The organism is Bacillus sp. SD127 (genome assembly GCF_058566445.1).
Window position 1 is genome coordinate 1498746 of record NZ_CP191226.1, and the last position, 115343, is coordinate 1614088.

117 protein-coding genes and 17 pseudogenes (2 of these 134 cut by a window edge) are annotated in these 115343 nt (G+C 39.2%); 89 read left to right on the plus strand and 45 right to left on the minus strand.

Annotation, left to right across the window (positions count from 1 at the left end; all coding sequences use genetic code 11):
- The 4 genes from ACQVGS_RS07650 to ACQVGS_RS07665 all read right to left on the minus strand — a co-directional run.
- Positions 1-759 carry the beginning of an acyltransferase family protein gene (locus ACQVGS_RS07650; protein ID WP_491831323.1) on the minus strand. It extends 1140 nt beyond the left edge of the window, so 759 of the gene's 1899 nt are visible here — the first part of the coding sequence; it begins with the start codon at positions 757-759; its stop codon lies off the left edge, out of view.
- Positions 760-891: 132 nt separating this feature from the next.
- On the minus strand, positions 892-1749 hold the full coding sequence (gene rsiV, locus ACQVGS_RS07655) for an anti-sigma-V factor RsiV (protein ID WP_151174392.1): 858 nt from the start codon (positions 1747-1749) through the stop codon (positions 892-894).
- A complete protein-coding gene (gene sigV, locus ACQVGS_RS07660; protein ID WP_024122276.1) occupies positions 1749-2249 on the minus strand; it encodes an RNA polymerase sigma factor SigV in 501 nt (166 codons plus the stop codon). The genes rsiV and sigV overlap by 1 nt, the downstream gene beginning before the upstream one ends.
- 250 nt (positions 2250-2499) lie before the next feature.
- A complete protein-coding gene (locus ACQVGS_RS07665) occupies positions 2500-3327 on the minus strand; it encodes a TrmB family transcriptional regulator (protein WP_059293538.1) in 828 nt (275 codons plus the stop codon).
- Between the two features lie 154 nt (positions 3328-3481).
- Here ACQVGS_RS07665 and ACQVGS_RS07670 point away from each other — a divergent pair, with 154 nt between their 5' ends.
- Positions 3482-4114, plus strand: a complete 633-nt coding sequence (locus ACQVGS_RS07670; protein WP_106020171.1) for a LysE family transporter — start codon at positions 3482-3484, stop codon at positions 4112-4114.
- A 240-nt stretch (positions 4115-4354) separates the two neighbouring features.
- Here ACQVGS_RS07670 and ACQVGS_RS07675 read toward each other — a convergent pair whose 3' ends face one another.
- Positions 4355-5728 carry an amino acid permease gene (locus tag ACQVGS_RS07675; protein ID WP_106020170.1) on the minus strand — a complete coding sequence of 458 codons (1374 nt, stop codon included), beginning with the start codon at positions 5726-5728 and terminating at the stop codon, positions 4355-4357.
- Positions 5729-6418: 690 nt separating this feature from the next.
- Between ACQVGS_RS07675 and ACQVGS_RS07680 the strand changes: the two genes are divergently transcribed.
- The 6 genes from ACQVGS_RS07680 (at position 6419) to sacC (ending at position 14198) form a co-directional block, all read left to right on the plus strand.
- The gene (locus ACQVGS_RS07680) at positions 6419-9229 is read left to right on the plus strand and encodes a sigma-54-dependent transcriptional regulator (RefSeq protein ID WP_491831327.1); all 2811 of its coding nucleotides are present in this window, start codon (positions 6419-6421) and stop codon (positions 9227-9229) included.
- 192 nt (positions 9230-9421) lie between these two features.
- Entirely contained in the window at positions 9422-9862 is a 441-nt protein-coding gene (gene levD, locus ACQVGS_RS07685) for a PTS fructose transporter subunit IIA (protein ID WP_095713411.1), read from the plus strand.
- A complete protein-coding gene (locus ACQVGS_RS07690; RefSeq protein ID WP_095713421.1) occupies positions 9862-10362 on the plus strand; it encodes a PTS sugar transporter subunit IIB in 501 nt (166 codons plus the stop codon). The genes levD and ACQVGS_RS07690 overlap by 1 nt, the downstream gene beginning before the upstream one ends.
- A 4-nt stretch (positions 10363-10366) precedes the next feature.
- Positions 10367-11173, plus strand: a complete 807-nt coding sequence (gene levF, locus ACQVGS_RS07695) for a PTS fructose transporter subunit IIC (protein WP_101861138.1) — start codon at positions 10367-10369, stop codon at positions 11171-11173.
- A gap of 20 nt (positions 11174-11193) precedes the next feature.
- Positions 11194-12021, plus strand: a complete 828-nt coding sequence (gene levG, locus ACQVGS_RS07700) for a PTS fructose transporter subunit IID (RefSeq protein WP_024122268.1) — start codon at positions 11194-11196, stop codon at positions 12019-12021.
- A 140-nt stretch (positions 12022-12161) separates the two neighbouring features.
- Entirely contained in the window at positions 12162-14198 is a 2037-nt protein-coding gene (sacC, locus tag ACQVGS_RS07705) for a levanase SacC (protein WP_254517784.1), read from the plus strand.
- 97 nt (positions 14199-14295) lie between these two features.
- Here sacC and yraA read toward each other — a convergent pair whose 3' ends face one another.
- The 3 genes and pseudogenes from yraA to ACQVGS_RS07720 all read right to left on the minus strand — a co-directional run.
- A complete protein-coding gene (gene yraA / locus ACQVGS_RS07710) occupies positions 14296-14805 on the minus strand; it encodes a cysteine protease YraA (RefSeq protein WP_069487145.1) in 510 nt (169 codons plus the stop codon).
- 304 nt (positions 14806-15109) lie between these two features.
- Positions 15110-16159, minus strand: coding sequence for an NAD(P)-dependent alcohol dehydrogenase (locus ACQVGS_RS07715; RefSeq protein ID WP_318751900.1), 1050 nt, complete (start codon positions 16157-16159; stop codon positions 15110-15112).
- Positions 16160-16349: 190 nt separating this feature from the next.
- Positions 16350-16544 (minus strand): annotated as a pseudogene (locus ACQVGS_RS07720) (hypothetical protein); the annotation flags it as partial.
- Between the two features lie 109 nt (positions 16545-16653).
- Between ACQVGS_RS07720 and adhR the strand changes: the two are divergent.
- From adhR to ACQVGS_RS07735, 3 genes and pseudogenes are all read left to right on the plus strand, one after another.
- The gene (gene adhR / locus ACQVGS_RS07725) at positions 16654-17058 is read left to right on the plus strand and encodes an aldehyde stress transcriptional regulator AdhR (RefSeq protein WP_024122264.1); all 405 of its coding nucleotides are present in this window, start codon (positions 16654-16656) and stop codon (positions 17056-17058) included.
- 55 nt (positions 17059-17113) lie between these two features.
- Positions 17114-17329 (plus strand): annotated as a pseudogene (locus ACQVGS_RS07730) (aldo/keto reductase); the annotation flags it as partial.
- Positions 17330-17469: 140 nt separating this feature from the next.
- On the plus strand, positions 17470-17748 hold the full coding sequence (locus ACQVGS_RS07735) for an HPr family phosphocarrier protein (RefSeq protein ID WP_302329780.1): 279 nt from the start codon (positions 17470-17472) through the stop codon (positions 17746-17748).
- Between the two features lie 203 nt (positions 17749-17951).
- On the opposite strand, the gene ACQVGS_RS07740 is transcribed toward ACQVGS_RS07735, so the two are convergent.
- Positions 17952-18374, minus strand: coding sequence for a CotD family spore coat protein (locus tag ACQVGS_RS07740; RefSeq protein WP_254517780.1), 423 nt, complete (start codon positions 18372-18374; stop codon positions 17952-17954).
- A gap of 264 nt (positions 18375-18638) precedes the next feature.
- Here ACQVGS_RS07740 and ACQVGS_RS07745 point away from each other — a divergent pair, with 264 nt between their 5' ends.
- The 4 genes from ACQVGS_RS07745 to ACQVGS_RS07760 all read left to right on the plus strand — a co-directional run bounded on the left by ACQVGS_RS07745 (position 18639) and on the right by ACQVGS_RS07760 (position 21531).
- Positions 18639-19337, plus strand: coding sequence for an aspartate/glutamate racemase family protein (locus ACQVGS_RS07745; protein WP_095713405.1), 699 nt, complete (start codon positions 18639-18641; stop codon positions 19335-19337).
- Between the two features lie 525 nt (positions 19338-19862).
- Positions 19863-20516 carry a VOC family protein gene (locus ACQVGS_RS07750; protein WP_095713404.1) on the plus strand — a complete coding sequence of 218 codons (654 nt, stop codon included), beginning with the start codon at positions 19863-19865 and terminating at the stop codon, positions 20514-20516.
- A gap of 250 nt (positions 20517-20766) precedes the next feature.
- On the plus strand, positions 20767-21126 hold the full coding sequence (locus ACQVGS_RS07755; protein WP_254517778.1) for an SH3 domain-containing protein: 360 nt from the start codon (positions 20767-20769) through the stop codon (positions 21124-21126).
- A gap of 48 nt (positions 21127-21174) precedes the next feature.
- Positions 21175-21531: an SH3 domain-containing protein gene (locus tag ACQVGS_RS07760; protein ID WP_004398671.1), complete on the plus strand. Its 357-nt coding sequence runs from the start codon at positions 21175-21177 to the stop codon at positions 21529-21531.
- Positions 21532-21545: 14 nt separating this feature from the next.
- On the opposite strand, the pseudogene ACQVGS_RS07765 reads toward ACQVGS_RS07760, so the two are convergent.
- Positions 21546-21763 (minus strand): annotated as a pseudogene (locus ACQVGS_RS07765) (aldo/keto reductase); the annotation flags it as partial.
- A gap of 201 nt (positions 21764-21964) precedes the next feature.
- On the opposite strand from ACQVGS_RS07765, the gene ACQVGS_RS07770 reads away from it, so the two are divergent.
- A complete protein-coding gene (locus ACQVGS_RS07770; RefSeq protein WP_318751897.1) occupies positions 21965-22717 on the plus strand; it encodes a metal-binding protein ZinT in 753 nt (250 codons plus the stop codon).
- A 313-nt stretch (positions 22718-23030) separates the two neighbouring features.
- Positions 23031-23171 (plus strand): hypothetical protein, encoded by a 141-nt coding sequence (locus ACQVGS_RS07775; RefSeq protein ID WP_174754430.1) that lies wholly within the window; start codon positions 23031-23033, stop codon positions 23169-23171.
- Between the two features lie 181 nt (positions 23172-23352).
- On the opposite strand, the gene nikE is transcribed toward ACQVGS_RS07775, so the two are convergent.
- The 7 genes from nikE to ACQVGS_RS07810 form a co-directional block, all read right to left on the minus strand.
- Positions 23353-24174: a nickel import ATP-binding protein NikE gene (nikE, locus tag ACQVGS_RS07780; RefSeq protein ID WP_318751896.1), complete on the minus strand. Its 822-nt coding sequence runs from the start codon at positions 24172-24174 to the stop codon at positions 23353-23355.
- A 30-nt stretch (positions 24175-24204) separates the two neighbouring features.
- The gene (gene nikD, locus ACQVGS_RS07785; protein ID WP_151174384.1) at positions 24205-25032 is read right to left on the minus strand and encodes a nickel import ATP-binding protein NikD; all 828 of its coding nucleotides are present in this window, start codon (positions 25030-25032) and stop codon (positions 24205-24207) included.
- 18 nt (positions 25033-25050) lie between these two features.
- On the minus strand, positions 25051-25881 hold the full coding sequence (gene nikC, locus ACQVGS_RS07790) for a nickel ABC transporter permease subunit NikC (protein WP_095713400.1): 831 nt from the start codon (positions 25879-25881) through the stop codon (positions 25051-25053).
- Positions 25878-26822, minus strand: coding sequence for a nickel ABC transporter permease subunit NikB (gene nikB, locus ACQVGS_RS07795; protein ID WP_491831335.1), 945 nt, complete (start codon positions 26820-26822; stop codon positions 25878-25880). Before nikB ends, nikC begins: the two co-directional genes overlap by 4 nt.
- A gap of 9 nt (positions 26823-26831) precedes the next feature.
- Positions 26832-28448, minus strand: a complete 1617-nt coding sequence (gene nikA / locus ACQVGS_RS07800; RefSeq protein WP_491831337.1) for a nickel ABC transporter substrate-binding protein — start codon at positions 28446-28448, stop codon at positions 26832-26834.
- Between the two features lie 771 nt (positions 28449-29219).
- Positions 29220-29309 carry a YjcZ family sporulation protein gene (locus ACQVGS_RS07805; protein WP_024122253.1) on the minus strand — a complete coding sequence of 30 codons (90 nt, stop codon included), beginning with the start codon at positions 29307-29309 and terminating at the stop codon, positions 29220-29222.
- 171 nt (positions 29310-29480) lie between these two features.
- Positions 29481-29597: a YjcZ family sporulation protein gene (locus ACQVGS_RS07810; protein ID WP_010335054.1), complete on the minus strand. Its 117-nt coding sequence runs from the start codon at positions 29595-29597 to the stop codon at positions 29481-29483.
- Between the two features lie 698 nt (positions 29598-30295).
- On the opposite strand from ACQVGS_RS07810, the gene ACQVGS_RS07815 reads away from it, so the two are divergent.
- Genes ACQVGS_RS07815 through ACQVGS_RS07825 form a run of 3 tightly spaced genes read left to right on the plus strand, consistent with a single transcriptional unit; the run spans position 30296 to position 32143 of the window.
- Complete coding sequence (locus tag ACQVGS_RS07815; RefSeq protein ID WP_106020156.1) at positions 30296-30673, plus strand: GntR family transcriptional regulator; 378 nt, start codon at positions 30296-30298, stop codon at positions 30671-30673.
- Positions 30673-31533: an ABC transporter ATP-binding protein gene (locus ACQVGS_RS07820; protein ID WP_106020155.1), complete on the plus strand. Its 861-nt coding sequence runs from the start codon at positions 30673-30675 to the stop codon at positions 31531-31533. Before ACQVGS_RS07815 ends, ACQVGS_RS07820 begins: the two co-directional genes overlap by 1 nt.
- 49 nt (positions 31534-31582) lie before the next feature.
- The gene (locus tag ACQVGS_RS07825) at positions 31583-32143 is read left to right on the plus strand and encodes an ABC-2 transporter permease (protein WP_244637192.1); all 561 of its coding nucleotides are present in this window, start codon (positions 31583-31585) and stop codon (positions 32141-32143) included.
- A 643-nt stretch (positions 32144-32786) separates the two neighbouring features.
- Here the strand turns inward: ACQVGS_RS07825 and ACQVGS_RS07830 are convergent.
- Positions 32787-33053 (minus strand): hypothetical protein, encoded by a 267-nt coding sequence (locus ACQVGS_RS07830; protein ID WP_106020153.1) that lies wholly within the window; start codon positions 33051-33053, stop codon positions 32787-32789.
- A 443-nt stretch (positions 33054-33496) separates the two neighbouring features.
- On the opposite strand from ACQVGS_RS07830, the gene ACQVGS_RS07835 reads away from it, so the two are divergent.
- Positions 33497-33772, plus strand: coding sequence for a barstar family protein (locus tag ACQVGS_RS07835; RefSeq protein WP_151174382.1), 276 nt, complete (start codon positions 33497-33499; stop codon positions 33770-33772).
- A 29-nt stretch (positions 33773-33801) separates the two neighbouring features.
- Here ACQVGS_RS07835 and ACQVGS_RS07840 read toward each other — a convergent pair.
- A pseudogene (locus tag ACQVGS_RS07840) lies at positions 33802-34038 on the minus strand (ImmA/IrrE family metallo-endopeptidase); the annotation flags it as partial.
- A gap of 192 nt (positions 34039-34230) precedes the next feature.
- Here ACQVGS_RS07840 and ant(6) point away from each other — a divergent pair.
- Positions 34231-35085 carry an aminoglycoside 6-adenylyltransferase gene (gene ant(6) / locus ACQVGS_RS07845; RefSeq protein WP_106022542.1) on the plus strand — a complete coding sequence of 285 codons (855 nt, stop codon included), beginning with the start codon at positions 34231-34233 and terminating at the stop codon, positions 35083-35085.
- A 761-nt stretch (positions 35086-35846) separates the two neighbouring features.
- On the opposite strand, the gene ACQVGS_RS07850 is transcribed toward ant(6), so the two are convergent.
- The 4 genes from ACQVGS_RS07850 to ACQVGS_RS07865 form a co-directional block, all read right to left on the minus strand.
- On the minus strand, positions 35847-36374 hold the full coding sequence (locus ACQVGS_RS07850; RefSeq protein ID WP_003237203.1) for a PadR family transcriptional regulator: 528 nt from the start codon (positions 36372-36374) through the stop codon (positions 35847-35849).
- Positions 36371-37213: a sialate O-acetylesterase gene (locus tag ACQVGS_RS07855; RefSeq protein ID WP_151175178.1), complete on the minus strand. Its 843-nt coding sequence runs from the start codon at positions 37211-37213 to the stop codon at positions 36371-36373. Before ACQVGS_RS07855 ends, ACQVGS_RS07850 begins: the two co-directional genes overlap by 4 nt.
- Before the next feature lie 564 nt (positions 37214-37777).
- The gene (gene nfsA, locus ACQVGS_RS07860) at positions 37778-38518 is read right to left on the minus strand and encodes an oxygen-insensitive NADPH nitroreductase (protein WP_318751895.1); all 741 of its coding nucleotides are present in this window, start codon (positions 38516-38518) and stop codon (positions 37778-37780) included.
- Between the two features lie 379 nt (positions 38519-38897).
- The gene (locus ACQVGS_RS07865; protein ID WP_024122237.1) at positions 38898-39257 is read right to left on the minus strand and encodes a winged helix-turn-helix transcriptional regulator; all 360 of its coding nucleotides are present in this window, start codon (positions 39255-39257) and stop codon (positions 38898-38900) included.
- 225 nt (positions 39258-39482) lie between these two features.
- On the opposite strand from ACQVGS_RS07865, the gene ACQVGS_RS07870 reads away from it, so the two are divergent.
- Positions 39483-40217, plus strand: a complete 735-nt coding sequence (locus ACQVGS_RS07870) for an NADPH-dependent F420 reductase (protein WP_127696725.1) — start codon at positions 39483-39485, stop codon at positions 40215-40217.
- A gap of 335 nt (positions 40218-40552) precedes the next feature.
- Positions 40553-40758: pseudogene (locus ACQVGS_RS07875) on the plus strand (recombinase family protein); the annotation flags it as partial.
- Between the two features lie 421 nt (positions 40759-41179).
- Here the strand turns inward: ACQVGS_RS07875 and ACQVGS_RS07880 are convergent.
- The gene (locus ACQVGS_RS07880; protein ID WP_010335036.1) at positions 41180-42070 is read right to left on the minus strand and encodes a LysR family transcriptional regulator; all 891 of its coding nucleotides are present in this window, start codon (positions 42068-42070) and stop codon (positions 41180-41182) included.
- 166 nt (positions 42071-42236) lie between these two features.
- On the opposite strand from ACQVGS_RS07880, the gene fumC reads away from it, so the two are divergent.
- On the plus strand, positions 42237-43625 hold the full coding sequence (fumC, locus tag ACQVGS_RS07885; RefSeq protein WP_127696727.1) for a class II fumarate hydratase: 1389 nt from the start codon (positions 42237-42239) through the stop codon (positions 43623-43625).
- A 24-nt stretch (positions 43626-43649) separates the two neighbouring features.
- On the opposite strand, the pseudogene ACQVGS_RS07890 reads toward fumC, so the two are convergent.
- A pseudogene (locus ACQVGS_RS07890) lies at positions 43650-44158 on the minus strand (ImmA/IrrE family metallo-endopeptidase).
- A 371-nt stretch (positions 44159-44529) separates the two neighbouring features.
- Between ACQVGS_RS07890 and ACQVGS_RS07895 the strand changes: the two are divergent.
- The 3 genes and pseudogenes from ACQVGS_RS07895 to ACQVGS_RS07905 all read left to right on the plus strand — a co-directional run.
- Positions 44530-45096, plus strand: a complete 567-nt coding sequence (locus ACQVGS_RS07895; protein ID WP_127696728.1) for a cysteine dioxygenase family protein — start codon at positions 44530-44532, stop codon at positions 45094-45096.
- 197 nt (positions 45097-45293) lie between these two features.
- The gene (locus ACQVGS_RS07900; protein ID WP_127696729.1) at positions 45294-45743 is read left to right on the plus strand and encodes an AraC family transcriptional regulator; all 450 of its coding nucleotides are present in this window, start codon (positions 45294-45296) and stop codon (positions 45741-45743) included.
- 43 nt (positions 45744-45786) lie between these two features.
- Positions 45787-46150, plus strand: a pseudogene (locus tag ACQVGS_RS07905) (transposase family protein); the annotation flags it as partial.
- A gap of 288 nt (positions 46151-46438) precedes the next feature.
- Here ACQVGS_RS07905 and ACQVGS_RS07910 read toward each other — a convergent pair.
- Positions 46439-46525, minus strand: a pseudogene (locus ACQVGS_RS07910) (transcriptional regulator); the annotation flags it as partial.
- Here ACQVGS_RS07910 and ACQVGS_RS07915 point away from each other — a divergent pair.
- From ACQVGS_RS07915 to ACQVGS_RS07990, 16 genes and pseudogenes are all read left to right on the plus strand, one after another.
- Positions 46525-47156, plus strand: a pseudogene (locus tag ACQVGS_RS07915) (aspartate phosphatase); the annotation flags it as partial. The pseudogenes ACQVGS_RS07910 and ACQVGS_RS07915 overlap by 1 nt on opposite strands.
- Positions 47146-47271 carry a hypothetical protein gene (locus tag ACQVGS_RS07920; RefSeq protein ID WP_262927560.1) on the plus strand — a complete coding sequence of 42 codons (126 nt, stop codon included), beginning with the start codon at positions 47146-47148 and terminating at the stop codon, positions 47269-47271. The pseudogene ACQVGS_RS07915 and the gene ACQVGS_RS07920, both read left to right, overlap by 11 nt.
- Positions 47272-47549: 278 nt before the next feature.
- Positions 47550-48122, plus strand: coding sequence for a TetR/AcrR family transcriptional regulator (locus tag ACQVGS_RS07925; protein ID WP_491831345.1), 573 nt, complete (start codon positions 47550-47552; stop codon positions 48120-48122).
- Between the two features lie 96 nt (positions 48123-48218).
- Positions 48219-48743 (plus strand): OsmC family protein, encoded by a 525-nt coding sequence (locus ACQVGS_RS07930; RefSeq protein WP_010788731.1) that lies wholly within the window; start codon positions 48219-48221, stop codon positions 48741-48743.
- 84 nt (positions 48744-48827) lie between these two features.
- Entirely contained in the window at positions 48828-49193 is a 366-nt protein-coding gene (gcvH, locus tag ACQVGS_RS07935) for a glycine cleavage system protein GcvH (RefSeq protein WP_127696732.1), read from the plus strand.
- A gap of 25 nt (positions 49194-49218) precedes the next feature.
- Positions 49219-49947 carry a DsbA family oxidoreductase gene (locus ACQVGS_RS07940; protein ID WP_151174380.1) on the plus strand — a complete coding sequence of 243 codons (729 nt, stop codon included), beginning with the start codon at positions 49219-49221 and terminating at the stop codon, positions 49945-49947.
- A 137-nt stretch (positions 49948-50084) separates the two neighbouring features.
- Positions 50085-50420 carry a thioredoxin family protein gene (locus ACQVGS_RS07945; RefSeq protein ID WP_127696734.1) on the plus strand — a complete coding sequence of 112 codons (336 nt, stop codon included), beginning with the start codon at positions 50085-50087 and terminating at the stop codon, positions 50418-50420.
- 54 nt (positions 50421-50474) lie between these two features.
- Positions 50475-50909 carry an OsmC family protein gene (locus ACQVGS_RS07950; protein ID WP_127696735.1) on the plus strand — a complete coding sequence of 145 codons (435 nt, stop codon included), beginning with the start codon at positions 50475-50477 and terminating at the stop codon, positions 50907-50909.
- A 53-nt stretch (positions 50910-50962) separates the two neighbouring features.
- On the plus strand, positions 50963-51286 hold the full coding sequence (locus ACQVGS_RS07955) for a thioredoxin family protein (RefSeq protein ID WP_010788736.1): 324 nt from the start codon (positions 50963-50965) through the stop codon (positions 51284-51286).
- Between the two features lie 43 nt (positions 51287-51329).
- A complete protein-coding gene (gene trxB, locus ACQVGS_RS07960; protein ID WP_151174379.1) occupies positions 51330-52265 on the plus strand; it encodes a thioredoxin-disulfide reductase in 936 nt (311 codons plus the stop codon).
- A 78-nt stretch (positions 52266-52343) separates the two neighbouring features.
- Positions 52344-53003, plus strand: coding sequence for a carboxymuconolactone decarboxylase family protein (locus ACQVGS_RS07965; RefSeq protein WP_151174378.1), 660 nt, complete (start codon positions 52344-52346; stop codon positions 53001-53003).
- A 121-nt stretch (positions 53004-53124) separates the two neighbouring features.
- Positions 53125-53640, plus strand: a complete 516-nt coding sequence (locus tag ACQVGS_RS07970; protein WP_151174377.1) for an OsmC family protein — start codon at positions 53125-53127, stop codon at positions 53638-53640.
- Between the two features lie 150 nt (positions 53641-53790).
- The gene (locus ACQVGS_RS07975; protein WP_254517767.1) at positions 53791-54993 is read left to right on the plus strand and encodes an MFS transporter; all 1203 of its coding nucleotides are present in this window, start codon (positions 53791-53793) and stop codon (positions 54991-54993) included.
- A 387-nt stretch (positions 54994-55380) separates the two neighbouring features.
- Positions 55381-55842 (plus strand): GreA/GreB family elongation factor, encoded by a 462-nt coding sequence (locus ACQVGS_RS07980; protein WP_223203937.1) that lies wholly within the window; start codon positions 55381-55383, stop codon positions 55840-55842.
- A 582-nt stretch (positions 55843-56424) separates the two neighbouring features.
- The gene (locus tag ACQVGS_RS07985) at positions 56425-56742 is read left to right on the plus strand and encodes a thioredoxin family protein (RefSeq protein ID WP_151174376.1); all 318 of its coding nucleotides are present in this window, start codon (positions 56425-56427) and stop codon (positions 56740-56742) included.
- A gap of 222 nt (positions 56743-56964) precedes the next feature.
- Positions 56965-58029 carry an NADH:flavin oxidoreductase gene (locus ACQVGS_RS07990; RefSeq protein ID WP_151174375.1) on the plus strand — a complete coding sequence of 355 codons (1065 nt, stop codon included), beginning with the start codon at positions 56965-56967 and terminating at the stop codon, positions 58027-58029.
- Between the two features lie 528 nt (positions 58030-58557).
- Here ACQVGS_RS07990 and ACQVGS_RS07995 read toward each other — a convergent pair.
- Both ACQVGS_RS07995 and ACQVGS_RS08000 read right to left on the minus strand, forming a co-directional pair.
- Positions 58558-58956: pseudogene (locus tag ACQVGS_RS07995) on the minus strand (sigma-70 family RNA polymerase sigma factor); the annotation flags it as partial.
- Positions 58952-59469, minus strand: a pseudogene (locus ACQVGS_RS08000) (ImmA/IrrE family metallo-endopeptidase). The pseudogenes ACQVGS_RS07995 and ACQVGS_RS08000, both read right to left, overlap by 5 nt.
- 268 nt (positions 59470-59737) lie before the next feature.
- On the opposite strand from ACQVGS_RS08000, the gene ACQVGS_RS08005 reads away from it, so the two are divergent.
- The 4 genes and pseudogenes from ACQVGS_RS08005 (at position 59738) to ACQVGS_RS08020 (ending at position 62674) form a co-directional block, all read left to right on the plus strand.
- Positions 59738-60274, plus strand: a complete 537-nt coding sequence (locus ACQVGS_RS08005; RefSeq protein ID WP_229150273.1) for an ATP-binding protein — start codon at positions 59738-59740, stop codon at positions 60272-60274.
- A 149-nt stretch (positions 60275-60423) separates the two neighbouring features.
- The gene (locus ACQVGS_RS08010; RefSeq protein ID WP_491831352.1) at positions 60424-60780 is read left to right on the plus strand and encodes a hypothetical protein; all 357 of its coding nucleotides are present in this window, start codon (positions 60424-60426) and stop codon (positions 60778-60780) included.
- Positions 60781-61277: 497 nt separating this feature from the next.
- Positions 61278-61469, plus strand: a pseudogene (locus ACQVGS_RS08015) (peptidoglycan-binding domain-containing protein); the annotation flags it as partial.
- Positions 61470-61789: 320 nt separating this feature from the next.
- Complete coding sequence (locus tag ACQVGS_RS08020) at positions 61790-62674, plus strand: DMT family transporter (protein ID WP_127696742.1); 885 nt, start codon at positions 61790-61792, stop codon at positions 62672-62674.
- A gap of 116 nt (positions 62675-62790) precedes the next feature.
- Here ACQVGS_RS08020 and ACQVGS_RS08025 read toward each other — a convergent pair whose 3' ends face one another.
- The 5 genes and pseudogenes from ACQVGS_RS08025 to rapE form a co-directional block, all read right to left on the minus strand.
- Positions 62791-63090 (minus strand): contact-dependent growth inhibition system immunity protein, encoded by a 300-nt coding sequence (locus ACQVGS_RS08025; RefSeq protein WP_254517763.1) that lies wholly within the window; start codon positions 63088-63090, stop codon positions 62791-62793.
- A 6-nt stretch (positions 63091-63096) separates the two neighbouring features.
- Positions 63097-64957 (minus strand): annotated as a pseudogene (locus ACQVGS_RS08030) (ribonuclease YeeF family protein).
- A gap of 114 nt (positions 64958-65071) precedes the next feature.
- On the minus strand, positions 65072-65485 hold the full coding sequence (locus ACQVGS_RS08035; protein ID WP_420867028.1) for a CDI toxin immunity protein: 414 nt from the start codon (positions 65483-65485) through the stop codon (positions 65072-65074).
- 109 nt (positions 65486-65594) lie between these two features.
- Positions 65595-65729, minus strand: coding sequence for a phosphatase RapE inhibitor PhrE (gene phrE, locus ACQVGS_RS08040; protein ID WP_106020134.1), 135 nt, complete (start codon positions 65727-65729; stop codon positions 65595-65597).
- Complete coding sequence (gene rapE / locus ACQVGS_RS08045) at positions 65719-66846, minus strand: response regulator aspartate phosphatase RapE (RefSeq protein WP_491831355.1); 1128 nt, start codon at positions 66844-66846, stop codon at positions 65719-65721. The genes phrE and rapE overlap by 11 nt, the downstream gene beginning before the upstream one ends.
- Before the next feature lie 477 nt (positions 66847-67323).
- Between rapE and ACQVGS_RS08050 the strand changes: the two genes are divergently transcribed.
- The 4 genes from ACQVGS_RS08050 (at position 67324) to ACQVGS_RS08065 (ending at position 72686) form a co-directional block, all read left to right on the plus strand.
- The gene (locus ACQVGS_RS08050; protein WP_400153465.1) at positions 67324-68259 is read left to right on the plus strand and encodes a cation diffusion facilitator family transporter; all 936 of its coding nucleotides are present in this window, start codon (positions 67324-67326) and stop codon (positions 68257-68259) included.
- Positions 68260-68327: 68 nt separating this feature from the next.
- Positions 68328-69365: a flavin-containing monooxygenase gene (locus ACQVGS_RS08055; RefSeq protein WP_326374636.1), complete on the plus strand. Its 1038-nt coding sequence runs from the start codon at positions 68328-68330 to the stop codon at positions 69363-69365.
- A gap of 300 nt (positions 69366-69665) precedes the next feature.
- Positions 69666-70793: a response regulator aspartate phosphatase gene (locus ACQVGS_RS08060; RefSeq protein ID WP_400153467.1), complete on the plus strand. Its 1128-nt coding sequence runs from the start codon at positions 69666-69668 to the stop codon at positions 70791-70793.
- Positions 70794-71516: 723 nt separating this feature from the next.
- Positions 71517-72686, plus strand: a complete 1170-nt coding sequence (locus tag ACQVGS_RS08065; protein ID WP_127696745.1) for an MFS transporter — start codon at positions 71517-71519, stop codon at positions 72684-72686.
- 250 nt (positions 72687-72936) lie between these two features.
- Here ACQVGS_RS08065 and ACQVGS_RS08070 read toward each other — a convergent pair.
- Both ACQVGS_RS08070 and ACQVGS_RS08075 read right to left on the minus strand, forming a co-directional pair.
- Positions 72937-73281 (minus strand): annotated as a pseudogene (locus tag ACQVGS_RS08070) (GNAT family N-acetyltransferase); the annotation flags it as partial.
- A 99-nt stretch (positions 73282-73380) separates the two neighbouring features.
- Positions 73381-74079: a GNAT family N-acetyltransferase gene (locus ACQVGS_RS08075; protein ID WP_106020131.1), complete on the minus strand. Its 699-nt coding sequence runs from the start codon at positions 74077-74079 to the stop codon at positions 73381-73383.
- A gap of 348 nt (positions 74080-74427) precedes the next feature.
- On the opposite strand from ACQVGS_RS08075, the gene pdxR reads away from it, so the two are divergent.
- Positions 74428-75810 carry a MocR-like pyridoxine biosynthesis transcription factor PdxR gene (gene pdxR / locus ACQVGS_RS08080; RefSeq protein WP_223255299.1) on the plus strand — a complete coding sequence of 461 codons (1383 nt, stop codon included), beginning with the start codon at positions 74428-74430 and terminating at the stop codon, positions 75808-75810.
- 40 nt (positions 75811-75850) lie between these two features.
- A pseudogene (locus tag ACQVGS_RS08085) lies at positions 75851-76023 on the plus strand (recombinase family protein); the annotation flags it as partial.
- Positions 76024-76165: 142 nt separating this feature from the next.
- On the opposite strand, the gene ACQVGS_RS08090 reads toward ACQVGS_RS08085, so the two are convergent.
- Positions 76166-77383, minus strand: a complete 1218-nt coding sequence (locus ACQVGS_RS08090) for an MFS transporter (protein WP_106020130.1) — start codon at positions 77381-77383, stop codon at positions 76166-76168.
- A 143-nt stretch (positions 77384-77526) separates the two neighbouring features.
- Between ACQVGS_RS08090 and ACQVGS_RS08095 the strand changes: the two genes are divergently transcribed.
- Entirely contained in the window at positions 77527-78084 is a 558-nt protein-coding gene (locus ACQVGS_RS08095; protein ID WP_101861070.1) for a helix-turn-helix domain-containing protein, read from the plus strand.
- A 624-nt stretch (positions 78085-78708) separates the two neighbouring features.
- Positions 78709-78868: pseudogene (locus ACQVGS_RS08100) on the plus strand (recombinase family protein); the annotation flags it as partial.
- A 132-nt stretch (positions 78869-79000) separates the two neighbouring features.
- Here the strand turns inward: ACQVGS_RS08100 and ACQVGS_RS08105 are convergent.
- Together ACQVGS_RS08105 and sigK are read right to left on the minus strand one after the other, a co-directional pair.
- Positions 79001-79111 (minus strand): annotated as a pseudogene (locus ACQVGS_RS08105) (hypothetical protein); the annotation flags it as partial.
- Entirely contained in the window at positions 79111-79839 is a 729-nt protein-coding gene (gene sigK / locus ACQVGS_RS08110) for an RNA polymerase sporulation sigma factor SigK (RefSeq protein ID WP_174754429.1), read from the minus strand. The gene sigK and the pseudogene ACQVGS_RS08105, both read right to left, overlap by 1 nt.
- A 176-nt stretch (positions 79840-80015) precedes the next feature.
- On the opposite strand from sigK, the gene nucB reads away from it, so the two are divergent.
- Positions 80016-80441, plus strand: coding sequence for a sporulation-specific Dnase NucB (gene nucB, locus ACQVGS_RS08115; protein ID WP_095713328.1), 426 nt, complete (start codon positions 80016-80018; stop codon positions 80439-80441).
- Positions 80442-80474: 33 nt separating this feature from the next.
- Here nucB and ACQVGS_RS08120 read toward each other — a convergent pair whose 3' ends face one another.
- Positions 80475-81203 (minus strand): YqeB family protein, encoded by a 729-nt coding sequence (locus tag ACQVGS_RS08120; protein WP_106020129.1) that lies wholly within the window; start codon positions 81201-81203, stop codon positions 80475-80477.
- Between the two features lie 320 nt (positions 81204-81523).
- Here ACQVGS_RS08120 and gnd point away from each other — a divergent pair, with 320 nt between their 5' ends.
- Entirely contained in the window at positions 81524-82417 is an 894-nt protein-coding gene (gnd, locus tag ACQVGS_RS08125; RefSeq protein ID WP_491831361.1) for a phosphogluconate dehydrogenase (NAD(+)-dependent, decarboxylating), read from the plus strand.
- A gap of 21 nt (positions 82418-82438) precedes the next feature.
- Here the strand turns inward: gnd and ACQVGS_RS08130 are convergent, their stop codons facing one another.
- The gene (locus ACQVGS_RS08130; RefSeq protein WP_151175159.1) at positions 82439-83065 is read right to left on the minus strand and encodes a TVP38/TMEM64 family protein; all 627 of its coding nucleotides are present in this window, start codon (positions 83063-83065) and stop codon (positions 82439-82441) included.
- 194 nt (positions 83066-83259) lie between these two features.
- Here ACQVGS_RS08130 and ACQVGS_RS08135 point away from each other — a divergent pair, with 194 nt between their 5' ends.
- The 3 genes from ACQVGS_RS08135 (at position 83260) to ACQVGS_RS08145 (ending at position 85202) form a co-directional block, all read left to right on the plus strand.
- A complete protein-coding gene (locus ACQVGS_RS08135; protein ID WP_127696751.1) occupies positions 83260-84012 on the plus strand; it encodes a peptidoglycan recognition protein family protein in 753 nt (250 codons plus the stop codon).
- Between the two features lie 246 nt (positions 84013-84258).
- The gene (locus ACQVGS_RS08140) at positions 84259-84990 is read left to right on the plus strand and encodes an SGNH/GDSL hydrolase family protein (RefSeq protein WP_105953571.1); all 732 of its coding nucleotides are present in this window, start codon (positions 84259-84261) and stop codon (positions 84988-84990) included.
- A gap of 77 nt (positions 84991-85067) precedes the next feature.
- Positions 85068-85202, plus strand: a complete 135-nt coding sequence (locus ACQVGS_RS08145) for a hypothetical protein (protein ID WP_010335019.1) — start codon at positions 85068-85070, stop codon at positions 85200-85202.
- 137 nt (positions 85203-85339) lie between these two features.
- Here the strand turns inward: ACQVGS_RS08145 and ACQVGS_RS08150 are convergent, their stop codons facing one another.
- Complete coding sequence (locus ACQVGS_RS08150) at positions 85340-85480, minus strand: sporulation histidine kinase inhibitor Sda (protein ID WP_003226124.1); 141 nt, start codon at positions 85478-85480, stop codon at positions 85340-85342.
- Positions 85481-85841: 361 nt separating this feature from the next.
- On the opposite strand from ACQVGS_RS08150, the gene ACQVGS_RS08155 reads away from it, so the two are divergent.
- Genes ACQVGS_RS08155 through ACQVGS_RS08190 form a run of 8 tightly spaced genes read left to right on the plus strand, consistent with a single transcriptional unit; the run spans position 85842 to position 90852 of the window.
- Positions 85842-86360: a YqeG family HAD IIIA-type phosphatase gene (locus ACQVGS_RS08155; protein ID WP_003226126.1), complete on the plus strand. Its 519-nt coding sequence runs from the start codon at positions 85842-85844 to the stop codon at positions 86358-86360.
- A 2-nt stretch (positions 86361-86362) separates the two neighbouring features.
- Complete coding sequence (gene yqeH, locus ACQVGS_RS08160; protein WP_024122119.1) at positions 86363-87463, plus strand: ribosome biogenesis GTPase YqeH; 1101 nt, start codon at positions 86363-86365, stop codon at positions 87461-87463.
- Between the two features lie 18 nt (positions 87464-87481).
- Positions 87482-88318, plus strand: a complete 837-nt coding sequence (gene aroE, locus ACQVGS_RS08165) for a shikimate dehydrogenase (RefSeq protein ID WP_038954228.1) — start codon at positions 87482-87484, stop codon at positions 88316-88318.
- On the plus strand, positions 88318-88608 hold the full coding sequence (gene yhbY / locus ACQVGS_RS08170) for a ribosome assembly RNA-binding protein YhbY (RefSeq protein WP_106020126.1): 291 nt from the start codon (positions 88318-88320) through the stop codon (positions 88606-88608). The genes aroE and yhbY overlap by 1 nt, the downstream gene beginning before the upstream one ends.
- A 10-nt stretch (positions 88609-88618) precedes the next feature.
- The gene (locus tag ACQVGS_RS08175; RefSeq protein ID WP_010335014.1) at positions 88619-89188 is read left to right on the plus strand and encodes a nicotinate-nucleotide adenylyltransferase; all 570 of its coding nucleotides are present in this window, start codon (positions 88619-88621) and stop codon (positions 89186-89188) included.
- The gene (gene yqeK / locus ACQVGS_RS08180; RefSeq protein WP_106020125.1) at positions 89178-89738 is read left to right on the plus strand and encodes a bis(5'-nucleosyl)-tetraphosphatase (symmetrical) YqeK; all 561 of its coding nucleotides are present in this window, start codon (positions 89178-89180) and stop codon (positions 89736-89738) included. Before ACQVGS_RS08175 ends, yqeK begins: the two co-directional genes overlap by 11 nt.
- A gap of 17 nt (positions 89739-89755) precedes the next feature.
- A complete protein-coding gene (gene rsfS, locus ACQVGS_RS08185) occupies positions 89756-90112 on the plus strand; it encodes a ribosome silencing factor (protein ID WP_024122115.1) in 357 nt (118 codons plus the stop codon).
- Positions 90109-90852, plus strand: coding sequence for a class I SAM-dependent DNA methyltransferase (locus ACQVGS_RS08190; RefSeq protein WP_106020124.1), 744 nt, complete (start codon positions 90109-90111; stop codon positions 90850-90852). The genes rsfS and ACQVGS_RS08190 overlap by 4 nt, the downstream gene beginning before the upstream one ends.
- 64 nt (positions 90853-90916) lie before the next feature.
- On the opposite strand, the gene comER is transcribed toward ACQVGS_RS08190, so the two are convergent.
- On the minus strand, positions 90917-91738 hold the full coding sequence (gene comER, locus ACQVGS_RS08195) for a late competence protein ComER (protein ID WP_024122113.1): 822 nt from the start codon (positions 91736-91738) through the stop codon (positions 90917-90919).
- An 83-nt stretch (positions 91739-91821) separates the two neighbouring features.
- On the opposite strand from comER, the gene ACQVGS_RS08200 reads away from it, so the two are divergent.
- The 3 genes from ACQVGS_RS08200 to ACQVGS_RS08210 all read left to right on the plus strand — a co-directional run bounded on the left by ACQVGS_RS08200 (position 91822) and on the right by ACQVGS_RS08210 (position 95409).
- Positions 91822-92439, plus strand: a complete 618-nt coding sequence (locus ACQVGS_RS08200; RefSeq protein ID WP_106020123.1) for a helix-hairpin-helix domain-containing protein — start codon at positions 91822-91824, stop codon at positions 92437-92439.
- 66 nt (positions 92440-92505) lie between these two features.
- Entirely contained in the window at positions 92506-93075 is a 570-nt protein-coding gene (locus tag ACQVGS_RS08205) for a ComE operon protein 2 (protein WP_010335007.1), read from the plus strand.
- Positions 93076-93078: 3 nt separating this feature from the next.
- The gene (locus ACQVGS_RS08210; RefSeq protein ID WP_491831788.1) at positions 93079-95409 is read left to right on the plus strand and encodes a DNA internalization-related competence protein ComEC/Rec2; all 2331 of its coding nucleotides are present in this window, start codon (positions 93079-93081) and stop codon (positions 95407-95409) included.
- A gap of 38 nt (positions 95410-95447) precedes the next feature.
- Here the strand turns inward: ACQVGS_RS08210 and ACQVGS_RS08215 are convergent, their stop codons facing one another.
- Positions 95448-95582, minus strand: a complete 135-nt coding sequence (locus tag ACQVGS_RS08215; RefSeq protein ID WP_010335005.1) for a YqzM family protein — start codon at positions 95580-95582, stop codon at positions 95448-95450.
- A gap of 40 nt (positions 95583-95622) precedes the next feature.
- On the opposite strand from ACQVGS_RS08215, the gene ACQVGS_RS08220 reads away from it, so the two are divergent.
- Both ACQVGS_RS08220 and holA read left to right on the plus strand, forming a co-directional pair.
- Positions 95623-95772: a hypothetical protein gene (locus ACQVGS_RS08220; protein ID WP_003229985.1), complete on the plus strand. Its 150-nt coding sequence runs from the start codon at positions 95623-95625 to the stop codon at positions 95770-95772.
- Positions 95773-95811: 39 nt separating this feature from the next.
- Positions 95812-96855 carry a DNA polymerase III subunit delta gene (gene holA, locus ACQVGS_RS08225; RefSeq protein WP_106020122.1) on the plus strand — a complete coding sequence of 348 codons (1044 nt, stop codon included), beginning with the start codon at positions 95812-95814 and terminating at the stop codon, positions 96853-96855.
- Positions 96856-96869: 14 nt separating this feature from the next.
- On the opposite strand, the gene rpsT is transcribed toward holA, so the two are convergent.
- Positions 96870-97136, minus strand: a complete 267-nt coding sequence (gene rpsT, locus ACQVGS_RS08230) for a 30S ribosomal protein S20 (RefSeq protein ID WP_010335003.1) — start codon at positions 97134-97136, stop codon at positions 96870-96872.
- A gap of 203 nt (positions 97137-97339) precedes the next feature.
- On the opposite strand from rpsT, the gene gpr reads away from it, so the two are divergent.
- The 12 genes from gpr to mtaB all read left to right on the plus strand — a co-directional run bounded on the left by gpr (position 97340) and on the right by mtaB (position 111272).
- The gene (gpr, locus tag ACQVGS_RS08235) at positions 97340-98446 is read left to right on the plus strand and encodes a GPR endopeptidase (protein ID WP_044154490.1); all 1107 of its coding nucleotides are present in this window, start codon (positions 97340-97342) and stop codon (positions 98444-98446) included.
- A gap of 62 nt (positions 98447-98508) precedes the next feature.
- Positions 98509-99714, plus strand: coding sequence for a spore autolysin SpoIIP (gene spoIIP / locus ACQVGS_RS08240; protein ID WP_101861061.1), 1206 nt, complete (start codon positions 98509-98511; stop codon positions 99712-99714).
- Between the two features lie 16 nt (positions 99715-99730).
- Positions 99731-100069 (plus strand): YqxA family protein, encoded by a 339-nt coding sequence (locus ACQVGS_RS08245; protein WP_105953578.1) that lies wholly within the window; start codon positions 99731-99733, stop codon positions 100067-100069.
- 133 nt (positions 100070-100202) lie between these two features.
- Positions 100203-102038, plus strand: a complete 1836-nt coding sequence (gene lepA / locus ACQVGS_RS08250; protein ID WP_044154493.1) for a translation elongation factor 4 — start codon at positions 100203-100205, stop codon at positions 102036-102038.
- A 55-nt stretch (positions 102039-102093) separates the two neighbouring features.
- Entirely contained in the window at positions 102094-103233 is a 1140-nt protein-coding gene (gene hemW / locus ACQVGS_RS08255; RefSeq protein WP_101864550.1) for a radical SAM family heme chaperone HemW, read from the plus strand.
- An 80-nt stretch (positions 103234-103313) separates the two neighbouring features.
- Complete coding sequence (gene hrcA / locus ACQVGS_RS08260; RefSeq protein ID WP_024122104.1) at positions 103314-104345, plus strand: heat-inducible transcriptional repressor HrcA; 1032 nt, start codon at positions 103314-103316, stop codon at positions 104343-104345.
- Positions 104346-104417: 72 nt separating this feature from the next.
- Complete coding sequence (gene grpE, locus ACQVGS_RS08265; RefSeq protein ID WP_024122103.1) at positions 104418-104981, plus strand: nucleotide exchange factor GrpE; 564 nt, start codon at positions 104418-104420, stop codon at positions 104979-104981.
- Positions 104982-105004: 23 nt separating this feature from the next.
- Entirely contained in the window at positions 105005-106840 is a 1836-nt protein-coding gene (dnaK, locus tag ACQVGS_RS08270) for a molecular chaperone DnaK (RefSeq protein ID WP_024122102.1), read from the plus strand.
- A gap of 196 nt (positions 106841-107036) precedes the next feature.
- Entirely contained in the window at positions 107037-108164 is a 1128-nt protein-coding gene (dnaJ, locus tag ACQVGS_RS08275) for a molecular chaperone DnaJ (protein WP_024122101.1), read from the plus strand.
- A 24-nt stretch (positions 108165-108188) separates the two neighbouring features.
- Positions 108189-109124 carry a 50S ribosomal protein L11 methyltransferase gene (prmA, locus tag ACQVGS_RS08280; protein WP_106020120.1) on the plus strand — a complete coding sequence of 312 codons (936 nt, stop codon included), beginning with the start codon at positions 108189-108191 and terminating at the stop codon, positions 109122-109124.
- 22 nt (positions 109125-109146) lie between these two features.
- Positions 109147-109917 carry a 16S rRNA (uracil(1498)-N(3))-methyltransferase gene (locus tag ACQVGS_RS08285; protein WP_106020119.1) on the plus strand — a complete coding sequence of 257 codons (771 nt, stop codon included), beginning with the start codon at positions 109147-109149 and terminating at the stop codon, positions 109915-109917.
- Positions 109917-111272, plus strand: a complete 1356-nt coding sequence (gene mtaB, locus ACQVGS_RS08290; RefSeq protein WP_024122098.1) for a tRNA (N(6)-L-threonylcarbamoyladenosine(37)-C(2))-methylthiotransferase MtaB — start codon at positions 109917-109919, stop codon at positions 111270-111272. The genes ACQVGS_RS08285 and mtaB overlap by 1 nt, the downstream gene beginning before the upstream one ends.
- A 41-nt stretch (positions 111273-111313) precedes the next feature.
- On the opposite strand, the gene ACQVGS_RS08295 is transcribed toward mtaB, so the two are convergent.
- The gene (locus tag ACQVGS_RS08295) at positions 111314-112240 is read right to left on the minus strand and encodes a Na/Pi symporter (RefSeq protein ID WP_106020118.1); all 927 of its coding nucleotides are present in this window, start codon (positions 112238-112240) and stop codon (positions 111314-111316) included.
- Positions 112241-112412: 172 nt separating this feature from the next.
- Here ACQVGS_RS08295 and rpsU point away from each other — a divergent pair, with 172 nt between their 5' ends.
- From rpsU to floA, 4 genes are all read left to right on the plus strand, one after another.
- On the plus strand, positions 112413-112586 hold the full coding sequence (gene rpsU / locus ACQVGS_RS08300; RefSeq protein WP_003152957.1) for a 30S ribosomal protein S21: 174 nt from the start codon (positions 112413-112415) through the stop codon (positions 112584-112586).
- 14 nt (positions 112587-112600) lie between these two features.
- A complete protein-coding gene (locus ACQVGS_RS08305) occupies positions 112601-113047 on the plus strand; it encodes a GatB/YqeY domain-containing protein (protein WP_010334989.1) in 447 nt (148 codons plus the stop codon).
- Positions 113048-113178: 131 nt separating this feature from the next.
- On the plus strand, positions 113179-114492 hold the full coding sequence (locus ACQVGS_RS08310) for an NfeD family protein (RefSeq protein ID WP_059293575.1): 1314 nt from the start codon (positions 113179-113181) through the stop codon (positions 114490-114492).
- A 21-nt stretch (positions 114493-114513) separates the two neighbouring features.
- Positions 114514-115343, plus strand: partial view of a flotillin-like protein FloA gene (gene floA / locus ACQVGS_RS08315; RefSeq protein ID WP_024122095.1) — the 5' portion only. 166 nt of this gene lie beyond the right edge of the window; the window shows 830 of its 996 coding nt (coding positions 1-830); its start codon is at positions 114514-114516; the stop codon falls past the right edge of the window.

Below are 115343 nucleotides of genomic sequence, written 5' to 3' on the forward strand. Positions count from 1 at the left end.
ACACAAAACTAAAATACAAAACGCCGATAGTTCTGTGCCATACAAAAGGCGCTTCAGTTTGTATGGCAGCCTGTTGGAAGACAGCCTTTTCATCGGCCATATCAGAGCCAGAGCACATCCTATGAGAAGTTCAAACGAACGAGTATCTGTGCCGTAGTACACGCGACTCGGATCTCCGCCGGGTTCATACAGTACGCTCATCATCACGGCTGAACAGAGCGCAAGCAACGATACCGCTGCCGCCAGTTTCGCACGGTTTTTAAATATGTACATTCCAGCAACCAAGAACATCGGCCATACAATATAAAATTGCTCTTCAATTGCCAATGACCAAAGGTTTTTAAGCGGTGACGGGGATCCGAAGCTATCAAAATACGAGAGTTTATGAAAAATAAACCACCAATTGCTCATGTAAAAGAGAGAAGAGATGGCATCTCCGCGCACAGTGTGCAAAAGTTCTCGGTTGCACACGACGACCCAAATAACAGCGGAAATGATCATAAGGTAAGCCGCTGGCAGAAGCCGCCGAATTCGGCGCACCCAAAAGTCCCGAAAATCAAGGCTGATATTATTTCCATGTGCCGGCAGTATAATAGATGTAATTAAGTAGCCTGATAATACAAAAAAGATATCAACTCCAATGAAGCCACCGTTAGCCCAATTGAAGTTTAGGTGATAAGCGATAACTGCCAGGACGGCAAAAGCCCGAAGGCCATCGAGTCCAGTGATGTAGCGGTGATGCTGTGTTTTGTGATACATGGTATTCCTCCAATAATGTGCAGATATTCTCGCTGTTTTGGCTGCAAGGTTACGGCCTTCTTGATATCTGTCAGGTCCCTTTGCGAAAGGGAAAACACCCATGACACAGATGATGACATGGATGTTTTTCTGTTATCGAACATAACGTTCTCCCATGAGCAGATTTGAGATGACGCTGGTCGGAATTTTAAACTCTGTAACGCCCATATAGCCGGGGGCAACTTCATATTCATCAAATGAAATCACAAGTTTATGGTCTTCTGTAATATAAAACGTTTGATCAGGCTGAATGTGTTTGAATGGTTCTGCATCCTCGTCAGTGACCCAATAGATTTTATTTGGATCTTCCTTCATTTGCTGTTTCATTTGTTCTTTGATGTTTTGGCTGATGACTTTGATATAGCGGTCATCTTTAAATAAGCTTTTTAATGTAAGTAAGATATCATTCTTTTTGTCAATTGTGATATAACGGCTTTGTGTGTAAGATGATGCTTGTGTTTTTTCAATATCACGCCGAATAGAAATTAAATCTGGCGTGTCTGTTACTGTCTCGTAATCACTGTAGATGCTGAGATGTCCTTTTTTATTTTTGGATGTGGACTGTATAAATTCTTTATACATCTGCTTGCTTTCTTTCAAATATTTCTGGTTGATGCTGTTTTCAAGCTCTTTATTAGAAAGTCCCGACAGAGCAGGCGTTTTGACATCGATGCTTGATTCATCTTTCTCTTCTTTGATCTCAATAAAAGTGATGGCTTTGACGATCTTGCCGATGACAGGGATTTTTGACATAGCTTGAGCTGCATCTGGGTTGATGTTGACAAGTGCAGTGAATAAAATAGCTGCCGCGACAGCTGCTGATGTCGGCCACATGACGATTCTTTTCTTTTTTGGTTTTTGCTGAAGGGCTTTTTCGACAATGATATCCAGTTCTTTAGGAATCTGGACATTTTTATATTCTTCTCTTAATTGCTGTAATCTCTTATCCATTAAGAAAGATCCTCCTTCGTCAACTGAATGCGCATCAGCTTCAATGCTCTGTAAAGGCGCGTTTTGACGGTATTCAAGTTTTCCCCTGTAATTTCCGCAATTTCTTCTAGTTTGAGGTCTTCAAAAAAACGCAAAATAATAATTGTTTTATAGTGGGACGGCAATTCGTCGAGCGCTTCATGAAGATCAGTGTCCTTATAGTGATCTTCCTTTCCTGAGCTTAAAAACTCAATCGTTTCGTCATCCATCACCTTTAACTTTTTTTGTTTTCGTAAAAAATCAATAGCTGTACGTACTAAGATTTTATAAAACCAGCTTTTTATCGTCTCAGGGTTTCTGACCGTTTCAACTGAGCTGAGCGCTTTTTTTATAGATTCCTGAATAATATCTAATGCGTCATCTTGATTTTTCACATAACTGAAGGCTAATCTGTAGAAATCTTGCTTATGGTCAGTTATACACGTGACAAGCAACGCTTTTATTGTTTGTTTTTTCTTCATTGCAATAAAGGGCTCCTTTTTGAATATACGTATATCGTAGGATGTTACCTAGGATAGACGGGGCAGTTTGAAAAATAGTTTGCGCAGATATTATTTTTTAAAAAAAAGTGATCAGGAGCGGGAGGGGAGGATCAATTGCTTAAAAATAAACGGAAAAGACCCTATTAATGGGGGAGTTCATAAAAAAACATGACTTGTTGATACAAGCCATGTTTTTTGGTTACATGGTATACAGGAAATATCATGTGTTCTATTCCAAGTAATGTTTTTTAAAATCTGAGTGGATTGAAAATTTGCGTCGTAACTGGATGAGGTTTTTTCCAAAACTATCTTCTAAAAGCCCTCTATGCTTCTTCATAATTTCCATGAGATACAGATCATGAATGATCACTTCTGTAATAGGCATGACTAAACCTACATGCATCGTCCATGCAGCACGGCTATCGTTGCCAAGAGAGACAATACCTGCTACTACTTCTGAATCATCTCCGCTATATACAAGCCACCGTCCGTCATACTCTTCTGTAATTTCACTGCTCATATCATGAAGGTACACATTAGCAAAATCAGATGCGATATCTCCGTAGGCAATAATGGTGACAATGACACCTTTATTTGCCGCCTGTCTCAGCTCTGATTCCACCTCTTTGAAATCCTCTTTCCAGATCTCCAAGAGGATTCTTTTTTTTGCTGATAATATACAAGCCTTCACCTTTTCAAGAATTTCACTGCGTCCGGTGATATTCCAGATATTTTCCCGGTCATTTGCGGTCTGTTCGAATTTTTCAAAGTATTTTTCAGCCTGGTCAAAATTCTCTTCCGCTTTGAGCCGTCGGTTTTTAATCAGTTCTTTAGCGGGTACAGGGACATACTGAGGCGTGTTTCCGTGGCTTACAAAAACATCTCCTCTTAAGACAAGGCTTTCCAAGACTTCATATATTTTTGAACGAGGCACGCCGGAATTTTTGGCTACCGCATAACCGGTTAAAGGCGATTCTTGCAATAATGCCAGATAAGCTTTTGATTCATATTCGGTAAAATTGAGGTTTTTTAAAATGTCTAACATATTTTCCTTCATACATCCTCCAATATAAAGAGCAGTCGCTGCCTTTGTAATCGCTATTTTAACAAACCATATTGATTTTTTCCAAACGTATTGATACACTTTTTTGTAGGGAGTTACTTTAGTAGTCACTATATGTTAAGGGGATTCATTTAAAGGGGGAAAGAACATGCACAGCTTACTCGCATACATACCGATCGCTGCCGTGATGGTTATCATTCCAGGAGCAGATACGATGCTTGTTATGAAAAATACCCTTAGATATGGCGCAAAGGCTGGCCGATATAATATTCTCGGATTGGCAACGGGACTATCTTTTTGGACGGTTATTGCCATTCTAGGTTTATCAATGGTCATTGCCAAGTCGGTGATTCTTTTTACAACAATCAAATATTTGGGAGCAGCATACTTAATTTATTTAGGGATAAAAAGTTTTTTTGCAAAAAATATGTTTTCTTTAGACGACATGCAAGCTCAAGCAAAAACCGCAGCAATTTCTCCGAAACGACACTATAAATCTTCCTTTATGCAAGGGTCACTCAGTAACATTCTCAATCCCAAAACGGTTTTGGTCTATGTCACGATCATGCCCCAATTTATCAATCTGAAGGGAAATGTAAACCAGCAGCTTATTATTTTAGCTTCAATTCTCACCCTATTAGCGGTGTTATGGTTCCTCTTTCTCGTTTATATCATTGATTACGCAAAAAAATGGATGAAAAATCCCAAGTTCCAGAAAGCTTTTCAAAAAATAACGGGAATCATATTAGTTGGGTTTGGTATTAAAACTGGTTTAAATTGATGTCACGGCCACTTACCAAAAGACTCCGTTCATATTTTGAACGGAGTCTTTTGCTAAATATGGAGATTAAATCACGGAGGCAGGTATGTTTTTATCTTCAGCATACGTTTATTTGGAGACATTTGTACGGGAAAAGATCATGACACTAAATGAGCGGGATCGTAAAACATGGAATATCCAGTGCCTCGCAGCACACAAAAAAGACAAGGGATAAACAACTCCCTTGTCTTTTTTATGATTTCACTTAGTATGACGAACTTTATAAGCAATCATCAATAAGAGAAACCAAACTGGAGTGACAAATAGGGAAACACGCGTATCTTTCGCGAGTGCCAGCACAACCAGTATGAACACCAGGAAAGCCAGTGTTACGTAATTGGATAATGGAAAAAGCGGCATTTTAAATGTATTCACCTTTGCTGCATCCGGTCTTGTTTTCCGATATTTCAAATGGCAAATCACAATAATGCCCCAAATAAAGATGAAGCATATAGTAGAAACACTTGTGATAAGCGTAAAGACTTGCTCTGGCATTACATAGTTCAGAATAACACCAATAAGAATGGCAATGGCTGAAAAGAACAATGCATTGCTTGGTACATTTGAGGCAGTCAGCTTTTGCAATGGGTCAGGTGCATGATGATCCTTGGCAAGCGAGTATACCATCCGGCTTGTACTAAATAAAGCACTATTGCCAGCTGAAGCAGCAGATGTCAGTACAACAAAATTAATGATGCTGGCGGCTGCTATGATACCGACCGCTGAGAATACTTGAACAAATGGGCTTTCAGCAGGATTAATGATATTCCATGGATAAATACTCATAATCACAAGAAGAGCGCCAATATAAAAAAGCAAAATTCGAATAGGGATATTGTTAATTGCTTTAGGGATTACTTTTTCTGGGTTTTCTGCTTCGCCTGCAGTAAGCCCCACAAGTTCAATGCCCGTAAATGCAAACACGACCATCTGGAATGAGAGGATAAATCCATGTAAACCATTTGGAAACATGCCGCCGTGACTCCAAAGATTTGTGAAGGAGGCTATGCTTGACTGTGTGGAAAATCCTTTTATGATCAAGACAATACCGATAACAATCAGTGCCAGTATTGCGATGATTTTGATTAATGCGAACCAGAACTCCAATTCACCAAAAAGTTTTACAGTCGCTAGATTCATGATGAGCAACATCATAAGCGCAATGAACCCTGGCATCCATTGGGGTACACCAGGAAACCAATATTGGGTATAAAGACCGACAGCTGTTAAATCAGCCATAGCAAGTGAGATCCAGCAAAACCAGTACGTCCAGCCGGTAATAAATGCTGCCATATTTCCTAAATAATCACTTACAAAATCAACAAAAGAGTGATATCCCGCGTTTGATAAGAGCAGCTCTCCCAGTGAACGCATAATAAAAAAGAGAAATACGCCCGTGATCATGTAAGCAAATAAAATAGAGGGTCCTGAAAAATGTATTGATTTCCCTGATCCTAGGAATAAACCAGTTCCGATTGCCCCCCCAATCGCTATGAGTTGTATGTGCCTGTTTTTAAGGCCTCTGGACAATTTCCGTTTGTGCAGAGAATTGTCCATAGTGGAATCGTCCGTCACTTTATGTTTTCCTCCAATAAAAAATATAGTTATCTTGGTTGTTTAGGAATCATAGCTTCCTAAATTTTTTATCTATCATTATAACAGGAAACTTATATTATTTTAAATTTTATTGATTTTTTTAATTAAATGTAACTAATGTATCTATCTTTCTTTTCTATTTTTATAAGGTGTAATATCCATCAGGATGAGTAAAGGATTTCTTTTCTACCGCTCTAATAATATATCCCACTATTTTTTATTAAAATAATAATGTTATAAGAAGAATAGAGAGTTTACATTCAGTCATGTTTATAATGACAAGAGATTAAGTTTTGGGTTATTTGCCCTGATCTTTAAGATGTATTTTCTGAAGTATCAGAACTTTGTCACCAATATGTTCACGGAGAGTGGTAAACTGTTTACGAATTATTACTTTTGAAGGGGGACAACCTGAGTGAATCATAGATCAAAAACACCAAAAAAGGGTGTTTGTTTAGACAAATAACGAAATTATTTTTTAATCGGTGCAAGCTTTTGTGTTGAGATACGTGCTATTGTTCCTGCATACAAAAACATTTCACAGAATATTGAAAAAGAAAATCCGAGTGCGGACGCAAGGCCATAGAATGAGATGAGATCCTCAGTACAAGGCATAAAACTGATGTCCGTTTTTTCAATTTTGACTAATAAGGACAAAGGATGATATAGATGAAAAGAATTGATAAAATATACCATCAGCTCATGCATAATTTTCATGAATCCAGCTTAGATCATCTTTTAAAGGTACAGGGAAATTCAGCAAAGGAAATTGCTCAGCAATTGAAGATAGAGCGGTCCAATGTCAGTTTTGAATTAAACAATCTCGTGCGGTCCAAAAAGGTGATAAAAATTAAAACGTTTCCCGTGCGCTACATTCCAGTGGAAGTAGTGGAAAGGGCATTCAACAAAAAATGGAATACAGAGATAATGGAAGTGAAAGAACTGAAGGGGCTTTCTGAAAATCAAAAAAAGAACGATCAAAATATTTCTACGAATCCTCTTGAACTTATGATTGGAGCAAAAGGCAGTTTGAAGAAAGCAATTTCTCAAGCAAAAGCAGCTGTTTTTTATCCTCCGCACGGTCTGCACATGCTTCTCTTAGGACCAACAGGCTCCGGTAAATCCCTTTTTGCGAACCGGATTTACCAGTTTGCGATTTACTCTGAAATTTTGAAGGCTGGTTCTCCGTTCATCACATTTAACTGTGCAGATTACTATAACAATCCTCAATTATTGCTCTCTCAATTATTTGGTCATAAGAAAGGAGCATTTACCGGTGCCAGCGAAGATAAAGCCGGTTTAGTTGAGCAGGCCGACGGGGGCATTCTGTTTATGGATGAAATTCATCGTCTTCCGCCTGAGGGACAAGAAATGCTGTTTTATTTTATCGACAGCGGATCTTATAACCGTCTTGGAGAAACTGAACATAAAAGAACATCGAAAGTATTATTTATTTGCGCAACTACCGAAAACCCTAATTCTGCTCTATTAAAAACATTTTTGCGGAGAATTCCAATGACGATTCATATTCCATCGCTGGAAGAACGATCTCTTAAAGAGAGAGTTGATCTCACAACGTTTTTATTAGGGAAAGAAGCAGAGCGTATTAAGAAGAATCTAAGTGTGCATATCGATGTATATAATGCATTGATTCATTCTGCGAAGTTTGGGAATGTGGGACAGCTGAAATCAAATGTGCAGTTAGTTTGTGCACATGGATTCTTACATAATCTTGACAGAGATGAAGTTGTTGAACTGACCGTTCGGGATCTCCCGGATGAAATCAAGCAAGATTGGATGTCAAGCAGCAAAAACATGAAAAGAAGCAAAACGATTTCTGAATATGTCAATATCACAACCATCATATCCCCGATAGTAGAAGATGAAACAACAAAAATTGATGATGATCTATCATTTAATTTGTATCATTTGATAGAAGAAAAGGTCGAAGTGCTAAACAAAGAAGGTTTGTCCAAAAAGGAAATAAACCAATATATTTTAACGGATATTCATTTGCATGTCAGAAGCTTTTTTAATCAAAGCGCGTTCCGAAATGACAACCTGCTGACATTTGTTGAGGACGGCGTGATTCAAATGACGAAGCAATTAAAAGAAGTTGCTGAACATGAACTGAATTGCACATTTGACCGTAAATTTATCTATTTTTTAAGTATGCATATCGATTCATTTTTAAAACGCGGTAAGCAAATTGATATTTTAAATGCGCAGGAAACAGATGAAATCCGTGATACCCATGTGAAAGAGTATCAGGTGGCGCTCATATTTAAAGACAAAATTCAGGAACACTTCAGAGTAACCGTCCCGGAAATAGAAGTCATCTACTTAACGATGCTGATTCATTCCATCAAAACGTTAAAAGAAAACAAAAGAGTAGGGATTGTGGTTGCCGCACATGGAAATAGCATGGCGAGTTCCATGGTAGAAGTAGCGACGGAGCTTTTAGGAAGCACCCCAATTGCGGCCGTTGATATGCCCCTTTCTGTTTCACCTGCGGAAATTATGGAGCGCTTAGCGGGAAAAATACAGCAGGTAGATGAAGGTGAAGGTGTTTTAATGCTTGTTGACATGGGGTCACTTGCAATGCTGGAAAGCAAGCTTGAAGAAAAAACAGGCATCAAAATCAAAACAATCAGCAATGTCACGACCTCAATGGTGCTGGACGCCGTCAGAAAGGTGAACTATCTGAATTTACATTTACATGCCATATATGATTCGGTCACAAAGGATTTTATTGAGTTATGGGATCGGCAGCCTGCCGCCTCACCAGGCAAAAAGAGGGCGTTGGTTTCAATCTGCACAACAGGCAGCGGAACGGCAAAAAAGCTGGAAGACATCTTAACAACGATCGTAAACAAGGCCTCTGATGTTCCCATCCACATATTGACCGTATCATCGATTAAATTGGCAAACAGCATCAAAGAAATCGAAAAAGAGTATGAGATTCTTGCGACAGTAGGAACAAAAGATCCTAAAATCAATGCTCCGCATGTATCTTTGGAGGTATTAATTGGAGGAGAAGGAGAGAAGATGATCCAACAGGCGATCACAAAAGGCAGCATCCCGATGAGTAATGGATTATCGGGCACAAACATCATTGTACGGGAGCTTTGCGAGGATAGTTTGAAAAAGTATCTGGTTTTTTTGAACCCTCATCACATTATAGAAATCTTATTAGAGTGGCTTCAGACCATTCAAGATGAACTAGGCATCATTTTCAATAACACAGTGATGATCAAAGTGATTATGCATACAGCTTTTGCCTTTGAAAGGGTGATTAAACAGAATCCGATTGCTTTTTCCGAAGAAGACGAAATAACCGATCAGCTGAAAGAGATCTTTGAGGTGACAGAGCAAACATTAATCCCTTACGAACAAAAATTGGGGCTGAACATAAGCGATGATGAAAAATTATTTATAGCCGCCATTTTTGCTGACGAAGTACATGGCCACATGTGTTAAAAACGATTTTTTTACGTAAACCTGTATTAAATGGAACGCCATTTTAATACAGGTTTATTTTTGTATTCACATGTGTTTTCAATCAGCTTTCTTCATGTGCTGCAAAACAAATGAAAACGCTTAACACAGCTTCTTTGGCACGATACTTGCATTATAAATGGGTGTACGAAAAAGGAAAGGAGCAATCGTGTTATGATTTCAGTCATTATTAGCGGACATGGGGACTTTCCCATAGCATTAAAAGAATCTTCAGGCATGATATTCGGTGAAGAAAATCATCTGATAGCGGTGCCGTTTTTTAAAGGAGAGGGCATCCAAACGCTGCAAGAAAAATATCATCAGACGCTTCAGGATATTCCGAAAGAAAATGAGGTGCTTTTTTTAGTTGATATTTTTGGAGGCACACCGTATAACGCAGCGGCTTCCTTCATCGCTAAGGATCAAAGAATGGATATGGCTGCCGGCATAAACCTGCCGATACTACTGGAGGTTTTAAGCCTGAGAGAACATCTGAAACTCAAAGAATTGCTGAATCACTTAAAAAAAATGAGCCAGCAAAGCTTTCAAGTTTGCAGCGAACATTTAGAAAAAGCAAAAACAGTTTGTGAAGAAAAAAGAGAGGATGAACTATGATGAACATTACATTGGCAAGAATTGATGACCGCTTTATTCACGGCCAAATCCTGACAAGATGGATTAAAGTCCATGCAGCAGACCGAATCATCGTTGTGTCAGATGACGTTGCGCAGGATGAAATGAGAAAAACCCTGATCCTATCTGTTGCTCCTTCCAATGTAAAGGCGAGTGCCGTATCAATTTCTAAAATGGCAAAGGCGTTTCATAGTCCGCGCTACGAAGGGGTAACGGCGATGCTGCTGTTTGAAAACCCATCCGATATTGTATCTCTCATAGAAGCAGGCGTCCCTATCAAAACCGTAAATGTCGGAGGGATGCGTTTTGAGAATAATCGCCGGCAAATCACCAAATCAGTCAGCGTAACTGAAGAGGATACAGAGGCGTTTGAAACATTAAATGAATTAGGCGTCACACTGGAATTGAGGCAGCTGCCTTCTGATACCAGTGAAGACTTTATGGAGATTTTGAGAAATGTAACAAAATCATCAAGGGGATGAGATGATGACTTCAATACAAATTATTTTGTTGTTAATCATTGCAGCCATTACAGGTATTGCAAGTGTATTGGATGAAGGACAAACACACCGTCCGCTGATTGCCTGCACTTTGGTTGGCCTTGTGCTTGGTGATCTAAAAACAGGAATCATTTTAGGAGGAACGCTGGAGCTGATGGCGCTGGGCTGGATGAATGTCGGCCTCGCCATGGCGCCTGATACAGCCATTGCCTCTGTGATTTCAACCATTTTAGTGATTACCGCTGATCAAGGCATTGGTGAAGGCATTGCCGTCGCTGTTGCTTTGGCAGCTGCAGGTCAAGCGCTTACTATTTTTGTCCGAACGATTACTGTCTTTTTCATTCACCGTGCTGATAAATATGCCAGGGAGGGGAATATCAAAGGAATTGAAATTATGCATGTTACCGCCATGGTGTTTCAAGCGCTGCGTGTCATGATACCGACTTTGATTGTGGCCTTAATCAGTGTGAGCGCTGTTCAGGTGTTCTTGGGAAATATTCCGGAAGTCATTACCAAAGGTTTGCAAATAGGAGGAGGCATCATTGTTGTTGTGGGGTATGCAATGGTGATCAATATGATGAATATCCCTTATCTTAAGCCATTTTTCTATATTGGTTTTTTGTTGGCAGCGTTTACCGATTTCAATTTAGTAGGATTTGGCGCTCTTGGTCTCTGTCTGGCGCTTTTATACCAGCAGGTTATGCAAAAAAATAGCGCCCACGGGGCAGTCGCCGCAGCCGCAGACGGCAGCAATGCAGCTGTCTATGATGATGATGACGATCTTGATGCATAAGAATGAGGGGGGGATGAAAATTGGAGAAAGAAAAAAGATTAACAAAGAAAGACATTTTCAGTATGTTTATCCGTTCGAATTTCTTGCTCGGCTCATTTAACTTTGAACGTGTGCAGGCAATGGGATATTGCTATGTGATGATACCGGCGATAAAAAAATTGTACGGTCCGGGAGCGAAAAGAAACGCAGCTTTGCAGCGCCATTTGGAATGGTTTAATACACATCCGTGGCTGTCCGCACCCATATTTGGGGTGACAGCTGCCATGGAAGAAGAAATGGCGAACAATAAAGGAATAGACGGGAAAGCAATAAGCGGGATGAAAATCGGTTTAATGGGTCCGATAGCGGGTGTGGGCGATCCTATTTTCTGGGGAACCGTACGCCCCGTATTGGCTGCTTTAGGGGCTTCTCTTGCTTTAGGCGGAAACATTGCCGGTCCTCTGCTGTTCTTTTTCCTGCTGAATGCCATCAGATTAACCACAAAATATTACGGTTTAAAGTATGGCTATGTAAAAGGGATGGAGATTCTGCAGGATCTAGCAGGGAATCGTATTCAAAAACTGACAGAAGGTGCTTCCATCCTCGGGTTATTTGTGATGGGGGCTTTGGTCTCCAAGTGGACCACCATCAACATCCCGATCGTTGTTTCAAGAATTAAAGATGATAACGGAAAAGTTGACGTTCAAACTGTGCAAAATATTTTAGACAGCATTATGCCGGGGGTGCTGCCTTTAGGATTGACTTTATTAGTGGCATGGATGCTGCGAAAAGGAGTAAATCCGCTCCTTATTATAGTTGGCATATTTGTGATCGGTATTCTTGGCTATTGGGCTGGATTTCTGGCATAAGCGCTTAACGGGTAAAAAGGGGAGAACCTGCAGAAGTCTTTCTCATAACCTCTTCATCATTCGATACAGCTTTTATCACGGATCACTCGTGCAGATGTCTCTCTTGAATGTTTTTAAATGTTAGAGAGGAGAGAATCAGAATGAAAAAGAAGCTAATTCAAGTCGTGATCCTATTCACCATGCTGTTTACTATGGCACTGCCAGTAAGTGCAGCCGATTCAAGCTACTATGATGAGGATTACCGTCCCCAATATCATTTCACACCAGAGGCAAACTGGATGAATGATCCAAACGGAATGGTTTATTATGCAGGGGAGTATCATTTGTTTTATCAGCATCATCCATACGGTCTGCAATGGGGGCCGATGCATTGGGGCCATGCAGTAAGCAAGGATTTAGTTCACTGGAAGCACCTTCCTATAGCGCTGTCACCTGATGAAAAAGGCACAATTTTTTCCGGGAGCGCAGTGGTCGATTGGAATAATACAAGCGGTTTTCAAACCGGAAAGGAGAAGCCGCTTGTCTCTATATATACGCAGGATCATGAAGACGGCCAAGTGCAAAGCGTCGCCTATAGTAATGATAAAGGCAGAACGTGGACGAAATACTCAGGTAATCCGGTCATTCCAAACCCGGGAAAAAAAGATTTTCGCGATCCGAAAGTGTTTTGGTATGAAAAAGATAAAAAGTGGGTGATGGTCCTGGCAGCTGGTGACCGAATTCTCATTTATACATCGAAAAATCTGAAGCAGTGGACATATGCAAGTGAGTTTGGACAAGGACAAGGAAGTCATGGAGGCGTATGGGAATGTCCGGATTTATTTGAGCTTCCTGTAGACGGCAATCCGAAACAAAAGAAATGGGTGATGCAAGTCAGTGTCGGAAATGGTGCGGTTTCAGGAGGATCAGGCATGCAATATTTTGTAGGAAGTTTTGATGGAACAACTTTCAAGAACGAAAACCCGTCAGACAAAGTATTATGGACCGACTACGGTAAAGACTTTTATGCGGCTGTTTCTTGGTCCGATGTTCCTTCTTCAGATGGACGGCGGCTTTGGCTAGGGTGGATGAGCAATTGGCAATATGCCAACGATGTTCCTACATCTCCATGGAGAAGTGCAATGACTATTCCAAGAGAAGTAAAATTGAAAGCGTTTTCTAAAGGGATCAGAGTTATTCAAACACCAGTAACAGAGCTGCAATCTATCAGGGGAGCCGCGCAGAAGTGGAAAAATAAGATTATATCGCCAGAGAGCAGTAATGTATTGGCGGGTATATCTGGAGATGCTTATGAAATGAATGCAGAGTTTCAAGTGAATCCAGGTTCGGCTTCTGAATTCGGTTTTAAGGTTCGAACAGGGAGAAATCAATATACAAAAGTCGGTTATCATCAAAAGAGCGGCAAACTGTTCGTTGACCGAAGCCAATCCGGAAATGTCACCTTTAATCCAACCTTTAACACTGGGAAGCAAGCAGCTCCGCTGAAGCCGGTAAATGGAAAGATAAAAATGCGTATTTTTGTTGACCGCTCTTCAGTCGAAGTATTTGGTAATGACGGGCAACAGGTGTTGACTGACATCATTCTTCCGGATAGATCAAGCAAAGGTCTTGAATTATATGCTATTAATGGCCGTGTTAAGGTAAACTCCCTAACGATTCATCCTTTAAATAAAGCATGGGGAGCGTCACCGTTTATATCCAATTTGACTGGCTGGACAACTGTAAACGGTACGTGGGCCGACACAATTGATGGAAAACAAGGACGATCAGACAGCGATTCCTTCATGATGTCTTCAGCATCAGGAGCTGACTTCACTTATGAATCCGATATAATCATTAAGGATGGGAACGGAAAAGGGGCAGGGGCTCTTGTGTTTCGTTCTGATAAAGACGCACAAAACGGTTATGTAGCCAATGTGGATGCGAAACATGATCTTGTAAAATTTTTTAAATTTGAGGACGGGATTGCCTCTGTTATTGCCGAACACCAAACACCGATAGATATAAATAAAAAATATCACTTGAAAACTGTGGCTCATGGCGCTCACTTTAAAATATATTTGGATGACCGTCTAGTCATAGATGCTGAAGATTCTGCATTCTCAGAAGGTCAATTTGGCTTGAACGTTTGGGATGCTACAGCAGCCTTTCAGAATGTCAGCGCAAAGGCTGATTAGAAAAGAAAAAAGAGGCATTTTTAATGAAGGGGGAATAGAAATTCTTACACTTTCTCTATAAAAAAGGGCACAGACTCAAACAGTCTGTGCCTTTTTCTTATTTCAACAGGTTCAATGATTCGCGGTTAAATGCTTCCAAATCATCAGGTGTTCTGCTTGTTACAATGTTGTGGCTGACGACTACTTCTTCGTCTTTGTAATTTGCACCAGCGTTGATCAAGTCTTTGCGAATGCTGCGGTAGCCAGTGATGTCTTTGCCTTTCAGAAGATCCGTATCAATGAGTACCTGCGGGCCGTGGCAAATAGCGAAAACAGGTTTCTCATTTTCTACAAATGCTTTCGCAAATTCACCCGGCCGGTCATCTCCGCGAAGCAAATCTGGGGAAAATCCGCCAGGAATTAATAGGGCATCGAATTCACTTGCATCTACGTCGGAGATCGCTTTGTCGATCTTCACTTTCTCGCCATGTTTACCGGTAACTTCCTTGCCTGCTTCCAAATCAATGGCAACCACGCTATGGCCAGCTTCTTCGTATGCCTTTACCGGACTTGTATATTCGATATCTTCGAATTGATCTGTAACGAGAACAGCAATTTTTTTGCTCATATTTATACCTCCTATGAATTCCTATATACCATAGAATAACAGGCACGTTCATCTTCCTTCAAAATATTTGCTTGAGATGGTTTTCGCAAGAGTCCTGCGAAGGGGTTGTTTTATAGATTTTATGGTTTTCATATGGTAACATCGCCGCCAAAACGAGGCAGAAGGATTAGCGCTCTTCTTAACTTATTTCTTTTTTAAAAAAAGACTTTTTAAATGATTTTCACGTCCTGTGGAGCGGAGTGCAGTAAACAAAAGGCGAGGTAGCCAATAGTATGGCTACCCCACCTTTTACAACTATTCCTACTTATAATGTAGAGATATCAATAACGAATCGGTAGCGTACATCACTGCGAAGAACACGCTCATATGCTTCATCCACTTGATCGGCACGAATCACCTCAATTTTAGGTGCAATGCCATGCTGAGCAGCGAAATCAAGCATCTCTTGTGTTTCTGGAATTCCGCCGACAAGAGAACCCGCTAGGCTGCGGCGGCCCATGATTAAGGAGAATACACTATATTTGTCCGGCTCGGCCGGTGCCCCTACATTCACAAGGGTTCCGTCTATCCGAAGTATTGATAAATAGGCATCTACATCAAGGTTCGCGGATACTGTATTTAAGATTACGTCAAAACGCCCGGCCAATTCAGTAAATGTAGCTTGATTACTGGTTGCATAGTAATGGTCAGCCCCTAGTTCAAGGGCTTCCTCTTTCTTATTCATAGAGCGGCTCAGGACGGTTACCTCTGCACCCAAAGCATGCGCAAATTGAATCGCCAAATGACCAAGCCCGCCGACCCCTACAATCGCAACCTTTTTGCCTGGGCCGACGTTCCAGTGTTTTAGAGGGGAATAGGTTGTAATCCCTGCACACAGTAGAGGGCTGGCAACATCCATCTCCAAACTGTCCGGTATCCGAACAACGAACCTGTCAGTGACAACGATTTTTTGGCTGTACCCGCCATACGTCGGATTTCCATCATAGTCCAGTGAATTATAAGTTTGGACAACACCTTTAGTGCAGAACTGTTCCTCACCGCTGAGGCAGTATTCGCATTCTCCGCAGGAGTCAACAAAACAGCCGACGCCAACGCGATCTCCGACAGCAAATTTTGTGACTTCTGCTCCCACAGCCTCCACAACTCCGGCGATTTCGTGACCGGGAACCATCGGAAAAATTCCTCCGCTCCATTCATCGAACGCACTGTGGATATCGGAATGGCAAATACCGCTGAACTTAATGTCGATTAAGACGTCGTGCGGCCGTAATTCTCTTCTTTCAATTGTCGTCTGTTCAAATTTCGCTTTAGCATTTGGTACGCTTAATACACGAGTTTTATAATGATTACACATACAGACCTTCCTTTCATATAGTCAGTTTCCAGATAAGAACATGTCACTTGGTGTTTGTCATGTGTGTTCAACATCACTTTAAACCTTAAAGTCCACTTTAAGGCAAGAGTTTTTTTAGAAACATATTTTTATAAAAGATTAAGAGTAAACACAATTATTGAAGAAATAATGCTTTTTTAACACTTAAGTATTAAATTCTGTACGGCCGCTCATATAAAAAAACGCATCGAATCAATTGACTCGATGCGTTCGTTTTATCATGTATCATACCATTCATCATGAACAGGTCCGTCTCTCCAAGAGTAATGGCTACATGTACAAGCCAACTGTCTTTTGTTGCGCCATGCCAATGTTTTACGTGCGGCGGAATATTCACGGCATCTCCTGAAGAATGAGATTAAGAAATACGTCAGCAGTTTAAATTTGTTTCTTCTTGACTTAAAGTGAACTTTAAGTGTTATCTTCAAAAACAGCAGGATAAAGAGGTGAAAAATATGAATATTACGCAAGTGGCAAAGCAGTTTGGCCTAACAGCCGCAACGCTCAGATATTATGAACGTGTTGGATTGATCCCGCCGGTAAAACGAAAAGAAAGCGGAATCCGCGATTATGATGAAGAAGATATCAAATGGGTTGAATTCATCAAATGCATGCGAAATGCTGGACTAACGATAGAAGCGTTAATTGAATATACAACGTTATTTACTGAAGGAGACCGAACAGTAGAAGCCCGCAAAAATATCCTGGCTGACGAAAGACAGCGATTGATAGAAAAGCGGAAAGAAATTGATGAAACAATAAAAAGATTAAATAAAAAAATTGAGGATTATGATGGGAAATTGCGCGAAAATGAGGACAAACTCAAAAGCAGACCTAAAACGGAAAGTTTTCATGGATAAGTGCCAGTAAGGCTAGAATGAATGAAACAATTCCTTTTTTGTTAACATTTATCATAAAAGAGCAGGGGAAATCGCGGAAAAACGCGGTGTCTCCCGTATTCATATCGCGCTTGCCTGGTTGCTGCAGAAAGAGCCTGTAACAGCTCCTATTATCGGTGCTACGAAAATGTCACACCTTCAAGATGCCGTAGGTGCTCTTGCAGTTAAATTGACGCCTGCAGAAGTTAAGTTTCTAGAAGAACCATATGTACCTCACCGAATAGTTGGTCATCATGAATTATGCTCGAAAACGATATTGCTAACCAACAAGATACTATGCTTTCGGATTGAAAGAAAGAATAGAGGGCTTAAGAATAAAAACTGGCCTATTCCAATTCCTTAAGGGAATTCCAGGCCTAAGGAGCCGGGAGAATGATAGAAAAACAGTATACAATTATCGCGAGTACAGGCTTCGCCCGTGCAGCGGCCTTGTTAGTGCGGGCGGCTTGTAAATTCAGCTCCAGTATATATCTTGAATATCAAGGAGAAGCTGTCGATCTGAAAAATACACCCAAGTCCCTCATTGATGTGATGTCACTAGGAATTAAACCTAATACCCACATTAGGATAAGAGCTAATGGCGTTGACGAGAATCAGGCTTTACAAGCGATAGAAGATCATTTGCAAAAAAACAAGTTCACAAAGAAATGAGGAAGAAAACCTCTCTTTTTTTATCATTTTCAGGGACTCGCTCCAAGTCCCCCTTTTTTATACGAGCGTTTTGTTAAATGCTTATCTTTAAAGAAACCAACTCATTTCTCTTCATATTAATGCCGAAAATCTTATAATTGGAAAGGATAGGGTAATGAAAAAGGCATCCATAAGGATGCCTAAAATGCATCTTTACTGAATGATTACCTATTGAATCCTTTTACTGGTTTACAGCATGGATTTCTTAAGTCACTTCCACAATCATATTCCTCAACGATATTTTCATTCTTTGCAGATTGTGTCACTGGATAGTAATTTTCTACTCTTGTCACATTTCTATTAACATTAACAATATGAGTCGGCTGAACACGTCTAACAGTACGTTCATTGGTAGTCGTATTTACAACATTTCTTGTGGGAGAAACAATTGTTTCTACATTGTTGCCTCCGTTACCTCCATTACCTCCATTCCCCCCATTACCCCCATTACCCCCATTAAAACCATTAAAACCATTAAAACCATTGAAGCCATTGAAGCCATTGAAGCTATTGGTACCGTTGTTCCCGCGACGAGAGCCGAACATGAATTCGTCCACACTTCTAAACCCACCGTTGCTGCAGCTCATCAAAATCACCCTCTCAAAAAATCTTGTCTTACAATATAAGTTATGATGAAGAAAAAAGGTTGTCCTAGACAAGAAACTCATATTATCGATACACATGACAAGTAAGGGGGCAAAGTTTTCTGTCATTTTAATTATATTTCCACCGTAGCTACGGGCCTGGAAGACCAATCAATCATTTTATACTTGATAATAGCAGTCCTGGTATTAAAATGACTTATATATTAAAATACTAATAATATTTCGAATTTTAAATCGAGGTGGGCTATGAAAACGATTGGTCTTATTGGCGGAATGAGTTGGGAGTCGTCGGCTGAGTACTATCGAATTATCAATGAGGAAATAAAAAAGAAGTTAGGGGGGTTACATTCTGCAAAGTGTCTTTTGTACAGTGTTAATTTTAAAGAGATTGAACACTTTCAATCAGAAGGAGCTTGGAATAAAGCTGGTAAAACCTTGGGGGAAGCAGCAAGATCATTAGAAAAAGCCGGAGCAGATTTTATTGTAATATGCACAAACACTATGCACAAAGTAATTAGTGATATCCAAGCAATGATCACAATACCTATTTTACATATTGCCGATGCAACTGCTGATCAAATGAACAGACAAGATATTCGTTCAGCAGGATTACTTGGTACCAAATATACAATGGAACAAAATTTTTATAAAACTCGTATTGAGACTCATGGCATTAATATTATTGTGCCTAATGATAATGAAAGAGAATTAATAAATAATATTATCTATCAAGAACTATGTTTGGGTGAAATTAAACAGTCATCGAAAAACATTTATCACACAATCATAAATAATTTGATGAATAGAGGAGCGGAGGGAATAATTCTCGGATGTACTGAAATTGGATTACTAGTAAAAGCTGAAGATTTCAAAGTGCCAATATTTGATACAACCTTAATCCATGCTCGAGAAGCAGTGAATAAATCTCTTTCGATTTCATCTTAGAATCAGTTCCTTCCTATACTCTAAAACCGTTTTTTAAGAGCGGTTTTTTTATTATGTTTATACAAGTCATAAAATAGGAGGCTCTTTATAGGGGTGATAATATTATGATCCTTTCCACTGAAAATTGTGTTTGAAGATATTGAAGACGGCAGCAAGGTCTCACTAACACAATAGATAGACTTTGAAAACAATTGCGTAGTGAGGTGAGTATATCTGTTCTTATATACTAAACGGTATACCTATCCAGTTTTAGACATGACACGGGTGACGAGTTCAGGAATCAGATGACAATCCTGAAGCCTATGCCTAGGTATAGATTGATGATGACCTTACTTCAGCTGTACAGATTTTTGAAATGAAAAACCAAGGTGATTCATTTCATCCATCCTTAAAGCTAATGAATAATAATGAAAAACAAATTTATGTAGTTTTTTATTTTTCAGTCTAATGATGTAGATTAAATAAGCTAAATGTAGAAAGAATTTGTTTCTCATTTTAGATATATTAAGAGAGGGGGTGTGAATAATGAAAATAAAAAATCTTGAAATATTTGTTTCTCATTTTAATCAAACTGTAAGCTTTTATAAAGATATCCTTCAATTTAAAAGGCTGGCGTTAACTGATACATTAGCCACATTTCAAGTGGGAGAAAGCATTTTAACCTTGCATCAAGACGAAGTGAATCAATATTACTATCATTTTGCGTTTAATATCCATTCGAATATTTTCGCAGAAGCAAAAGAATGGCTGAAAAAGAAGGTTAATTTACTTGAAGAAAATGGTGATGATGAAGTATATTTTGCAAATGCAAAGGCAAGATCGATATATTTTGAAGATCCAGCAGGTAATATTGTTGAGTTTATTTCTCGATTAGAAACCTCTCCGGAAACGAGGTCAAAAGAATTCACGCCCGACAATGTAATAGGGATAAGTGAGATTGGTTTATCTACGAATCATGTTAAAGAATGTTTTGACTACCTTTTAAAGTTGGGAATCCGGCAAAGAAATGATGAACCTTTCTCAAAAAACCATTTACATTTCATGGGGGAGTATAAAGAAGGGGTCTATATTTTATTAGGTCCTGTCGGAAGAAGGTGGATATTCTCGGATAAATACAGTATAGATGCACCACTTATGATTGAAACTGACCGAGGGATCATCAAAAATTTTGATGAGTAGTCAAGCTTTTAATTGGTGTGTGACATATCTTTCATGCATTATTTTTGCTTGCATTGTCATCCCTATATTCCCAAATTTTATCCTCTCTTCTGTCGGAAAATTCAGTAATAATGGCACTTCTCATATACCTGTGTGATGGTAATATGATCAATATATGTAAACGAAAGGAGCGAAGATGGTCTGCCGAATCATTCCTGAACTGAATGTAAGAAAACCAGACGCAGGACATTTATTGTGAGGAGGATATAAGTTGAGAAAGTTAAAAATGGCAAGTTTATTAATCGTTATGATGGCGTCATTCTTCATTTTTTCTAGTCATGCACAAGCAGTTCAGTATTACACTGTCTCAACAAGCAGCGGTGCTCCCGTAAATATGCGCAGCGGCCCAGGTACAAGTTGGGGGATTGTAACGACTATTCCGAGCGGAACCCGCATCCCGATCTACTGCTACAAAACCGGTACAACTGTAACTGGAAAGTATGGAACGAGTAATATTTGGAACTACACAGAACGGACGCTTGCCAGCGGGGAGATCGTTCCTGGATTTGTCTCTGATACATATATGTATACAGGATCAGACGGCCCGGTAGTTCCTAAATGCAGCTGGTAGCATATGTATCGTTCTTAAAATGAAGAAATTGAAGAAAGAGGGATGACATTGACTAAACTGAAAATGCTGAGTATGTTAACCGTGATGATCGCATCATTATTCATTTTTTCCAGTCAGGCACTTGCCGTTCAGTACTTTACTGTCTCAACAAGCAGCGGTGCGCCTGTAAATATGCGCAGCGGTCCAGGTACAAACTATCCTATTATGCTTTCCATTCCTAGCGGTTCACGTGTTCCTTACTATTGTTACGCTTATGGGACGACTGTTACCGGAAAGTATGGAACGAGTAATATTTGGGATCAAATCCAGTGGAAAGATTCACGTGGTGTCGTGAACATTGGATATGTTTCTGACACATATGTCTACACAGGTTCAGACGGCCCTGTCGGTTACAAATGCAACTAGCTATATAATTCGTACAATAGAGTCTCTTCTTTGGGCCTATCTGAGAGAAACCATACCAACAATGTTGGTATGGTTTTTGCTATTATTATGTCTTCCGCACCTGCATTTGTGGGAATGCCGCTATCGAGCGCTTCATCTATAATATGGAACGCGGTCTTTTCATCTGTATCGAGCCACCTAAACATAAACGGCTGACCCGCAATCCTGTTCTTCCTAAAAAGGTGTACTTCACAACAAATCTCTCCTCATGGAATATCGTAGATTTTCGCATTTTAAAAGAATTTCTGATTAACAAAGTAGGATTCTAATGAAATCGCCATCTGCTCCCAGCAACATTCAAGCGAGATTAGGAGCATTTTCCCTTTGATTTTTGAACAAGATAATTGTATAATACAAATCGTAATTATTTCGGTTTGGGAAAAGGAGTGTTGTAATGAAAATTTTATTTGCAAAGAGATTAGGGATATTTATGATTGGTTTATTACTAATATTGGCAGGATGTCAGACTTCAGGTTCATCTAAAGGTGAGTCTAATAAAACAGCAACATCATCCTCAGCAGGTGAAGAAAACTCTTCTAACACGCAAGAGCAAACATCAGAATCTCATGATCACGATCATAGCCATAGTCATGCACATGGTGAAGAGACAGAAAAAATTCATGAAGGCTATTTTAAAAACAGCCAAGTAAAGGATCGTTCACTTTCTGATTGGGAAGGAGACTGGCAATCGGTATATCCATACCTGCAAGATGGCACTCTGGACGAAGTATTTTCATATAAATCAAAACATGAAGGTGACAAGACAGCTGAAGAATATAAAGAGTATTATAAAAAAGGGTATAAAACAGATGTTGACCGTATTGTAATCCAAAAAGATACTGTAACGTTCCTCAAAAATGGAAAAGAATATTCAGGTAAGTATACGTATGACGGGTACGAAATTCTAACATATGATGCGGGCAATAGAGGGGTAAGATACATATTCAAACTAGCTAAAAAAGCTGAAGGACTTCCTCAGTATATTCAGTTTAGCGATCATAGTATCTACCCGACTAAAGCTAGCCATTACCATCTGTATTGGGGTGAGGACCGTGAAGCTTTACTTGATGAAGTGAAAAACTGGCCAACCTACTACCCGTCAAAAATTGACGGACAAGATATTGCCCATGATATGATGGCGCATTAAATGAAGATGAACATACCGTGAATTATGGCATTTCTTCTACACAAACGGTTTTTTTTCACTATGGACAATTGATAGAATGGGGAAAAACAAGCTTAGTCCCTGATGGAGTTTGAATGTTTAAATACTTTTAGCTGCTGACTCCTCGTCAGCAGCTTTTTTGCCCTCTTTCGTTTTTATCCGTTTCTTTCTCTTTGCAACGGGGATTGACGGCTCATTAACAAAGTTAAGATACGATCAATATTAACTTGACGGTTGGGAAAAAGCTTTTTGAAGATAGGGTGAAGAGTAAGGGAGAGTATGAGGAAAAAATGAAATGACTAAAGATGAAGAAGCTCTGGTATTATTTCAAAGTTCTGTGAGTGTATGTTATGCGAACACAACAACGAAAGCAAAAACAGTTAGAAAAAGAACCAATGGTTTAAAGCCAACGGTTCTTTTTCAATGTCATATTTAAAGCAGGAACATTGGTTAAAATGTGGCATGTGTAGCCGTGAGTTGAAAGCAGTTAACGGTCAATCGTTCTATTGATATCAGCACTCCATGCTTTAAACAACAAGAGACATGCTGTACTCGTTAAAGTAATATCATGAAAAAACGATGTAACCGGAAATGCTATATATCTACACGCGCCTTCCTTATTGTAGCATCGTTCCTCTTCCTATCGAACGAAAGCGCGGGTGTTCTGCAAGTATGGAGCGTCTCATTTCTTTTACTGCTGGATGGTCTGATGCAAAGAACTGGAGTTTGGACTCGTATAGCTCAACTAATTTTGCGTTATCTAGAACACCTAATGTGTCACTCAATTGATAAGCGGCTTTCAAATCATGCGTAATAAAAAAATACGATAACCCAAACTCGTCTTTGAGCTCTTTTAACAAATCGAGTATAAGTGTTTGGGTAACCATATCCAGACTGCTGACTGATTCGTCTAAAACGATCAGTTTCGGTTTGAGCGAGATTGCTCTGGCGATATTGATTCGCTGCAATTGCCCGCCGCTGAATTGGTGCGGATATTTTGTTAAATCATTTTCACTTAGGCCTACTCTTTCCAATAACTTAATAATGGTTCGTCTTTGTTCCGCCGCAGTGAGGGTTTCATAGTTTTCTAATGGTTCTGCAATTATCTGTTCCGCCGTCATTCGCGGGTTGACGGACGAGTATGAATCTTGAAAGACAGCTTGAAGGTCACGACGGATTTTTCGCCGGATCGATTTATCTACGCTATACATATCATGCCCTTGAAAAAGGATTTGACCTGATTGCGGCCGTTCTAAACCAAGCAACACTTTTCCCAATGTACTCTTACCGGCTCCACTTGGCCCAATCAAGCCTAAGCATGTACCCTTCTCAATCGAAAAGCTGACATCGGATAGGACTTGTTTAGATTGAAATTTCCATTTGAATAATGAACGCTCCGCATAACGATGAGAGACTTCTTTCACTTGTAATAAACTCACTTGTTCACCTCATTAAAATGCGCTCTTTCGTCAAATTGACCCAATGGCACGTTCATCAATTGGCAATGTCAAACGTGCACCTAATAGCTTCTTTGTATATTCATGCTTTGGTGCATCAAACAGCTGAAGCACATCTGCTTTTTCTGTGATTCTTCCTTTCTGCATCACAGCGACTTCATCCGCCATTTCAGCAATGACGCCCAGATCATGAGATATAAGCAAAATCGCCGTTCCACATTCAGAGCGCATGGCGTCTAAATGTTTCAGCACGGTTTTCTGATTATTTACGTCTAGTGCGGTTGTGGGCTCATCCGCAATGAGAATGCTTGGATGTAAGCATACCGCGGTTGCAATCATCACCCGTTGAAGCATTCCGCCGCTTAATTGAAAAGGGTAAGATTTTAAAAGTTTAATAGGATTGGATAAGCTCACATTATGCAACGCTTCGATTGCAAGCTCCTTTGCCTGCTTTTTGTTAAAAGACGTATGAGTGCGAATCGTTTCAATCATTTGATGACCAATCGTAAAAACGGGGGTAAAAGCGTTCATCGGATTTTGCATAATATAGGAAATTTCTTTGGCGCGTATTTTGCGCATTTCTTTATCTGCCAATCCGTTTAATTCTCGGCCTAGTAGTGAAATGCTTCCTTTCACCTTGGTTGTTTTCTGATCAAGCATCTGAAGAATGGACATGCCTGTTACTGTTTTTCCACATCCGCTCTCACCAATCAGGCCAAGGACTTGACCGCGCTTCAGTTCGAAATTGACGTCTTGCACTAGAGTAGAAACTCCTTTGTGCGTTTTGGCCTGTACATGCAAATCTCTAACTTGCAGCACCGGTGATTGTTCTGTTCCCAACTTCCTCATTCCTTTTTATCATCGACGTTTGACTCCGTATTTTTCTGATAAGCTCTCGCCTAATAAATTGAACGTTACAACCACAATCATGATCATCATCCCTGGATAAATCATCAACTCAGGGTTCGTCCGGATATACGATTTACCTTCATGAATCATCGCTCCCCATTCCGCAGCCGGTGGCTGGACGCCTAATCCAAGAAACGACATAGCGGATATGTCCATAATGGCCCAGCCCATTTCCAATGTACCCATGACAACGAGGGGAGGGAGCACATTAGGTATGATATGTTTTTTCAGAATCTTCCATTGTGATGATCCATTGATTTGTGCGGCTTTAATAAAGTTCTCCTCTTTCAGACTAAGCACCATTCCTCTAAAGATTCTCGCATAATAGACCCATTGCACAAGCATGAGGGCAAGAATGACTTGAGGAAGTCCAGGTCCGAATATGCCCACTAGACCAAGAACTAAAATTAAGTTCGGAAAGGCCATCACACCATCACAACATCTCATTAACAGATGATCAATCCATCCGCCTTTATATCCCGAAATCGTACCGACGATGAGACCGATCACAAGTGAGGAAATAAAAATGAGCACTGCAAATCCCAAAGAAATTCGTGTTCCGTACAAAAGGCGGGATAAGTTGCACCTTCCTAAATGATCAGTTCCTAAAGGGAACTCCAAGGATGGAGGGTGCAGCTTATATGCCAAATGAACAGCAACAGGGTTATTCGGCGCAATCCAAGGGGCAAATACAGCAATGAGAAATAGAATTGATAATATGATGATACATGCTGTTATCACTTTTTGACTTTTACATATCATGCGTATGCTTGTGATCATCGAAACTGCCCTTCTTTCCTGGAAATGCGCGGATCAATAAACATTTGAATGAGATCAACGATTAAGCTACTCAATATAAAAAATGTGGCGGCTATGAACACATAGCATTGAATGACAGGGATGTCACGATTGAAAATGGCCTCAATAAAATAACGGCCAAAGCCAGGCCAAGAAAAAACCACTTCAACAATAATGGTTCCGGTGAGAAGTTTGCCAAGATTCATTCCTAGGCCTGTAATCATCGGAGAAATGGCCATTTTCAATACATGCTTAGCCATAATGCTTTTATTCTTCAAGCCTCTGATTTTTGCGTATTGTACATATGGTTCTTGCAGGTTTTCTATAACACTGGCGCGCAAAAGTCTTGTATACATAGCAATTAAAGGAAGCGCCAGCGTCATTGACGGCAGTACGAGGTGCTGCCATGTCCCAATTCCTTCTACTGGAAAAAGATCTAATTGAACAGAAAAGAAAAAAATCAACATATACCCTAACCAAAAAGTCGGAATGGATGCCCCGAAAAAGGAAATGAAGCGACTGATATGATCAATTGCGCGATTTCTTTTCATTCCCGCAAAGAAGCCGAGAGGCACACTGACAACCACCGCGATCAATAAACTACCAAGCGCAAGTTCGATCGTTGCTGGCATTCGGAGTGTAACCTCGTCCCAAACCGGCTTATTCGAAACATAAGAAATGCCGAAATCGAATTGGCATTTCTTCAAAATAGAGTTTACATATTGGATATAGAAAGGTTGATCTAAGCCAAACTCATGTCTTTTTTGCTCTAAAATGTCATCGGTTGGCTGGATATGCGCTGCGGCTACATACGCTTCAGCCGGGTCAACCGGTGAGAGTTGAATCATTCCAGTTGTCAGAAGTGTAGCTAAAAGAAACACTGGTATGATGGACATGATTCGTTTCAATATATAGATGCCCATAAAAGCCTCCTACTGCTTAATGCGAATACCTGTAAATGGATGTTCATCACGGTTGGCAGGGAAAGTAAAGTCTGTAATATTCTTTTGGTAGATCGCTGTCTTTTTTATATAAGAGATAGGAACGATGGCTCCCTGATCTTGAAGGGATGTTAAAATAGATGAGTAAAGATGTTGACGCTCTTTTTTATCAGTTGTTTCAGGAACTTTTGCCATCTGCTTCAATAGCTCATCCTTGTTTGGATATGCCGAAATCGCTTCATTAAATCCAAATCCTTTTGACGCGACAATGTTTACAAATGTATGCGGGTCATAAGGTGCGCCATAGTTGCTAAAGAAGTTCATATCAAATTCATTCGCTTTGAACCGTTTAACCTGAGTCGCCAATTCTACTCCTTCAAGATTCAACTTCACCCCGATCGCTGCCCACTCTGCTTGCAGCGTTTCTGCCATTGCTTTTTGAATGGATTCCGCTGAATCATACATTAAACTAAATTCAAGAGGCTTTCCGTCTTTCTCTCGCACCGTCTTGCCATTCGGAAGCTTCCAACCTGCTGCATCTAATAACGCTCCCGCTTTTTCCGCATCATATTTCACTGGCTTTACATCAATATCAGACGTGTATGGGAAGGTTGTCGGCAAAATATGATCTGCTTTTTCTTCTAATCCGGAGGTAATGCCTTCCACCATGGCGTCTTTATTAAAGCCATAGTGCAGGGCTTGGCGAACACGTTCATCAGAAAGCTGTTCTTTTTTTGTATTCATGACAAGCTGTCTCGTCGCCACCGGTTCGGAAAGGCTTGTTTCATATTGACCTGTCGATTGCAGCTGCTTATATGCATCCAAACTGATGACGCCTTCACCGTAAATTAAGTCCAGTTCACCTTTTTCAAATGCAAGTACTCTTGTTTCTGCGTCTGGGATGACTTTCACCTTGATTTTCTCGACTTTAGGCTTTTCACCCCAATAATTTTCATTGCGTTTAAAAATCGCATATTCATCGGTTTTATGCTCTTCCAATACCCATGGGCCCGTCCCGACCGGTTTTGTTACACCTTTTGATGTATCGCCATCCTTAGGGAACCCAGCCTCTCCTAAAAACCGAACAGGCCGTACAACAGCAAGCTCCTGAATGGTTGGATAATATGATTCAGTCAGTGTCAATTGAAATGTATGATTATCGATCACTTTTGTTTGAGCTATTTTTGTAATAAATCCTAACCAGCTATGTAACTCAGGATGTTTTAAAATGGAGTCAAAATTCTTTTTCACGATTTTTGCATTAAATGTTGTCCCGTCAGAAAATGTTACATTCTTACGCAAATGAAACGTATACACTTTGCCGTCATTAGATATATCCCAAGACTCAGCTAAATGCGGTTTAAGCTTTCCGCCCGCTTCATAAGAGACCAAAGGCTCGTACACCATTGACTGCGTAAACAATTGGGAAGGGTTATAGACATGTGGGTTTATTTCTCCTATATCTCTAGGCCAAGCAATTGTGACCATACTGTGAGGATCTTTCTTCTCTGTTTGTCCTGCATTTGTACATCCTGCTAATAAAATAGAAAAGATGAGTATCGATACGAAAGTAAATTTAATTTTCAAACGAATCTTCCCACTAAGCATCTGTATTCCCCCCCTAATTGATGTTGATAATCATTTTCATTTTAAGGAGGCAGCATACCCTTGTCAATGTAAGAATATAGGTATTGTTTTGGAACCCGATGTTCTGCCAACGGCAGTGGGCAGTATTCGCAACAAAAACAAGTAATTGATTTCGAAAAGGGTAACAAGTAATCCTTCGAATAATTAAGATGCAACCGACTTATCATAACCAGAACGGGAAAAATTGTCATATTTTACTATCTTTTAATGGTGGAGAAGATCTCTCCGAAAACTGAGGAGTTGGAAAAACTGAGTCAAATTAATCTACTTCTAAGATTTTCACTTGAAGTGCTGCAGTCATTTTCATAGGGGGTGTGTGCTTAGAATATGCTTTAACTTTAGATTTACCAATTGTAGTGATTTATTATCTGGTCCATATTTGCAGGCAATGATCCTAGTCGAAGCGGTCAAACTGTAATAGTCGTAAACAAGATTATTTATTGAATTATTGATCTTTGTAACTTTTTTTGTTTTATATTGCTACACTATATAACTTCAGCTGAGCGTATAAAATGGCTCTGGATCAATATGAATGATGTAAGGTAAAACTGTGGACGTTTTAAAAAAGCTCATAGAGTTTCAGAAAGATGAAGATTTGTAATTTATATTTCCCTGGTACAGAAACTTTGTCAGGATAAGGAGTTAATCACATTACAAAACGCCATAAAGATTTCTTATGGCGTTTAGCCGAACAGGGAGGTGCTGCTACGGAGGAGTTAGTCTAGATTTAATTTAATATCTAAAGAAAGCTGCTCCGACAATGATTAACAAGATGAATAGCACCACGATTAACGCGAAGGAACTGCCGTAACCATTAGACATATTGCCACCTCCTTTAGTGAGGATAGTATAAGATATGCCAAACGATCGTTTTCGACATAGATTTACGTCTAAATAAGAAAAAATGAATTTTTTGTCTAAAAAACAAATTAAAACGCCATAAAAGTTTCTTATGGCGTCAAACAGAACAGGGAGGTACTCCTGCATATAGGGTTAAATAGGAACGCCTTCTGGATAGCCTCCGAAGAAAGCTGCTCCAACAATGATTAGTAAGATGAATAGCACCACGATTAATGCGAAGGAGCTACCACAACCATTTGAGTATCCCATATGTCCACCTCCTTTAAAAGAGGATAGTACATGATATGCGGGGGCGAGTTACTTCGAAAGGGATGCTAGTTGAAATGAATTTTAAAATGATTTTTTAGTCTAAGTTGAAATAGAGAGCATTGGAAGGGCAACAATACCAATATAGACGGATTTATGGAACGAAAACGAAATCGGAAATTGAGTCTCTCTTGAAATAATCAGGAGAAAATACGTCAACACACCATTATATACCTGCTCATTTTTATATGCACCTCTGCTTGGATATTATGTTCTGAGCAGGAGGTGCTTATTTTCGTTTGTATTTCCCGACTGTTACACTCCGTAAAGGAAACTTTTGATCATGAGCACTACATTACCGAACTTCCATTATCTCTATAAATGGATGTGTACATTATTAAAAATTTTATCCTCATTCTTATGTAATATGTGTTTCTTTCTGATTTGGAGTGTAAACATAATTAACTTTCTATACATAATTAGCAATTTAAATATAAATTGGGTGAAGAAATAAACCTTCTCAACTATCCCTCTGTTGTCTGACAACGATTCATGCACCATACAAGTGAATGAAGCATTATAGCCCTACACTTAACCAAACGATAAACTCGAAGGATTGGATTAAAAAAGAGTTGTATTCTGATATTAATTTGGATATATTGTATATAAAGTATATATACAATATGATAGCGGGGTTTTATATGCAAATTATCATTTCAAATCATTCAAAAGAACCTATTTATGAGCAAATTTATGCTCAAATTAAAAAACATATTTTGACCAATGAATTACAAGCTGGGCACTCCTTACCTTCAATGCGACAGTTAGCGAAGGATTTGGATATAAGTGTTATTACAACAAAACGTGCCTATGAGGAACTGGAGAAGAACGGATTCATTTATTCGGTTGTTGGGAAAGGTTCTTTTGTATCGGAGCAGGATAGTGAGATGATGAAAGAAAAAAAAATGAAGGTAATTGAAGAGCAATTGTTGACGGCAATTCAAAACAGTAAAGAAATGGGCATCTCACTTACAGAATTAAAGGACATACTTACACTGTTATATAGGGAGGAAGAATAGTGGAAAATGTTATTGAATTCAAACATGTTTATAAATCATTTGGTGATTTTCAGCTAAAAGATATTTCAATGACAGTTAAAAAAGGATTTATAACGGGTTTTATCGGTGGTAATGGTGTTGGAAAATCTACAACGATTAAACTTATGATGAACTTATTGCAACCAGATAGCGGATCGATTTCAATATTTGGGTTAGATCATAAAGCACATGAAAAAGAAATAAAGCAACGGATTGGTTTTGTATTTGATGAAAATATTTTCTACGCACATTTAACATTAGCAGAAATGAAGGAGATTATAAGGCCCTGCTATATGAAATGGGATGATCGCCTATTTAATTTCTATGTTGAAAAATTTGAACTGCCGTTAAATAAAAAAATCAAATCATTTTCTAAAGGAATGATGATGAAAGCTTCTTTATCAATAGCCTTATCACACCATGCAGAGTTAATTATTATGGATGAACCCACATCGGGATTAGATCCAATATTTCGCAGGGAGTTTCTGGATATACTACATAATATAATGCAAGATGGAAAGAAAACGATCTTCTTTTCTACTCATATTACAACAGATTTAGACCGTATTGCAGATTATATTACTTTTATTCATAATGGTGAGCATATTTTCACAAAGAAATCGTATCAAATTCAAGAAGAGTATGCCATTGTAAAAGGAGGCGCGGAGTTATTAGATCGAGATACAGAACAGGAGTTTATTTCCATCCGGAAATCTAATGCTGGTTTTGAGGCATTAACAGCCAATAGAACACGAATAGAAGACGTGTTTGGTGACTTAGTTTTAATCGAAAAACCAACGATTGAAGAGCTGATGTTCTATACAAAGAAAGGGGCTAAATAGGGTGTTTCACTTAATAAGAAAAGATATCATTTTACAAAAGAAATCTCTTATGATATTGCTGCCTGCTTTATTTGTTTATTTAACGTTAAATATATCATATATCTGGTCAGGTTTTGTATTTAGTATTGTCATAATAATGAACGCGTTTTCAATGGATGAAAAAGCCCGAATAAATACCCTGCTGAATTCACTGCCTTATACAAGAAGGGAAATTGTTAGTTCAAAGTACATCGGGGTACTTATTTTTACTTTAATTGTAGTTCTTACAATTTTTATAGGAAACTTAATCATTCATAGAGAACTAACAATATGGATAGATCTAATGTTTATCGTATGCCTTGTGATGGTATCTGCTTCATTTATCTTTCCATTTAGTTATCAGTTTAACAGCCGATATTTGTTCAAAGGCTCACTTGTTTTATTCGGTATTTATATGGTGTTGATTAATACCTTGTTCCGAAATGTGAACGATATAATCAGAGAAAATGTTCGAATATTATTATCATTACAAAATCTTAATGTTTATTTCTTAATTCTGTTTTCGGTTATGATTTTATATGTTTGTTCTTGGCTTCTATCGATACGTATTTATAAAAATAAAGTATTTTAAAGGAAGGGTGTAGAATTCTACAGAAAGAGATTTTTACTGATTGGTTTAATCATCCCTATTCTCATATGTTGCAAAAGGAACGGTATCTTAAATCAATGTTTGTGATGTATTTTGACGTTAGATGTTACTCATACAACGGATTACCTGGGATAGAATTTACGGTCCAAAAACGCGAAATCGAAAACAATATTGAAGTAAAAAAGAGCCTATCTCCTTTATGAGAAGGGCTATCCACTTATTTAACATGAGTTTCTGAGTGATACATAGCTTTTTCGAATGCAGCTATTCATTTTTATCTTCGTAATCAAATCCTGCCCAATCGGATCATAAAGGGACACGTCTTTTTTGTTTTTTCATTTCGCGTACATGCATGATGAGGATTTTTTATTAATTACAAAAGGGGGGAGCATAGTTTCCTGTCACTGATTGATTAAATAAATGTTGGGTCAGCTTCCTGTAATACATGTTCAAACGGGGTATACTGCGCATGTCTTAGGAGCTCCTGAGCATGGCAGAACAGTGATTCAAATAAGGGCAGCCTTGCGCAGGTTTAATCATGAGATAGATTTTAAGGGTATGTAAATGAATAATTGAAAAAACCCACTAAAATGTGGGTTCTTTGTATGCGCTAACGGGGGAATAACTATTCTTCATCTTCAAAGAAACCGAATAGTTTTTCTTCATCATATTCATATTTACGTCCTAGATTATCTGTATCTCTTTCGTGCTGTAAAAGAACTTTATAGTTTTTTCCCTTTGAAGATTCGTTTTCAGTAACACTTAGGACGGTTACTTTATCGTTCTCATATGTCTTTGCAAAAAGTTTAATCTCCTCAATTGTATCCTTTAAATCTGTTTCATCACCATTAAAAAAGTCTAAAGAAACTTCAGTTGTGTATTTTTCAATCATGGCTAGCTCCCTGCTAATATGTTAGTTCTTAAAGGATAACGGAAAATCTAATTAACAGCTATCACTGGATGGTGAAAGAGGTTCAACAGTTGCAGAGAGTACTCTATGGTTCAGCAACTCTAATGTGAAATTGGAGTGTTGCTCACTATGGATGAGATGGCGATCAATGGCCGGTGCCGGATAATTACATAAATAAAGAAGAAGCAAGTAGGATGGGAAAGCATAAAAGGTAAGTAGCACCGGGTAAAAGTATCGGGGGAGATATATACAAAAACAGAGAAAAATCTTTCTGAAGCTAAAAATAGAGTGTGGTGCGAAGCTGATATAAACTATATCACAGGTTACAGAGGGAATGACAGATTACTTTATTCGAATGAGGGTATAAAACAACAGATTTATTATAAAACGTTTGTTAAGTTAAATAATGGAGGACATAGTTTTTAATGAAAAAAATAGTTGTATATGGAAAAGATTTTCAAAATAAAGAAGGGTTACATAATGCATTAAAAGATAAATTAGACTTCCCAGACTACTATGGGGGAAATTTAGACGCTTTATGGGATTGCCTTACAGGGTGGATAGAGTTGCTGTTAACTTTAATCTGGAGAAATTTTGAGTGTAGTAAAAAGTTTTTAGGTTCATACGCTGATGATGCATTAGAAGTTTTACAAGAGGCTCAAGAGGAATTAGAGGATGAGTTTAAAATAATAATAGAGTAGACTTTCTTTTTTGGTTTTGTGAATTTGAAAAAAGTTGCTGGCATTGTTTTTTTATCGCCTTCATGTCTATATATGGCAAAATTCATACGCGAAATCATACCATTGTTCAACCCGGCTTTTTCGGCTGTCCAGCATATATTATAAATTCCACTGTGTTTAAGTGCGAAGCTTGTAACAGGTTTAAACGAAAGCCTGATATCTAAAGCCTCGGCAATCCGTTCAAACTCTGTAATATCAATCTTCCTGAAAGACGACAATCTAAAAATTGGATTCGTGAAATATTATAGGGAAAACTAAGACTTTTTTCACGGGAAAATGCGTCTAAGATAAGGGTGGTGTTTCTTGAAGAGCTGCTAAGTAATTAATGACAATAATTGGTAATTGAGAGTGTTTGTTTCATAATTAGAGCAATATTCGGTTTTAGAGTTAGAAAGGTGCGAAACGGAGGAATACATGCAATGCGAAGTGAACAGGTAATGATGGACATTTTTTTAGACTTTGCTTTGAATGATGAAAGAATCCGATTGGTTACTTTGGAAGGATCACGTACAAACAGAAATATTCTCCCCGACAACTTCCGAGACTATGACATTTCTTATTTTGTAACTGATATGGAATCTTTTAAAGATAATGATCGGTGGCTTGAATTCTTTGGTACTCGCATTATGATGCAAAAACCCGAAGATATGGAGCTTTTTCCTCCTGAATTAGGTAACTGGTTTTCATACATCATTCTTTTTGAGGATGGTAACAAATTAGATCTAACCCTTATTCCAATCAGTGAAGTAGAAGATTATTTTGCTAAGAACGATGGTTTGGTTGAGGTCCTGCTTGATAAGGATAATTTCATCAAAAATAAAGTAATCCCAAATGATCGTCAATATTGGATTAAAAAGCCTTCTGCAAGGGAATTTGATGATTGCTGTAATGAGTTCTGGATGGTTTCGACTTACGTAGTAAAAGGATTAGCAAGAAAAGAAATACTTTTTGCAATTGACCATTTAAATGAGATTGTACGTCCTAATTTATTGAGAATGATGGCGTGGCATATTGCATCCCAGCAAGGGCATACATTTAGTATGGGGAAGAACTATAAATTTATTAAACGTTACCTTTCAAATAAAGAATGGGAAGAGCTAATGTCTACATATTCTATGAATGGGTATCAAGAAATGTGGAAGTCGTTATTTACTTGCTATGAATTATTTAGGAAATATTCAAAAGTTGTATCAGAAAGTCTTAGATATAAGTATCCATATTATGACAAAGTCATCGCGAAGTATACGGAAAGTATTTATAACTCATTAAAATGAATGCATAAACCCGCCTCCTTAGCGGGAGGTTTTCTTGTGTACAAAGAAGAAATTAAACTAATGAAAAAAGAAGAGTCTATCATAATACTCTTCTCTAAATTGTTTCAGTCTTCATTTTTCCTTTCCTTACAAATACCATGATTCCAGGGATGATCATAAGTATAGCTGGTATTAAGTAAAACCAATCAATACATATAAGTCCTCCAACTCCTGAGATAAAAAGTAAAACACTGCTCAACTTTGGTTTGAATAAGACAACAATTGAAGCGGTAAACCCAACGCATGAAAAGATCAAAGATACCCATGCACCAACAAGGAGGTCGCTCGTCATTTCAAAGTATCTGATCAAATGAAAAAATAAATCAAGGTAGGCGATACCTAAAGCTAGAATAGATGCTACAACACCCAATAGGCTCCCTATCAAACTTAAAAAAACTCAATGGTTCTCTTCACAATAAACGCTCCTTATGTAATCAGCAACTTCATTTTTATATATTAGAATATAAAAGCAACATAAATGAAAATATAAATGAGAAAGACAACGGTGTAAATCGTGGTTATTCATACGCAGGATTGAAGAAGAAGGACACGCAGCAGATTCATTTGCTCTTGTTGGGGGGCAAGTGTTGACAACTCTATTAGCTGGCTTAATTAAAGAAGGAGTATAAAACCTGTATCAATGATGTTACTAGATATCTACGACACAGGTTTTATATTTAGGTAACTAAATTTAACATTGCATTTTTTTATTATGCAATAGTTCACTCTATTTCTGCTTTCAATTTTTCGAACCACTCTAAATTAACCAAGTGATGTGAACGGGAATTTTCGTTCATACGGCGAAAGTAATTGATTGTGCCGGGAATTTCTTGAGTGATGGACAGGTATTCATCAAGGAGCTCGATTCGAGTTTTAGTCTGGTCGATTTGTGATTGGATCAGATCCAGTAATTTATTTTTGTCGAATTCATCGGCAAAGAGTAACGCCCCATAAAATTGCAGGTTCACATATTCCGATTTGGTGCCGTATTTGATCATTAATTTCTCGAATTCTGCCCTTCCTGATTCTGTGACTTTAAAGTTACGGATTTCACGCCCACTGGTTGAGGGTTTCTGCTGAATCTGTTCAATAAAACACTTTTCTTCAAGTTGCTGCAGATTGTAATAAAATGAACCTTTCGTGAAGTTAACAATATATTTGTAATGACGTTTTTCCATTAAGGCCAGAAGTTCATAGCCGTGAGCTCCGGGATTTTGGATAAGCAAGCCAAGGATAAGTAAGGGAATTATGGTTTCATCACCTTCGCCATCCGCGCCTCAAATTCCGCGTACGTGATTTTACCCGAAGCCAAATCCATACTATGAAGGTAAATCTGTTCTGTTTTAGAATAGTCACCATTCACTTTCAGTGATTGCTCCTCTCCCGAAATGGGTTTCAGGATATGGTACTTTTTCGAAAAAGCCTCGAAATAGCGGTAACCGAATTTGCGTTGTGAAGCTGCGTCTAAATGAATGCCATCAGGATTCGCAGTCAAACCTGATGCAGTAACAAAATAACAATTCTGTTGTTCATTAGCAAAACGCAGCAATTGTTCATTAACCTGTCGAAATTCGGTCGCGTGCTGTCCAAAACCGGTCTTCCCAAGAAAGTCACCAAGCCCTCCAATAATCAACGGTACCTCATCAAGTTTCAACTCGTTTCTTAGCGTCTCGATGATAAGAGTTAATTTCTCGTAATAAATTTCATGTAGCGACTGATAACTGTCACTCTCACCCTGGTGCCAAAGGATTCCACAAATTTGACTGGATCGGAGGGCGAAGCGGGCTTCGGACAAAGCATGCTGAAAAAGGATGCCTTCCGGATGCCAGTCATTCAATGAACTGCCACCTTCCGCACAAGGGATCAAGCCAATTTCTTCATCGGGATGAGCTTTCGACCATGCATCTGCAAAAGATGCCGCTAGGCCAACGCCGGAAACCGGACGGTCGTAATTAATCGGCTCTGTCATCATCTGCCACTGTCCATTGCGCAGCATTTTTATTTTTTCATTATAGATAGGGTCTACTTCATTCAAAAATCCACGGCCCGCCATATTCGACTGCCCCAACATTAAAAAAGACTTTATCATCTCATTTTTCACTTCTTTACATCAATATTTTAGTCTAATTAGACTATAGTCAATTCAGTTTGTCTTGTAAAGTTATAACAAGGTTTTATTTTTTTATTAGTATGTATGAAAAACAAACTAACATTGAAAATTTGGTGGATGTATTTGAGAAATAGCAAGTTCTTTTACTTTTTCTTATCCAACTATCGGGGGTTTTAGTTTCAATAACGATCTTCCACAATCGGGCGCGATTATTGAACAAGAACTAAAGGAGTGATACATATTGATGTATAATATGTATCACTCCTTATTTTTTATGGCTTTTTTTGATTTAGGTCTTGATAAACAATGAAAAAACAACAAAAACCCTGTCATGTAAGGGTTCCTATGAGGTTCAAAATCATTTTTCATAGGAAATACGTTCAATGATGGGGGTGTATCCCAAATGAAATGGATTGTTAAAAAGGGAGGGCTATGTTGAAGGGGTTAAATATCAATAAAAAATTTTTAAGCATAAAGAGGAAGAGCGTCAAAACTCTTCCTCTTTTATTTGGATAGAATACCGAGAATTTCTCTTGGGAAAATTTATTTTTTAGCAAATCCCTGTTTATTTAAATACTCAAGCATGAAGGGGAGTTTGCTTCTTTCGAGATGGTCCTCAATATGATCTTTCCATCCCTTTACTTTTTTCACTGTGAAAGGCGCTTTAACAGGACGATTCTGGTAATACTGACGCATCTGTTGATCATAGGTTGCTAATTTTTCATCATCTAGCGATTGATACTGATTATCAAACATGACCATCGATTGAGGCAAACGTGGTTTTAATCCAGGTTTCTCTTCAGCAGGGTGGCCTATGCATAGCCCTACTAAAGGAACCACATGTTTTGGTAAATGTAATATCTCAGTTAATTCTGTAATATGTAGTCTAATTCCACCGATATATACGCCACCGAGTCCCATTGATTCGGCTGCAGTCAAAGCATTTTGAGCCATTAGCCCAGCATCAAATGTACCTATTAAAAGGTATTCAATATACTCAAGATCTACATCGGGAGCGATTTGATGATTTCGGTTAAAATCTGCACAAAAAATCCAAAACTCTGCTGCCTCTTCAATATAAGGCTGGTTCGCAGAAAGCTCCATTACTTTTTTTCGAAGATCTGGATCTGTAATTCTAATGATAGAAACGGCCTGAAGAAGGCTGAAAGATGAAGTCTGATTAGCTGCCTTAAAGATTGCTTCTCGTTGCTCCTTTGTGAGAGGTTGATCTGTAAAAGACCGAATGGAAGTATGATTACAAAGTAATTCAATTGTATTGTTCATATTGACACTCTTCCTTTCTTACATATTAGATTCAAGCTGATTAAGTTGGGCTAGAGTTACTTTTGAAAAAAGTGTAACTTGTATACAATATGATAAAATCAGCACTCTAATTTATGAAGAGGGCAATTTAAATTGCCGTAGTGCATTTTTTTGTACTTAGTACCAAAAACTGGATAAAAAGGTGGCTAGATTTTGTTAAAACGAATTTGAAAAAGAATTTAAATGGAATAAACAAAAGATCCGGCAAATGTCCCGAAAAAGGAAGCTTGTGTCAACCTGCTTAGTTAGTAAAAAAAAGCTGTCACATTCGACAGCTTCTGATCTTTTAACTCTTGCCCCGTTACTTTAATACATTTCTTCATAAACTCTTATCGTAAAATTACTCTATCTGCTCCCCAAACTTCTTTCCGAACTCTTCCATCAAATCAATTATAGGAATGAATTCTTTCCCTTTTGAGGTTAGTGAATACTCTACACGAGGAGGAACCTCAGGAAACACCTCTCTCTTAATTAATCCATCTGTTTCTAATTCTCTCAGCTGCTTTGTAAGAGAACCTTGTGAAATGTCCCATAAAAAAGCTTTAATTTCGCTATAACGACGTTTTTTTGTTTTTAAAAACCAGAGAATAATATATTTCCAGCGTCCCGAAAGCATATTTTGGGCATATGCAATTCCATATACTTCTCTCTGTTCCTTTATATACTCTTTGTCAAATCCATCCTTACATATTTTAGACACCTTTTCACCTGCTTTCTGCTGTTAAGTACAAAAAAATGTACTACGGCAATTTATATTGCCCTCTTTAAATAGATGAGAAATGATTTTATTCTAGTATATGTAAAAGAATTATTCAATTCGTTTTTCATATCTAATGATTATATGTTGCGATTTGGTAAACAAATAATTGTGTAACTTTAAGCAGAATTATTCTTTTTATATACAAATCCTTTAGGAGGGAAAATAGTGAAATTCGGAATTATAGGTGCAGGAACAATTGGGTCAATTATTTCTAAAAAATTAGTTGAGAATGGGCATGATGTCAAAATTGCAGATGCAAGGGCAATTGAATATTTAGAAGGAAAAAAGCTTGCTGGAACCCCTGTGCGCGTAAAGGATGCAATTAAAAACATTGATGTTCTGATCATATCTCTTCCTACAAAAGCAATGTCAAGCATTCGAAATATGATCGATCAAGTCGGAGAGGATGTAATCATTGTAGATACTTCAAATTATTATCCTTTTAGAGACGACAAAATTGAAGAAATCGAGAACGGGATGGTTGAAAGTGTTTGGGTATCAAATCAATTAGGCAGACCTGTCATTAAAGCATTCAACAATTTATTAGCCTATACTTTAGAAAATGAAGGAACAACCGTAGATTCTAGTGAACGAATCGCGATAGCAGTTTCTGGTGATGACACATCACAAAAACAAGTAGTCATAGACGTAGTATCCGAGTTAGGCTTCGATGCAATAGACAGTGGTTCTTTAAGTGATTCTTGGAGACAGCAACCAGGAACTCCTGCTTACTGCACAGAGCTAACAAAAGATGAACTTACGAAAGCGTTGAAAAAGGCGAATAAAGAAAAAGCACCGTTACTACGCGACAAAGTGATGGAAATATTTGCAGAGAAAAAGGATGTTAAATTTTCACACGAGGATGTTGTGAATCTAAACAGAGAAATATACAATTCATAAAAACAAGCTATCATAAGGAAGAAATTAAAAATTATAGAAAATGAAAGTAAAGAGTATAATAAAAATAAACATTCATAACGTGCAAGATGGTTTTATAATGTTGAAGGCCTAATGAGTGTAGTAAAAACCGGTGGTTTAATACTATCGGTTTTTTTTACTGCTTTTATATACTCATTGAAAATCACCTCATTATTAGAACAAACAGTTGTTACATAGCATTACCCAAGGGGTGATGCATTTTATGAAGGTGATAATCATCGAGGGAACGCAAGCTGGCAAATGCATTAACGATTGCTATCATTATTTAATAAAACGTTATAGGAAGGAGATCCAGGGTGATAGCCATATATGTAAGGGTATCGACCGAAGAACAAGTGATCAAGGGATCGAGCATTGACAGCCAGATCGAAGCCTGCATAAAGAAAGCAGGGACTAAGATGTGCTGAAGTATGCTGATGAAGGGTATTCTGGTGAGTTGTTTGAACGTCCAGCTTTTAACCGCTTAAGGGAGGACGCAAGTAAAGGACTCATAAGCAAGTTATCCTCAATGACTCAGCTATCATTGATGATGATTAGTCTAATTCCATTTGACAGTAATGGTATTAAGCATTTTAATATTTACTCACTTTGTAGATACAGACAGATTCAAATGTTGGTTTCATAATAGTTGGAGATCAAGTTAGGGACTAAAGGAAGGAAAGAACCTTTCTTTTTTACTTGGAAGGAAAAAAACCGTGCCCATTTTGTGCCCAAAATAGATATAAAATGATGCAATGAGTGTGTATTGGATAACTTCAGATGCTTGAAAGCTTCTGTAACTGCAAATACTTCCACTTTATTGAGGGCAACGAACTAATAAAGAGATACCAAAAAGCCATTTTGGTATCTTCTTTGTGTTTTTTTAGAGCTATTAAATCCATCTAGGAGCATCATGACTTGGCATCAGCAACAGTAACTTAATACTATATCGAATCTATTTGAGGAAACTGATTGATGATATATTGCTTGAAGTTTTCAGCGACAGGTGATAGATACTTCCCTTCAATCCAGGAAATACCAACTGTGCGCTCGAACCTTGGCCAACTAATGCGAACCTTTGCGATATTTGTTTGGTCTAAGCCTTTAAAATCAGGAAGAATTGAAACGCCCAGACCTGCTGCAACAAAACCTGCGATTGTAGCAGCTTCTTCGCCTTCAAATACAATGTTTGGGGTAATATTAACCTGTTCAAATATATGATCTATGGTTACTCGAAGAGCAAAACCTTCTTTCATTAAAACAAAAGGCTCATGAGCAATGTCGTTTAAGGTAATCTCCTGACGAGTAGCTAACACATGATGTTTGGGCAAGAATAAAAAGAGCTCCTCCTTCCATAAGGGTTTCCACATTATATTTGATTCGACTGGAAAAGAAGCAAGCAGGCAGAGATCTAGTTCACCTGATTTTAGTTTATCTAAAAGCTGATTAGAGTGAGACTGGTTTAGTTGGAAATGAACATTTGGGTATTGATCTTTAAATGCTCCAATTAAATTTGGAACGATGGTTGTACCCAGTGTGTGTAAAAAGCCTAAAGACACTTCACCTTGATCTGGTTGTAAAAGGGATTGAATTTCTTCCCTTCCTTCAGTAAATTCTTTCATGATGGAATCGACCCTCTTGAGGAATCTTTCCCCATATTTATTTAATGTAATGGACCGGCCTTGTCTATCAAAAAGCGGAACCCCTAAGTAATTTTCTAATCTAACAATAGACCGAGAAAGTGCTGGCTGTGTTATTGATAACGTTTCAGCAGCTTTAGTTACATGCTGTATACGAGCAAGAGTTTGAAAGTACTCTAATTGTTCCCATTCCATTAAAACATCCACCTTTTTATAAATCATTACATAAAAGAATTAAAATCATATTTATTATGCATTATACATCATAATTTATTAGTGTTATGATCAATTTATCGAAAAAATATATGAATTTTTATATGAATTATAAACTAATTGTGTATTCAGAAGGAGGATTATTTTAATGAACTATCGAATTGAAAAAGATACTTTTGGAGAAATAAAGGTGCCTGCTGATAAGTTTTGGGGAGCGCAAACACAACGTAGTAAAGAGAACTTCAAGATAGGTTCTGAAAAAATGCCTATCCGTATTGTTAAAGCTTTTGCTATATTGAAGCGCAGTACAGCTATTGCTAATAATCGTCTAGGTAATTTGGATAGTGAAAAAACAAAGGTTATTACAGCAGTTTGTGATGAGATTCTTGAAGGCAAATATGATGACAATTTTCCACTCGTTGTTTGGCAGACGGGAAGCGGTACACAAAGCAATATGAATGTTAACGAAGTGATAGCAAACCTTGCAACAGCTTTATTAAAAGAAAAAGGCTCTATACAAACCATACATCCAAATGATGATGTCAACCGCAGTCAAAGTTCGAATGACACTTTCCCAACAGCGATGCATGTTGCAGGTGTATTAGCTATCTATGAACAATTAGTTCCTGCACTTGATCAACTTCGGAACACATTAGATGAAAAAGCAAAAAAATTCAATGACATTGTAAAAATAGGTCGTACACATCTTCAAGATGCTACACCTTTAACCCTTGGACAAGAAATTAGCGGTTGGGTATATATGATTGATCGTTCGAAAGAAATGATTTTGGAAGCAACTGAAAAAATGCGTGAGCTTGCTATCGGGGGTACGGCAGTAGGGACAGGCATTAATGCACATCCACAGTTTGGAAAAGTTGTCTCAGAGGAAATCTCGAAGTTTACAGGCCAACAGTTTAAAAGTTCACCGAATAAGTTCCATGCCTTAACCAGTCATGATGAAATAACGTATGTACATGGTGCAATGAAGGCATTAGCTGCTGACTTAATGAAAATTGCGAACGATGTTAGATGGCTTGCAAGCGGTCCTCGCTGTGGTATCGGGGAAATTTCAATCCCGGAAAATGAGCCTGGCAGCTCCATTATGCCCGGTAAAGTTAACCCTACTCAATGTGAAGCCCTTACCATGATTGCGGCTCAAATTATGGGGAATGACGCAACTATTGGATTTGCTTCAAGTCAAGGCAACTTTGAACTAAATGTATTTAAACCTGTTATTATCTATAACTTCCTTCAATCCGTGCAGTTACTGAGTGATGGAATAAAATCTTTCCATGATCATTGCGCGGTTGGTATTGAACCTAATAAGAAAACCATTAAAGAAAATCTTTCCGGATCTTTGATGCTTGTCACAGCATTGAATCCTTATATCGGATATGAAAAAGCTGCGAAAATTGCTAAGTTTGCTCATAAAGAAGGCTTAACGTTAAAAGAGGCTGCTGTGCAACTCGAATTATTAACGGAAGAGCAATTTGATGAAATGGTTAAGCCAGAAGATATGGTGAAACCAAACATTTAAATCTTTTAAGATAAAAACTAGTTACTAATCAGTAACTAGTTTCTCCTTATTCAAAAGGGGGGTGCACAGATTTTCCGTCACTGATTGATTAAATAAATGTTGGGTCAGCTTCCTGTAATATATGTTCAAACTAAAAAGCCAAGCCCATTTTCAATTGCATGTGATTGTATGTACGAAAGATTAATATTACGCAACATGAAAGTTGGAATGCAAAAGTGATATGTAAAATAATTGGACTGCCACTCTAAATAATCAGTCCAAGTTGCAGGCATTGTTTTTTTATCGCCTTCATGTCTATATATATGGCAAAATTCATGAGCGAAATCATACCATTGTTCAACTCGGCTTTTTCGGCTGTCTAAGCATGTATTATAAATTCCACTGTGTTTAAGCGCGAAGCTTGTAACAGGTTTAAAGCCTGATATCTAAAGCCTCGGCAATCCGTTCAAAATTAATTTGTTCAGGCTCTGTCATATCAATCTTCCTGTATAAGTTTTCAATCCATCCTCTAAATGACTGTTTGTATACCTCAAGATGAAAACCTCCTTAAAGACGACAATCTAAAAATTGGATTTATTAAATATTATAGGGGAAACTAAGACTTTTTTCACGGGAAAATGCATCTAAGATAAGTGTGGTGTTTATTGAAGAGCTGCTAAGTAATTAATGACAATAATTGATAATGAAAAGTGTTTAAACAGAATCTTAATAATCAATCTCCTATCTTAATTGTTGAAGACCAGAAGCACATCTTTATATACGCATTTAACAAAAGTACTTTTTCGAATAAAATCTATTACCTTGAATTGGATAAGGAAGGGAATTTATCCTTGAAACTCAGCATGAAATTCATATACAATACAGGGGTAGGGTATATAAAATTTAGTTTAGGTGGTGTTTGTTAATGAAAAATCCTGAAATTGAGTCTTTTATTAAGGATGTGGATCGAATTGTTCATGACGGCGGGACTGAAGAGGTTTTGACTGGTAAGATTGCGGAGAGGATGAGACATCTGTTACAGGCCGATAATATTCTCCCTTCACAGTATCGGCAACCGAACCCAAAATACGCTCTGTATCCGTTGTATATTGCTGACGATGAGAGTTTTTCTATCGCGGTTGCGGTTTGGGATGTTGGGCAATCCACTCCTGTCCATGATCATGGAACGTGGGGCGTAATTGGAGTAGTTCAAGGAACGGAACACGAAATACAGTATGCATCGCCTTCTAATAAGCATGAGGAACTGATAGCATGTAATGACCGTTATATTCTGCAAGGGGAGGTTGTCGTCTGTTGCTCCACTGACCAAGACCTTCACAAAGTGGAGTGTGCCTCCAATGATCCGTGTGTAGGAATTCATGTGTACGGCGGCAATATTGGAAAAATAGAGCGTCATATCTACGATACACATACGGGGAAAAAACGGGTAGCGGTTAGTCACTGGGTTCCTGTACCAGCTTCCCGACAGTAAGTCGCATCTTTACGCCTAATGACTGTATAAATCATTGAGTAAAGTTTATGTAGCTTACTTTTATTTAACAGATGTGCTTAAAATATAGTAAAGTGGAATAATGGATTAATTAAACTGCAATAATCAGAATATTCTAAAAAATAACTTGAAAAACATTTTAAATCGAATTACCTTATCTAAGAAAGGAGGATTAAAATATGAAAATAACTATTGAAGAATTACCTGAATCAAGGATTGCTTACTTCCGAAATGTTGGGGAGTATGGTGAAAAGCAAAACAAAGAATTAATGGAGAATTTTAAAAAGTGGGCAAAATCGAATGGTGTATTTGATCATTCTACAATTTTAGGCATACCACAAGATAACCCAGAGATTACTCCTAAAGAAGAATGTCGTTATGATGTTTGCGTTGTTATAAATAAAGATTTTAATGTGGAAAAACCAGCTCATGTTGGTGAATTTTCTGGTGGGAAATACGCTGTTTTCTTGCTTGACCATATAAAAGAGGCAGTCAGTGAATTTTGGGGCAGTATTTTTACTGAGATAGAAAGAAATAATCTATCAATAAGAGAACAACCAATTATAGAAAGATATACTTCACAAATGATTGATAATCATTTGTGTGAAATATTAGTTCCTATACAGTAACGAAGCAGGGATATTTCCTACCCTCTGTTTAAAGGATAAAAACATGAGAGGCCTACTATGTATTTCAGATCTAATTGCAATTGAATCACCACAAGAAAATAACACAGATATGATGTTTAAAGTTGAAGCAGTCGATCCACCTGAACGTTGTCCTGAATGTGGTTTTGACAAGTTGTACAAACACAGTTCAAGAAAGAAACCAATTATTGATTTGCCCATTCGTTTAAAGCGAGTGGGCTTACAATTGAACCGCAGACGATACAAGTGTCGTGAATCTGGGAACGCTTAATATCCATTGATGAAAAACGTAGATGACCAAAAGGCTTTTAAAATCCATCCAAGAGCAATCCATGTCTAAGACTTTTGTAGAGGTCGCAGAAAGCGTTGGCGTTGACGAGAAAACCGTATTTTTTTCATTTACAACCTTGCAAGGTTTTTAACAAGAAGCCCTCTTTTTCCAATTCGATACTTAGCAGTTTTTTTCACAACAAACGCTCTTTTTTATATATGAAAATGTAAAAGAAACATAAATGAAAATATAAATGAGAAAAACAACAAAAACCCTTGCCACGTAAGGGTTTGTAAGGGATTCGAAAATCACTTTATAAATGAGGATATGAATGAGAATCTAAATCTTATTAGTAAACAGAATTAAACATAATAAACAGAAATAAATAATAATAAACAAACTGCGTTTATTTATCTGATTTCCGTCTTTCTTTTAATTGCTCCGTTATAATCTCCAAAGCAGCCTGTAATATTTCATCAGTTATTTCTCCATTATAATCAATATGAACTTTATAAAGTGCAAAAAATACAATGTCATTTCGTGATATCTGGAAATTACGTTGATTTTAAACTTTTCGAGAAAAGCTTGCCGCACCTTGAAAAAGCCTTAGAGTTGTCCAAACAATTAGATCGCAATGAAAGGCTACTTAGCTCGGCTTACTACAATCTCGGAAAGAATTACGCAGATTTAGGAATAAATGATAAAGCAGATCATTTTTCTTAAATGAGGCTGCCAAGGTATCAGAAAGTGCTAAGTTGAGCAATTTACCACATTCCCTGTTTACATACGCTAAATTTTTTTTAAAGCAGGGGAAAACATGTGAAGCAATAAAAATGAGTAAAAAGGGTTTATCGGCTGCGATATCCCAAGGTGACAAACTTTTTGTGTCCCTGCAAAAGTACTTGGAAGCACTTTATATTAATGCAGTAGATCAAGCGGGAATCAAAAAAACGATTGATTACTTAGAAAGAAATAAGAATTATGCGTATGTAGAAGATATCGCAATTGATACGGCTGAAGTTTTTGCAAAATCAAAGGAGTTTGAAACATCCTATATTTATCATCAAAAAATGCTTGAAACGCAAAAACAAATTCAGAGGGGAGAATGCCTGTATGAATTTTAAAAAAGGCGTAATCATTATTCTTACTGCAGTTACTTTAAGCTTAGGTTTCGTTGCAACTTTTACTATAGAAGAAAGTGCAGCATATCATCAACTTTCTGACCGGAATCAAACATAAGAATTATTAAACCCTCTCAATTGAGGGTTTTTTCTTTATGTATTGGATTGGTTCAACATTGACAATTGAGTCAAAAGGAAAAGGGAGCCGTTAAAACTTTTCCTGCTTGTTCTGCGCATTTATAATTTAAGTTATTTCTTAACTGTTCGTTACTTGAAAGCAATGTTCTGATGATTATACTGGATAATAGAAATATGAACCATTCATAAATTACTTGGCAAAACCTAATGGAATCATATAATATATAAACTAAACTTTGCGATTAAGGTGTGAGAAATTTGTCTAAAAAGCATGAAATAATATCAGCTGCAAGAGAGATTATTTATTCTAAGGGATATCAAGCAACCTCTATAAATGATATTCTTATGGCTGCAGAGATTGGAAAAGGCCAATTTTATCATTACTTCTCTTCTAAATATGATTTAGGATTAGCAGTAGTGGAATCTATAGTCCATGAATGGCAAACAGAGTTAATATCAGATATTCTTCAGTCAGATAATACTCCAGTAAATAAGTTAAATATGATGCTGGACAGAACACTTACTTTTCATACTGAAGTGAAGAATAAATCAGGTTGTCCGATAGGAAACTTAGCCATTGAAATGAGTGAGCATGATGAAACGTTTCGTGTAAAAATTCAACATTTATTTGAATGTTGGATAGGGGCTATAGAGATTACAATAAATGAAATGGTTGAACAAGGCCTGTTAGATTCCTTTGATACAAAAAAAGATGCTCAAGCAATTGTAGCTATGATTGAAGGAGGAATTTTGCTAATGAAAAACCAACAAAACGTCAACTTTTTACGTGACATTATAGAAGTAATTCGAAAACAATTTAATCTAGAATAGTCAACTGTTTTTTTTTCTTGCAATATTGTCTTTCTTATGTTAAGCTCTTTTTGTACCGACTGGTAGGTACAATCCTGTACGAAGGAGAGATAAACAATGGCAAAATTAAATGGTGTTGATATGAGTATTATTGAAGGTTTAGTGGAGCAATACAAAAAAAATCCTGCTGAAGGTACTGGAAGTTGGTCATCTTCTGTAAAATGGGATAACGGTTTCCATGTGGAGGCAAAAGTAGGTGATCATGCTCCTATTCATGTTGATGAGCCAAAATGGTTAGCAGGTTCCAATAAGGGAGCAAACCCAGTGGAATATTTATTAAGCGCACTAGGTTCTTGCCTGTCAGTGGGGTTTATTGCAAATGCTAGTGGAATGGGAATCAAGATAAACTCGTTAGAAGTAGAGGTTTCAGGACAACTAGATTTGAATGTCTTTTTAGGATTAAAGGAAGGAAATCCTGGTTTTGATGAAATCAATGCGCATTTTAATGTCGATAGTGATGCGGATGAACATCAGATTGAAGAACTTGTTGCACAGGCCATGAAACTTTCACCTGTAAAAAATACAATCCAAAGAAATGTTCATGTTCAGGCATCTTTAAGTCACAATAAGAAAAAAGAATAATTATAAGAGTATTTTTCGCAAGTTACTGTACCGAATAGTAGGTACAGTAACTTGCTTATAACTGACTGAAGGAGTACAACAGATATGTTTTATTCTAAAGAACATTTATGGGTAAAGGTTGACAACAATATTGTTACCTTAGGAATTACTGATTATGCTCAATCAACGCTTGGAGAAATTGTGTTCCTAGAACTCCCAGAAATGGGAACTTTAACAGTGAAAGATACTAGCTTTGGGAGTATTGAATCAGTTAAAACTACATCGGAGCTTTTTTCTCCGATTAACGGACAGATTATAGAAGTGAATACAGAATTAGAAGATAGTCCAGAATTTGTGAATGAATCACCTTATGATAAAGGGTGGTTACTGAAAGTAAAAGCTTCTAACACAGAGGAGATAAAAGAACTTCTAAATGCGGAGGAATACGATAATTACGTAAGTCAAATTTAAATAATTTAATTAAAGGAGTGTTCATATGAAAATTGAAGTTTGGTCTGATGTAGCATGTCCCTTTTGTTATATAGGTAAACAAAATTTAGAAAAAGCATTGAAACAATTCCCTTTTAGAGATGAAGTTAAAGTTGAATATAAAAGCTTTGAATTAGATCCTAGTGCGCCAGTATATAACGGGCAAAGTTATTATGAAAAATTACTCCCTAAATTTGGGGATTCCGAACAAACAAAACAGTTCCTTGAAAACTTAACTCAAAGTGCAAAAAAGGTTGGATTAACATTTAATTTAGAAGGTTTGAAACCAACTAATACGTTTGATTCCCATCGCTTAACAAAATGGGCAAAAACAAAAGGAAAAGAAGCTGATATGTCGGAAACTCTGCTTTATGCACACTTTACTGATTCTAAGGATGTAGGTGATCATGAAACGCTTGCAGATTTAGCAGAAGCTTCTGGTTTAGATAGACAAGAGGCTCTGAAGGTCCTAAATGACAAGTCTCTTTATGCAGATGAGGTAAGATCAGATCAAATAGAAGCTAAGCGTTATGGTATCTCTGGAGTTCCCTTTTTAATTATAAATCAGAAATACGCCGTTTCTGGGGCACAACCAGCAGAGGCTTTCTTAGAGGCACTCAACAAGGTATGGGAAGAAGAAAATCCGTTACTGAAACTTAAGAATCTATCAGTGAATAGTGAGGATGACACACTTTGTACTGATGGAAGCTGCGGAATTCCTACAAGTAAAAAATAAGTGGGAGCAACAAAATTTCTCTTAGATGAGTTTGTTTTTAAACTCTAACTTCTCTTCTAAAACTGATCTGATCTCTTTAGTAATGGCAATTTTAAGTTTAATCCTATTAAAGACTAGTATTAGGAGGGAGAGAACTAATGGTAGAAACAGTTGAATTAACATCTTTAGATTCAATAGATAACTTTATCCATCAAAATAAATTTAGTTTTTTGTATATTTCAAGGCCGGATTGTGGAGTATGCCATGCAGTCTTGCCTCAACTCAGAGAATTACTTGATAAATTTCCACATATCAAATTAGGGTATATCAATGCTTACAACGTAGAGGAGATAGCCTCAAGGTTTTCAATTCTTACGGTTCCTGCACTCCTTTTATTCATTGAAGGAACTGAATATTTGAGAGAAGCACGCTTTGTTCATTTTGAACAATTAGAAAAAAGACTAGAAAGAGTAAGTAAAATATATACAACATGATGTTTTAACAATGTTAAAAAAGTATGGCAACCAAAAACTAGAGGAGTGTTTCATATGTCTAATGTGAATGTAAAACTGAATGCTGTTTGGAAAGGAGGAGTAGAAGGAAACGGCATCATCAAATCTCAATATATTGATACACCCATTGCTATAGGAACAGAGTATGGAGGTAATGGGGAAGGAGCATCGCCTAAAGAAATCCTTGTGTCATCAGTACAAGCTTGTTATGTAGCAACATTAGTGTCGATGGTTGAATCAAGAAAACTGCCAGTAGTGAGTATTGAGGTTGATTCTGAGATGGTTGCTTCTGACAGTAGTTTTGATATTATCCATTATCCTCGTGTTGTTTTATCTGCTGATGCAACAGAAAAAGAAGTACAGTCAATGGAAAGAGTGAGTGAAGCAGCTGATAGAGCATGTATAGTAGGTAACATGGTCAAAAAAGCAGGCGTAGAAATAGAAGTCAAAGGTAAAGTGTCTACTCTTTAATCGATTCAATTAATTATTAAAAAAGCTTTTTACAACTTAGGAGGGAAAACAAAATGACTATAATCAAAGTAACAGATGGTAATTTAGAAAAGAACTTAAATACAGATAAAGTGGTTTTACTAAACTTCTCAGCATCTTGGTGTGGACCATGCCGGGTTTTTGCTGAGACATTAGAGGAGTTTGACAAAGAGTTTGGTGATAAAGTACAAGTTGTTAAAGTTGATGTGGATGAGAATCCGGAGCTTGCTGCAGAATTTGGTGTAATGAGTATCCCTAATACACGCTTCTATTCTAATAATAAATTCGAAAAACCTTTTGCTGGTATTGTTGGTATTGCGCAATTAAAAGAAGAAGTTTCAAAAATTAAGTCCCTTTAATCAAATGTGCATTAATGTATTCTTTTAAAGGAGGGAGATCATATTGGAGGAAATGGAAATTTATGATGTCATCATAGTTGGGGCAGGTCCCGCGGGAATGACAGCAGCAGTTTACACTTCACGTGCTAATTTGAACACATTGCTTATTGAACGTGGAATACCTGGTGGACAAATGGCTAATACGCAGGATGTAGAGAATTATCCTGGTTTTGATCATATTTTAGGTCCAGACCTCTCTAATAAAATGTTTGAGCACGCCAAAAAGTTTGGTGCTTTGTATGAATATGGAGATATAAAAGAAATTATAGATGAAGGCCGTTTAAAAAAAGTAGTAACTACAAAGAAAGAATTTTATGCAAAATCTGTTATCATCGCTACTGGGGCAGACCATAAAAAGCTTGGAGTTCCAGGGGAGAATGAGCTTGGTGGTCTAGGAGTTTCATATTGTGCCGTGTGTGATGGAGCCTTCTTTAAAGGACGTGAACTTGTTGTTGTGGGTGGAGGAGACTCAGCTGTAGAAGAAGCTGTGTATCTTACACGTTTCGCTTCAAAAGTCACCATTATTCACCGTCGAGATCAGTTGCGTGCGCAAAAAATACTCCAAGAAAGAGCATTTAGCAATGAAAAGATTGAATTCATTTGGAATAAAGAAGTTACAAGTATAAATGCAGGAAATGGAACAGTGAATACAGTAACGTTAAAAGATACAAAAACAGGGGAACAATCTCAATTCCCTGCAAATGGTGTATTTATTTACGTGGGGACACTTCCATTAAATGGTGCATTCAAAAACTTAGACATAACTAATGAAGAAGGTTATGTAGTGACGGATGAAGCAATGGCTACAAAGATTCCTGGTATTTATGCAGCTGGAGATATCCGTGATAAAACCCTGCGCCAAATTGTCACAGCTACGGGTGACGGATCAATAGCAGCTCAAAGCGTCCAACATTATATTGAAAACCTTGAGGATTCATAAGTAATATATAATCACACCTAATTGTACCGAATAGTAGGTACAGTTAGGTGTGAAATAAAAAAGTTAGAGGGGAAAATTATGAATTTGAACGATAGTTTATATAAAAAATCACATTTTAACCGTTTAGGTGAATTTAGTACACTTTCACCTGAAAGCTTTAAAACATTTGTAGCTTTTGACAGAAAAGCGTTATCTGAAGGAAAGTTAACAGCTAAATTAAAGGAATTAATTGCAGTTGCTGTTGCTCATACGACTGGATGTCCCCATTGTATTGATTTTCATGTTAAACAAGTTAAAAAACATAGAGCTTCCAGGGAGGAAATGGCTGAATCAATTATGGTAGCAACAGCATTGAAAGCAGGGTCTGCTTTTGCTCATGGTGTTAATGCTTTAAACGCTTATGATGGAACAGCTGATGATGAATTATTTAGAGCTTCTTATATCAACCGACTAAAAGAGTTTTCTCAGTTAGATGGAGATGCCTTTAAAGCGTTTATGACTTTTGACCAACAAGCGATGAAGGCGGGATTACTTAGTGTGAAAGAAAAAGAGTTGATTGCTATAGCAGTGGCGCATACAACAGGGTGCCCTTACTGTATTGATATCCATACTAAAGCAGCCAAAAAAGCGAAAGCAACGAGAGAAGAAGTTGCTGAATCAATTATGGTAGCAACTGCCTTAAAAGCCGGATCTGCTCTTTCTCATGGAGTTAATGCATTAGTTGCATATGATGAATAATCTTATGGACGGTTATGTTTGTTGGCAGCTGTATTCCCTCAAAAATCATAATAACTTTTATTAAATAACGAGCGTAGAAAGAGATAATCCTTATAAAAAACAAAATGAAGGAGATATAAAAATGACAAAAATTAATGGAGTCGATACAAAAGTTATTGAAAACTTAGTAGAAAATTATAAGAAAAATCCTGAGGAAGGCATGGCAGGATGGTCTTCTTCGGTAAAATGGAAAGATGGATTTTACGCTGAAGCGCAAGTAGGTGATCACAAACCTGTTCTGATTGATGAGCCAGATTGGTTATCAGGATCTAATAAGGGTCCAAATCCAGTTGAACTTTTATTAAGTGGATTGGGTGGTTGTTTATCAATTGGATTTATTGCAACAGCTAGTTTAATGGGGATTAAGGTAAATTCACTAGAAGTTAACGCTTCAGGACAATTAGATTTAAATGTATTTTTGGGCTTAAAAGAAGGGAATCCAGGTTTTAACGAAATTAATGTTCAATTCACAATAGATAGTGATGCAGACGATAAACAACTTGAAGAATTAGTTTCAAAAGCAATGGAAATTTCACCTGTGAAAAATTCATTAGAAAGAAATGTTCAAGTAAATTCAACTTTTAAACGTAATAAGTAAAAAGCGTTATGACAGGGTCGATCTTACTTTACTTTGTATAACTAATTTTAAAAAGAACGTAGATATACGCGACATATTACATGCGTAATGTCTGCGTTCTCATACGTTGCAGGTGGAATGGGAAACGCGAGAGGAGGAAAAAACCCCATTATGTCTGATGTGAACAGTATTAATAGATGGAGAGCTCTATTTTTGATTGCATTGGCTGAACTATTTGCCCTCAGTTTATGGTTTAGCGCTTCAGCCGTTCTTCCCCAATTAAAACATCAATGGGGAATGAGTGCAGCAGAAGGGTCATGGATGACCACATCCGTACAGGTTGGGTTCATTATTGGGGCCATTTGTTTTGCTTTTCTAGGGTTGGCAGACCGTTATAACCCAAGAAAAATATTTGCTATTGCCTGTATATTCGGAGCTGTCATCAATAGTTTATTTACTTTAAGCACTGGAATGGTAGTGGGATTAAGTTTACGTTTTTTAACAGGAATTACTATGGCAGGTGTTTATCCTACTGCCGTGAAACTACTCTCTACTTGGTTTCAAGATAGACGAGGATTTGGTATTGGAATCCTAATTGCAGCTCTGACATTAGGTTCTTCATTGCCGCATCTTTTTAATTTATTTATTCCGAATGTCAGCTGGAAGATATTAATGCTGGTCAGCTCTTTATTAGCATTGGTCGCAGCTGGTATTATGCATTGGGGTCTTCCGGATGCTCCGGAGTCTAAAAAAGAAGTAGCTACTGTATCGATGAATACACTCAAATATATCTTAAAAGATCGACCTGTAATGTTGGCTAACTATGGATATTTTGGTCATATGTGGGAGTTATATGCTATGTGGACATGGCTTCCATATTTCTTAACAGCCAGCTTTAAAGCATCCTTAGAGGGGACAGCTTTACAAGAGACCAGTACACTGTTCGCATTTTTAACAATTGGAATTTCGGGGGCTATAGGTTCGATAATAGGTGGATTATATGCTGATAAAATTGGAAAAGCACGACTTTCTATGATTGCCATGATTGTTAGTGCTCTATCTTCTTTATGTATCGGACTCACCTTTGGTCTTTCTATATGGATTACCGTTATCGTAGCAATCATTTGGGGGATATCAGTTGTTGCAGATTCGGCACAATTTTCAGCAATGGTTGCAGATTTCGCAAAATCAGAATGTGCAGGAACTGCCTTGACATTTCAAATGGCTATAGGTTTTCTTATTACGGTCCTTTCTATTTATTTGATTCCGGTCTTTGAAGATATCGTAGGGTGGAAATGGGCATTCTCCATCCTTGCGATCGGTCCTGTTATAGGAGTTTGGGCAATGATTTCTCTTATCCATTATAAACATTAAACGATGTACTCATTTTGTTTTTTAACACAGTAATGGCATGTGTTTTTCGTTTTTAAGAGAACTTGACGGATCCATTTTTACCTGTTTAATCTTTGTTCTTTAATTAAAGCAATCCTTTAGTTGAATAGTAAACAGCTTTATTTTTAACACCATTCTTGTTATTATCCCACTGCATAAGTGCGGAAGTTCCATAGAATTATGGAGCTTAAGGCCAAACCAACTGTTGGACTAACAGTACAGCATCAGGCTTAATCTTAAAAACATGATTTTCCGGATTTCCCTAACGTTACTGATTATTGCATAAGTGTATGGTGATTCTTTATGCAAAATGTAACAAATCCAACAAAGCCGAGAAAAGTAGTTTGGGTAAAGGAGGGTGAATGATTGGTGGACAAGAAGTTACTTACGAAAGCTGGTTATAATGCGTTGAAGAAAGAATTACTTTTTTTAAAGAAAAAAAGATGGAAAGAAGTTAGTGAAAAAGTTCAAGAGAGCAGAAATTTTTGTGATTTTAATAAAGATCCTGAGTATCAAATTTCAGTAGATGAATTTGCTGCACTTAAAAAGAAAATAAATGATTTGGAATACATTATAAAGCAAGCAAAAATAATTAAAAATGCAAATATACGAGAAGTAGGGATCGGATCCATTGTCACTGTTAAAGAAATGACAGGAAAATATGAAATGCATCTTAAACTTGTTAGTCCCGCAGAATCACATTTATCTGAAAACTATATATCCGATGAGTCTCCAATCGGAAAAAGTCTAATTGGTCACAAATTAAATGATGATGTAATAGTCAAGACCCCTTCTGGAATGATGCATTTATTAATCACTGAAATACAGTGATTTTTTTCTTAAGCTACTCTGTTGTACTCTATTTTAAATAAGGTAGATAATTGATGATTGGTAGTAACAATTGTGCTTTGTGAATGAAAATGGTGAATATTATAAAAAGATACAGGGTTGCAAAAAGCTAAAAAAGCATGCTAATATAATATTGTACCGACTGGTAGGTACAGGAGTTTAGTTATTGATAGAAGGAGGTTAAGTGATTACACCAACAGAACTGTATTATTCCAAGGACCCTATATGGGCAATTGAAGATCGAGTACGTTTAGGGATTACAGATATAATGCTCAAACAACAATTTGATGAAATTGTATTCTTAGATCCCCCGAGGAATGGAATTCATTAACGATAAACAATAGCTGTGGTGTTGTGGAGTCCATTAAAACTACTCCTTATCTCATCCTTTAAATTCTAAAAGTAAACACCGTATTAGAGGATAGTCCTGAATATGTAAATGAATCCCCTTATGATTAAGGATGGATGCGAGAAGTTCAAATGGATAATATAGATGATATCAAGCATCCTATAGGTGCTAAAGAATTCAAAGATTATGTATATGAAAAAATGGAGGGAATCATGATGAAAAAATTAGAATCAATTGATCAATTTGAGAAGTTAAAAAAAACAGAGCGCGTTGTCTTTATGTTTTCAGCGGACTGGTGCCCAGACTGTCGGGTGATCGAGCCAATTTTGCCGGACATTGAAGCAAATTATTCTGAATATCAGTTTATTTATGTAGACCGGGATGACTTTATTGATTTGTGCATCGAACTGAATGTATTTGGTATTCCGAGTTTTATCGCTTATCATAACGGAGAAGAAGCAGGGCGGTTTGTTAGCAAGGCTCGGAAAACACAAGAAGAAATTGAAACATTTCTTAACAGCTTGTCCGCCTAATCTGCTAACATAAAATTGTACCAAACGGTAGGTACGGATAAAAGGAATTAGAGGGAAGAATTATTAGTCAAGACGATGTTAAACAAGTTAAAAAACATAGATTCCAAAGAAGAAGTTGCTGAATCAATTATAGTAGCAACTGCCTTGAAAGTCGGATCTGCTCTTGATCATGGAGTTAATGCATAATGAATAAGTCTTAAAGTATAAAACTTGGAGGTTTTTATGAATAATTTTCAGTCAGTTGAAGCTCTTTTTAAACCATTCGAAATGGGAAATCTGAAACTATCTAATCGTATTTTGATGGCACCTATGACGCGAAACTTTTCTCCAAATGGAGTACCAGGGGTGGATGTCGCTGCGTATTATCGTCGTAGAGCTGAAAATGGTGTTGGACTTATTGTGACAGAGGGTACGTTTATCAACCATCCTGATGTTGCATCAGAGGTGCCAGCATGGCAGGAGGACGTACCACACTTATACGGAGAAGAGGCGCTAAACGGTTGGTCAAAAGTAGTTGATGGGGTACACGAGGCCGGTGGAATCATTTTCTCTCAATTGTGGCACATGGGTGCACGAGGCAACGCTAATGATTACTCAAAACAAGAAATTTTGGAATTAGTTGAAGCTTTTGCACAGGCAGCAGCCAATGCTAAAAAGGTTGGTTTTGATGGCATTGAGATTATGGCAGCCCATGGATTTTTAATTGATCAGTTCTTTTGGGAAAAAACAAACACACGTACTGATGAATATGGTGGCGACATAGTTAAGCGCACACGCTTTGCGAGTGAGGTCATCGCAGCTTGCCGACGTGTTATTGGACCAGATTTTCCAATCTCGTTGCGAATCTCACAGTGGAAATATGATTTCTATACAGCAAAATTAGTAGAAACTCCAGAAGAACTAAAACGTTTCTTAACGCCATTAGTTGATGCAGGAGTTGACATCTTTCATGCATCTATTCGTCGTTTTTGGGAACCTGCATTTGAAGGATCTGAACTGAATCTATCAGGATGGATTAAAAAGTTAACAGGAAAACCAACAATTACAGTTGGATCTGTCGGTCTTGATGGCGCTGATTTCTTGGATTTCTTCGCTACTGGAGAAGAGGCCACTGGTAAAGCCAACAAAATGGGCAATTTGATCGAGAGGTTAGAACGTGAAGAATTTGATCTGATGGCTGTGGGTCGCGCATTATTGGCTGACCCTGACTGGGTAAACAAAATCCGAGATGGACGAACAGAAGAATTAATTCCGTTTACGCGTGAGGCAATTGAAACATTATATTAAACAGAGCTAAAAAAATAATAAAGAACCCATTTTGATTGATTTTTTTCAAAATGGGTTCTTTTTAGTTACTTTCAGATAAAGGTCCCATAACACTATTACTTATCTTTTAGTGATTGATTTTGTAAGGTATATGAAATTAACGGAAACTTTTTCGAGTTGAGTCTATCATATGGTCGTTTACTACGGAAGCAATTTTCATGAAGTTTATAAAATCTTCTGTTGAAAATTGATCCAGTCTACTCATCCTAGAACAGATCCGATGGTTTCAAACTATGGCTTTGAATCGCATGAGAGAGGATGCAAGCAAAGGACTTAAAAGTCAAGTCATCTGCTACAATCCTCATCGTCTTTACGGAAATGATCATTGAGCTTATCAGTGCTGACGAGTTGAGAGAGCGAGACAAGCGGTTAGCTGGAAGCATTTTTATACCTCTATCGTATATTCTGTCTTCATTAGTTTCGAGAGTTTTAAAAGAAGAATGTACATGAATGAGAGAAGCAGGCATATTAGATCCGGCTTCTTCTGCATTATTTCCCCTTCGCTTTCTTCCGCTTTTCCTTCTCCGCCCGATAGAACTCATGGAACATCTTCATCAGCGCCCGCTTCTCAATCCGCGATACATAGCTGCGCGAAATACCGAGTTCTTTGGCAATCTCACGCTGCGTTTTTTCCTTCTTCAAATCAAGCCCAAACCGCCCGACAATTACTTCCTTTTCACGGTCATCTAAAATGTCAATGTATTGCTTCACTTTTTCAAGCTCCATATTGAGCTGGATTGTATCAATTACGTCTTCATTTTCTGATTTCAGGACATCGATCAGGCTTATTTCATTCCCTTCTTTATCCTGCCCGATCGGATCATGAAGGGACACGTCTTTTTTTGTTTTTTTCAATGCGCGTAAATGCATGAGGATCTCATTATTAATTACAAAAGGGGGGTGCACAGATTTCCTGTGTTTGATTAAATAAATGTTGAGTCAGTTTCCTGTAATAAATGCTTAAACGTTTCTTAGCGAATGAAGAGGATACCTTAAATAAACAAGCACATATTCAATTGTATGTGATTATATGTACAAAAGATTAATATTACGCAACATAAAAGTTGGAATGCAAAAGTGATATGTAAAATAATTGGACTGTCACTCTTAATAATCAGTCCAGGTTGCAGGCATTGTTTTTTTATCGCCTTCATGTCTATATATATGGCAAAATTCATGAGCGAAATCATACCATTGTTCAGTTCGGCTTTTTCGGCTGTCCAAGCATATATTATAAATTCCGCTGTGTTTAAGTGCGAAGCTTGTTACAGGTTTAAACGAAAGCCTGATATCTAAAGCCTTGGCAATCCGTTCAAAATTAATTTGTTCTGGTTCTTTAATATCAATCTTCCTGTATAAGTTTTCAATCCAATCCTCTAAATGACTGTTTGTATACCTCAAGATAAAAAACCTCCTTAAAGACGACAATCTAAAAATTGGATTCGTTTAAATATTATATGGAAAGCAAGACTTTTTTCATAGGAAAATGCGTCTAAAAAGATGGAATATGAATCCGTTTAATAATGGCTGTTTTCGTAAGAATGATAATTTTAACACACATCTGGATTTCTCTAGAAAAGTAAAGGTCTTTAGGAATTTATGTCAAAATAATAGTATGTGCCTTATGCAACAAACAGGGAGTTTGGTTGATTAATAAGGAGGGGGAAGTATGAAAATAAATATTCACATATTGGGAGCCTCTGGTGTCGGAACTTCAACATTGGGTGTTGCATTATCAAAGCGTTTGCCTCATACGCATCTTGATACTGATAATTACTATTGGTTAGATAAATTCACTAAAAAAAGAGAAATTTCTGAAAGAAGAAAGTTGCTTGAAAAAGACTTAACAATAAATGAGAAATGGATTCTTTCTGGTGCAGTGTGTGGCTGGGGCGATAATCTAAAAAGTTATTTTGACCTTGTCGTCTTCTTATGGATTCCACAAGAAATACGGCTTGAGAGATTAAGGCATAGGGAATTTCAGCGTTATGGAAATGAAGTGTTAGCCGGTGGCAGTAAATATGAACAATCAAAAGCATTTTTAGAGTGGGCTTCTTTATATGATAATGCTGGAATGGAAGTTAGAAGTAAAGCTTTGCATGAACATTGGATGGAAGATTTATCTTGTCCAGTGCTAAAGATTGAAGGCGATCACTCAGTCAATGAAAGAGTTGACCGTGTCTTGGATTATCTGAATTCTAATTAAACTAACGGATAGCGATAGCTGCATAAGAAAATAAATTTAAAAATCAAAGAAAGTTCCAGTAATTCATTTTACGGATCACGTTTTTTTATACCGCTATCAGTATGCTGTTGGAGGGGTTAAATATCAATAAAAAATTCTTAAAAAGGTTAATGATTGTACCAATTCTATTCATTTGTTATGTTTTATTTTTAAATCCTAAAGTTATACTTGAACAGCAATGTCCTAATAAGCCTTACAGTTTAACAATCGTAAAGCACGGGACAGGTATATTCGATAAGAAAATTGTTTTAATATATTACAAGATCAACGGAAAAACAGTAGCTGTTGGAAATTTGGTGTTTTTTGAGAATTTGGGCAGGGATATAGATGTTACTTGGGATACGAATACAGATGATGGAACTTGGTGGATAGATAAAAGCGTACATTTAACCATGACCTATGCTAAAAATTTTAAGGGGGATTTAGACAAGAAAGATATTGATTTTGATTATGGTACTGTCCAATGATAATGAATCAGTATATTTAAACAGGAATATACAATAAAAGAACCGCCAGTCGCGGTTCTTTTGTGTTCAAATTTAAACAGATTTAGGAGCAGTTTTTCCTTTCCTTACAATTACCATGATTCCAGGGATGATCATAAGTATACTGGTATTAAGTAAAACCAGTCGTTTGAATAAGACAACAATTGAAGCCGTAAACCCAATACATGAAAAGATCAAAGACCCCCATGCCCCAACAAGAAGGTCGCTTGTCATATCAAAGTATCTGATCAAATGAAAAAATAAATCTAAATAGGCGATACCTAGAGCTAGAATAGATGCTACAACACCCAGTAGGCTCCCTGTCAAACTTAAAAAAATTCAATGGTTCTCTTCACAATAAACGCACCTTATGTAATCAGGACACTTCATTTTTATATATGAAAATGTAAAAGAAACATAAATGAAAATATAAATGAGAAAAACAACAAAAACCCTTGCCACGTAAGGGTTTGTAAGGGATTCAAAAATCACTTGCGGCTCTTTATTTCTACCCAGATAAAGGAGCGAAGAATAACGGTATCGACGGCGTATATGGACCGAAAACAGCAGATGCAGTTAGACGATTTCAGTCGATGCATGGACTATCTGCTGATGGAATTTATGGACCTAAGACTAAAGCCAAACTTGAAGCTCTATCAAAGAGGAACTGAACAAGCTCTAAGTATAATAAAACAGCTCCTTATCCTTTTAAATAGCACAATTTTGGTTGAGTGACTTTTGCCATTAGCCATTACAACCTTTATATCCAAAAATTCTTAATATACATCCAAATATTTTTATTATATACTTATCTAACCAAAAAAACTGGAGGTTGGTTTATTTATGCCATTATCAAATTCAATGACAAATCCGAGTGTTAGACTTGCTACTTCTCCACCACCACCGTTTCTGCTCATAAACACGCTTATATTTAAAACAGATTAAGAATCTGCGAAATATAAGCTGTTTCGCAGATTCGAAGGAGTAGAAAATGAAATCTAGCATACAGTTTATATTATCAATGATTATTTTTGGTACAATTGGTTTAGTTGTGAGATACATTGACTTATCTTCGAGTGAAACAGCGTTTTTAAGTAGCTCAATTGGTTTTCTCTTTTTAACACTTGTGTTTATTAATAAGAGAAAAAGCTTCTCCTGGAAAAAAATAAAAAGTTGTGGGATATTTCTTTTTTTATCGGGCATTGCTTTGGGAGGAAATTGGATATTTCTTTATCAATCCTATGAGTATACAACACTAACGAATGCCACGTTAGGTTATTATTTTGCACCTGTTTTTGTGATGTTACTTTCACCTATTTTTTTAAAGGAAAAACTCTCTTTTAAAAAAGTGATATGTATCTTCGTAGCAGTATTAGGGATGATGTTCATTGTCGGAAATGGTGTTAGTGCATCCGGAAGAGAGGATTTAATTGGGATTATTTTGGGGTTAATTGCAGCTGCATTTTATGCTGCGTTAATGTTGTTAAATAAGTTTATTAAAGAGATGAATCGGCTGGAAGTAACCATTATCCAACTGTTGGTCACAGCTTTAATTCTTCTACCATATGTCCTTATTACAGAAGGACTTAACATGCTAAGTGTATCATCATCATCAATTCCTTTTATAATCTTTCTGGGGATTGTAAACACAGGAATAGGGTTCTGGTTGTTTTTCTCTGGCATGGAAAAATTAAAAGGTCAGAGCATAGCTGTGTTAAGTTATGTTGACCCATTTGTTGCTATTCTCATTTCTGGTCTAATATTACAAGAGCAATTCACGTTATTACAAATTATGGGTGGAATTCTTTTATTAGGTTCTACTTTTGCTAGTGAATTAAGATTTCGCAGAACACAAGAGTGTGTCAAACGATTTTAGCCTATGTTTGGGTTACTCAGGACGACATTTATGGACCTGATACTAAAGCAAAACTTGAAGACTTATTGAAAATAATTAAAAGAAGCCCTTCTTAAAAAGAGGGGCTCCTTTTCTAACTATATTGTTTTAAGGTGTTCTTTAATTTGTTCAATGACTTGCTTAAGCCATTCTAATGGAGTTATATCATCTTCAGGAAAGTATATACCATCAGCTGCTTCTTCTATAAATTCATTCTTGTCTTCTTCTGAATAATCACTATTTACAAACTCAGTTAGTGCTATTAAATCTCTTTCTTTTAGTTTTTGTGATGCTTCATTTAAATATTTATCAAGGGCATTTTCCGGAGACTCTATATCTTGGTGGAAATGTCCACCGAGAAATCTAAATACAGGATCAGAAACTTTAATTTCAATCATTATATATCACCTCGTTGGGTAGCCTGTTAGTATAAAGCTACCATCTTCATTTTTCCTTAATACTATTCTAGCGTTAGTCATATCTTTAACTTCATTTGAACCTTTACGAACTCCTCTACCTATAACTTCGGTTCCCCTATAAGGCAACGGTAATGTATCGTCAATATCACTATTTAACCACTCTTCAATTTCCTTTTTATATTTAGTTAAAGTTTGATTAGCGACTCTTTCTGCAGTTGGCCTATCAGTGAAACTAGAAGAGGCACGTATCTTGTTGTTTTTCTGTAGCCTCTGTAATAACTCTTCATCAGTCTTACCGATATGTCTATCAATTAGATGCCCGCCTTTTGCTTCATGAGCAGCTAATCCTCCGCCAGGTGCGAGAGGGGTACTATCACCTTGTTTGACATTACCTATACCGATATCGGTAGGAGTCTCAGATTTTCTAAGTACACTCTCTTTTTTATCTTCAATAATCCTTTTTAATAAAGGCGTATTCTTTGCATTATATGTATTGTCGATGTCTTGGGCAATCCCCACAAGTGCAAGATCATTCTTATTTCTAATAATAGAATCGATGTAAGTTTTGCCTTTGTTTATCCCTTTATTGACATGAGCAGCAGCTGTTCCACCTTCAACCACTTTACCTACTTTTGAGAGCTTAGTAGTGGTTTGCACTGCAGTACCTGCACCTTTTGGACCAACGATATTACCGACCGCATAACTGATATAATGTGCTCTTGTGTATGCATCACCATTTATCATTTTATCATTCCATGAATCGGCGATGTTTGTCCAGATTATTTTTGGATAGGAAGGAACGCTTAAGACTGTTGTAATTGTTTTTGTAAGTTTTAGTTCCATAGGAAGCTGTGAATATTCCCAGGCTCCTACAACCAAGTCTTTGATGCCATATATCGTATCGTCAATCGTATCGTTAATCCCATCATTAACACCATCGATGATATCAAATGCTGTCTTACCAGCATTGATTACACTTTCACCGACGGACTTCAACTGTTTTGCTTGTTCTAGCTGCACTACATACTGTAACTGTGCAGGCTCAAGGTTCTCATACCCGATCTTCTTCGCAATTTCTAAATACTCATCCGGATCTGAGACACCATTCGCAAGCTTTTTCTTTAAGTCTTTTATCTCACGTTCCTTCGCTTCTTCTTTCTTAATCTTCAAATAGGCTTCAGTCTGTTTCTCAATATCGCCTTTTTTCTTATGTATGTCGCTTTCACGGTACGCCCTAGCGTTGTAGTGGATGGGTGTAGCATTTTTGCCTTTTCCCGTTGCTTCTTGGAGCTTTTGGAAATCTGACTTGATGAATTGTTCATTTGGTTCCGACATAGCATATTCTGTCAGTAAATCTTCGTCAAGGTCACCTAGTTTGTTTTTTGCGTTTATCATTGGCATCTGCAAGCTCATCCTTTAAGGTTTCTGTTGAAAACAAGTCGAGCGGGAGGATGTCGTTGATATCGTTTAGAATATCTTTCATAGCTTTTTTCTGTTCAGACATGATTGACTTTGATTTTTTATGGGCGTTAGCCAGTTCATGTTCTAAAAAAGACTCTTCAATATAAGCATCAGAGAGGCCCTTGTCCTCGACAGCTCCGGCAATGCTATTAAAAAACGCGATCTTCATGTCAATGTAGTCGATCCATTGATCAGTGACACCAACATGATCGTGATAGAATGCTTTAATGTTATTAGCGCCTTTACCTGAGAATTCGCTGTCATCCAGTTCAGCGACGCTTTGTAAAGCTTTTCTCAAGTTGACCATTTGCGTCCTTAGTTCTTTATATTCTTTGGCGCGGTCTGTAGCTTCAGACATAAGTGTTTTAGCTTCAAAGACTTTCATAATCATACCCTCTCATTTAATCATATAACAAAATATTACCATGGAAGAATGATGAAACTAACTGTTATGTGGATCAAAGGTTGGGAATGAATCATTCGATCTGTGCTATTTTACCTATTTACCAATCGTTTCAATGAAAGGGGACTTTCCAATTGTAACATCGCCATCATGAAAAAATTCGATAACGTAGCCAGATTCACTAAACAGAAAAGTATCTGATCCAACGGCAGTTACATCATCAATTACGTTTAATGCATGCTCAAGACTGGTTTTTAATGCTGGCTGTTCTCCGTAACCCCAAAGGATAATAATGTTCCTATCTTTAAAATGGTGTTTAGCTAGCCAATCGTAAATCTCTTCCTCGTAATCTATAAATTGGTGACAACAAACTTCTTCCCACTTGATTCGTCCCCAAGATGTAAAGGGAAAACAGTTTGAAAGCAGTTCATAATATTTTGCCGTTAATTCTTCTGATAAGATTTCTTTGTTTTTCCCTAGAGCTTCTAAGCATTCATCAAATAAGTCCAAAATTTTCACCTCAAAAGCTTTATGTATGATGGATTTTTTCAGTATCAGAAATAAGAAAAAGCCGTTATGAAACGGCTAAAGGGAATCAGAACTAATGTTGTTTATCGATTCAAACAAGGAATTCATGAGTAGGTGCTAGAGTTACATTCCGGGATGCTTCCTTCATTTCGCCATTAGACATAGTTCCGAAAAAGGCAAGTCCAATTAAAACGGCGGATAAACTGATAAACAATTTAGATTTCATACATGCATTCCCCTTTCGATATTTGCTTTTGAGCATATACCATCTTCTTGAAACAGATGATACTATCCTCTATTTTTCCATTATAATCGAAAAGGTTTCCTCCTAACAATGCCATTTCTTCCAGATAAGGGTATCCTTTGCCGTTCTCTAAACGAGAAAAAATGTTGAGGAGTTTAGGTGTATCGCCATTTCTTATATAAAGAACGTCTAATGCTTCAAATAAGTTCATAAAAAGTTCGTCTTTAAAATCTACAGCACTTCTGATCCCTTTGCGGAAGCAATCCATTGCTTGTTCTTTTTTGCCTTGTTTAAAATAAATCAACGCTAGGTCATGATAAGCTTGCGGAAGTACGTCAGAGTTAATTTTTCTGTATTGAACCAAGGCTTGTTCGATGTAACGAGCAGCCTTATTTAAGTTGTCCATTTTGTGATAGCAATTGCCGAGATTGAAAAACGCAGTGGCATAGATATGAGTATTTTTACTTTTAAGCAGCTCAGCACCTTTTAAAGCTTCTTGAAGGTGAGGGAGAGCTTTTTCATGATTTTCAAGGTCATCGTAGTTACCGGCAATGACAAAATGGCACTGAATACGCCGAACAGAATAAAGTTCATGTTTTTTATAGATATTGTATGAAAGTTCAGCGTAGTGCATTGAGATGTGAGTCATTTTCATATGATAATAGACTTCGGATAACTTAAAATAAAACTCAGCTTTTTCAATCTTGTCGGAGATCGTTGGAATTTTGCGTTCAGCTTTTTTGTAATATGTAATGGCCTTTGTGTATTTACCGTTTCTAAACTCATACATCCCGCGGAAGAAGTTATAATAATATGCCCGCATATTGTCCAGTTTTTTCTTATATCCTTCGATTTTCTTCAAATATTCTGAAAATTCCATTCGATTCTCATCAGATGGCAGCGTATACTCCAGCATGATTTTATGTCGAAAGGCCATTAGTTGATAATAAATAAGCAAGTCTTGATCTTCTTCCATAACCTCTATATCACGTTCGATTTCAGCTTTTAACATTTCAGCATCAGTTACGTTGAATTTTTGAATATGCCTATGCCATTCATTAATCTTCATTCCCACTTCAGCTGATGTGATTGATATCAAGATATTCACCCTTCCCTTAACTCTACTAGTAATGTAAATATTAACAAGTTCTCGTTCGCAGAAAAAGGCAATAGGGCACCGCAATTTAAATTTTCGGTGAGACCGCAATAACTTTTTGCCTTGGTATTAAGAATCTTGATTATATGCTACGTAGAAAGTGACGGGTTGGGACTGTTAGAGGAGTAAACCTTGTGTTTGCTCCTCTTTTTTTGCTTATCAGATAGTCGTCGTGGTGTTGTTATCAAGTTGCAATAGTATTTTTAAGAAAAGCATCAATTGATTTTATTTGAATACAAAAGAACCTGTATTGGAATTTTTATAATAAATATTTTGACGTTTCAGTAAAGAGCATATATATTCTTATATGAGCACGTAATCATATATTGATATTTCTAGTGTCAGGTTAGAATGCTCAATAAAAGATAAGAAATAATAAAGCATATGAATCAAGAAACTTTCGTTAAGGAGGAGATTTTTATGGGTCACAATCATACTACGGGAGCTAATAAAAAGGTCTTATTGATCTCTTTTATCATGATTACAGGTTATATGATGATAGAAGCCATAGGTGGATTTTTAACAAATAGTCTGGCGCTTTTATCAGATGCAGGCCATATGCTGAGTGATTCAATTTCATTAATGGTTGCCTTGATTGCTTTTACATTAGCTGAAAAAAAGGCAAATCACAATAAGACATTCGGCTATAAACGATTTGAGATTCTTGCTGCTGTGATAAACGGTGTTGCATTAATTCTTATTTCTCTTTATATCATTTATGAAGCAATCGAACGTTTCTCTAACCCACCAGAAGTAGCAACAACTGGCATGCTTACGATTAGTATTATCGGGTTAGTTGTGAATATATTAGTCGCATGGATTATGATGAGTGGCGGAGATACAAAGAATAATCTGAACATAAGAGGAGCTTATTTGCATGTGATAAGCGATATGCTCGGCTCTGTAGGTGCCATTCTAGCTGCCATACTTATCATCTTCTTTGGATGGGACTGGGCAGACCCATTGGCTAGTATGATTGTGGCTATTCTTGTTCTAAGAAGTGGTTACAATGTGACTAAAAGTTCCATTCACATATTAATGGAAGGAACTCCAGAACATATTGATGTCACTGACATCATTCGTGCAATTGAAGAGACAGAGGGAATTCAAAACATTCATGATTTACACATATGGTCTATCACAAGTGGATTAAATGCTCTTTCTTGCCACGCTGTGGTTGACGATCAGCTGACCATTTCAGAAAGTGAAAATATTTTACGCAAAATTGAACATGAGCTTGAGCATAAAGGCATTACGCATGTAACCATTCAAATGGAAACAGAAGCACATAATCATGACAATGCGATCCTTTGTCAGGCCACAATTGAGAAGCCGCATGACTACCATCATCATTAAAATTTTTATCTGATGAGGTTCAGTTTTAGTCTATCTCTCGTATGAATAAAATTAGTGGGAGGCTTAATATGTATGACACGATAGTAATTGGAGCTGGTCAAGCAGGAGTCTCAATAGGATATTATCTTAAGCAGACCGACCAAAAGTTTATCATTTTGGATAAAAGTCAGGGGGTTGGGGAGAGCTGGACAGAACGGTATGACTCATTGGTTTTATTTACTTCTCGAATGTATAGCTCTTTGCCTGAGATGCATCTTGAAGGAGAAAAAAACGGATTTCCTTCAAAAGATGAAATTGTAGCTTATCTAAAGAAATATGTTGAAAGATTTGATATTCCAATCCAATTACAGACAGATGTAATAAGTGTTCTAAAATCAAAGAATTATTTCTTAATAAAAACAAATCAGGGAGAATATCAATCAAAGAATCTTGTCATTGCTACAGGTCCTTTTCATACCCCTAATATTCCATCAATATCAAAAGATTTAGCTGATAATATTAATCAACTACACTCGTCACAATATAAGAATTCAAAACAATTGGTACATGGAAATGTACTAGTAGTTGGTGGGGGGAATAGTGGTGCGCAGATAGCTGTTGAATTATCCAAAGAAAGAGTTACATATTTAGCCTGTAGTAATAAACTTGTTTATTTGCCTTTATTGATCGGAAAAAGAAGCATCTTTTGGTGGTTTGATAAATTAGGAGTTTTACATGCAAGTCATACATCGATATTAGGCAAATTCATTCAAAAGAAAGATGATTCAATATTTGGGTATGAATTAAAACATGCAATAAAACAGAGGGAGATTATGTTAAAAACAAGAGTCGTAGCTGGAAAGCAAAATGAAATCATTTTTAAAGATTCATCTTCATTAGAAGTAAACAATATTATTTGGGCTACAGGTTTTAGGAATCCCCTTAAATGGATAAATATAAAAGGTGTTTTGAATAAAGAAGGCCGAATCATACATCATAGAGGTGTTTCACCTGTAGAAGGATTGTACTTTATAGGTTTGCCTTGGCAGCATAGGCGAGGTTCAGCATTGCTTCAAGGCGTAGGAAATGATGCTGAATACATTGTAAAACGAATTAACGGGGAATAAACTATGTAGAGCAGTAACTAACATGTGAACTGCTCCTATTTTTTGTGGGAATAAGTTTAGGAAGCAGAGATGTGCCTTCTCTTTTATATTTAAGAAATTAGAACAAAGAAGCGAAGAAATCTCTTCAAGACATACTCATATTTTTATGTTCAATAATGTAAGAGGAGAGAAACGAGCCTAAAATTATCTTGGTTAATCATATCAAAGGTACCGAAGAAAAAGTTTGCGGTTTTTTTGCGGTTCAAACACTTTTTTGAAATGTTAGAATATTACATAAAAAGACATAAAAGGAGGGGTCCTGTGAATCCGGTTTTATCATCGTCAGAAGTTGGCGTAAAGATCAATGAATGGTATAAAATGATACGTCAATTTAGTGTCCCGGATGCAGAGATTTTAAAGGCAGAGGTGGAGCAAGAAATCCAACGGATGGAGGAAGATGAGTATTTACTCATTTACTTCTCCCTAATGAAATTCCGTCATCAACTCATGTTAGATTATTTGGAACCCGTAACAACACGTATAAGACCAACTATTGACGAACTTCTTGAAAAAATTGAGACTTCAAATAAAGGCATATCTGGTCTTTTGTCGTATTATTCTCTGTTTTTCAGAGGGATGTACGAGTTTGATAAGAAGCAATACATGAAAGCTATTTACTATTATAGAGAAGCTGAAAAGCAGCTTATACATGTCCCTGATGAGATCGAAAGGGCAGAGTTTTATTTTAAGTTAGCTGAAGCATATTATGGTATGAAGCAAAGTCATGTGTCTATGCATCACGTTAAACAAGCATTGGATATTTATAATCAATATGAACTTTATAAGGTGCGAAAAGTTCAATGTATGTTTGTTATTTCAGGGAATTATACTGATTTTAAACATTACGAAAAAAGTCAGCCGCATCTTGAAAAGGCATTAGAGTTATCTAGGGAATTGAATAACAAAAGGTTGATTAGTTCTGCACTATATAATTTAGGCACTAATTTTGCTGATAGTGGTGATTACGAGCAGGCGGAAGTATACATAAAGCAAGCAGTGGAGATTACAGAAAAAGAAAAGCTCACAAACTTGCCACATTCTTTATTTTCTTATGCAAAAATCCTTTTTAAACAAGGAAAAATGAATGAGGCTATCCAAGTAAGTAAGAAAGGTTTGTCAGCAGCTCTTTATCAAGGTGATGAGCTTTTCGCAAAATTACAGGGATATTTAAAAGCTCTTTATGTCGATGCAGTGGACCAACAAGGTGTTAATAAAACAATAGAATACTTAGAAAAAAATAAGAACTATTCATATATTGAAGACATTGCCTGTGAGACCGCAGCTGCTTACGCAAACTCAAAAGAATTTGAAACATCCTATGTATATCATCAGAAAATGCTTGAGACTCAAACACAAATTCAAAGGGGAGAATGCCTGTATGACTTTTAAAAAGAAGGTATGCCTAATCCTGGGTTTGTCACTTGTTTTAGTGTGTAGTTTCGGATCCAACTTAACAGAAAATCAAACTCAAAACACATTTCATATTGCCTCTGATCGTTTTCAAACTTGATAATATTACATTCAACCTCCTTCAGAAATGGAGGTTTTTTTATTTGATATCAACAGAAACAATGGAATCAAATGCGATATAATTAGTATCCCCCCTTTAAATCCTTGAGGAATAACCTTTACTTTTGGGGAGAGAAAAAGGCAATAGGGCACCGCAATTTAAATTTTCGGTGAGACCGCAATAACTTTTTAGTTCTCATGGAAAATCTCTCGATGGTGAATTAAGTGGTTTTGAGGATTAGCTCATTAAAAACTCACTTCGTAGATGAAGACAGTGCTTCAAAAGTGATTTTAAAATTGCTGCAGAACAAGTTATGCATAAAGAGAAAGTTGATCAGACCTTTTATTTCTATTTTGGATGATTGCTGAACTTGTACCCATTTTTGTGCATAAAATATAAAACTGTGTAAAAAGATGTAATGAATGACTTCAAAATTACTTAGGACCTAATGGCCGAAGTAATTGTCCGAGAAAACACTGGTTGTTTCAAACTATCGGTGTTTTTATTTGTCTCATTTTATGGGGGTGTACCACTTACATAAAGTTCTTTTATGCCCCCTAGAGAATATACATGTAAAAATATTTTTTCATATGGGGGATTATATGAAGTTGCAAGGGAGGATAAGTTTAAGCGTTGGTTGGATAACTTTGTTTCTAATGGGTACTGATTTATTTGTGGTATCCCCATTATTACCGTTTATTTCGGAAGTATATAAAGTTAGTGCATCAACCACTGGATGGATGGTAACTGTTTTTGCAGTTACATATGCTTTTTCGGCTCCTTGCTTCGGTTGGCTTTCAGATATCAAAGAACGGAGAACATTGATTACATTTGGCTTATTGCTGTTCGCTATTTCTAATATGCTAACTGCATTTTCTCCTTCATTTTTATGGTTGATTGTTAGCCGTATTTTAGCTGGTTTATCCGTTGCTTCAATCACTCCTTTGATATACGCAATCATTGGAGATACTGCCCCGCCTAACCGAAGAGGAACATGGCTTTCGATTGTTGTCTCAGGACACTTGACGGCTCTTTGGGCAGGAGCGCCAATCGGTACGTTATTAGAGCATTTTCTTGGATGGCGCTCAGTATTTGTTGTAATGGCAATCATAGGAGCCGTATTGGCGGCAGTGAATTTTAAAACATGGGAATCTATTCCTAAAAATGGTTTAACAAGAAACCTGTTAGAAGGAAATCTGCTAAGAATACTTGGTTCTGTAAGTGTTACTACCATTTGGGCGATTTCAATGTATACCCTTTATGTTTATTTAGGTGCAGCTCTTTACTCTAAAAATAAATTCTCGTCATCAGAAATCGCATTAGCTGTTGCTTTTTATGGTGTCGGTGCTGTTTTAGGGAGCCTTACAAGTGGGCAATTAACAGATAAATTTGGAGAAGAGAAAATTTCGAAGGTTACGCTAATTTTGTTAATTTTAATACTCATTTGTTTAGGGATATTCTTCTCATCTGGCGATTGGATTTATTTCTTTCTTTTTATATGGGCTTTAGTTGGGTATGCAGGATTTACATCATACCAAGCAAGATTAGCAGTGGAATATCCAAAAGAACGAGGAATTGTTATGGCATGGAATAATACAGCTCTGTATATTGGTATTACCATTGGTTCAATGATTGGGGGTTATGTCATATCTAATTGGGGATATTCTTCACTTCCATATGTTTGTAGCGTTGCAGCAATCGTAAGTTTTGTGCTTAGTACCCAAAAGGTACAAGAAGCCAAAAAAGATTCAGCTTTTTCAACAGATACATGACCACGGAACAAAGTCTATTTGGGGTTCAGCCGAGATACATGTATAAGGGGTCATAGGATTGTTTTTATTTCCAAATCCTAAAATATCAAAAGTGACATTAGGAAACATGGATTTTTTGCACAAAGCTTAACTTCAAACTAAAAAAGTCAAATTTCCTGTCACGCTAAGCCACTTTTCATTAAAGCCGGATTCCTGTTCAACTAGAGGCTCAGGCTTATGTTCATTACACTCTGATTCTCGTTCGCTTTACTCAGTTATATTTTTCAAGCCGATCTTTGAGATTTGTGCGGACAGCAGGCCATTCCTTGGCAATGATTGAAAAGTAAGCTGTATCCCTAATGCTACCATTACTTGCAGGGAGATGTGCCCTGCGAATGCCTTCAAAAGTAGCACCAAGACTTTGTACAGCAGAACGTGAACGTATGTTACGAGCGTCAGTTTTCAGTGTGACTCTGATAGTATTCCACGAATCAAATGCATGTGCAAGCATCAGAAGCTTGCACTCTGTATTAACACCAGTACGTTGAAATGAAGCTCCATACCAGGTGCTACCGATTTCTGCCACGGTTGGTGGAGTCAAATCTGTAGGGGAAGTCCCACTTGCAACGCCCGGTGGCCATGAAAAAACTTCGAGAGCAAAAAGCCGCGGATCTGTTTTGAAACATCATAAAAATGGATAAAGAAATTTCTCGTTTCAAAACTGGTTGTCTAGTTTTGAAATTTGATTTCCATATTCATCAAAATTGCTTTCCAAAAGCCACTTTTCGAACCGATTTTTTATATTGGGCCATTCTTTATCAATTATCGAAAACCAAGCTGTATCTCTATTTCTTTGTTTGTATACAAGTGCTTGCCTAAAAGTTCCTTCATATTGAAATCCCAATCTTAGAGCTGCCTTTCTAGAAGGATCGTTTAAACTATCACATTTCCATTCATAACGTCTATAGTGCAGCTCTTCGAATACGTAACGCGCCAGTAGAAACTGTGCTTCAGTAGCAATTCTAGTTTTTTTTAGTCTTTCAGAGTATATTACATGTCCAACTTCCACTGAACTATTTTCGATATTGATCCTCATTAGTGAAAAAGAGCCCAGTGCTTCGTTACTGTCATTGTCAACTATTGCATAGTAAAAAGGGTCTTCTGATTTTATTAATTTTGATAAGAAAATTTCGAATTCCTTTTCACTTGTAAATTTTTCGGTTGGCAGATAGGTCCATTGTTTATCGTCACTCTCGGGTCCATAAACAATTTTGTACAGATCATCAAAATGCTTCATTGATACCTTTTCTAACGTACAGTATTTTCCTGCTATTGTGTTTCTTGTTGGAACTAGTGGATGCTGATAGCCCTCAACTGGCTCACCGATTTTTTGTCCAAATTGGTTAATTTGCATACTTAACATATCCTTTCTTAGATCAACCCACGAAGTAGGGAACTTATGCTTGTTAATATTACATTGAATGTTTAATAAGATTGATTTCTCTAACTTTTGGGGATTCCATCAGCGTAAGAATTCTCCCAATAAAGTACCTAGTTCAAGAATAATCCAAACAATTTAACCGATCGTATCTGAGTAAAATCAATCCTCTTATTATCTGTACATACTAATTTTATTGGCGGATATTATGCATTTTTTTATCCCAACTTTCTTTATAAATGATAAAATCATTTTAGAGAATTTCTGTACCTAATAAAAGTGACAGAATTTAAAAAAACAATAGGGACAGATGGAGGGTTAACAGTGGAAATTACCCCATTTTTACATAGGGAGTCGTCTGAGCCGTTATATAGTCAATTGTATCATTGGATTAAGAATGAAATTGAGGAAGGTAGGCTCTTGCCAGGAATGAAGATGCCATCAATTCGTCAGCTAACGGCTCATTTAAAGGTTAGCCGAAACACGGTTGAGACAGCATATCAGCAGCTACAATCAGAGGGATACCTAGAAAGTGTCCCTAAAAGTGGAATATGGGTAGCTGAGATTGAGAAACCTTTACTACATCCGATTGTTGTGGAACATCCTATTAGGTTGGAAAGTAAACAATCAAGCGAGGTCCTTGTGGATTTTAAATATGGAAACATCGATCTGGAGAAGTTTCCCTTGAAGCAGTGGAAAAAATGTCTGTCAGACGCAGTTGATCAAGTATTTCATTATGGAGAAAATCAGGGTGACTTTGCATTGAGGAGAGAGATTTCAAACTATCTGCTTCAATCCAGAGGTGTACGCTCTACACCGGAACAGATTCTTGTAACGGCCGGAACACAAGCCTCCATGGCGTTAATCTGCCGTCTTTTAGCACTTCAGGAAAAAACCGTGGCCATGGAAGAACCCGGTTACAGTGGAGTTCGATCAGTCTTAAAAGACCAAGGATGCCAAATTGAACCAGTGCCTCTTGAGAAGGACGGATTGTCAATGGAGCATATTCAAATGAGCAAGGCAAAAGCAGTGTATTTAACGCCTTCTCACCAATTTCCATTTGGTATGATTATGTCCATATCGAAAAGAATGCGTTTACTAAAATGGGCTTATCAAACTGGGGCATACATTATTGAGGATGATTATGACAGCGAGTTTCGATACAGGGGACAGCCGATTCCTTCACTGAAATCATTGGATGAAGAGGAAAGGGTTATTTATTTAGGTACATTTTCTAAATCATTTCTACCTTCAGCTCGATTAAGTTATATTGTATTTCCATCCTCTCTAATGGTTCAATATTCACGAAAGTTCGCAGCTTACAAGCAATCTGCTTCTCCTATTATTCAGAGGGCTATGGCCATGTTTATGCAATCCGGGGAATTTGAGAGGCATATACGAAGAATGCGCAAGATTTATCAAAGAAAACATCAGACTCTGTTAAGGAGCATTGAACAGTATATGAGCAATCAAGTAAAAATTGTTGGAGAAAAGTCAGGCTTACATATCTTATTGAAACTAAAAGGCGTAACAGCCTTCGAGTTGATCGAAGCTGGTTTCCAAAAAGGTGTCAAAGTATATTCTCCGTCAAGGTTTTGGCTTAATCCAAACCCCGAAAATGATTCCTATATCATGTTGGGATTTGGTGGATTATCAATTGAAGAAATTGAAAATGGAGTAAGATTACTCGCTAGCTGCATCCCATGAAGAGGGAGAACAGTAAGTAATAAACATATTGGCTTAAAGAATGATGGTGATATATGTAGGTATCGACCGAGAAACAAGCGATCAAGGGGTCAAGCATCGACAGCCAGATAGAGGCCTGGCCTGTATAAAGAAAGCAGGGACTAAGGATGTGCTGAAGTATGCCGATGAAGCTTTGGGGAGCTTTTAGAACGTCCGGCTTTGAATTGCTTAAGGATAAGGATGGATTCAAAATTGCCGCAGATCGAGTTGGTGCATAACATAGTTTTGAGTAATTTTCCAAATAATAAACCCACCTTCATCTTTACAATAGAAGCTGGGTTTATTATTTCAGGTAGTTTTTAAAGTGTTAAAAATATTACGTGCTTGTTGTTTTCAACTCATTTATTTGAAAATTAGATTCTTTCTTCTTTCTAACTTTTAAAGTTAATAGCATTAATATGATTGAAATAAAAAGTAATAAAAAGAATGCAAAATTATAAGAGTTTGTTATATCTTTTGCAGCCCCAACAAGTATAGGGACAGCGCCACTTATAATGTAACCACCGAATTGAATCATAGCAGTCCATTGACTAGCATCTCTTGGTGTAGTTGTTGCGTCTAAAGGAAGGATCATCGCTATTGGAAATAACCCTCCGGCACCAATCCCAGTCAAAATAGCACTAATAATGGGTGAAATACTTCCAGCTATTAACGTGATTATCCCGATAAAATAACATAAAGCACATAGAATAATCCAAGGTTTTCTATTTGGATTATTATTAATTAAAATAGGGATGATGAAGCTGAAAATCATCTGTATGATTGAAAAAACAGTAGCAGTTGTTGCTGCATATGTGGCACTAAAACCTACTTCTTGTACTTTTGGAGCTAGCCATGTTGCAAAAGAATAATACATGCCAGACTGTAGGCCAAAAATCACCATTAGCAGCCATACATATCGATTTCTCCAAGGTAATTGGTTTTTTTGTTTTACAGACTCCCCTTCTACACTTTTCTTTAGTTTAGATTTTTTAATGATTGGCATCCAAACAATTATTCCAATTCCAGCGAATAAAGCCCATATTGCTAAAGCGATGTTCCAAGAATTATTAAAAGAATGCATAGCGGGCACTACCAACCCAGAACTTAAAGATGCTCCAACGCCCATGCCAGCTGAATAAACACCAATCATTGAAGATGAATATTTAGGAAATTGTTTTTTTATATATCCAGAGATAAGTGGACCGGCTATTGCAATTCCAATTCCGGTAAGTACAGCCGTCATTAATAATAGAAAAGGGAAGGTTGCCATAAAGCGCAACGCTGTTGCTAGTCCAATTAATAAGACTGAAAATGCAATGGTCAATTCAATTCCCCATCGTTGACTAAGCTTTGCAGCCACAGGAGCAAATACCCCCATACAAAAAACTGGGAGGGCTGTAAGTAAACTAACCGAAACATTAGACATTTGTAAGTCTGCCTGAATAGTTTTTAAAACTGGAGAGATTGATGTAATGGAAGCACGTAAGCTCATGGATATAACAAACAAAGAAAAGATGCTCCAAATTATATAAATGTTTCCCTTTTTTTTCATAATTATAAACGCTCCTTTTATGATTTTAGATGATTGTTTGATATAATATAGTTAACTTTTTCGTTTGAATGTATACTATAGTTATATCTTTGGTATACTATAATATATTTTGTTGATAGAATCAATGCGAAAGGTGTGAAAAAGTGAAGGAAGAAAATATTGACTTATCCAATCAGGTAGGGATTAAACTTAGAGGAATTCGAAGAAGTAAAAAAATTAGCTTGGAAGAGTTATCTAACTTAAGCAATGTCAGTAAATTAACTCTAGGTAAAATTGAAAGAGGCGAAGCGAACCCAACAATAAATGTCTTATGGAAAATATGTAGAGGATTAAATATTCCATTAGCATCTTTACTAACTTTTGAAGAGGAAATTGAAGTACACCGATTTGTGCCTCCCCATCACTTTGCGGGACAAAATAATGATTGGTTTATCAACCCATTGTTTAAGGCACTTGGCACGGTTGAATGGTATAGAGCATGTATCGATCCAAACAGTGAGTACAGTGAGTCACATTTGGCTGGATCTGAAGAAATCGTACTTGTATTAAATGGTCAATTGGAAATGAAAGTTGGAGAGGAAAAACACCAACTCAACAAGTGGGATGTCATTAAATTTAAAGGTGAAGAGATTCATACGTACATAAACCGTTCAGACGAAAAAGTGTACTTAATGATTTCTTTAACCTATACAAGCCCTTAAGCTCAAACTTTTCAAGAGAGGAATTTTTTGTTTATCACTGGTTATTTTAATACCTACCGTATGAGGATAATCTTAATTCGAAAAGCAAGTTCATTTAAGATCAGGCTACCAATGTGGTAGCTTTTTTATTTACTATAGGGGCAGTATTCTGTTATATACCAGGGTTTCTTCTAATTTTTGCCCTACTTCTGTTTTCTTAAATAGTCCCCTCAACAAAAATTTGTATTGTTGAAATTGCATTAATAACTGGCAATAAAAACGCTACTTCATTTTTAAAATGAGAATAAATCTTTGTAAACGATAATAAGCTAATTTTGATTTAAGGCTTTGATTAGAAAATAAAATCTCTCCTATTGAGGATCTAAGGAGTGTAGAAATGTCTCAACAAAACATCGATTGTTTCAAATTATCGGTGTTTTTTATTTTCTGCATATACATTGAAACGTTTAATAACACTGTAGTTTAATTTAAAATCTCCTCATTTGGACAAACAGCTGTTACATAGCATTACCCAAGGGGTGATGCATTTTATGAAGGTGATAATCATCGAGGGAACGCAAGCTGGCAAATGCATTAACGATTGCTATCAATATTTAATAAAACGTTATAGGAAGAAAATCCAGGGTGATAGCAATATATGTAAGGGTATCAACCGAGGAACAAGCGATCAAGGGATCAAGGAATCGAGTATTGACAGCCAGATCGAGGACTGCATAAGAAAGCAGGGACTAAGGATGTGCTGAGGCATGAACGATTTTCTGACGAGCTTTTAGAACGTCCGACTTAGAATCGCTTGAGGGAGAATGCGAGTAAAGGACTTAAGTTTGCTAAGGTCCTGAACGTCTTTCTCGTAAATGATCATTGAGCTTATCAGTGCTGACGAGTTGAGATAGTGAGACAAGCGGTTAGGTGGAAAAATTTTCATGACTCTTTCGTATATTCTGTCTCCATTAGTTTCGAAAATTTTAAAAGAAGCATGTAAATGAATAAGAGAAAGCCGGCATATTAGATCCGGCTTCTTCTGCATTATTTCCCCTTCGCTTTCTTCCGCTTTTCCTTTTCCGCCCGGTAGAACTCATGAAACATCTTCATCAGCGCCCGTTTCTCAATCCGAGATACATAGCTGCGCGAAATACCGAGTTCTTTGGCAATCTCACGCTGCGTTTTTTCCTTCTTTAAATCAAGCCCAAACCGCCCGACAATCACTTCCTTCTCACGGTCATCTAAAATGTCAATGTATTGCTTCACTTTTTCAAGCTCCATATTGAGCTGAATCGTATCAATCACGTCTTCATTTTCTGATTTTAGGACATCGATCAGGCTTATTTCATTCCCTTCTTTATCCTGCCCGATCGGATCATGAAGGGACACATCTTTTTTTGTTTTTTTCAATGCTCGCAAATGCATGAGGATTTCATTTTCAATACATCGCGCAGCATACGTCGCCAGTTTTGTCCCTTTTCCGGCGGAATAGCTTTCAATTCCTTTGATCAGCCCGATTGTTCCGATGGAGATTAAGTCCTCTGCGTCTTCACCTGTATTTTCAAACTTTTTTACAATATGGGCGACCAAGCGAAGATTATGCTCAATCAGCATGTTTCTGGCATGTTCATCCCCTTTAGCCATGAGCTCTAAGTATTTTTTTTCGTCGCTGCTTGAGAGCGGTTGTGGAAAGGCATTGTTTTTCACGTAAGATACTAAAAAGACAAGCTCTTTAACTACAAAACCGAGCGCTGCGAAAACACCTGTCACCATCGTCACCTCCACATGATTATGTAGGCAAAAGCCTATATGTCAATGTATGTGATCGGAAGGCTGTCTGTGTCTGTACCGGGAAATTTCTCAATGGGGAGCTTAGGTTTTGTTTTTTAAAATAATCTTTACGCTGCCCCCATACATTTAAATGAACGAAACTGTATGGGGGGATGAGGATGAAAAGATGGATGGCAATGCTTCTTCTGGCGGCAGCAGTTTTTCTTGGTTTATTGGGAAAGGATATGACGGCTCCGCAACAGGTCAAGGGGGCTGCTTTATATGACAAAGTTTTATATTTTCCGTTGTCTCGTTATCCGGAAACCGGGGATCATATAAGAGATGCGATTGCCGAAGGACATTCTGATATATGTACAATTGATCGTGATGGAGCGGACAAAAGGCGGGAGGAATCATTAAAAGGAATTCCGACGAAGCCTGGCTACGATCGGGATGAATGGCCGATGGCAGTTTGTGAAGAAGGAGGTGCCGGAGCCGATGTCCGATATGTAACGCCTTCTGATAATCGCGGCGCCGGTTCATGGGTAGGAAATCAAATGAGCAGTTATCCAGATGGCACCAAAGTGTTGTTTATTGTTCAGTGATAAAAGAAGAGGCTCAATTCTGAGCCTCTTTTGCTATGATCCTATTTTGCCGCTAGGCTGATTCTCCTGAGGAGGATACGATTCTGTTTCTCGCCAATACTGGCGTGTTCCTTCTTCACGTACAACAATTCCGATCTTTGCGAGTTCAAGACGGAAATCTTCAATGTCGTCTGTTTCCTCTTCTTTCAGTGCTTTCTGACGAGCCTTCAATATAGCATGAGCGCTTGGAGAGAGATCGGGTGATTCAGGTACCCATCGTCTAAATTTATCTTTAAACGGGTCTCCTTCAGCCGACCACACGTAATGGTGCTTTTTAAAGGCCTGTTCAATGATTTTAGGTTTTTCATCTATTTCTTCACGTGCCAGTTCATATCCGTCTGTTCCTAAGAGGACAAGCCGTTTATGATCAATAAATACCAGAGCAATGTCTCCGGAGTTGATCGTTTGAACATGCTTGCCTTTCATTAATTCCACGGAGTCGTCTGTAATGTGTACAGTTAATAGCAATTTCATGATTGAATGAGCGAACCATATACCGGCAATCAGGCCAAGCAGCGCGGTGATAAACTTCACCGGTGATCCGTGAAAAGAGGCAACAAGCCGAAGAGGGCCTTCTAATGGAATCCAGGGCAGAGATAATGCCCATTTCGCAAGCTGATGAAAAAAATAACCTATGAGAAGACCGATGATTGCAAATGTAACGTATAATAAACATTTCGCGGTTTTCGTAATTCCAATTATAGTTTGTGTTTGATCCTGCAAGTTTTCACCTTCTTAGCTAGAAATAAGTTGAATTCCCTTCCCATATTTTAACTTAAATAGAGAGGAAATCAAGAATGTTTCCGCGATTTTTGCTGTCATACATGAAGCCGCCAAATGATTATCAAGCCTTCTTTATGATAAAGATTATACAGAAACGATATAACACGGAGCAGTAAGTTACTGGGGATAAAAGGAATCACTCTTGCTGATCGCGGCCCGCTTTTGTTTTTTATTTGAGAAAACAGGACGTATCACATAGCAGTTCACAGGGAACATAAAGAGTAATGGCTTTAGAGTTTAGACAACCAGGAGGAACTCACATGAAAATAGGATTGATCGGCTTAGGGAAAATGGGCATAAACATAGGAAAGCAATTGATCGACCGCAATCATCAAGCAATCGGTTATGACGTGAATCAAGCGGCTGTTGATGAACTGATATCTTATGGGGCTGAGGGGACAACAAATATAAAAGAATTGATTTCATTTTTAGATACGCCGCGAATTCTGTGGATGATGGTGCCGCATGGCGTTGTAGATACTGTACTGAGTGATGTGGCACCGTTATTAAACGAAGGGGATATTATCATTGAGGCTGGAAATTCTCATTATAAAGAATCGATCCGGCGCTACAATCAAATGAAAGAAGCCGGTCTTCATTATCTCGACGCCGGAACTTCGGGCGGTATGGAGGGGGCGCGTCACGGGGCTTGTTATATGGTTGGAGGAGATCCGGAAGCATGGCGTATCGCGGAGCCGCTGTTTCGGGATACTGCTGTAGAAAATGGATATTTATATGCCGGAGAAGCGGGCAGCGGCCACTTTTTGAAAATGATTCATAATGGCATTGAGTACGGAATGATGGCTGCCATTGGTGAAGGATTTGAAGTGCTGGAAAACAGTCCGTTTGAATTTGACTATGAGAAAGTCGCAAGGGTATGGAATCATGGCTCTGTCATAAGGTCGTGGCTTATGGGGCTGACTGAGCGAGCTTTTTCTAAAGACGCGAGGCTGGATCAGATCAAAGGCGTCATGCATTCCTCAGGGGAAGGGAAATGGACAGTGGAAACGGCACTAGATCTGCAGACAGCAGCTCCGGTGATCGCGATGTCGCTCTTGATGAGATACCGTTCGTTAACAGACGATACGTTTACAGGAAAGGTCGTTGCTGCGCTCCGTAATGAATTTGGAGGACATGCAGCAGAAAAAAAGTAAGGGGGGCGAAGCGGGCCGCCCTTATTTTTTTGACGCTTTCACCAGATGAGGAAACTTTATATATATGATTAGCATCAGGATCAGAACGTAGGCCCCGTAAATACTGAAAGATAATAATTTGTTGCTGGAGAAATTGGCGCCGGCAATGGTAACAACTAAAATGTTCGGAATTTTTCCTATTAAAGAGGCGAAGAAAAAAACATGCCACCGAACACTGCTTAGTCCGCATACAACGTTCATGACTAGAGAAGGGATAACAGGGATAAGCCTTCCCAATAAAACTGCAGTAAACGCATTTTTATCGAATGAAGCCTCGTAGCCTTGTATAGCAGGATAAGCTTTTATTTTTTTTCTGGCCCAATCTCGAAAGCTGTACCTCGCGAGAAAAAACAGCAATATCGTGCCGAGCATTGAACCGGCCAGTGTAATCCAAACACCATTTGCAATTCCGAACACAGCGCCATTTAAAGCTGCAATGATTGCAAACGGCACAATCGGGAAAAAGACGTCGGCGGCTATCAGCAGCATACTACATAAAACGGAGATCAATCCGCCTGCTTTTATAGCATCAAGCCAAGCTTCTTTCTGATAGGACCCGACTGCAATAACGGCGATGATCAAGATTATACCTAAAGTCTTTTTTAACATATCAATTATCCACTCCCAACACTTGTGGCGATGTCAGGAGGCAGAATCTCCGGCATCTACGTTAGTATAACTTGTACCGTTTCGGTGGTTCAACTGTAATACGAGTGGGGGGAAATACAATTCTTTTTTATCTAGTAAAATAGGCTGTCCATTTCTCTTGTTGCTGCATTCTTTAATAGTAGGGAGGGATAGAAATGGTAGCGATAAAAAAGGATTCTATACCAAAATCAAACGATAACCGTCCCGGCTATGCGATGACACCTGTATATATTACCGTGCACAATACAGCAAATACCGCCAAAGGTGCCGATGCAAAAATGCACGCTGATTATGTGAAAAACCCAAGTACATCTGTCAGCTGGCATTTTACAGTAGACGATTCAGACATCTATCAGCATCTTCCTCTTACTGAAAACGGGTGGCATGCTGGCGACGGCACCAATGGGACAGGGAATCGCAAATCAATCGGGATTGAAATCTGTGAAAATGCAGACGGCGATTTTGACAAAGCAGTAGCTAATGCGCAGTGGCTGATCAAAAAATTAATGAAGGATCACAATATTTCGCTGGATCGTGTTGTTCCCCACAAAAAATGGTCTGGAAAAGAATGTCCCCGCAAACTCTTACATCAATGGAGTGCTTTCAAAAACGGAATTTCTTCCTCTGATACGCCATCTAAAGAATCACCCAAATCTTATCCTCTGCCTTCAGGAGTAATAAAACTCACTGCGCCTTATAGAAAAGGCACTAAAGTTCTTCAGCTGCAAAAGGCTTTAGCCGCCCTTCATTTTTACCCCGATAAAGGCGCGAAGAATAACGGTATTGACGGCATTTATGGACCGAAAACAGCAAATGCCGTGAAACGTTTTCAGCTGATGAATGGATTAAAAGCTGATGGTATCTACGGACCAAAAACAAAGGCCAAGCTTAAAGCGAAATTAAAATAAATGCAGAGGTAATCAGTAGCCTGTTTCCTCTGGCGGAAGCAGGTTATTGCATTCAACTCTTTGAAGTGTTTTTTCGCAGAAAAAGTCGGGAACTGAAATAGATATCTCATCCCTTACTGGAAATAGAATGATTTTAGTTGAGAGGGACACGTTAACAATAGAGAGAACGCTATAACGAAAAAACTCTGCGTTGAATGAAACAGAACAGAGGTATAACATAAAGATGAAGCTTTTGGGGGTGTAAAGATGAAGTATATGTTCATCCTTTTCCTTCTGCTGTTCGTTACAGCAGGATGTGAAGGAAAGGGATACGAAGACGTGGTAGCATTTGGTGACAGCAATACACGCGGCTCTAATTGGGATTATCGTGACTATCCAAAAGCGCAGCAGTGGGTCAATATTTTAAAAACGGCTGAACGCGGGAATCTTGATATCCTCAACGCAGGAATTGGAGGACAAACGACTGAAGATGCCCGTTTACGGTTTCAAACAGATGTACTCGATCAAAAACCTAAGCATCTTTTTATTATGTTTGGCACTAATGACGCTGGGATTCTGGCTGAAGGAAAGCCAAGAGTGTCAAAGCTGCGTTTCAGAGAGAATCTGGTTTACTTTATAAAAGAAAGCAGAAAACACGGCATCAAGCCTGTTTTAATGACGTGTATCCCTATTATTGAAGGAAACGGGAAGCATCACCTCTTTTACTATTCCAGGTATAAAGCGGCTGCTTTTGAATCAAAAGGCGGGGCGAGAAAGTGGCATAACTCATACAATGATATTACAAGAGATGTCGCGAAACATATGAATGTGCCTCTCGTAGACAACTGGAAGCACTTTATAGAAGCAGACGGCGGAAAAGCTACTGATGAAGCACTTATCCAATCCGGCTTGATAGATCCTTCAGGCAATCATATGACACCTAAAGGGGCAAGGATAGTTTATGAAGGAATACAAGATGGGCAGGTCCTGAAGCGCTGATCCGGACAAAGACCTAAGCCGTTTTATTTCTCCTACATAGGCTGTTATAGAAACATTTTTAAGGAGGCGCGCTTCACATGTACAGCGGTTATTTATACACGTATCCTTTCGGCGGCTGGCCATATGGCGCAAGCAGAGCATACGGATACGCTTTTATCGTTGTTTTGATTGTTGTTCTCCTGATTGTGGGCGGAGTGTATTGGTTCACATGAAATCCAGCCCTGGAAACACCTCTTTTTAGGGGTGTTTTTTGCTGAAAACAGTAGTAAAGCGCGTAACTGAAGTGATATAATATCAGTCATCTGAGTAAAAAAAGGAAATACGCCCGGAAAAAATAGACAAATTCCTATTAAGAAGATACGGAAATAATATGTCCGAGCGATCTTCTTTTTATTTCGTTTTCGATTAACTCGATAAAGTCACGGTTTAAATTCATTTCGGTGGCTTTGAAATAAGATTCTATTAATAATTCATCAGACAATTTTCTCATGCTAGGAACCCAATTAATGGGAGAGACACCTCCTTCATAGTTGGAATCATTCATGACTTTGTGACATACATTTATAGGTTGCGTTCATCTGAAGCTGAAGATTATCTTTAATCTACCATGAATTGCATATAAGAACAATCGTTCTGTTATCCACACCAAAAAGTGGATAACTTGTGAGTATCGTGTTTATAATTTGTCTAAAGAGTGATGTAATAAGAGTGGATAGTGTGTGTAAATTTATCCACACCTGGTGAAGAAACCCAATTTTTGTCGAAATTTTTTTGCTCAGTTTTTCTTTAAGCGCAAGTTCGATTTTTTTCGACATGAATTTTAAGAGAAAGAAAAGGGAAGGGTGCGGGTTTTGTTAAAAAAGTTTTTTTTACCTGACGAGTTTGTTAAAAATATTTTTCATATTACACCTGAAAAATTAAAGGAACGAAATGTAAAAGGAATTATCACTGACCTGGATAATACACTTGTTGAATGGGACAGACCAAACGCGACACCACGATTGATCGAGTGGTTTGAAGAAATGAAAGAGCACGGCATTAAAGTGACGATTGTCTCTAATAATAATGAGCGAAGAGTAAAACTTTTCTCGGAACCGCTCGGCATACCATTCATCTATAAAGCAAGAAAACCGATGGGCAAAGCTTTTAATAGAGCAGTGCGTAATATGGAGCTGAAAAAAGAGGACTGTGTTGTCATCGGAGACCAGCTGCTGACTGATGTACTCGGCGGGAACCGTAACGGCTACCATACGATCCTGGTCGTGCCTGTCGCTTCCTCGGATGGCTTTATTACGCGCTTTAACCGCCAGGTCGAACGCAGAATACTGAGTGCTCTCAAACGAAAAGGGCACATTCAGTGGGAGGAGTAAGAATGGAAAAGGTTGTTTGTATCGGCTGCGGAGTCACAATCCAAACCGAAGACAAAAATGGTCTGGGATACGCTCCGCCGGCTTCGCTTTCTAAAGAAAGTGTGATTTGCCAGCGCTGCTTCAGACTGAAAAACTACAATGAAATACAAGACGTTTCCTTAACGGATGATGACTTTTTAAACATCCTTCATGGAATTGGAGAAACGGATTCTCTCGTTGTTAAAATTGTTGATATTTTCGATTTTAACGGCAGCTGGATTAATGGATTGCAGCGCTTAGTCGGAGGCAATCCTATATTGTTAGTCGGAAACAAGGCAGATATTCTGCCTAAATCGCTCAAAAGAGAACGGCTGATCCAGTGGATGAAGCGCGAGGCGAAAGAGCTTGGCTTAAAACCGATTGACGTATTTTTGGTCAGTGCGGGACGCGGCCAGGGAATCAGAGAAGTCATTGATGCGATTGAGCATTACCGTAACGGTAAGGATGTTTACGTTGTCGGCTGTACCAATGTAGGGAAATCAACGTTCATTAACCGGATTATTAAAGAAGTGTCAGGTGAAGACAACATTATCACGACATCCCAATTCCCGGGCACAACTCTTGATGCTATTGAAATTCCGCTAGATGACGGCTCTGCGCTTTATGATACACCGGGAATCATCAATCACCATCAAATGGCGCACTATGTAAACAAAAAGGATTTAAAAGTACTCTCGCCCAAAAAGGAACTGAAGCCGCGCACATTCCAGCTAAACGATCAGCAAACGCTGTATTTCGGCGGACTGGCAAGGTTTGATTATGTTTCAGGTGAAAGAGCTGCCTTTGTCTGCTATATGCCGAATGAATTAATGATTCACAGAACGAAACTGGAAAATGCAGACGCGCTTTATGAAAAGCACGCAGGAGAATTGCTCACACCGCCGGGAAAAGATGATATGGATGAGTTTCCAGAGCTGGTTGCCCATACGTTTACGATGAAAGAGCAAAAGACAGATATCGTTTTCTCTGGGTTAGGCTGGGTAACGGTGCATGACGCGAATAAAAAAATAACGGCTTATGCGCCAAAAGGCGTTCACGTATTTGTTCGGCGCTCATTAATTTAACAAAAAGGGGAGAGGAGTATGAAGAAGCTGTACGGGGTTATCGGAAATCCGATTGCGCATTCCATGTCGCCGGATATCCATAATGCGGCTTTGAAGGATCTTGGTTTGGACGGACACTACCATGCATTTAAGGTGGAAGAGAATCGTCTGGAAGATGCGGTAAAAGGGATAAGAGCTCTTGGTGTACAAGGCATCAATGTGACTGTTCCGCACAAGGTTTCCATCATGGATCATCTCGATCATATTGATGAGAGCGCAAAAGTGCTTGGTGCCGTTAACACTGTCAGAAGAGAAGGAGACAAGCTTGTCGGATATAATACAGACGGAGAAGGCTTTGTGAAATCTTTAATGAGAATTTTGGACAAACCAGTCTCCGAACTGTCTTTCTTAATGATCGGCGCGGGCGGGGCAGCCAGAGCGATTTTTACAACGATCGTCCGCGACAATCCGGAAAAGTTTGATATTTGCAACCGAACGATAGAAAAAGCCAAACAGCTCGCAGAATCTGCTCCCTCGTTCCGCAATGTAGAAGTGTTAAGCATAAAAGAAGCAGAAGAACGGCTTGAGCAGTATGATGTAATTATCCATACAACATCTGTAGGCATGTATCCAAACGTGGAAGATATTCCGCTTTCATTGCAGCGTGCTGCAAGCAGTGCGGTTGTTTGCGATATCGTGTATAATCCGATTCAGACTTCACTATTAAAAGAAGCAAAGCAAAAAGGTCTGAAAACACTGGATGGAGTCGGCATGTTTGTTGAGCAGGCGGCATTGTCTTTCCGCTTATGGACGGGACATGAGCCTGATGTTGAAAAAATGAGATCTATTGTAGTAGGGAAATTAGGAGGGAAATAATGTTAACAGGAAAACAAAAACGTTTCTTGCGTTCAAAAGCGCACCATTTAAGCCCGATTTTTCAAGTAGGAAAGGGCGGAGTCAATGACAACATGATTAAACAAATTTCTGAAGCGCTTGAAGCGAGAGAGCTGATTAAAATCAGCGTTCTTCAAAACTGCGAAGACGATAAAAATGATGTTGCGGAAGCTCTTGTAAAAGGAAGCCGCGCACAGTTGGTTCAGATGATCGGCAATACGATTGTTTTATATAAGGAATCAAAGGAAAATAAACAAATCGAGCTTCCTTAAGGTGGTTGAAATGAAGAAAATCGGAATTTTCGGAGGCACGTTTGATCCTCCGCATAACGGTCACCTTTTAATGGCGAATGAGGTGCTGTATCAGGCGGAGCTCGACGAAATTTGGTTTATGCCCAATCAAATTCCTCCGCATAAACAGGATGAAGACTATACAGACAGCACTCATCGGGTGGAAATGCTGAAGCTTGCTATTCAGTCTAATCCATCCTTTAAGCTGCAGCTGGCTGAAATGGAAAGAGAAGGGCCGTCATATACCTTTGATACCGTTTCTTTACTAAAGCAGCGATATCCGAATGATCAGCTTTTCTTTATTATCGGTGCTGACATGATTGAATACCTGCCGAAATGGTATAAGCTGGACGAGCTGCTGAACCTTATTCAATTTATCGGAGTAAAGCGCCCCGGTTTTCATGTTGAAACCCCTTATCCGCTTCTCTTTGCAGACGTTCCGGAGTTTGAGGTATCATCGACTATGATAAGGGAACGGTTTAAAAGCAAGAAGCCCACTGACTACTTAATCCCTGATAAAGTGAAGAAGTATGTAGAGGAGAATGGTTTATATGAATCGTGAGAAGGCACTTGCCTGCGTCAAGCAGCAATTGACCGAGCACCGATATATCCATACAATTGGCGTAATGAACACGGCGATTGAACTTGCGGAGCGCTTTGGCGCCGACTCCAAAAAAGCGGAAACGGCGGCTATCTTTCATGATTACGCCAAATTCCGCCCGAAAGAAGAAATGAAACAAATTATAGCCAGAGAAAAAATGCCCGCGCATCTGTTGGATCACAACCCGGAACTGTGGCATGCTCCGGTCGGCGCTTACCTAGTCCAGAGAGAAGCGGGAATTCATGACGAAGATATTCTTGACGCGATCAGATATCATACCTCTGGGCGTCCGGGCATGACGCTTTTGGAAAAAGTCATTTACGTTGCTGATTATATTGAACCAGGCCGTAAATTTCCCGGTGTCGATGAGGTGCGTGAACTTGCAGAAACGGATTTGAATCAAGCGTTGATTCAGTCGATCAAAAATACAATGATTTTTCTAATGAAAAAAAATCAACAGGTTTTCCCAGATACATGTTTAACTTATAACTGGCTTGTGTCTGGCAAATGAACAGGAGGAATATGTGAATGAATCAAACGTCCATTTTAAAGATTGCAGCTGCGGCTTGCGACGATAAGCGGGCAGAGGATATTTTAGCACTAGATATGGAAGGAATTTCTCTGGTTGCGGATTATTTTCTGATCTGCCACGGTAATTCAGACAAACAAGTGCAGGCCATTGCGCGTGAAATCAAGGACCAGGCTGAAGAAAACGGCATTGAAGTCAAAAAGATGGAAGGCTTCGATGAAGCAAGATGGGTATTAGTTGACCTTGGGGATGTCATTGCCCATGTGTTTCATAAGGATGAAAGAAGCTATTACAACCTAGAAAAACTGTGGGGAGACGCTCCGCTCGCAGACCTGGAACTTGGAATGAACCAATGATTTACCAAGGCTTTGCAAGCGTGTATGACGAGTTAATGTCTCACGCACCTTACGACAAATGGACAAAGTGGATTGAAGCATCTCTACCGGAAAAAGGCCGTATTCTCGATTTGGCATGCGGCACCGGAGAAATTTCAATCCGGCTTGCCGAAAAAGGCTTTGAAGTCACCGGGATTGATCTCAGTGAAGAAATGCTTTCTTACGCCCAGCAAAAAGTACCAGCTAAACAGCCGATTCTTTTCCTTCAGCAGGACATGAGAGAGATTACCGGATTTGAAGGCCAGTTTGACGCGGTTGTGATCTGCTGTGACTCCTTGAATTATTTAAAAACGAAAAATGACGTAATGAATACCTTTAAAAGTGTATTTCAGGTGCTGAAGCCGGACGGCATATTGCTGTTTGATGTTCATTCACCGTATAAAATAACCGAGGTTTTTCCTGGGAGCACGTTTGCTGATCAGGACGAAGATATCAGCTATATTTGGCAAAGCTTTGCCGGAAGTGAAGAGCTTTCCGCCATTCATGATATGTCGTTTTTTGTTTGGAACGGAGAGGCGTACGACCGCCTCGACGAAACACATGAGCAAAGAACGTTCCGAGTGGATGAATACGAAGAAATGCTGGCAAGCTGCGGCTTTCAGCTTCATAAGGTTACCGCTGATTTTACCGATTCAGCGCCGTCACCACAATCTGAGCGCCTGTTCTTTAAAGCACAGAAATCAAAAACCATCGTTTACTAAGACGATGGTTTTTAAAATGCCTTTTTACCCTTTTGCATACAACAGAAGGCTATGACATACTCGTTTACACATGAAACTGCTTCTTCACCGCGGAAATATCCTCTTCGTACTTCAAATGCGTATTTTGAAACACCCGATGAAACATATCCTGTACACCGCTTTCGAGTGCTTTAATGCCTTCTCCTGTCACGCCGCCTTTTACGCAAACTTTTTCCTGTAATGCAGGAAGGGTATACAATTCGGTTTCTAACAGTTTCCCCAGCCCGACAAGCATTTCTTTACACATGAGTATAGCGTCCTGTTTAGACACTGACGTTTCCGTAACGGCTGCATCTATAAACCGCTGAACCAGATAGCTCATAAAAGCGGGTCCGCAGCTTACGATATCTGACGCTACTCTTGTGATGTCACTTTCAATTTGCAGCGGATTAGAAATGTGCTTCATCAGCTCGTTGATTTTTGTTTTTGCTGCCTCCCCGCAGCTTTTACCGAAGGTGACAAGAGAAACGCCAGCAAGCGCCCGGTTTGTAATACTCGGGATAACTCGTGCCACTTGACATGGCACATACTGTTCCAGCTGATCAGTCTGAAGCGGGCTTGTAATTGAAATGAGAATGTGATCCTTTGTTAAATAAGGGACTGCCCTTGACAATAATGGATATATATCAAGCGGCTTTACACAGATGAAAATGATCTCATTTTCTGCAACAAGTTTTTCAAGGCTCTCTGTTACGTTTAAGCTGTTGTAGCGGTTTTTTATCTTCAACGCTTTTTCAATTGTGCGGTTTGTGATTGTGATGTTTGAGGGATCGGCTGCTTGTGATTCAATAAATGATTCTATAAGGATCGTACCCATATTTCCAGTGCCGATAAAGCCAATCTTCAATGATTTCCCCTCCTTTGAGCTATTATCCTCTAAACCATATGTGATAAAGAAACAAAATATGACGAAAGCGGGGTGCATGCAAGTTGAATTGGTTGAATCAACATAAAACGATAATCATGTCAGCGGGCGCTGCTGCTGTTCTCATTGCAGTTCTTTGCCAGTTTTTTTTCAGCGGACATAACAAAGAGCCTGTAAAACAAGTTATATCTAGTGAAAAGGGAAATGCGGAGGTCAAGCAGGAAGCAACAAAAGACAAAGCTGAAGAAAATATTGTAATTGATATAAAAGGCGCTGTTAAGCATCCCGGCGTTTATGAAATGCATACGGGAGACAGAGTATCGCAGGCTATTGAGAAAGCAGGCGGCATTGGTGAAAAAGCAGATGAAACGCAAGTGAATTTGGCGGAACTTTTACAGGACGGTACAGTGGTGTACATACCGAGTGAGGGAGAAGAGGCGGCACAGCAAGCGGCCGGCGGCGCTGTACAAAGCAGTAAGGGGAAGGAGACATTGGTCAATATCAACACAGCAACATTAGAGGATTTACAAAACATTTCGGGAGTAGGACCTTCAAAAGCCGAAGCGATTATTGCGTATCGGGAAGAGAACGGGCGTTTCCAGACAATCGAAGATATCACAAAGGTTTCGGGAATTGGCGAAAAATCTTTTGAAAAAATAAAGTCTTCCATTACAGTAAAGTGAATTGACGGTCATGCATGATGATAGGTAAACTAAAGAACAGGCAACACAACATTTGGAGGGAACAACGTGGAACGAATTTCATGGAACCAATATTTTATGGCTCAAAGCCATTTACTGGCACTGCGCAGCACCTGCCCGAGATTGTCTGTCGGCGCTACCATTGTCAGAGATAAACGCATGATTGCAGGAGGCTATAACGGATCAATCGCAGGCGGCGTACATTGCGCGGACGAAGGATGCTTAATGATAGACGATCATTGCGCGAGAACGATTCACGCGGAAATGAATGCGATTCTTCAATGCTCTAAATTTGGAGTGCCGACAGATGGAGCGGAGATATATGTCACGCACTATCCGTGTATTCAATGCTGTAAGTCTATCATTCAAGCCGGTATCAAAACAGTATATTACGCTGAGGATTATAAAACACATCCGTATGCCCAGGAGCTATTTGAGCAATCAGGCGTTACGGTTGAACAGGTTGAACTCGATGAAATGATCGTTGATCTGAAAAATAGAGAAAAGCTTTCATTTGTAGCAGGGCTTTTAGAAAAATTAGCGGATGCCGGTCTTGCAGAGGAAGATTTGAAGAAAATACATGAACAGGCTAATAAACTTTTTACGAGTTATGTGTGATTGATGCGGAATTCGCGTCTATTATTGCCTTTGGCGGCAGCTTCAGCAACGGCTGGAATTGCTGCCGCCTCTTATTTCTCCGCTGTCTTTCTCTTCTTCCTCTCTCTTCTTATTGTGTCAACCAAAACAAGGCACGCTCCACTCATTTTTGTTTGTTTATTCTCTTTTGTACTCAATTTTGCCCTGTTTAAGATCACAGATTCTCAAAATACTTCTTCGTATCAGCAGGGGAGCTATCACTTCAAGGCGGTTATTCATAGTATTCCTAAAATTGAAGGGGATCGGATGTCTATGCTGATCAAGACGCCCGATGGCGAAAAATGGGCTGCCTCTTATCGGATTCAGTCTTTAGCTGAAAAAGACAAACTGTCACATCTAGAGCCGGGTATGGCATGCGAATTGACTGGTGCTTTGGAGAAGCCAAAACAAGCAACAGTGCCGGGAACATTTGATTATCAACAGTATCTTTACCGGCAGCATATTCATTGGAGCTATTCTGTCACATCTATTGGAAATTGCAGCGAGCCTTCAGGTGTCCGGTATAAGCTTCTCAGTTTGAGAAAATACATCGTATCATTCACGAACACACAGCTTCCGCCAGATTCAGCAGGAATCGTACAGGCGCTTACAGTAGGTGAAAGATCTTATTTAGATGACGATGTGCTTAATGCTTACCAAAGTCTAGGTGTTGTCCATCTGTTAGCCATCTCAGGACTCCATATCGGAATTTTGACAGCAGGCCTATTTTACGCAATGATCCGTCTGGGCATAACAAGAGAAAATGCGTCAATCCTCTTGCTTTTGTTTCTGCCGATCTATGTTATTTTGACAGGTGCAGCGCCCTCTGTTCTCCGAGCTGCTCTGATGTCCGGCATCTGCTTAGCGGGAAGCCTTTTTCAGCAGCGGGTGAATTCTGCCGGGGTAATCTGTCTTTCGTATATTGTCCTCTTGCTTTTTAATCCCTACTACCTTTTTGAAGCTGGATTTCAGCTTTCATTTGCGGTCAGTTTTTCTTTAATTCTCTCATCGTCTATTTTTCAGCATATCAAAACGAGTCTGGGACAGCTGACGATTGTATCTGTTATTGCCCAGCTAGGCTCACTACCCATTCTTCTGTATCATTTTCAGCAGTTTCCTATCATTAGCATTCCGATGAATATGGTGTTGGTGCCTTTTTATACATTCTGTATTTTACCGGCTGCTATTATAGGAGTTATTCTATTATTTTTTTCAGCATCCGTCGGTCAATTTCTGTTCTATTGGTTTGATGTAATGATGACCTGGATCAACAGACTGATCACTAAAATCGCTGATATAGAAATATTCACAATCATCATCTCTCGCCCTGCACCTGCTCTTCTTCTCTTATTCACGCTCACTGTCATCATATTGCTTATGAGTATTGAGAAACCCTCATTTCCCCGGCTGACAGTGTCCACAGGCCTTTTTTGTGCAACGCTTATCCTGCTCTTTGTTTTTCCTTATGTTAGTTCCGAGGGAGAAGTAGATATGATTGATATCGGACAAGGTGACAGTATGTTTGTCAGTGCACCGTATCAGAAAGGCCGTGTTTTAATTGATACGGGAGGCACTTTGTCTTATTCGTCAGAGCCTTGGCGGGAAAAACAGCATCCTTTTTCACTGGGGGAAAAGGTGCTGATCCCTTTTTTAACGGCAAAGGGCATCAAGCAGCTTGATGCGCTGATACTGACGCACGCAGATCAAGACCATATCGGAGAGGCAGAGGTTTTGCTGAAGCATCATAAAGTGAAGCGTCTCATCATTCCGAAAGGGTTTGTTTCCGAACCTCATGATGAGAAAGTGCTGCGGACTGCCAGACAGGAGGGTGTGGCAATTGAAGAGGTGAAGCGGGGTGATGTATTGCAAATAAAGGACTTACAGTTTCATGTGCTGTCACCGGAAACGCCTGATCCGGCAAGTAAAAATAATTCTTCTCTCGTTCTATGGATGAAAACAGGCAGGATCAGCTGGCTCCTGACGGGTGATCTGGAAAAAGAGGGGGAACAGGAGGTTATCGATGTGTTCCCAAATATAAAAGCGGATGTGTTAAAGGTGGGGCATCATGGAAGCAAGGGCTCGACCGGTGAAGAATTCATCAAACAGCTTCAGCCCAAAACGGCGGTCATCTCAGCGGGTGAAAACAATAGGTACCATCATCCGCATCAAGAAGTTCTTCAATTGTTAAAGAGCCGATTCATCCGTGTGCTGCGCACTGATCAAAGCGGCACGATCCAATACACGTACAAAAGCGGATCTGGAACCTTTTCTGTTTATCCTCCATATGATACATCAGATATGACAGAGACGAATTAAAAAAGACTGCCGAGAAATCAGCAGCCCGGGCAGTCGTGTTATGAACCAACCAGGTGAATAACCGTTGCCATGACAAACAATAAGGCGAAAAATCCGAAGGACACAACAAAACCAACCGCTGAATCTACAGCATCATTTCGTTTGCTTTGAACGTTTTTTTCAAAATCATTCAATTTCATCCCCCCTGACTGACTTAAGTATAATGGAATCGTTTTGAAAAATCTAGAAGCTAAGGTAACGTTTTCTGTTCTGGTGATTATCGCCTTTTTACAAGCTGTCCCGGGGGCTTGCGAACAGGCGTTTAATATAAATGGGGAAGCAGCTGTCAGGCTTCCTCTTTACTATTTTGCAAACTCAATTTAGGATAGAAGGGGATGATGAAAGAGAGGAAGTCGTACAACAATGGTATTTGATGTGTGGAAAAGCCTGAAAAAAGGAGATGTCCATCCGGTTTATTGTTTATACGGAAAAGAGACGTATCTGCTCCAGGAAACCGTCAGCAGGATCAGACAGACGGTGATTGATCAAGAGACGAAAGATTTCAACCTGTCTGTTTTTGATTTGGAAGAAGACCCGCTTGATCAGGCGATTGCCGACGCTGAAACGTTCCCGTTTATGGGGGAGCGGCGCCTTGTCATTGTGAAAAATCCATATTTTTTAACGGGTGAGAAAAAGAAAGAAAAAGTTGAGCACAACGTCAGTGCGCTTGAATCGTATATACAATCACCGGCACCATACACGGTCTTTGTTCTGCTTGCGCCTTATGAAAAACTGGATGAGCGGAAAAAACTGACCAAAGCGCTAAAAAAACAGGCGTTCATGATGGAGGCAAAGGAATTAAACGCGAAGGAAACGACAGACTTTACGATCAATCTGGCGAGAACCGAGCAGAAAACGATCGGCACCGAGGCGGCAGAGCATTTGGTTTTGCTTGTAAACGGGCATCTGTCATCCCTTTTTCAGGAGATTCAGAAACTCTGCACGTTTATTGGAGACCGTGAAGAAATTACGCTGGATGATGTAAAAATGCTTGTAGCGAGAAGCCTGGAACAAAATATCTTTGAACTGATTAATAAAATCGTCAATCGGAAACGAACTGAGAGTCTGCAAATTTTTTATGACTTGCTCAAACAAAATGAAGAACCGATCAAAATTATGGCTCTTATATCGAACCAGTTCCGGCTGATCCTGCAGACGAAATATTTCGCGGAACAAGGGTACGGACAAAAACAGATTGCTTCTAATTTAAAGGTGCATCCATTCCGGATAAAGCTGGCGATGGATCAAGCAAGGCTTTTTTCAGAAGCCGAGCTCCGGTCTATTATTGAACAGCTTGCCGTTATGGACTATGAGATGAAAACCGGGAAAAAGGACAAGCAGCTTTTACTAGAGCTTTTTCTCTTGCAGCTGTTAAAAAGAAATGAAAAAAACGATCCTCAATTATGAGGATCGTTTTTGTTTTATGCAGAAAGTCCGTTCACTTTTTTCGCTAGTCTTGATTTGTATCGAGCTGCGGCATTTTTGTGTACAAGACCTGTTTTCACTGCTTTATCAATACGTTTAGCTGCTTCAGTAAGAGCAGTTTTCGCTTTGTCAGCTTCGTTGTTTGCAACAGAAGCTTCAACTTGTTTGATTGCAGTACGCATAGCAGATTTGATTGTCGCGTTATGAGCGCGGCGTTCGTTATTAGTTTTTGTACGTTTAATCGCTGATTTAATGTTTGGCATGTGTTTCACCTCCTAAGATACAACCTGTAGCACAGTGTCTTAAGGTTAAATCTTCTTCACAATAGAACAAATTGTATTCTATCAAACACACCTTTAGATTGCAATATAAATGTAAAGTATTTTTCATTGAAGGAATGCTTTTAAGCATGATTCATTTTATAAATGGAAACAATATGGATACTGAATATCGAAGGAGGCCCTGTATGAAAAAGAGTGAGCTGGATGTAAATCAGTATTTGGTACGTACGGATTTAGCGGTTGAAACGAAGGAAGCCATGGCTAATCAGCAGGCTGTGCCTGCAAAAGAGATAAAAGGTTTTATCGAAAAAGAACGCGATCATGGCGGAATAAAAATCCGCACTGTTGATATCACGAAGGAAGGCGCTGAGCTTTCAGGAAAAAAAGAAGGACGTTATTTAACAATTGAGGCCCAAGGGATCAGAGAAAATGACTCGGAAATGCAAGAGAAAGTCTCTGCTGTATTTGCGGAAGAATTCTCAGCCTTTCTGGAAAGCCTTAAAATCTCAAAGGATGCGAGCTGTTTAATTGTCGGCCTCGGCAACTGGAACGTGACACCTGATGCGCTCGGTCCGATGGCTGTAGAAAATCTATTGGTGACAAGACATTTATTTAAACTCCAGCCTGAAAATGTGCAGGAGGGCTACAGGCCTGTCAGCGCATTTGCTCCTGGTGTCATGGGAATTACAGGCATTGAAACAAGCGACATTATTAAAGGGGTAATCGAACAGTCAAAACCTGATTTTGTGATTGCTATTGATGCACTTGCGGCGCGTGCGGTAGAAAGGGTCAACACAACCATTCAAATATCAGATACAGGAATTCACCCGGGGTCAGGCGTTGGAAATAAACGCAAAGACTTGAGCAAGGACACCCTAGGCGTACCTGTCATTGCAATCGGTGTACCGACAGTCGTTGACGCGGTAACAATTGCCAGCGATACGGTTGACTACATATTAAAGCATTTTGGCAGAGAAATGAGAGATGACAGTCCGTCGAGATCGCTTGTTCCGGCGGGAATGACGTTTGGGAAAAAGAAAGTGCTTACTGAAGAGGATCTTCCCGACCCAAAACAGCGTCAATCGTTTCTCGGCATTGTCGGGACTCTTGAAGAAAACGAAAAGCGGCAGCTCATTCATGAGGTGCTGGCGCCTCTGGGCCATAATTTGATGGTCACGCCGAAGGAAGTCGATTCATTTATTGACGATATGGCAAATGTGCTGGCAAACGGATTAAATACAGCGCTTCATGAAAAGGTGTCTCAAGAAAACAAAGGCTCCTATAATCACTAAACGGTTCTACTTCCTCTAGCTTGTTCATAGAGTAATTACTAGACAAGCGCTGGAGGGATTCAATGAGAAATAAACGCAGAAACAGACAAATTGTTGTTGCGGTGAATGGCGGGAAAGCGATAAAGGCGATCTTTCTATTTATCGCATGCCTAGTAGTGATTTTTGTTTTATCTGGTGTGCTGACGTCTCTCCGGCCGGAACTCAGGCCTTCGTCTGACTCTTTTTACGGGATTGCCGACGAACTGCCGGGTGACGTATTTGCACACTTGCTGCGGATGGAAAACCATTATTTCGCTTCTGACCTTTCTCAAACCGACAGCTCATTTCATCTATCACGTCTTTCTTTAAAGCTGGCGACAAGTATTAATCTCGAAGATCCGCGAAGTTTTCTTGGACGCGAGCTGCCTGGGTTTGCGCAATTTGACACAGAGATTCTTTTAGCGGGACAAGGCACCGATTATACAAACATGCCGTCGGAATCCCCGCCGCCTTCAAAGGTGATGCAGGAAGAAAGAGAAGCGAATTTGGCGGAGATTGAAAAACAGCAGACGCAAACAGACAATACGAAAAAAGACCCGCCAAAACAAACAACCGGCGATAAGAAGGTTGTCTTTATCTATCACACGCACAATACAGAATCTTATCTCCCGTTATTAAAAGGTGAGACCGACCCCGATATGGCGCGTCATTCTAAAGCAAACGTCACCCTCGTGGGGGACATGTTCGGAAAAGCGCTGCAATCTCAAGGTATCGGAGCCACAGTTAATAAAACGGATATACAGGCAAAACTGAGCAAAAAAGGGTTGAATTATGCCAGATCCTACGATGAATCAAGGCCGGTCGTACAGGAAGCCCTTGCGTCAAACAAAAATCTGCAATATATCATTGACATCCATAGAGACTCCAGGCGCAAGAAAAATACGACGGCAACCATTAAAGGGAAAAGCTATGCCCGGGTAGCGTTTGTGGTCGGCAAAAAAAGTAAGAATTTCGAAGAAAACTACAAAATTGCAAGTGAGCTTCACAAGCTGATGGAGAAAAAATACCCGGGACTCAGCACAGGGGTCTTTTCTAAAGGTTCACCAGGCGATAACGGAGTTTACAACCAAGACTTAAACGACAGAGCGCTTTTGCTTGAATTCGGCGGAGTGGACAACAATCTCGAAGAGCTGCAGCGGGCGGCTGACGCAACCGCTGACGTATTCAGCGAAATGTACTGGGATGCTGAAAAGGTTAACGCTGAAAGCGGCGAGACGAAAAAACAATAAGAAATAGGTGGTCGAGTTGATTGCATATCTTGGCAAATGCTTGCTTCTTGTGGCGATGATGTTTATAGGCGTCCTGTTCGGCATGCAGCAGGCGAATAACGGCATGCTGAGCATGAAAGGCTATCATGATCCTTCACTGAAAGGCGCGTTTACGCTCACAGACGGAGAAAATAATGAAAAAGAAGCGACCGTTTTAGGGGAAACAGTAACCTCGAAAGATTTAGAAGAAAAACAAAAAGAGCTGGAACAGGTGGAAACCTTTAACGTTTTCTCTAAAGCCGGAAAAACGCTTTCTGACACAGTGACCAACACAGCCCAATCGATGTATGAATGGGTACGGGATATGAGAAAATAAGTGCTTGAAAGAGAAAAGCAGCCCCAGTATGAGAGGGAACTTTTCTCTTTCTTGTTTTACATTGAATCTTTACAATCCTATTGATATAATCTAAGCTAGTGTATTTTGCGTTTAATAGTAGGAGTGATAGATTGTGACAGATAAAGAAAAGCGTTTAGAGAGGCAGTCGAGAATTCGGAATTTCTCCATCATCGCCCATATTGACCACGGAAAATCGACCTTAGCGGATCGTATTTTAGAAAAAACGTCGGCAATCACTCAACGAGAAATGAAAGAACAATTGCTTGATTCTATGGATCTTGAACGCGAACGGGGCATCACCATTAAATTAAACTCTGTTCAGCTTAAATACAAAGCAAAAGACGGAGAGGAATATATTTTCCACCTGATTGACACACCGGGACACGTCGATTTCACATATGAAGTATCCCGAAGCCTTGCTGCCTGCGAAGGAGCGATACTTGTTGTGGATGCGGCGCAAGGAATTGAAGCGCAGACGCTTGCGAACGTTTACTTGGCGCTTGATAATGACCTTGAAATTCTTCCGGTTATTAATAAAATCGATCTGCCAAGCGCAGAGCCGGAACGTGTTCGCCAAGAGGTGGAGGACGTCATCGGCCTTGACGCATCGGAAGCCGTGCTCGCTTCAGCAAAAGCCGGGATCGGGATTGAGGAGATATTAGAGCAGATCGTGGAAAAGGTGCCTGCTCCGACCGGAGATCCAGAAGCGCCGCTTAAAGCGCTGATCTTCGACTCGCTTTATGACGCTTACCGCGGTGTCGTGGCTTATATCAGAGTCGTTGAAGGAACGGTAAAGCCGGGGCAAAAAATCAAAATGATGGCAACCGGCAAAGAGTTTGAAGTGACAGAAGTCGGTGTGTTCACGCCGAAAGCAACTCCGACAGATGAACTGACCGTCGGCGATGTAGGCTTTTTAACTGCTGCGATCAAAAATGTCGGTGACACACGCGTCGGTGACACGATAACAAGCGCGGCCAATCAGGCTGCCGAAGCGTTGCCTGGATATCGCAAGCTGAACCCGATGGTGTATTGCGGTTTGTATCCGATCGATACGGCCAAATACAACGATTTAAGGGAAGCTCTTGAGAAGCTTGAACTGAATGACTCATCGCTTCAATATGAAGCAGAGACATCCCAAGCGCTCGGATTCGGTTTCCGCTGCGGATTTTTAGGTATGCTTCACATGGAAATCATCCAGGAGCGGATTGAGCGTGAGTTTAAAATCGACCTGATCACAACGGCACCGAGTGTTATCTATGATGTGTATATGACAGACGGCGAAAAGGTTGTTGTCGACAACCCGTCCAACATGCCTGACCCACAAAAGATCGAAAGAATCGAGGAGCCGTATGTAAAAGCGACAATGATGGTGCCGAACGATTATGTCGGTGCGGTGATGGAGCTTTGCCAAGGAAAACGCGGCAATTTTATCGACATGCAATATTTAGACGCAAATCGTGTCAGCATTGTCTATGACATGCCATTAGCGGAAATCGTCTATGAGTTTTTTGATCAGCTGAAATCAAGCACAAAAGGCTACGCGTCCTTTGATTACGAACTGATCGGCTACAAACCGTCTAAACTTGTCAAGATGGACATTATGCTGAACGGAGAAAAAATCGACGCCCTTTCATTTATCGTGCATCGCGATTACGCGTACGAACGCGGAAAAGTAATTGTAGAAAAACTGAAAGAGCTCATTCCGCGCCAGCACTTTGAAGTACCGATTCAAGCGGCGATCGGCCAAAAAATCGTGGCCCGCTCTACCATTAAAGCGATGCGTAAAAACGTATTGGCTAAATGTTACGGCGGAGACATCTCGCGGAAACGGAAGCTTCTTGAAAAACAAAAAGAAGGAAAACGCCGAATGAAGCAGGTCGGCTCAGTTGAAGTGCCGCAAGAAGCATTTATGGCGGTCCTGAAAATGGACGACAGTCCGAAAAAATAATAGAAGCCGCCGCAGTCCTGTACTGCGGCTTCTTTCTGTAAAGAAGGTGAATACATTGAAATCAGCTTATATCCATATTCCATTTTGTGAGCATATTTGCCACTACTGCGATTTCAATAAATATTTTATTCAAAGCCAGCCCGTCGGCGAGTATTTAAACGCACTCGAGAAGGAAATGATAAATACGATAGAAAAAACGGGGCAGCCTGATTTGGATACGATTTTTATCGGAGGAGGCACGCCGACATCCCTCTCAGAGGACCAGCTCAAAAAATTGATGGACATGGTCAGCCGTGTGCTGAAGCCTGCAGACACTTTAAAAGAATTCGCTGTTGAGGCGAACCCGGACGACCTATCGGCAGAAAAACTGAAAATACTCAAGGAAGCGGGCGTTAATCGTTTAAGCTTCGGTGTGCAAACATTCGAAGACGACCTTCTAGAAAAAATCGGACGGGTGCATAAACAAAAAGACGTATTTGCCTCTTTTGAACGTGCAAGGGAAATTGGTTTTGAAAATATCAGTCTCGATTTGATGTTCGGTCTTCCCGGACAAACGCTTAAACATCTGGATCATTCTTTAAAAACTGCTTTATCCCTGAACGCAGAGCATTATTCCGTTTACTCTCTCATTGTAGAACCGAAAACGGTATTTTATAATTTGATGCAAAAAGGGCGGCTTCATCTGCCGGCGCAGGAACAAGAAGCCGAAATGTACGAAACGGTGATGAGCCGGATGGAAGCTGCCGGTATTCATCAATATGAAATCAGCAATTTTGCAAAGCAAGGCATGGAATCTCAGCACAATCTGACGTACTGGAGCAACGAGGAATATTTCGGTTTCGGAGCAGGAGCCCACGGGTATATCGGCGGAATTCGAACGGTAAACGTCGGACCTGTTAAGCATTACATTGACCTGATAGCTGAAAAAGGTTTTCCTTATCGCGATACACATGAAGTGACGATGGAAGAACAAATTGAAGAAGAGATGTTTTTAGGATTAAGAAAAACATCCGGAGTCAGCAAAAAACGGTTTGAAGAGAAATACGGTCGTTCTCTTGATAAACTGTTTCCCGGCGTTTTAAAAGAGCTGTCTGAAAAGGAACTGATTCTTAACACAGAATCTGCCGTTTGTTTGACTCATCAGGGAAAATTATTGGGTAATGAAGTTTTTGGCGCTTTTTTGGGTGAGTTATAATTGACATTTTTCTTGTGGTTTGATACTTTTGTTATAGATTTAGCACTCGCTTGTTGAGAGTGCTAACAGAGGTGATGATGATGTTAACAAATCGTCAGCTGCTGATCCTTCAGGTCATAATCAACGATTTTATTAAATCGGCGCAGCCGGTCGGATCTAGAACTCTTTCGAAAAAAGATGAAATCACATTTAGCTCTGCAACAATAAGAAACGAGATGGCTGACTTGGAGGAGCTGGGCTTTATTGAGAAAACCCACTCTTCCTCAGGACGTGTTCCGTCGGAAAAAGGGTACCGGTATTATGTTGATCATTTGCTGTCGCCCGTCAAACTGACAAAAACCGACCTAGACCAAATCCACTCGATCTTCAAAGAAAAAATATTCGAGCTGGAAAAGACAGTTCAAAAATCAGCAAAAATTTTGTCCGATCTTACGAATTATACGTCTATCGTACTCGGGCCGAAGTTGAGCGAGAATTATCTTAAACAGATTCAAATCATACCGATTCAGCCCGATAAAGCGGTAGCCATTCTCGTAACCAATACGGGGCATGTGGAAAATAAAACGATTAATTTTCCAACCAAAATGGATCTGTCTGATATTGAAAAGCTGGTAAATATACTGAACGACCGTTTAACCGGTGTTCCGATGGATGAACTGAATGAACGCATTTTTAAAGAAGTTGTCATGTACTTAAGGCAGCACATTAAGAACTACGACAACATCCTTGAAGCGCTGCGCTCAACATTTCATTCGACAAGTCACGTTGAAAAATTGTTTTTCGGCGGGAAAATCAATATGCTGAACCAGCCCGAATTCCATGATATCGGCAGAGTGCGGTCGCTGCTTTCTCTAATCGAAAAGGAGCAGGACGTCTTGAAGCTCGTCCAATCTTCAGATACAGGCATTTCGATTAAAATCGGAAAAGAAAATGACTATGAAGAGATGGAAAACTGCAGCCTGATTACAGCCTCTTATTCAGTAGATAAGAAGCAAATAGGCTCAATTGCGATCATCGGACCAACCCGTATGAATTATTCACGGGTGGTCAGTCTGCTTCAGCATGTGACTTCAGACTTGTCAAAAGCATTAACAAGTTTGTATGATGAGTAAGGGAAATTTGGCAAATTTTATCGAAGGGCATCACCCGCCCTTCTCCTTACACTTTTGAGGGAGGTGAACACAATGTCAGAAGAAAAACAAACCGCGGAACAAAACGAAACAGAAGAGCAAGAAGTAATCGAAGAACAAGCTGCCGCTGAAGAACAGCAGGAAGAAACAAACGAAAGCGAACTTCTTCAAAATCAAATTAACGAATTGCAAGGTTTGCTTGAGGAAAAGGAAAACAAACTTTTGCGTGTTCAAGCAGACTTTGAAAACTATAAACGACGCAGCCGCTTAGAAATGGAAGCGTCACAGAAATACCGTTCTCAAAACATCGTTACTGAATTGCTGCCGGCTCTTGACAGCTTTGAAAGAGCGCTTCAGGTTGAAGCCGACAATGAACAGACGAAAAGTTTGCTCCAAGGAATGGAAATGGTCCACCGCCAGCTCGTAGAAGCCTTGAATAAAGAAGGCGTAGAAGCAATCGAAGCTGTAGGACAGGAATTTGATCCGAACCTTCACCAAGCCGTTATGCAGGCTGAAGATGAAAACTACGGCTCCAACATTGTCGTTGAGGAAATGCAAAAAGGCTACAAGCTGAAGGATCGCGTCATTCGCCCTTCCATGGTAAAAGTGAATCAATAATTACATAGCAGGAGGTTATTCAAGTGAGTAAAGTTATCGGAATCGACTTAGGTACAACAAACTCATGTGTGGCAGTACTTGAAGGCGGCGAGCCTAAAGTTATTGCTAACGCTGAAGGAAACCGCACAACTCCATCAGTTGTCGCATTCAAAAACGGCGAACGCCAAGTAGGGGAAGTGGCTAAACGCCAATCTATCACAAACCCTAACACAATTATGTCTGTCAAACGCCATATGGGTACAGATTACAAAGTTGAAATTGAAGGAAAAGATTACACTCCTCAAGAAGTGTCTGCTATCATCCTTCAACACCTTAAATCATACGCTGAAAGCTATCTTGGCGAAACAGTATCAAAAGCAGTTATCACAGTTCCTGCATACTTTAACGATGCTGAGCGTCAAGCGACAAAAGACGCTGGTAAAATCGCAGGTCTTGAAGTAGAACGTATCATCAACGAGCCGACTGCAGCAGCGCTTGCATACGGACTTGATAAAACAGATGAAGATCAAACAATCCTGGTATACGACCTTGGCGGCGGTACATTCGACGTTTCCATCCTTGAACTTGGCGACGGTGTATTCGAAGTTCGTTCAACTGCCGGTGACAACCGCCTGGGCGGAGACGATTTTGACCAAGTCATCATCGATCATCTTGTGTCTGAATTCAAAAAAGAAAACGGCATTGATCTGTCAAAAGACAAAATGGCGCTTCAGCGTTTGAAAGACGCAGCTGAGAAAGCGAAAAAAGATCTTTCCGGCGTATCTTCTACGCAAATTTCTTTACCGTTTATCACAGCTGGAGAAGCAGGACCGCTTCACCTTGAACTTACATTAACTCGCGCTAAATTCGAAGAGCTTTCTTCTCATTTAGTAGAGCGCACAATGGGCCCTGTCCGTCAAGCGCTTCAAGATGCAGGACTTTCTGCAAGCGAAATCGACAAAGTCATCCTTGTCGGCGGATCAACTCGTATTCCTGCCGTACAAGAAGCAATCAAAAAAGAAACTGGAAAAGAAGCGCATAAAGGCGTAAACCCGGATGAAGTTGTAGCGCTTGGTGCTGCAATTCAGGGCGGCGTTATCACTGGTGACGTAAAAGACGTTGTTCTTCTTGACGTTACACCGCTTTCTCTCGGTATTGAAACAATGGGCGGCGTGTTCACAAAACTGATCGACCGCAACACAACAATTCCGACGAGCAAATCACAAGTGTTCTCAACTGCTGCTGACAACCAAACAGCTGTTGATATCCATGTTCTTCAAGGTGAGCGCCCAATGTCTGCCGACAACAAAACACTCGGCCGCTTCCAGCTTACTGATATCCCGCCAGCACCGCGCGGCGTGCCTCAAATCGAAGTTTCTTTCGATATTGACAAAAACGGTATCGTAAATGTAAGAGCAAAAGACTTAGGCACAGGAAAAGAACAAAACATCACAATCAAATCTTCTTCAGGTCTTTCTGATGATGAGATCGAACGCATGGTAAAAGAAGCGGAAGAAAATGCTGACGCTGATGCGAAGAAAAAAGAAGAAATCGAAGTCCGCAACGAAGCAGATCAGCTTGTTTTCCAAACTGAGAAAACATTAAAAGATCTTGAAGGCAAAGTGGACGAAGAACAAGTGAAAAAAGCCAACGATGCCAAAGACGCCTTAAAAGCAGCGATTGAGAAAAACGAATTTGAAGAGATCAAAGCGAAAAAAGATGAGCTTCAAGCAATCGTTCAAGAGCTTTCTATGAAGCTTTATGAAGAAGCTGCTAAAGCACAGCAAGCTCAAGACGGAGCAAACGCTGAAGGCAAAGCTGATGACAACGTTGTCGACGCTGAATACGAAGAAGTAAACGACGACCAAAACAAAAAATAAGTTTCTTTCTGAGTCAGCCCGCTTTTGGGCTGGCTGAAAAGAACATATTTCATAATCTGATTCAATGGTTAGAAAGTCAAAGTCAGGCATCTCTTGGCTTTGACTTTTTTTCTTGCCCGGGATAAAAGGAATTGAAAAATCATAATTCAAAATGATACAATCTAATTTATGTGAGAAATTCGGGAGAGTGAAGTAGATGAGTAAGCGTGATTACTATGAAGTGCTGGGTGTAAGTAAGAGCGCTTCAAAGGATGAAATAAAAAAGGCTTATCGAAAGCTGTCAAAAAAATATCATCCTGACATTAACAAAGAAGCCGGATCAGATGAAAAGTTTAAAGAAGTCAAAGAAGCATACGAAACGCTGTCTGATGACCAAAAACGGTCTCATTACGACCAATTTGGCCATACTGATCCTAACCAAGGCTTCGGCGGCGGCGGTTTTGGCGGCGGCGACTTCGGCGGTTTTGGTTTCGATGATATTTTCTCAAGTATTTTCGGCGGCGGCACTAGACGAAGAGATCCGAATGCACCGCGTCAAGGGGCGGATCTGCAATATACGATGACTTTGTCATTTGAGGATGCCGTTTTCGGAAAAGAAACGACCATCGAGATTCCGCGTGAGGAAACGTGTGATACATGTAAAGGCTCAGGGGCGAAACCTGGTACAAATCCGGAAACGTGCTCACACTGCGGAGGCTCCGGTCAGCTAAATGTGGAGCAAAACACGCCGTTTGGTAAAGTTGTCAACAGACGAGTCTGCCACCACTGCGAAGGTACAGGTAAAATCATTAAAAACAAATGTGCGGATTGCGGCGGCAAAGGAAAAATCAAAAAACGCAAAAAAATCAACGTCACAATTCCTGCCGGTGTAGATGACGGGCAGCAGCTGCGTCTCTCAGGACAGGGTGAACCAGGCGTAAACGGCGGCCCTGCCGGGGATTTATTTGTCGTATTCCACGTGCGCGCCCACGAATTCTTTGAGCGCGACGGAGATGATATTTACTGTGAAATGCCGTTAACGTTTGCTCAAGCCGCGCTTGGAGATGAAGTGGAAGTTCCGACGCTTCACGGGAAAGTGAAATTGAAAATCCCTGCCGGTACACAAACAGGAACAAAATTCAGATTAAGAGGCAAAGGCGTTCAAAATGTCAGAGGCTATGGACAGGGTGACCAGCATATCGTCGTCCGCGTTGTCACTCCGACAAACTTGACAGATAAACAAAAAGATATTATCCGCGAATTTGCCGAAGTCAGCGGAAACCTGCCTGATGAACAGGAAATGAGTTTCTTTGATAAGGTAAAACGCGCGTTTAAAGGCGATTAATTATTGGATGAGGAGTTGGTAGTTTTGAAATGGTCCGAATTAAGCATTCACACAACACATGAAGCGGTCGAACCTATCTCAAATATTTTGCATGAAGCTGGTGCGAGTGGGGTTGTGATAGAGGACCCGCTTGATTTAATTAAAGAACGTGAGAATGTGTACGGGGAAATCTACCAGCTCGACCCCAATGATTATCCGAACGAGGGTGTCATTGTCAAAGCGTATCTGCCGGTCAACAGCTTTCTTGGAGAAACGGTAGAGGGCATTAAAGAAACAATTAATAATCTGCTTCTTTATGATATTGATTTGGGCAGAAACCATATCACCATTTCCGAAGTGAACGAAGAGGAATGGGCGACTGCTTGGAAAAAGTATTACCACCCTGTGAAAATTTCTGAAAAGTTTACGATTGTGCCGACGTGGGAGGAATATACGCCGGTACATACGGATGAGCTGATTATTGAAATGGACCCGGGAATGGCATTCGGAACAGGCACACACCCGACAACCGTACTTTGTATTCAGGCGCTTGAACGCTTTGTGCAAAAGGGTGATAAGGTGATTGATGTAGGCACAGGCTCCGGAATTTTAAGTATTGCGGCTGCAATGCTTGAGGCTGAATCGGTTCATGCCTATGATCTTGATCCCGTTGCTGTAGAAAGCGCACGTCTCAATTTGAAGTTAAACAAGGTTAGCGATATAGCTCAAGTCAAACAAAATAATTTGTTAGACGGGATTTCAGGAGAACATGATGTGATCGTTGCCAACATTTTGGCTGAAGTCATCCTTCGTTTTACTTCACAGGCTTATCATCTGCTGAAAGACGGCGGGCACTTTATTACTTCAGGAATTATCGGCCAAAAAAAGCAAGAGGTAAAAGAAGCATTGGAACAGGCTGGTTTTACCATTGTGGAAATCCTCTCAATGGAAGATTGGGTCAGCATTATTGCAAAAAAATAACAGTTAGTAGGTGTCACAGCGTATGCAACGATATTTTATCGAGCTCACGAAGCAGCAAATGGAGGAAGCGCCGGCTATTTCAATTACCGGAGAAGATGTTCATCATATTGTCAATGTCATGAGAATGAACGAGGGAGGCCAAATTATCTGCTGCTCTCAGGACGGCTTCGAAGCAAAATGTGAACTTCAATCTGTTTCCAAAGAAAAAGTGTCCTGTCTTATGATAGAATGGACGAATGAAAACAGAGAGCTTCCGATAAAGGTTTATATTGCAAGCGGCCTCCCGAAAGGGGATAAACTTGAATGGATTATCCAAAAGGGGACTGAGCTGGGAGCTCATGCCTTTATTCCTCTGCAAGCCGCACGCTCTGTTGTCAAGCTGGATGACAAGAAAGCGAAGAAAAAGCGGGAAAGATGGACAAAAATTGCGAAGGAAGCGGCGGAGCAATCGTACCGAAACGAAGTGCCGCAAGTGCTGGATATCCATTCCTTTCAGCAGCTTCTTGAAAAGGTGCAGAATTTCGATAAATGTGTCGTTGCATACGAAGAGTCATCGAAGCAAGGAGAAACAAGCTCGTTCAGCGCAGTTGTAAGCAGCCTTCCGAAAGGATCATCCCTTTTGATCGTATTCGGTCCCGAAGGCGGTTTAACAGAAGCGGAGGTTGAGCGGCTCACGGCGAAAAACGCTGTTCCGTGCGGCCTCGGACCGAGAATTTTAAGGACAGAAACCGCTCCGCTATACGCGCTGAGCGCAATTTCTTATCATACAGAGTTATTAAGAGGTGATCAATAATGGCAACTGTTGCGTTCCATACGCTTGGCTGCAAAGTCAATCATTATGAAACAGAAGCAATCTGGCAGCTTTTCAAAGATGCGGGCTATGAAAGAAGAGACTTTGAACAAACAGCTGACGTATATGTCATTAATACATGTACGGTAACAAATACGGGAGATAAAAAAAGCCGCCAAGTGATCAGACGCGCCATTCGTCAAAATCCTGACGGCGTCATCTGCGTCACAGGCTGTTATGCGCAAACCTCGCCAGCTGAGATTATGGCAATCCCGGGTGTAGACATTGTAGTCGGAACTCAGGATCGTGAAAAAATGCTTGGCTACATCGATCAATATCGTGAAGAGCGTCAGCCGATCAATGGCGTCAGCAACATTATGAAAGCTAGAGTATATGAAGAGCTTGATGTACCGGCATTCACAGACCGGACAAGAGCGTCATTAAAAATACAGGAAGGCTGCAATAACTTCTGCACGTTCTGTATCATTCCGTGGGCGCGCGGACTTCTCCGTTCACGTGACCCGGAGGAAGTTATTAAACAAGCACAGCAGCTTGTTGATGCGGGTTATAAAGAAATCGTACTTACTGGTATTCATACAGGCGGCTACGGTGAAGATATGAAAGATTACAACTTTGCCAAGCTTTTGAGAGAACTTGACGCCCGTGTTCAAGGTGTGAAACGGATCAGAATTTCGTCCATCGAGGCAAGCCAGATCACAGACGAAGTAATTGAAGTTTTAGACCGTTCAGATAAGATTGTGCGCCATTTGCACATTCCGATTCAATCCGGATCAAACACAGTGCTTAAACGGATGAGACGCAAATACACTATGGAATTTTTCGCTGACCGTTTAAATAAGCTGAAAAAAGCACTTCCGGGCTTAGCCGTAACCTCCGATGTCATTGTAGGCTTCCCTGGTGAAACAGAAGAAGAATTTATGGAAACCTATAACTTTATCAAAGAAAACAGATTCTCTGAACTGCATGTTTTCCCTTATAGCAAACGTACGGGAACGCCAGCTGCGCGGATGGAAGACCAAGTGGATGAAAACGTCAAAAACGAACGTGTACACCGCCTGATTGCACTTTCTGACCAGCTTGCGAAGGAATATGCCTCTGATTATGAAAATGAAGTCCTTGAAATTATCCCTGAGGAAGCATTTAAAGAATCAGATGAAGAAAACATGTATGTCGGCTACACAGACAACTACATGAAAGTTGTTTTCAAAGGTACGGAAGACATGATCGGCAAAATCGTGAAAGTAAAAATACTAAAAGCAGGCTATCCATACAATGAAGGACAGTTTGTCCGTATTGTTGAGGATGACATAACAGAACAAATGCGTATGTCTTCTTAATCTGAAAAACCGGTGCATCTGAATGTGCCGGTTTTTTATGTTCAGTTTTTAGTTGGGATAAGCAGGTTAATAAAGCTGTAGAACAAGTTGGTAAGCGGTAAAAACAAAAGAGCTGATACGACATTAAATAGCAGGCTGAAATGGGCGATTCTTTGGGCAGGGTCTGCCGAGAGCTGTTCAACAAAGCCGGTCGCTGCCGCCAAAAACGGGAATACAATTGCTACGCCGATTATGTTAAACAAAACATGGGCGCACGCTGTCTGTTTTGCGGCATATCCGCCGGATACAGCAGCCATGACAGCTGTAATGCATGTCCCGATGTTTGACCCAAGCACAACGCTCATTGCCTGTGTCAGTCCAATAACGCCTTCATTCATAAAGCTCATTAAAATGCCGATGCAGACAGAACTTGAGTGAATGATTGCAGTTAACACCATGCCGATAAGCAAAGCAGACCAGTTTGAGTCGTTTACATGATGAAGAATCCCTGCACCTGTTTTCAGCTGAGTAAGCGGTTCTGCAAGACGGCTGAAGCCGCTGATGCAAAAAAAGATAATTCCGAGTCCGAGGAAGCTTGTTCCCAGCTGTTTGAACGGATACCTGCCCGTCAGAAAAAACAGCAAACCGCCAATCAATAGAATCCAAATCAACACATCCATTTTGATTGCAAGAAATTCGGTTGTAAAGGTAGATCCGACATTTGTTCCAAGGATCATCGGTATTGTCCGTTTGAAAGAAAGGGCCCCCGCACTTACAAATCCGATGACAATTACCATAAAGGCGGAGCTGCTTTGGAGAAATCCTGTAAAAACAATACTGATGAGGAATGCTTTTAATGGATGATCCGTAAAAATCAGCAGCTGCTCTTCAATTTTTGAATACGTCAGCGAAATTAAACCTTTCCGAAGCATGTTCATTCCTGTGAGAAAGAATAATATAAGAGCAGTAAAACTAATCAGAAGCAACATTTTATTCACCAACCCCTTTCTATCATTATATAGACAGGCAGTCCCGCTCATGACGGAAAAGTGAACTCACTTAGTTGACCTGACTGAAGGCTTATATTATAATGTCAAAGTACATGTTTATATGTGTAACTTAAAGGTAGTCGATTGGTGTATTCGGAGGGAGGGAAAGAGAATGTCAAAAACGGTCGTTAGAAAAAACGAATCGCTTGAAGATGCTCTTCGTCGCTTCAAACGCAGTGTATCAAAGACAGGTACTTTGCAAGAAGCAAGAAAGCGCGAATTTTATGAAAAACCTAGCGTAAAGCGCAAGAAAAAGTCTGAAGCTGCTAGAAAACGCAAATTCTAAAAGAGGGTGGATTTATGAGTCTTCTTGAGCGACTTAACCAAGATATGAAGCTATATATGAAAAGCCGTGAGAAAGACAAACTGACTGTCGTTCGAATGGTTAAGGCTTCACTTCAAAACGAAGCAATTAAGCTTAAGAAAGACAGTTTGACCGAGGATGAGGAACTCACTGTCCTTTCTCGTGAACTTAAGCAACGTAAAGACTCCCTCCAGGAATTTTCAAACGCTAATCGTTTAGATTTAGTAGATAAAGTTCAAAAAGAGCTGGACATTTTAGAAGTTTATTTACCACAGCAGCTATCAGAAGAAGAGCTGCGTACAATCGTAAATGAAACCATTGCGGAGGTCGGTGCGAGCTCAAAAGCGGACATGGGCAAAGTGATGGGGGCAATTATGCCTAAAGTAAAAGGTAAAGCTGACGGAAGTTTAATTAATAAGCTTGTGAGCAGTCAACTGTCTTAAATGGCAAAGAAAAGGACATCTTTCTAAGAGAGATGTCTTTTTTTTATACATAAAAAAATGAAACCTTTGATACATTTGTTACGTATGAAGAGAAGGCACTTACTATACGAGGAAGGAGGGATACATCGCCCTTGCTTCAAACAAAAGGATTCCGAGCGGCTCTTTTGAGCATATTTCTACTATCATTATTAGGAGTTCAGCTGCACACAAAAGCAGAAAAACAAACCGTCTACGTCATTCCCGTTGAAAAAAATGTCGAACAGGGTCTCGCCTCGTTTTTGTCACGTTCGCTACAAGATGCAGAGGCTCAGCATGCAAACCATATTATTCTTGATATTAACACACCGGGAGGACTGGTGAAATCAGCTATTGATATAGCGGACACGATCAACGAAACGGATATCCCGATAACTGCTTATGTAAACAAACGGGCATTGTCTGCTGGTGCATATATCGCGTTACAGGCTGACGCCATTTATATGGCGCCCGGAGGAAAGATGGGAGCCGCGGCGATCATAGACGGTAAAGGCAATGCTGCTGACAAAAAAGCTGAATCATTCTGGCTTGCGGAGCTGGAAGATGCCGCAGCAAAAAACAACCGTGATCCAAAATATGCGCGTGCCATGGCAGACCCTGATGTAGATGCAAGAGAAGCGGGCGCGCCGAAGGGAGATCTGCTTACGCTGAATGCGGAAAAAGCTGTTGACGTAGGCTATTCAGAAGGAACAGTTAACAATCTTTCCGCGCTTGTGAAGAAGCTTGGATACGAAGATGCACATATCAGCTATGCTGAGGAAAGCTTTGCAGAAAAGGCAGCAAGGTGGCTGACCAGTCCGATTGTTGTTCCTATTTTATTGACAATTGCCTTTTTAGGCCTTACTGTTGAGCTTTTTTCTCCTGGTGTCGGTCTGCCTGGAACAGCAGGATTTATCGCATTGATCCTGTTTTTTTACGGACATCTTGCAACGGGTCTTGCCGGATATGAAACGGTTCTCCTCTTTATAGCAGGGGTGATTCTGATCCTGATGGAGATATTCCTCCCCGGAGGAATCATTGGTTTACTTGGCTTGGGAGCAATTGTTGCGAGCTTATTTTTGGCCGCGGGAAGCTTCACAGTCATGGCGGTTTCTCTCTTGATCGCCTCAGCTGTTTCCATTACAGCTTTCATTTTACTGACAAGGGTGTTGGGAAAGCGTATGAAATTCTTTAAGAAATTTATATTAAATGATTCTACAAATACAGAGAGCGGTTATGTATCAAACCAAACGCGAACGGACTTAATCGGCAAGGAGGGCGTGACCTTTACGCCGCTGCGTCCCGCGGGAACCGTCATTATCGATGACGAACGTCTTGATGTGGTATCTGAAGGATTATTTACAGAGAAAGATAAAAAAGTAAAAGTAATCAAAGTGGAAGGCTCGCGCATTGTCGTGAGAGAAATTTAAACAGAAACGAGGAGAAGTAGCATGGACCCATCAACATTAATGATACTGGCTATTGTCGTAGTAGGGATCATTGTCTTAGCTGTATTTTTTACATTTGTACCTGTTATGCTCTGGATTTCAGCTTTAGCAGCTGGAGTTAAAATCAGCATTTTCACTCTAATAGGGATGAGGCTTCGCCGCGTCATACCGAACCGGGTGGTTAATCCGCTGATTAAAGCGCATAAAGCGGGACTCGACGTTGGAACAAATCAGCTTGAAAGCCACTATCTTGCTGGAGGGAATGTAGATAGAGTCGTTAACGCACTTATCGCAGCTCAGCGTGCTAATATTGAGCTTACATTTGAACGCTGTGCAGCCATCGACCTTGCCGGCCGTGATGTATTGGAAGCCGTGCAAATGAGCGTTAATCCGAAGGTCATTGAAACACCGTTTATTGCAGGTGTTGCTATGGACGGAATTGAAGTGAAGGCGAAAGCGAGAATTACAGTAAGAGCCAATATCGACCGCCTTGTCGGGGGTGCGGGTGAGGAAACGATTGTAGCCCGTGTAGGCGAAGGGATCGTCTCTACAATCGGTTCATCCGAAAATCACAAAAAAGTGCTGGAGAACCCTGATATGATTTCTCAAACGGTTCTCGGTAAAGGCCTGGATTCAGGAACCGCCTTTGAAATTCTTTCGATTGATATTGCTGATGTTGACATTGGTAAAAACATCGGGGCGATCTTGCAGACGGATCAGGCAGAGGCCGACAAAAATATTGCACAGGCCAAAGCCGAAGAACGCCGTGCAATGGCTGTTGCTCAAGAGCAGGAAATGCGCGCACGTGTAGAAGAAATGCGAGCTAAAGTGGT

Bases quoted from the DNA above. Each gene is read 5' to 3' on its own strand.
- rsiV (WP_151174392.1), bottom strand. From the start codon at position 1,749: ATGGATAAGAGATTACAGCAATTAAGAGAAGAATATAAAAATGTCCAG.
- sigV (WP_024122276.1), bottom strand. From the start codon at position 2,249: ATGAAGAAAAAACAAACAATAAAAGCGTTGCTTGTCACGTGTATAACT.
- ACQVGS_RS07665 (WP_059293538.1), bottom strand. From the start codon at position 3,327: ATGAAGGAAAATATGTTAGACATTTTAAAAAACCTCAATTTTACCGAA.
- ACQVGS_RS07670 (WP_106020171.1), top strand. From the start codon at position 3,482: ATGCACAGCTTACTCGCATACATACCGATCGCTGCCGTGATGGTTATC.
- ACQVGS_RS07680 (WP_491831327.1), top strand. From the start codon at position 6,419: ATGAAAAGAATTGATAAAATATACCATCAGCTCATGCATAATTTTCAT.
- levD (WP_095713411.1), top strand. From the start codon at position 9,422: ATGATTTCAGTCATTATTAGCGGACATGGGGACTTTCCCATAGCATTA.
- ACQVGS_RS07690 (WP_095713421.1), top strand. From the start codon at position 9,862: ATGAACATTACATTGGCAAGAATTGATGACCGCTTTATTCACGGCCAA.
- levF (WP_101861138.1), top strand. From the start codon at position 10,367: ATGACTTCAATACAAATTATTTTGTTGTTAATCATTGCAGCCATTACA.
- sacC (WP_254517784.1), top strand. From the start codon at position 12,162: ATGAAAAAGAAGCTAATTCAAGTCGTGATCCTATTCACCATGCTGTTT.
- yraA (WP_069487145.1), bottom strand. From the start codon at position 14,805: ATGAGCAAAAAAATTGCTGTTCTCGTTACAGATCAATTCGAAGATATC.
- ACQVGS_RS07715 (WP_318751900.1), bottom strand. From the start codon at position 16,159: ATGTGTAATCATTATAAAACTCGTGTATTAAGCGTACCAAATGCTAAA.
- adhR (WP_024122264.1), top strand. From the start codon at position 16,654: ATGAATATTACGCAAGTGGCAAAGCAGTTTGGCCTAACAGCCGCAACG.
- ACQVGS_RS07735 (WP_302329780.1), top strand. From the start codon at position 17,470: ATGATAGAAAAACAGTATACAATTATCGCGAGTACAGGCTTCGCCCGT.
- ACQVGS_RS07740 (WP_254517780.1), bottom strand. From the start codon at position 18,374: ATGAGCTGCAGCAACGGTGGGTTTAGAAGTGTGGACGAATTCATGTTC.
- ACQVGS_RS07745 (WP_095713405.1), top strand. From the start codon at position 18,639: ATGAAAACGATTGGTCTTATTGGCGGAATGAGTTGGGAGTCGTCGGCT.
- ACQVGS_RS07750 (WP_095713404.1), top strand. From the start codon at position 19,863: ATGAAAATAAAAAATCTTGAAATATTTGTTTCTCATTTTAATCAAACT.
- ACQVGS_RS07770 (WP_318751897.1), top strand. From the start codon at position 21,965: ATGAAAATTTTATTTGCAAAGAGATTAGGGATATTTATGATTGGTTTA.
- ACQVGS_RS07775 (WP_174754430.1), top strand. From the start codon at position 23,031: ATGACTAAAGATGAAGAAGCTCTGGTATTATTTCAAAGTTCTGTGAGT.
- nikC (WP_095713400.1), bottom strand. From the start codon at position 25,881: ATGATCACAAGCATACGCATGATATGTAAAAGTCAAAAAGTGATAACA.
- nikB (WP_491831335.1), bottom strand. From the start codon at position 26,822: ATGGGCATCTATATATTGAAACGAATCATGTCCATCATACCAGTGTTT.
- nikA (WP_491831337.1), bottom strand. From the start codon at position 28,448: ATGCTTAGTGGGAAGATTCGTTTGAAAATTAAATTTACTTTCGTATCG.
- ACQVGS_RS07805 (WP_024122253.1), bottom strand. From the start codon at position 29,309: ATGTCTAATGGTTACGGCAGTTCCTTCGCGTTAATCGTGGTGCTATTC.
- ACQVGS_RS07810 (WP_010335054.1), bottom strand. From the start codon at position 29,597: ATGGGATACTCAAATGGTTGTGGTAGCTCCTTCGCATTAATCGTGGTG.
- ACQVGS_RS07815 (WP_106020156.1), top strand. From the start codon at position 30,296: ATGCAAATTATCATTTCAAATCATTCAAAAGAACCTATTTATGAGCAA.
- ACQVGS_RS07825 (WP_244637192.1), top strand. From the start codon at position 31,583: ATGATATTGCTGCCTGCTTTATTTGTTTATTTAACGTTAAATATATCA.
- ACQVGS_RS07830 (WP_106020153.1), bottom strand. From the start codon at position 33,053: ATGATTGAAAAATACACAACTGAAGTTTCTTTAGACTTTTTTAATGGT.
- ACQVGS_RS07835 (WP_151174382.1), top strand. From the start codon at position 33,497: ATGAAAAAAATAGTTGTATATGGAAAAGATTTTCAAAATAAAGAAGGG.
- ACQVGS_RS07855 (WP_151175178.1), bottom strand. From the start codon at position 37,213: ATGATAAAGTCTTTTTTAATGTTGGGGCAGTCGAATATGGCGGGCCGT.
- nfsA (WP_318751895.1), bottom strand. From the start codon at position 38,518: ATGAACAATACAATTGAATTACTTTGTAATCATACTTCCATTCGGTCT.
- ACQVGS_RS07880 (WP_010335036.1), bottom strand. From the start codon at position 42,070: ATGGAATGGGAACAATTAGAGTACTTTCAAACTCTTGCTCGTATACAG.
- fumC (WP_127696727.1), top strand. From the start codon at position 42,237: ATGAACTATCGAATTGAAAAAGATACTTTTGGAGAAATAAAGGTGCCT.
- ACQVGS_RS07895 (WP_127696728.1), top strand. From the start codon at position 44,530: ATGAAAAATCCTGAAATTGAGTCTTTTATTAAGGATGTGGATCGAATT.
- ACQVGS_RS07900 (WP_127696729.1), top strand. From the start codon at position 45,294: ATGAAAATAACTATTGAAGAATTACCTGAATCAAGGATTGCTTACTTC.
- ACQVGS_RS07920 (WP_262927560.1), top strand. From the start codon at position 47,146: ATGAATTTTAAAAAAGGCGTAATCATTATTCTTACTGCAGTTACTTTA.
- ACQVGS_RS07930 (WP_010788731.1), top strand. From the start codon at position 48,219: ATGGCAAAATTAAATGGTGTTGATATGAGTATTATTGAAGGTTTAGTG.
- gcvH (WP_127696732.1), top strand. From the start codon at position 48,828: ATGTTTTATTCTAAAGAACATTTATGGGTAAAGGTTGACAACAATATT.
- ACQVGS_RS07940 (WP_151174380.1), top strand. From the start codon at position 49,219: ATGAAAATTGAAGTTTGGTCTGATGTAGCATGTCCCTTTTGTTATATA.
- ACQVGS_RS07945 (WP_127696734.1), top strand. From the start codon at position 50,085: ATGGTAGAAACAGTTGAATTAACATCTTTAGATTCAATAGATAACTTT.
- ACQVGS_RS07950 (WP_127696735.1), top strand. From the start codon at position 50,475: ATGTCTAATGTGAATGTAAAACTGAATGCTGTTTGGAAAGGAGGAGTA.
- ACQVGS_RS07955 (WP_010788736.1), top strand. From the start codon at position 50,963: ATGACTATAATCAAAGTAACAGATGGTAATTTAGAAAAGAACTTAAAT.
- ACQVGS_RS07965 (WP_151174378.1), top strand. From the start codon at position 52,344: ATGAATTTGAACGATAGTTTATATAAAAAATCACATTTTAACCGTTTA.
- ACQVGS_RS07970 (WP_151174377.1), top strand. From the start codon at position 53,125: ATGACAAAAATTAATGGAGTCGATACAAAAGTTATTGAAAACTTAGTA.
- ACQVGS_RS07975 (WP_254517767.1), top strand. From the start codon at position 53,791: ATGTCTGATGTGAACAGTATTAATAGATGGAGAGCTCTATTTTTGATT.
- ACQVGS_RS07985 (WP_151174376.1), top strand. From the start codon at position 56,425: ATGAAAAAATTAGAATCAATTGATCAATTTGAGAAGTTAAAAAAAACA.
- ACQVGS_RS07990 (WP_151174375.1), top strand. From the start codon at position 56,965: ATGAATAATTTTCAGTCAGTTGAAGCTCTTTTTAAACCATTCGAAATG.
- ACQVGS_RS08005 (WP_229150273.1), top strand. From the start codon at position 59,738: ATGAAAATAAATATTCACATATTGGGAGCCTCTGGTGTCGGAACTTCA.
- ACQVGS_RS08010 (WP_491831352.1), top strand. From the start codon at position 60,424: ATGATTGTACCAATTCTATTCATTTGTTATGTTTTATTTTTAAATCCT.
- ACQVGS_RS08020 (WP_127696742.1), top strand. From the start codon at position 61,790: ATGAAATCTAGCATACAGTTTATATTATCAATGATTATTTTTGGTACA.
- ACQVGS_RS08025 (WP_254517763.1), bottom strand. From the start codon at position 63,090: ATGATTGAAATTAAAGTTTCTGATCCTGTATTTAGATTTCTCGGTGGA.
- phrE (WP_106020134.1), bottom strand. From the start codon at position 65,729: ATGAAATCTAAATTGTTTATCAGTTTATCCGCCGTTTTAATTGGACTT.
- ACQVGS_RS08050 (WP_400153465.1), top strand. From the start codon at position 67,324: ATGGGTCACAATCATACTACGGGAGCTAATAAAAAGGTCTTATTGATC.
- ACQVGS_RS08055 (WP_326374636.1), top strand. From the start codon at position 68,328: ATGTATGACACGATAGTAATTGGAGCTGGTCAAGCAGGAGTCTCAATA.
- ACQVGS_RS08065 (WP_127696745.1), top strand. From the start codon at position 71,517: ATGAAGTTGCAAGGGAGGATAAGTTTAAGCGTTGGTTGGATAACTTTG.
- ACQVGS_RS08075 (WP_106020131.1), bottom strand. From the start codon at position 74,079: ATGCAAATTAACCAATTTGGACAAAAAATCGGTGAGCCAGTTGAGGGC.
- ACQVGS_RS08090 (WP_106020130.1), bottom strand. From the start codon at position 77,383: ATGAAAAAAAAGGGAAACATTTATATAATTTGGAGCATCTTTTCTTTG.
- sigK (WP_174754429.1), bottom strand. From the start codon at position 79,839: ATGGTGACAGGTGTTTTCGCAGCGCTCGGTTTTGTAGTTAAAGAGCTT.
- nucB (WP_095713328.1), top strand. From the start codon at position 80,016: ATGAAAAGATGGATGGCAATGCTTCTTCTGGCGGCAGCAGTTTTTCTT.
- gnd (WP_491831361.1), top strand. From the start codon at position 81,524: ATGAAAATAGGATTGATCGGCTTAGGGAAAATGGGCATAAACATAGGA.
- ACQVGS_RS08130 (WP_151175159.1), bottom strand. From the start codon at position 83,065: ATGTTAAAAAAGACTTTAGGTATAATCTTGATCATCGCCGTTATTGCA.
- ACQVGS_RS08135 (WP_127696751.1), top strand. From the start codon at position 83,260: ATGGTAGCGATAAAAAAGGATTCTATACCAAAATCAAACGATAACCGT.
- ACQVGS_RS08140 (WP_105953571.1), top strand. From the start codon at position 84,259: ATGAAGTATATGTTCATCCTTTTCCTTCTGCTGTTCGTTACAGCAGGA.
- ACQVGS_RS08145 (WP_010335019.1), top strand. From the start codon at position 85,068: ATGTACAGCGGTTATTTATACACGTATCCTTTCGGCGGCTGGCCATAT.
- ACQVGS_RS08150 (WP_003226124.1), bottom strand. From the start codon at position 85,480: ATGAGAAAATTGTCTGATGAATTATTAATAGAATCTTATTTCAAAGCC.
- yqeH (WP_024122119.1), top strand. From the start codon at position 86,363: ATGGAAAAGGTTGTTTGTATCGGCTGCGGAGTCACAATCCAAACCGAA.
- aroE (WP_038954228.1), top strand. From the start codon at position 87,482: ATGAAGAAGCTGTACGGGGTTATCGGAAATCCGATTGCGCATTCCATG.
- yhbY (WP_106020126.1), top strand. From the start codon at position 88,318: ATGTTAACAGGAAAACAAAAACGTTTCTTGCGTTCAAAAGCGCACCAT.
- ACQVGS_RS08175 (WP_010335014.1), top strand. From the start codon at position 88,619: ATGAAGAAAATCGGAATTTTCGGAGGCACGTTTGATCCTCCGCATAAC.
- yqeK (WP_106020125.1), top strand. From the start codon at position 89,178: ATGAATCGTGAGAAGGCACTTGCCTGCGTCAAGCAGCAATTGACCGAG.
- rsfS (WP_024122115.1), top strand. From the start codon at position 89,756: ATGAATCAAACGTCCATTTTAAAGATTGCAGCTGCGGCTTGCGACGAT.
- ACQVGS_RS08190 (WP_106020124.1), top strand. From the start codon at position 90,109: ATGATTTACCAAGGCTTTGCAAGCGTGTATGACGAGTTAATGTCTCAC.
- ACQVGS_RS08210 (WP_491831788.1), top strand. From the start codon at position 93,079: ATGCGGAATTCGCGTCTATTATTGCCTTTGGCGGCAGCTTCAGCAACG.
- holA (WP_106020122.1), top strand. From the start codon at position 95,812: ATGGTATTTGATGTGTGGAAAAGCCTGAAAAAAGGAGATGTCCATCCG.
- rpsT (WP_010335003.1), bottom strand. From the start codon at position 97,136: ATGCCAAACATTAAATCAGCGATTAAACGTACAAAAACTAATAACGAA.
- gpr (WP_044154490.1), top strand. From the start codon at position 97,340: ATGAAAAAGAGTGAGCTGGATGTAAATCAGTATTTGGTACGTACGGAT.
- spoIIP (WP_101861061.1), top strand. From the start codon at position 98,509: ATGAGAAATAAACGCAGAAACAGACAAATTGTTGTTGCGGTGAATGGC.
- hrcA (WP_024122104.1), top strand. From the start codon at position 103,314: ATGTTAACAAATCGTCAGCTGCTGATCCTTCAGGTCATAATCAACGAT.
- grpE (WP_024122103.1), top strand. From the start codon at position 104,418: ATGTCAGAAGAAAAACAAACCGCGGAACAAAACGAAACAGAAGAGCAA.
- dnaJ (WP_024122101.1), top strand. From the start codon at position 107,037: ATGAGTAAGCGTGATTACTATGAAGTGCTGGGTGTAAGTAAGAGCGCT.
- ACQVGS_RS08285 (WP_106020119.1), top strand. From the start codon at position 109,147: ATGCAACGATATTTTATCGAGCTCACGAAGCAGCAAATGGAGGAAGCG.
- mtaB (WP_024122098.1), top strand. From the start codon at position 109,917: ATGGCAACTGTTGCGTTCCATACGCTTGGCTGCAAAGTCAATCATTAT.
- ACQVGS_RS08295 (WP_106020118.1), bottom strand. From the start codon at position 112,240: ATGTTGCTTCTGATTAGTTTTACTGCTCTTATATTATTCTTTCTCACA.
- rpsU (WP_003152957.1), top strand. From the start codon at position 112,413: ATGTCAAAAACGGTCGTTAGAAAAAACGAATCGCTTGAAGATGCTCTT.
- ACQVGS_RS08305 (WP_010334989.1), top strand. From the start codon at position 112,601: ATGAGTCTTCTTGAGCGACTTAACCAAGATATGAAGCTATATATGAAA.